Genomic DNA, 111,719 nt, shown 5'->3' with positions numbered 1-111,719 from the left:
CGCGCGTGGCGCGAGGAAACCGCCCGTACGCTCCAGGAGGCGGCGATCGCGGCCGTGCGCGCCGCCGCCCCGTACGGCTTCCAAGTACTGCTGCACGCCGACCCGGTGGCGTACCACTGCGGGGCCAACGCCGGAGTCGATCCCGAGCGCATCCTCTCCGTGGCCGACGGCGTGGTCGTGCCCTGTACGGGCGGCGCCCGGGCGCTGGCGCCCTTCGCCGCGCACCGCACGGCCCGCACCACCCTCGCCGCGAACCTCACCGTCGTCTCCGGCATGGGCGGCAGCCCCGCCACCCTCGCCGCCGACGCCGAGAACGCGGCCACGCTGGGTGCGGACGAACTGCGGCTTTACCACGCCGGGTTGGCGTCCGACGAGGATCTCGCACACGTGACGACGGCCCTGGCACACCTCACATAGCCCCTGTCGCACCGCGACATGGCCACTGTCGCACCGCGAGTACCCTCTGTCGCACCGCGAGTGGAAGCGGTTACCATCCGCGCAACCATTTCGCTCCAGTACGAGGAGACAAGGTGCGCAACAAGGGGATATCCGCGCTGGTCTGTGCCGGATTCATGGCGGGCGCGGCCGTACTCGGCGGGGCGGCGCCCGCGGCCGCGCAGGGTGACGCGAGTCCGGCGGCGGCCACCAAGGCGGACATCCGGGAGCAGTTGGAGAAGATCCCCGGCATGAAGGTCGTCTCCGTGGCCGACAGGGAGGGCCACCCCTTCTACACGCTCACCTACACGCAGCCCGTCGACCACGGCAATCCCCGCGCCGGCACGTTCACCCAGCGCGCCACGCTCTGGCACAAGGCCACGGACAAACCGACCGTCTTGTACACCGGCGGCTACACCCTCGCCTCGAACACCACCGCCCTCACCAAGCTGATCGACGCCAACCAGGTCAGCGTCGAGCACCGCTACTTCGAGCAGTCCCGCCCCTCGGGCGCGGCCGGCTCCGACTGGTCGAAGCTCACCGTCCAGCAGGAGGCAGCCGACGAACACCGCCTCACGCAGGCGCTGCGCGGCATCGAGAAGGGCAAGTGGCTCGGCACGGGCGCGAGCAAGGGCGGCATGACGGCGACCTACCACGAGCGTTTCTACCCCGATGACCTGGACGCGGTCGTCGCTTTCGTGGCCCCGAACGACGCCGACAACAGGGATGACAGCGGCTACGAGCACTTCTTCAGGACGGTCGGCACGGCCGAGTGCCGTGCCGCGCTCAACGCCGTGCAGCGCGAGATGCTCGTACGCCGTGACGCGCTGATCCCCAAGTTCGAGGCGGACGCGAAGGCGAACGGCGACACCTTCGAGGAGACGCTGGGCACCACCGACCGGGCCTACGAGTTCGCGGTGCTCGACCAGGTGTGGAACTTCTGGCAGAGCGGCACCGTCGACAACTGCCCGACCGTGCCCGACGCCAGGAAAGCCACCGACGACGAGCTCTACGACTGGTCGAAGAAGCACGGCCTCAGCGTCTACCAGGACGAGACCCTCGGCACGAACGGCACAGGCCCCTACTACCGCCAGGCCGCCACCCAACTCGGCTGGGCTGACCTGAAGTTCAAGCACCTCAAGGACGTCCGCAACCACCCGGACATCTACCAGCCCAACTCCGTGCTGCCCGAGTCGATGCGCGGCTCGTACAACAACCGGACCATCGCCGACGTCGACCACTGGGTGAAGACCCGCGGCCAGCGGATGATGTTCATCTACGGCGAGAACGACCCGTGGAGCGCGGAGAAGTTCACCCCAAGCCACCGCGACTCCTACCGCTACGAGGCCCCCGCCTCCAACCACGGCGCCTCCATCGCCAAACTCCCCGCCGCACAGCAGACCGAGGCCATCGCTACGATCAAGCGCTGGGCCAATGTGAAGTAGTGGCTTTGCAAGGAGGGTTGGGGCGAGTGCGGAACAAGGGGATCAAGGGCGCCAAAGGGGTGTCGGCGCTGCTGTGTGCGGGCGTGCTGGCGGGCTCGGCCGTACTGGCCGGGTCCGCGCCCGCGGCGGCGCGGACGCCCGCCGGTGTGGCGGGAGCCGGCGCCGAAGATTTCCGTGAACGCCTGGAAGGCATTCCCGGGATGACGGTCACCGGCGTGGAAGAGGTGCGGGGCCACCCCCAGTACTCGCTCACCTATGCCCAGCCCGTCGACCACCGCGACCCGGGCGCGGGTACCTTCACCCAGCGCCTGACCCTCTGGCACAAGAGCACGGACAGGCCGACGGTCCTCTTCACTCCGGGCTACGACCTCTTCTCCGGCGTCACGCCGCTCACCGACATCCTCGACGCAAACCAAGTGAGCGTGGAGCACCGCTACTTCGAGAAGTCGCGCCCCTCCGGGGCCGCGGGCGACGACTGGTCGAAGCTCACTGTCCAGCAGGAGGCGGCCGACGAGCACCGGCTTACCCGGGCGCTGCGTGGCATCGAGAAGGGCAAGTGGATCGGCGTCGGCGCCAGCAAGGGCGGCATGACGGCGACGTACCACGAGCGCTACTACCCCGACGACCTGGACGGGGTCGTCGCGGTCGTCGCGCCGAACGACGCCGACAACGCGGACGACCACGCCTATGAGCGTTTCTTCAGGACCGTCGGGACACGTGAGTGCCGCGGCGCCCTGAATGCCGTGCAGCGCGAGATGCTCCTGCGCCGTGACACGCTGCTTCCCAGGTTCGAGGCGGAGGCAGCGAAGGAAGGCGCCACGTTCGAGGAGAACCTCGGCACCGCGGACCGCGCCTACGAGCGAGGCGTGCTCGAACAGGTGTGGGGCTTCTGGCAGAGCGGCGGGATCGACGCATGCCCGACCGTGCCCGACGCGAAGAAGGCCACGGACGACGAGCTGTACGCCTGGTCCAGGAAGAACGGCATGGGCATGTTCCAGGACGAGGTCCTCGGCACCCACGGCGGCGGCCCGCACGACCGACAGGCCGCCACGCAGCTCGGCTGGGCGGCCCTGAAGCTGAACCATCTCGACGGTCTGACCCGGTACCCGGGCCTGCGGCACCCCGACTCCTCGCTCCCTGCCGCCATGCGCGGCGGAACCTACGAGGGCAGGACCGTCGCCGACGTCGACCGCTGGGTGCGGACCAAGGGCGAGCGAATGCTCTTCATCTACGCCGAGAACGATCCGTGGAGCGCCGAGAAGTTCACGCCCAGCAAGCGTGACTCGTACCGCTACATCGCGCCCGGCGCCCACCACGGCAACGCCATCGAGAAGCTGCCGCCCGACGAGCTCGCGGAGGCCGTTGGCCACGTCAAGCGCTGGGCCGACGTGAAGTAGCACGCGAGGGGTCGGTCATGAGCTCCCGAAGCCGGAGACCAGCACCGCGCCCAGGCAGAGGCTCGCGGGCCTCGGCGATGAGTTCCGGGTTCCGGGTCGGTCTACAGGGCAGGGCAGCGGTCCGTGGGGAAGGGCCGCCCGGATTCAGGAGGAATCATGACGAAGATCGTCGACTTCGATCGGCAGGCCCGGCTGGTGGCGGCCGTCGCGGAGGGCGTCACCGACGAGCAGCTCGCGGGGCCCACGCCCTGCCCGGAGTATCAAGTACGCCATCTGCTGGGCCACCTGATCGGCCTCACGGGCGCGTTCCGGGACGCCGGGCGCAAGAACCTGGGACCGCAGCTCGACCAGAACCCGGGGGATTCCCTTCCCGACATCGGCCCCGAGTGGCGTGCCGAACTGCCCAAGCTGCTCGGAGAGCTGGTGGAGGCGTGGCGCGACCCGGCCGCGTACGAGGGCATGACGAGGGCGGGCGGCATCGACCTGCCGGGTGCCGTCGCCGGGGCCGTGGCCATGGATGAACTCGTCGTGCACGGCTGGGACCTGGCGCGCGCGACAGGGCAGGCGTACGCACCGGACGAGGCGAGCCTCGCGGTCGCGCGGGAGCTGCTCACGCCCCAGGAGGGCGACGCCTCCGAGGACAGCCCGTTCGGGCCCCCGGTCCCGGTGCCGGATGGCGCCCCTCTTCTCGACCGCGTGATCGGCCTCAGCGGCCGCGACCCGGGGTGGACGCCCGGAGCGTGACCCCAGGCTTTCCCCGGATCAGGTATTGATCGGGTAAAGGGTCTCGCGGGGTGGTGTGTGATGCGCGTAGACAGTGCGCGTAGACAGGCCTTGAGCTGCTTGAACACACGGACACACAACGGCACGAACACACGCCCCCGCACAGACCCGATCCGGAGAAATCGACTTATGCGCACGTCCCTTCGGGTGGCCGCCATCGCCACCGCCTGTGCCGCCGCCGGCGCCGCGCTGTACGGCACCGGCGCGGCCACCGCCGACAACTCCTCGGCGCGGCACACCGCCGAACCCCAGAACATCGGCCTGCTCGTCGGCGAGATCGACGACTACTACGGCGCGTACGAGGACGCCGACGGTGTCTGGCGTTCCTCGCCCGACAGCCCGTACGCCAAGGATCTGGCGCGCATCCAGGCGAAGGCCAGGAAGGACATCAGGAAGGCCGGCGCGCACAGCGGCGGACACGGCGAGAAGAACGGCACGCACGGCAAGAAGCCCGCGATCGTCCTCGACGTGGACGACACCTCGCTGCTCAGCTTCGACTACGAGAAGCGCACCAACTACACGTACAACGGCGCCACATGGGACGCGTACGTGAAGGCCGCCAAGCGCCCCGCCGTCTTCGGCATGCCCGAACTCGTCAAGTACGCCAGGAGCAAGGGCGTCGAGGTCTTCTTCCTCACCGGTCTGAGCGAGTCGCAGCGCGAGGGCGCCGTCACGAACCTCGCCAGGGCCGGGTACGACACGCCGCTCGACACCACGCACGTCTTCACCAAGAACAAGACGGCCCCGCCCGCCTACCTGAGCGACTGCGCCACGCCCGCCAAGTGGGAGTGCACGACCGTGCAGTTCAAGGAAGGCACCCGCAAGCACATCGAGTCGACCGGCTACAACATCGTCGGCAGCTTCGGCGACCAGGTCTCCGACCTCGCCGGCGGATACGCGGACAAGACCTACAAGCTGCCGAACCCGACGTACTTCGTGGAGTAGCTCGCCCCACAGGGGTCGCCCCGCAGAGCCCGCCTCACAATGCTCGGCATAACTAGATAGGTTGCATTCCTGACTAGGTCGCTCTACGGTCTAGGTAGCTCACATGCTCATGGGGCCGTGCGGCACGCGCCGCGCGGCCCCTTCGGGAAGGGGGACCCCACCATGACCGCCTCGCTCTCACCGGAGTTCTCGGCCGCTTCCACGGTCGTCACCGCCGTGCTCGGCGCCTATCTGCTGCTGGGCGAGCCCTGGCTCGGCCGCCGTCTCTACGGCTCGCTGGCCCGCCGCCGCGACACCGAACCAGGCGCTCTCGTCGGCTACTTCACCTTCGTCCTCGTCTTCTGGTGGGCCCTCGCCGCACTGGCCGGAGCGGTCCTGCTGCTCTCGCCGGCCATGGCCGCCTCCGACCTCGGCATCGCGGCGCCCGAGTCGCCGGTGACCACGATCGTCGTCATCGTCACGATGGGGGCGGTCGCCGTGGTGTCCGGCCGCAAGATGCGCGCCCTCGCCGAAGGCGGCAGGAACGTGCCGGGTCTCGCCTCCATCCAGGCGATGCTGCCGCGCACCGCACGGGAACGCCGCCTCGCGATCGCCGTCGCCGTGACCGACGGCATCTGCGCCGAACTCGTCTACCGCGGGCTCCTGATCGCCTTCGCCGTCGGCGTGCTCGACCTCAACCTCTATGTGGCGGCGGCACTTTCGGCGCTCGTGTACGCCATCGCCGGTGTCTACCAGGGCCGCAGCGGCGTCATCGCCTTCGGTCTCGTCGGGGCGCTGTTCGCCGGGCTCTATGTGTCCACCGGCAGTCTGCTGCTGCCCATCGCCATCCACATCGCCCTCTCCGTGCGGGACTTGACGCTCCCCGAACCGGAGGCGGTCAGCAACTTCCCCACCTACGAGCCGACCCCGAAGGGCAGCTGACCCATGACCGCACCCGCCTCCGGGGGCGCGAAGACCGACCGCCGGGCCAGCTGGTTCAAGGGCGTACTCGATCTGCTCGTGCTCGCCGGCCTCACCGACGGCGAGAGCTACGGCTACGAGATCGCCAAGCTGCTCGGCGCCGCCGGCTTCGGCCAGATCAAGGGCGGCACGCTCTACCCCGTCCTCAACCGCCTCGAAGAGGCGGGCCTGGTCGCCGCCGAGTTCCGGGCCACCGAGAAGGGGCCCGGCCGGCGCTACTACTCCCTGACGGACGCCGGTCGCGCCACGCTCGGGGAGCAGGGCGGGCTGTGGCTCGCCTTCGACGGGTCCGTGCGCGAGGTCCTGGCGAAGGCGGGCGTGCGATGAACGAGGGCTACCTGCGTGACAGCTACCTCCTCGCCCTCGCCGACCGGCTGCGGGAACTCGGACTGCCCGCCGACCGCGTCGAGGCAACCGTCGCGGATCTCGGCGCGCACCTGGACGAGACGGACGGAGCCGGCCCGGAGGCCGAGTTCGGCCCGGTCGACGAGTTCGCCCGCGAACTGGCACCGGCCGGGGTGCAGGGGCCCGACACCCCCGAGGCGGACGTCGAGACGTGGCGGTGGACCGCCGACACGTACGTCGACGAGGAGCTGCTCAACCGCTTCGGCGGCGAGGGGTGGGAGGTGGAACGGGTCGACGCGCTCGGCCGTTTCGTCAGCCACCGCGACCTGGAGCGGCCGCAGCGCTGGGAGTACCGCCGTGAGCTCGTCACACGGGGGCGTGAGGGGCTCGACGAGAGGCTGGCTCCCGACGGCTGGGAGGCCTGCGGGAACTGGATCGTCTACGCGTGGTTCAAGCGGCCGCTGGCCGCGAGCCTTGGGCCGGGGGCGGAGGTGGGGTCGCCGCCGCCCGCGCCGGGGCGGCGGAACTTCTTGAGCCGCAAGTTCTACCTCCTGGTGGCCGCGATGGCCGTGGTCGTCGTCCTGGCGGGGTTGGTCGTCGCCATGAACGACGGCGACACCGACTCGGGGCTCGGCTTCGTCGGTGGGCTTCTCGCGGGGGCCCTGGTCCCGCCGGCCGCCCTGTGGGCCTGGCAGCTCCGGCGTTCGCGCCGCTGAGCTCCGCGGGGGTGCCGTCGCGTGCGTCGGCACCCCCGCGGGCACTCCGGTCACGACTTCAGCGCCGCCGACATCATCGCCTTCGCGATCGGCGCCGCGAGGCCGTTGCCGCTGACCTCGGACCTCGCCGCGTCCGAGGACTCGACGATGACCGCCACCGCGACCTCCTTGCCGTCGCCGCCCTTGGCGTACGAGGTGAACCAGGCGTACGGCGTCTTGCTGTTGTTCTCGCCGTGCTGGGCCGTGCCCGTCTTGCCGCCCACGTCCGCGCCACTGATCCGCGCGTTCGTACCCGTGCCCTTCTCGACGACCGTCTCCATCGCCGACTGCAGCTGGCTCGCCGTGCTCTCGCTCATCACGCGCTCGGAGTCCGCGTCGTCGAACGAGTCGAGCACGTCGCCGTTCGAGTCGGTGATCTGGGACACCATGTGCGGCGACACCAGCTCGCCGCCGTTGGCGATCGCCCCCGAGACCATCGACATCTGCAGCGGAGTCGCCGTCACGTCGAACTGGCCGATGCCGGTCAGCGCCGTCTGGGCCTTGTCCATGCCGGACGGGTACACGCTCTCGGAGGCGCGGACCGGCACGTCCAGCTCGTCGGTGTTGAAGCCCATCTTCTCGGCCATCGACTTGACCTTGTCCTGGCCCAGGTCGACGGCCATCTTCGCGAAGACGTTGTTGCACGAGTACTGCAGCGCCGTACGGATCGTGGCGTCCTCACAGGGCGCGCTCGCGCTCTCGTTCTTCAGGACGGTGGTCGTGCCGGGCAGCGTGTACGGGTTCGGGCTGTCGGTCCCGGTGTCCGCCGAGCCGTAGAGCCCGTCCTCCAGGGCCGCTGCCGCGACGACCAGCTTGAACGTCGAGCCGGGCGGCAGCGGCTGCCGCAGCGCGCGGTTGACCATCGGCTTGTCCTCGTCCTTCAGGAGCGCCTGCCACTCCTTGGAGTCCGTGGAACCGCTGATGTCCGAGGGGTCGTACGACGGCGTCGACACCATGCCGAGGATCTTGCCGGTCTTCGGGTCGACGGCGACGGCCGCGCCCTTCTTGTCGCCCAGCGACTTGTACGCGGCCTTCTGCACCGCCGGGTCGATCGTCGTGATCACGTCACCCGGGTCGGCGCGCTTGTTCGTCAGCGTGTCCATCGGGTTCTTCAGCCGGTTGTCGGTGCCGTCCAGGACGTCCTTGTAGATGCCCTCCAGCTGGGTGGCCCCGTACACCTGCGAGCTGTAGCCCGTGACGGACGAGTACAGGTCGCCGTCCTTGTAGGTGCGCTTGTACTTGAGGTCGCCGCCCTTCGTCCGCTCGGAGCCGGTGACGGCCGCACCGCCCACGATGATGTCGCCCAGCGGGTTCGCGTACTGCTCGATCGCGTTGCGCCGGTTCAGCTTGTCGTCCGCGAGAGCCTTCGAGTCGTAGAACTGCACCCACGTCGCCCGCACCAGGAGGGCGACCACGAGCAGCAGCGTGAAGACCGAGGCATGCCTGATCGTCTTGTTCATCCCGTAAAAGGACGAGCGGCGCGGAGGTATTCGTTCCGTTCTGCCGGGTTTCTTAGAGATTCCTCATACTGCGAGCGACTCCTGGGGCACCACGAGCGGGGGTCAGTCGGTGTTCATGAAGCCCGCCTCGTACGCCGCGATCACCGCCTGCGTGCGGTCCCGCGCCCCCGTCTTGGCGAGGACCGAGGCCACGTGCGTCTTCACCGTCGCGGGCCCCACCCCCATCCGCCCCGCGATCTCCGCGTTGGTCAGGCCCGCGGCCATCAGCCGCAGCACCTCGCTCTCGCGCCCCGTGAGCCTGCCCACCCAGGCCGGCGGCGCGGGCCTGGCGCGCGCGTGCTCGGCGGCAAGGGCCCGCACCGCGGCGGGGAACAGCAGCGAGTCACTGCGCGCGACGAGCCGCACCGCCTGCACGAGCGAGTCCGCGTCGGCCCGCTTGAGCAGGAACCCGGAGGCCCCGGCGCGCAGCGCCTCGTACACGTAGGAGTCGTTCTCGAAGGTCGTCACGACCACGATGCGCGGTGGTTCCGTCTGCGTCCGCAGGATCTGCTCCGTGGCCCGGATGCCGTCGATCTCCGGCATGCGTACGTCCATGAGGACCACGTCGGGCCGCAGCTCGCGCACGACGGACACCGCTTCCGCGCCGGTCGCCGCCTCGCCGACGACCTCCAGATCGGGCTCGGCGGACAGGATCACGCGCAGGGCGGTGCGCACCATGCGCTCGTCGTCGGCGAGCACGATGCGGATCGGGTCGACTGCCGTCTCGGTCATGCGGGTCCCTTCAGGGGAAGTCGTACGTTCAGTCGCCAGCTGCCGTTCGCCGGTCCCGCGTCGGCGGTGCCGCCCAGGAGCCGGGCGCGATCGGTGATGCCGCGCAGGCCATGGCCGCCGCCGGGGCGGGATGCGGGGGCACGGTGGGGCAGCGGGTTATCCGCGAGGATGCACAGGTCGGTGCCGTCCAGGGCGATCCGGAGCGTCACCGGGGCGTCGGGGCCCGCGTGCCGCAGGGCGTTGCTCAGGCTTTCCTGGACGATGCGGTACGCCTCGCGGGACACCATCGCGGGCAGGGCGTCCGGGCCGTCGGGGCCCAGCTCGACCGTGGCCTTCACCCGCAGGCCGCCCGCGCGGGTGCGTTTGAGGAGCCCGTCGAGATCGGCCGAGAGCGTCGGGGCGGGGGCGGTCGGGCTCGTCCGGTCGCCGCCGCCCTCCCGCAACACCCCAAGGACCGCGTCGAGTTCGCCCACCGTGCGCCGGGTCGTCTCCTCGATGGCGGCGAGCGCCTCGCGGACGAACTCCGGGTCACGGTCCAGGACCCTGCGGGCGGCGCTCGCCTGGAGCGTGACCGCGCTCAGGGCGTGGCCCACGGAGTCGTGCAGCTCCCGGGCGAGGCGATTGCGTACGGCGAGGTCCGCGGCGCGCTGCTCGGCTGCCGCGAGCCGGTCGGCGGGGGAGGGCCCGAGGAGTTCGGGCGCCCAGCGTGCGAGCAGGCCCCCGGCCGCCGCCGCGCACCCCGCGAGCGCGACGAGGGAGAGGATCCCGATGACCGGGGCGAGCGCCAGCATCCAGCTCTCGCCGAAGACTTCGGGCATCCCGATCCGGCTGCCTCGCAGGGCCGCGGCGAACGGCAGCGCGATCAGCACCGCGGCGAACGGCGGCAGCGCGAGGGACATTCCGCTGATGACCCCGCCGAGCCCGAGGTGCAGCGTGAACCACGCGACGGTGCGTCCGCGCGCCTGCCGGGACCGTGCGGGGCCCTCGGCGAGCGCGTCGCCCGGCACGTCGCACAGCGCGCGCACCGCGGCCACCGACATGGGCCGGGTGAGCGGGAAGAGCGCGGTGATCGCGGCGAGCGGCAACCCCACCACGAACGCCGTGAGTTGGGAGGCGAGCGAGCCGAACACGTTGTCCTCGCCGAGCAGCGGTCCGACCGCGACGGAGCCCACGAAGACGTACGGCATGGCGAGCGCGCCGCCGAGGATCAGATGAATCCACCGGCGCCGCGTCCGCCGCCCGAACAGGACCGGGAGGGCTGTCGCGAGTGGTCTCACGCCGGTTGCCGCGGGGCACGGACGGCCGCGTCCGCCCGCTCCTTGAAGAAGACCACCCCGAGGGTGGCCACCAGTGCCCCGACGATCATCTGGACAGAGTAGGTCAGGAGCATCGCCGGCGTCGGCTGCCTGGCGATGTCGTCCTCGCCGAGGACCGAGGCGAACAGCAGCCAGCCGCCCCAGCAGGCGACCGCGCCCGAGCCGAGCCAGGCCAGGGCGAGCGGCACCTTGACGGGCAGCGCGGGCGCCCGCCGGAAGGTGAGGAGCAGAGCGCCGGCGACCGCGGAGCCGAGGTAGATCATGTCCATGGCTTCGAGGACGTAGAAGTCGGTCGTGCGCTCATCGCTCCGCGCCTTGCTGAGGCCGGCCGTGGAGCCGGTGACCCACAGGAGGTGCATGACCAGGGGCGCGAGGGCGAGGAGGGCGGCTGCGATGGCGGCACCCCGGGGAAGGCTCCGGCCGGCGGCCGCACCGGGCAGGTCCCGGACGAGACCCCGCCACACGTGGCCCCAGCGGTCTCGCGCGTACAGGACGAACAGGGCGCCGAGGGCGAGGCCTTGGAGGATGAAGCCGCCGTACACGACGCCGAAGACCCACTCGTGGAGGAAGGCGCCGCTGTCGCCGCCGCTCTGTGAGGGGCTGTTGACGCTGCCGCCGAGCGCCTTGACCAGGAGCTGGAGCGGGAACCCGGCCATGATCGGCGTGAGCAGACCGGTGGCGGCCCACATGGGGAGGGTGAGCAGCCAGGCGGGGGTGCGCAGGCCCCAGGGGCGGGTCAGGAGCAGCGCGAGGACGATGACGCTCGCGTCCATCAGCAGGGTGAGGCCGTTGGCGAAGATCATGGTGGTGCGGTGTTCGAGCAGGCTGCTGCTTTCGGGGATGCCGATGTGGCTTCCCGTGATCCACGCGATCTTGAGGGTGAGGTAGGGAAGGGCGGCGAGGATGGCGGCGGTGCGCAGGGCCTGTCTCATGGCCACCACGCTTCCGGCGTCGAGCGCGGGGCGCCTCCTGCCCGGCGATGATCCGGGTCCGCCGTGCGGGGGAGGGGCGGTGCCTGCTCGCACACCGCCCGGGGCGGACCGCGGGCTTACTCCAGCCGGAGCACGTCCTCCGCGATCTCCTCGCCCCGCGCGTGCGCGAACCCGCTGGCCCGCGCCGTGACCCGGAAGCCGCACTTCTCCAGGACCCGCAGCGACCCCACGTTGTCCGCCGCCGCGCGGGCGTACAGCGGGCGCTCGGGGACCTCCGCGAGGAGTTGCCGCAACGCCGCCGTGGCCAGCCCCCGGCCCCAGTAATAGCGGTCGATCCAATACGTGACCTCCCGCTCGCCCGGTTCCCCGTACACCGAGACGTTGCCCACCACGTCGCCGTCCGCGAGGACCGTCCGCACGACGATGCCGGCCGACTCCCGGAGCTTCTTCCAGTGGGCTTCGAAGAGCGTCCGGTCCGCCGTCCTCGGTGAGGTGAACGCGGCGAGGTGGCTCGACTCGGGGTCGTTCATCTGCCGGTAGAAGACCGGGAGATCACTGTCGTGCACCGGGCGCAGACTGACATCCATGCTCATTGTGCTCACCATGCTCAAAGCCTACGAGTCGCCAGTGTCAGCCGGTCACGCGCGTCGAACAACGCGTCCTTCACCATCTGTTCGTGCGCGGGCGTAAGGCGTGCCACCGGCACGGAGCAGCTGATCGCGTCCCGCGCGGGCGTGCGGTAAGGGATGGCGACGCCGAAGCAGCGCAGGCCGAGCGTGTTCTCCTCGCGGTCCACCGCGAAGCCCTGCTCGCGGACCGTGCGCAGCTCCTCGATCAGCTTCTCGCGGTCGGTGATCGTGTGCTCGGTCAGCGCGGGCAGCGTCTCCGGGAGCATCTTGCGGACCTGCTCGTCGGTGTGGGTGGCGAGCAGCGCCTTGCCCAGGGACGTCGAGTGCGCCGGGAGGCGGCGGCCCACCCGCGTGAAGGGCCGCAGATAGTGCTGCGACTGGCGCGTGGCCAGATAGACGACGTTCGTGCCGTCCAGGCGCGCCAGGTGGATCGTCTCCGTGGTGTCGTCCGAGAGGCGGTCGAGCGTCGGACGCGCCGCGGCCACCACCTCGTCACCGTCGATGTACGAGGTGCCGACCAGCAGGGCCCGTACCCCGATGCCGTAGCGCGTGCCCGTCGCGTCCGTCTCGACCCAGCCGAGCTCCACCAGCGTACGAAGGAGCATGTAGAGGCTGGACTTGGGATAACCGACCGCTTCCTGGACGGCGGCCAAAGAGTGCATTCCGGGACGTCCCGCGAAGTATTCGAGCAACTCAACCGTCCGCACAGCGGACTTGACCTGTGCCCCGCCAGTCTCGCCAGCCGACATCGCCCTTGACCCCTTAGTTCGACGAGAAATAGTCTCCGAAGCCTCCGCTATTCATCAACGGAGACAGCGTTCAGCATATCGAACAGCCCAGGTGGGTGGCAGCACATCTGTAAGCACATCTGCGGCATCACCTCTGGAGGAGCCCGCCGTGGCAGCAGCACCAGTCTGGAGTGTCGACCCCCGAACCGGGAAGCAGCGCGAGCAGGTTGCGGTCGAAGCCACAGCCCAAGAGGTGGATCAGGCGGTACGCGCCGCGCTGGCCGCCAAGGACGCCCTGGCCGACCGAACCGTCCGCGCCGCCTTCCTGCGCTCCGCGGCCGAACTGCTCGACGCGGCCAAGGAACACCTGGTGGAGGCCGCGGACGCGGAGACCGCGCTCGGTCCCGTCCGGCTCACCGGTGAACTCGCCCGCACCTGCTACCAGTTGCGGGCCTTCGCGGACATCGTCGACGAGGGCGGCTTCCTGGGCGTCGTCATCGACCACCCCGACAGCAGCGCGACGCCGCCCATCCCCGACCTGCGGCGCTACAAGATCCCGCTGGGCGTCGTGGCCGTGTACTCGGCGTCCAACTTCCCCTTCGCCTTCTCCGTCCCCGGCGGCGACACCGCGAGCGCGCTCGCCGCGGGCTGCCCCGTGGTCGTCAAGGCGCACCCGGACCACCCGGCCACCTCCGAGCTGGTGGCGTCGACGCTGCGGCGGGCCGCCGCCCGGCACGACATCCCCGAGGGTGCCGTCGGCCTCGTGCACGGCTTCGACGCGGGCGTCGAGCTCGTCAAGCACCCGCTCGTGTCCGGCGCGGGCTTCACGGGCTCCATCCGCGGCGGCCGCGCCCTCTTCGACGCGGCGGCGGCACGCCCCGTGCCGATCCCCTTCCACGGAGAGCTCGGCTCGCTCAACCCGGTCGTCGTGACCGAGGGAGCGGCCGTCGAGCGCGCCGAGGAGATCGGAGCCGGTCTCGCGGGCTCGATGACGCTCGGCGTCGGTCAGTTCTGCGTCAAGCCCGGCCTGGTCTTCGCGCCGGCCGGCGCGGGCGGCGACCGGCTCCTGAAGTCCCTGACGGAGGCGGTCAGCGACACCGAGGCAGGGGTGCTCCTCGACCACCGGATGCGGGACAACTTCGTGGCGGGCGTGCGCGAGCGCGGCGAACTGCCGGACGTGGACGCGCCGGTGACGCCGGGCGCGGGCAGCGAGCACACGGTGAGCGCTGGCTTCCTGACGGTCCCCGCGGCGAAGCTCGCCACCGAGGGTGAGCACGATCTGCTCCTGGAGGAGTGCTTCGGGCCGGTGACGGTCGTCGCGCGTTACGAGGACGACGCGGAGATCACCGCAGCCCTCACCCGGCTCTCCGGCAACCTCACGGCCACGGTGCAGCTGTCCGCCGAGGAGGCCGCGGGCCAGGGGCGCGGGGCCGAACTGCTCGCCGAGCTGACGCCGCTGGCCGGGCGACTCCTGGTCAACGGATGGCCGACCGGGGTCGCGGTGGCGCCCGCTCAGCACCACGGCGGGCCGTACCCCGCGACGACGTCCACCTCCACCTCCGTGGGCGGTACGGCGATCGAGCGCTGGCTGCGCCCCGTCGCGTACCAGAACACGCCCGCCGCGCTGCTCCCGCCCGAGCTGCGGGACGAGAACCCGCTGGGGCTGCCGCGTCGCTACGACGGGCGCCTGGAACACTGACGTCCATGGACGTCAACATCCCCGAACTGCCCTTCTCCCTGCGCACGTACGGCCCCGACGGCAACTGGTCGTACGAGGACGGTGTGCTCACCGGCTGGGCGGGTGCCCGGCAGGACCGCTTCGTGCCGCCGACGGGCGAGGCGCTCGACCCCGCGTCGGACGCGCCTCGCCTGCTCGGGGCGCCCGAGGGCGACTTCCAGCTGATCGCGCGGGTGACGGTCGGTTTCGCGGCGGCGTTCGACGCGGGCGTGCTGTACCTGCACGTGGGCGACCGGGAGTGGGCCAAGCTCTGCCTGGAGCGGTCGCCGGACGAGGCGACGGTCTGCACGGTCGTCACCCGCGGCCGCTCCGACGACGCGAACGCGTTCGTCGTCGACGGCAGCAGCGTCTGGCTCCGCATCAGCCGCACGGGATCGGCCTTCGCCTTCCACGCGTCCCTGGACGGCAAGCAGTGGACGTTCGTCCGCATCTTCTCCCTGGGCGAGGAGAAGACGGCGGGCGCGGCCCTGGTCGGCTTCATGGCGCAGTCCCCGGTGGGGGAGGGGTGCGTGGTGACGTACGACGGGATCGAGTTCCGTCCGAACTGGCCTCAAGGCCTGAGGGACGGTTCCTGACCCTGCGGCTCGGCGCCCCGCCACGGGGATCCGCCCCGGACCCCGCTCCTCAAACGCCGGAGGGGCTGAAGGAGTTCAGCCCCGCGCCAGCGCGGCCCGCGGCGGAGCCGCACATGTCACGGCCGGGAAGGGGCGGGGTCGGGGAAAATCAACGCCCGCGCCGCAGCCCCAGCGTCGCCACCCCCGAGGCCGCAAGCAGCCCCGCCGCGATCAGCAGACTCACCCGCATCCCAGAGACGAAGTCCCCCGCGACCAGGCCCCCGAAGGCCGCGATTCCCAGGCCCCCGGCCACCTGCCGGGCAGAGTTGAGAACCCCCGCGGCAAGGCCGGCCCGGTCACCCGGCACCGCCTCCATCATCGCCGCCGTGAGCGGCGGGATGGTCAGCGCACAGCCAAGGGCAAGCGGCACCATGAGGAACGCCAGGCCGAGCGCAGGCGTCGACGCGTCGGCGAACAAGAGCGCCAGCAGCCCCAGGACCGCCACCGCCTGCCCCACCAGCATCGGAACCCGCGGCCCCACCCGAGCCGCCAGCTTCCCCGCGAAGACGTTCGTCACCGCGATGAGCCCGGTCATCGGCAGGAACATCAGCCCGGCCCACAGCGCCGAACGCCCCTGCACCTCCTGGAAGAAGAGGCTGAAGACGAAGACGAGGCCGTAGAAGGCGACGCTGCACGCGGCACCGGCCGCGACGGTGATCGCGACCGTCCGGTCGCGGAACAGGCCGAGCGGCACCACCGGGTGCGCCTGCCGCGCCTCCGTCCGCAGGAACACCGCACCCGCCGCCACCGCGACCACCAGGGCGATCAGACCCGTCGTACCGCCCTCGATCACCGCGAACGTCACCGCCGTCAGCGTCAGGACCGCGAGCAACTGGCCCGGCACGTCCAGGGGCGCGGGCCGGCGCTCCGAGCGCGGGGCCCGCAGCAGCAGGACCAGCGCCACCGCGCCCAGCGGGACATTGACGAAGAAGATGCCGCTCCAGTCCCACGAGGTGGTCAGCGCGCCGCCCGCGACCGGCCCCAGAGCCACCGCCACCGAACCGCCCGCCGCCCACAGGGCCACCGCGCGCGCCCGCTTGGCCGCGTCCGCGTAGGCCTGGCGTACGAGGGAGAGCGAGGCGGGCAGGACCACGGCGGCCGCCACGCCCTGCACCACCCGGGCGCCGATCAGCACGGGCAGCGACGGCGCGAGCCCGCATGCCACCGAGGCGAGGGTGAACACCGTGATGCCGATCGCGTATGCCCTGGTCGCGCCGATCCGGTCGGAGAGTGCCCCGGTGGAGAGCATCAGGGCGGCGAAGGCGAGCGTGTAGGCGTCCACGACCCACTGGAGGCCGGTCATGCCGCCGCCCAGGGAGTCGCCGATCGCGGGCAGCGCCACGTTCACCACGGAGGCGTCGAGCGTGATGAGGGCGAAGCCGAGCATGGCGGCGGTGAGGGTGAGGCCGGGGGAGGCGTGGTCCTTGCGGGGTGAGTCCGCCGAACGGGAGCTTTGGAGCAGGGAGTTCGTTGCCATGTCCATGAGTCTGCTGACGGTGGCGCGGCTACAGTAGTGGCCTGAATGCCATACCTCCGGAGGATCTGGCCATGCCCCGCCCGCCGTCCGCCCACCGGCCGCACCGCGTCGCCGTCATCGCGCCCTCACCTGTGTCGATGTTCAATCTCGCGATCCCCGAGATGCTCTTCGGGAGGGTCGAGGTGGCCGGCGGCCCCGGCTACGAGGTGATCGTCTGCACCCCGGAGCCGGGCGCCGTCGCCACCACGGGCGGGCTGAGCCTTCAGGTGGAGCAAGGGCTCGATGCCGTACGCGACGCCGACACCCTCCTCGTCGCGGGCACCGGACACCGCTACGAACCCGACCCCCGGACCGTCGCCGCCGTCCGCGGGGCCGCCGACGCGGGCCGGCGCATCGCGTCCATCTGCAGCGGCGCCTTCGTGCTCGCCGAGGCGGGACTGCTCGACGGACGCAGCGCGACCACGTACTGGCAGCTCGCCGAGGAACTGCGCAGCCGCTATCCGGCGCTCGACCTCAAGGGAGACGTCCTCTACGTGGAGGACGGGCAGGTCATGACGTCCTCCGGGTACGCCGCGGGGATCGACCTGTGCCTGCACGTCATCCGCACCGACTACGGGGCGGCCGTCGCCAACGAGGTGGCCAGAGCCGCACTCGTAGCCCCCGTGCGGCCCGGCGGCCAGACCCAGTTCACCCAGACCCCGCTGCCGCCCGAGCGCGGCAGCGCCTGCGCCGACACCCGGGGCTGGGCCATGCGCCACCTCGACGAGCCGCTCACGCTCACCGACCTCGCCCGGCACGCGGGCGTCAGCGTGCGCACCCTCACCCGCCGCTTCCACGCGGAGAGCGGGGTGAGCCCGCTGCAGTGGCTCCTGCACCAGCGCATCGAGCGGGCCAAGGAGCTCCTGGAGACGACGAAGCTCTCCATGGACCGGGTCGCAGGGGCCTGCGGGCTCGGCACCGCCGACTCGCTCCGCGGCCACCTGGTGCGCCGCACCGGGCTCACGCCGAGCGCCTACCGCGCCCAGTTCAGCCGCCTCGGAACTCAAGGCTCCCGGAACACGTCTATGGCAGCGTGATCCACTCAGTACTCCCCACGACGATGCGGACCGCGATGCCGACCGTCATACGCAGCGCCCTCACCGCCGACGCCCCGGCGCTCGCGGCCCTGCATGCCCGCGCCCGCGCCACGTACTACCCCGAGGGGCTGCCGGACGAAGCCGTCGACGGGGCGGCGATGTGGCGGGCGGGCATCGAGCGCCGCGGCGGGCATGTGCTGTGCGCGGTCCGCGAGGGCCGGATCGTGGGCCTCGCCTCGTTCCGCACGCCCGAGGGCGAGGCCGCGGACACCGTGACGCTCTTCCAGTTCCACGTCGACCCGGACCACTGGCGCGCGGGGGTCGGCGCGGCGCTGCACGCCGCGTGCGTGGAGGAGTGGCGGGCCGACGGCATCCGGGAGGCCACCCTGGACGTCCACCGCGAGAACGCGCGGGCGCAGGCCTTCTACGCCCGCCACGGCTGGCGGACGGCGGAGCCCGGCGAGGGTGCGGGCACGCACCTGCGGATGCGGCTCTCCGTGCCGGCCGGGGAATGAGCCGGGCAAGTCGTACGTTCTTCAACTGACCGGAGAGACCCTCCGCACTACCGTTCGATTGAAGAGAGCTAGTCACATGCGCGTCGAGATCTGGTCCGATATCGCCTGCCCCTGGTGCTATGTCGGCAAGGCACGCTTCGAGAAGGCCCTCGCCGCCTTTCCGCACCGCGACGACGTCGAGGTGGTGCACCGCTCCTTCGAGCTCGACCCCTCGCGCGCCAAGGGCGACAGCGGGCTCGTGATCCCGATGCTCGCCAAGAAGTACGGCATGAGCGAGGAGCAGGCCCAGGAGGCCGAGCGGAACCTCGGCGTGAACGCCGCCTCCGAGGGCCTCGACTACCTCACCGAGGGCCGCGACCACGGCAGCACCTTCGACATGCACCGCCTGCTGCACCTCGCCAAGGAGCAGGGCAGGCAGGACGAGCTGCTCGGGCTCCTCTACCGCGCCAACTTCGCCGAGGAGCGCTCCGTCTTCGACGACGACGAGCGGCTCGTGGAACTCGCGGTCGCGGCCGGTCTCGACGCGGACGCGGCCCGCGCGGTGCTCGCCGACCCCTCCCGGTACGCCGACGACGTACGCACCGACGAGCGCGAGGCCGCCGAGCTCGGCGCGAACGGCGTGCCGTTCTTCGTCCTCGACCGCAAGTACGGCATCTCCGGCGCCCAGCCCGCCGATGTCTTCACGCAGGCCCTCGAACAGGCGTGGGACAGCCGCTCACCGCTCACCACGCTCGCGGACGGCGACGCCTGCGGCCCCGACGGCTGCGCGGTCCCGCAGGGCTGACGGACCCCGGGCGGTGGCGACACGTAAGCACCGCTGAGAGGACCCATCCACAGATCGTCGATGGACGTGGGCGCGCACGGGCGCCAGAGTTGATCCCATGGGGAACATCAACGGCGCCGAGTTCGCGCCCACGTCGACGTATCTGAACACGGCGAGCTGCGGTCTGCTGCCGGCCAGGGCCGTCGAGGCGATCCAGGGCCTCGCGGCGGAGAACGGCGCGGGCAGACGCGGCGGCTCCGGCGACTTCGGGATCGTGCAGGCTGCCCGCGAGTCCTTCGCGCGGCTCGTCGGGGTGCCGCACGCGCGCGTGGCCAACGGAGGATCGGTCGCCGTGCACGCCGGGCTGATCGCGGCGGCGCAGCGGCCCGGCTCCGAAATCCTCTTCCCCGAGGGCGACTTCAGCTCGATCATCAACCCCTTCGTGGTGCGCGGCGACCTCAAGATCCGCTACGCGCCCCTGGAGGACCTCGCCGAGGCCATCCGGCCCACCACGGCCCTCGTCGTGTACTCCGTCGTCCAGTCGGCCGACGGCAGGACCGCCGATGACGCGGCCGTGCGCGAGGCGGCCGCCGCGCATGGCGCCCGCACCCTCAACGACGCGACGCAGGCGGCGGGTTGGCTGCCCTTCGACGCGAGCCTGTACGACTACACCGTCACCGGCGCCTTCAAGTGGCTGCTCTGTCCGCGCGGCACGTCGTTCCTCACGGTGAGCGAGGAGGCGCAGGAATCCCTCGTCCCGCTGCACGGCGGCTGGCTCGCGGCGGCGGAGAGCTGGAACGCCACCTACGGACCGCTCTCCCAACTGGCCGCCGACGCCCGCCGGTTCGACGAGCCCCCCGCCTTCCTCGCCTATCACGGCGCCGCCCAGGCGCTCGCCTTGCTGGAGGAGACCGGAATCGACGCGGTCCACGCCCACGACACGGCGCTGGCGGCCCGCTATCGCGCAGGGCTCGCGGAGCTGGGCCACGAGCCGGTGCCCGGCACGTCCCCCATCGTCTCCGTACCTGGACTCGCCGACAGCGAGGAGCGGTTGAGCCGGGCCGGGATCATCACGTCCGCACGGGCGGGACACCTGAGGGCATCGTTCCATCTGTACAACACCGAGGCGGACGTGGACCGGATCCTCGACGTGCTCTCCGGCTGAACACTGGCGCGCCGGGCGGCGGGGCGCTAGGAAGGCAGGACGGGGTGGCCTCACGAGGCGGTGGTGTCAGTGGCTCAGCAGCCCCATCCGGACACCGGCCTGCACCAGCGCCTGGTGTACGGCGACGAGACGGCGCTCGCCGAGGTCTACGACACGTACGGAGCCCTCGTCCACCGCGTCGCCGGACGCGTCACCCGCAGCCCCGCCGCGGCGGAGGACGTCGCCCAGGAGGTCTTCGCCCATCTCTGGTCGCGTCCCTACGCGTTCGACGCGCGGCGGGGCAGTCTGCGGACCTGGCTGTGCATGCTGGCGCATCGCAGGGCGGTGGACTGGGTACGCGGCGAGGAGCGCCACCGCAAGGCGGCGCACGCCGACGACTCGACCCTGCACACCATCCCCACCCCGGACCCGCCCCCGGAAGACGTGGTCATGGCGCGAGAACGCTCCCTGCTCCTCCATTCGGCCCTGGCGAGACTGCCGCTCCCGCAGCGCCAGGTGGTGCACCTCGCGTACTTCGCGGGCTGCACGTACCGTCAGGCGGCGATGGAACTCGGCATCCCCGAGGGCACGGCCAAGACCCGACTGCGGGCGGCGCTGCGCAGACTGGCCGAGGCCCTGGCCGACCCACCGGACCCGACTGACCCAGCTGATGCGGCACTTGCCGAAGCTCCAGGCGAAAGAGGCGCGTGATGACCACGGATCACGAAGCCGTACGTGAACTTCTCGGGGCCTGGGCGTTCGGCGCGCTCATGCCGGGCGACGAGCGTACGGTCGTCCCGCATCTGGCCGACTGCGACCCCTGTGCGGCCGAGGCGGGGCGGCTGCGGGCGACGGTGGGCCACCTGGACGGTCCGCCCCTCGCCGGCGGGCCACGACCCGCCGGACGCGACCGGGCTCTGGGTCTCGCCCTGCGCACCCGCGCCGCGGCTCCGCGCACGGCTTCGCACGCCGCTCCGTACGCCGCCGCCGTGGCCGGGCTCCGGGCGCTGCTGCGGGAGTTGGACGAGCACGGGGGGTGGGAGACCCCGGTCGTGCACGACTGGAACGTGCACGACACGGTCGCGCATCTGCTGGCCGCCGACGAGCCGCTGGCCGTGCGGCTCGGGCTGCGCGCGCCGGGGCCGTGCGACGGCGTGGACGGGACGCCGTGGCGTGTGGCGTGGGCGGCGCGCACGCAAGAGGTGCTCGCCCGTGAGCGGGTCCGCACACCCGCACAGACCGTGGCGTCCTGGCAGGGCCAGGCAGCCGCCCTGCTGTCATCCCCTGAGGCGCACGACGTGGAACTGGCCGGACGGGCGACGAAGTTGATGGGCGCCAGGCTGCCGCTCTCGGACCACTTCCTGGTCCGGGCCTTCGAGGCGTGGGTGCACACGGAGGACATCGGCAGGGCCCTGGACATCCCGGTGCCGCCGCCGCGCACCGCCCACCTCTGGCAGCTGGTGCGGCTGGCCGTACGGACCCTGGAGTTCGCCCTGGGCTCCAAGGCGCCGGCCGTCGCGCTGACCGTCGCGGGGGAGGGGGGCGAGATGTCCTGGGTCCTGGGGAGCGGGGCGGAGCCGGTGAGCGCGGAGCTGGTCCTGGACCCGGTGGACTTCTGCCTGCTCACGGGCGGGCGCGTGGACCCCGCGGTGGTGCCGCGCGGAATCTCGGGCAGTGAGGTCGCCGCGGGGCACGTCCTGACCCGGGCGGCTTCCCTGGCCTGGCTCTAGGGTCCGGCACAAGGGCTCTGGCTCCAGGGTCCGGCGCAAGGGCTCTGGCTCCAGGGGCCGGCGCAAGGGCCTGGCTCCCTCAGGCGCCCCCGTCCCCGCCCCTCGCCTCCAGGGGGCAGTCCGCTGTCTCCGTGCACAGGTTCGTCTCCACCTTGCCCAGGAGCCGTGCCAGCTCCGCCCTCTCCGCCTCGTCCAGGCCCGCCAGGGTGTGGGTCTCCAGTTCGCCCCAGGCCCGCTCCACCTGCGCCAGGAGCCCGCAGCTCGCGTCCGTGGCCTCGACCAGTACGGCCCGGCGGTCGTCCGGATCGGGGCGGCGGCCCACGTGTCCTGCCTGTTCGAGGCGCTGCAGCATCTTCGTGACCGTCGACGGGTCCAGGTCGACCGCCCTGATGAGTTCCGACTGCCGTACGGGTCCCGCGTCCCAGAGGTACATCATCACGAACTCCTGGCCGGGATAGAGCCCGAGCCCCTTCAGCGCCTTGCCCGCCGCGATCCGGTGCAGCCGGGCGACCCGGCTCACGGTGTGGCTGACGGGCCCCCGCCGGGCCGCGGTGGGGAGCTCGGTACAGGCGGGGTCGGCGTCGTTCATCGGGGCTCCAGCGGTGGGGTCGGACGAGGTGTTCCACAACATTAGCTTGGTCGGCCAAGGAATGAGTTACAGTGGCGCTCGGTTCAAATACTTGGCCGACCAATAACTTTCCCCTGGGGGCATCAGATGACCACCGCGTTCGACTCCCTCGACCTCGCGGGCACCCCGCTCGCCAACCGCATCGCCATGGCCCCCATGACCCGCAGCCGGGCGGGCGAAGGCGGCACGGCGACGGAACTCACCGTCGAGTACTACGCCCAGCGCGCATCGGCCGGCCTGATCATCACGGAGGGCATCCAGCCCTCCGCGGTCGGCCAGGGCTATCCGGACACCCCGGGCCTGCACTCCGGCGAGCAGGTCGAGTCATGGCGCAAGGTCACCTCCGCGGTGCACGCCGCGGGCGGCAGGATCTTCGCCCAGATCATGCACGTGGGCCGCATCGGCCACCCCGTACTGCTCCCCGACGGCCTGGTGAACGTGGCCCCCTCGCCCGTCGCGGCCCAGGGGCAGGTCTACACGGCCGAGGGCCCGAAGGACTTCGTCACGCCCCGCGAGCTCACCGGCGAGGAGATCCGCGCGACCATCGCCGACTTCGTGACCGCGGCCCGCAACGCCGTCGACGCGGGCTTCGACGGGGTCGAACTGCACGGCGCCAACGGCTACTTGATCCACCAGTTCCTGGCCCCCGGCTCCAACAAGCGCACCGACGAATGGGGCGGCACCCCGGAGAACCGCATCCGCTTCGCGGTGGAGACGGCGAGGGCGGTCTCCGCGGAGATCGGCGCCGCCCGCACCGGCCTGCGCCTCTCGCCCGGCAACCCCTTCAACGACATCTCCGAGCCGCAGGACGAACTCGACGCGACGTACACCTCCCTGGTGAAGGAGCTCAGTGCCCTGGACCTGGCCTACCTGCACGTCATGGAGGTGGGTCCGATCCGCGACCTGGTGACCACCCTGCGCCAGAGCTTCAACGGGCCCTTCATCCTGAACCCCGCGACCGAGGGCCCCACCGGGCCCGACGCGCTCGCCCTCGTCGAGGACGGCACCGCGGACGTCATCGCGTTCGGCGCGCTGTTCCTGGCCAACCCGGACCTGCCGGCCCGCCTCAGGGCCGAAGGCCCGTACAACACGCCTGACCCTTCCACCTTCTACGGCGGCACGGAGAAGGGCTACACGGACTACCCGGCGCTGTAGTCAAGAAGCCAAGAACCACGTGTGGCCCGGCACCCCCAGGTGCCGGGCCAACTCGCGTACGAGACTGCTTACTTCACCGGGGTGAAGTCCCGAGCCCCAATGTATTCCGGCCGCCGGACCGGCGCCGCGAACGGCTCCACCGCCGTGTTCTCCACACTGTTGAACACGATGAAGACGTTGCTGCGCGGGAAGGGCGTGATGTTGTCCCCCGAACCGTGCATGGCATTGCAGTCGAACCAGGTCGCGGAGCCCGCCTCGCCGGTGAAGAGCCGGATGCCGTAGTCCGAGGCGAGGCTGGTGAGCGTCTCGTCCGAGGGAATGCCCGCGTCCTGCATCTGCAGGGACCGCTTGTAGTTGTCCTTCGGCGTCGCGCCTTCACAGCCGAGGAACGTCTTGTGCGACCCCGGCATGATCATCAGGCCGCCGTTGGTGTCGTGATTCTTGGTGAGCGCGATGGAGACGGAGACGGTCCGCATGTTCGCGAGCCCGTCCTCGGCGTGCCAGGTCTCGAAGTCGGAGTGCCAGTAGAACCCCGAGGCCCCGAAGCCGGGCTTGACGTTGATCCGGGACTGGTGGACGTACACGTCGGAACCCAGGATCTGCCGGGCCCGACCCACCACGCGAGGATCGGCGGCGAGCTTCGCGAACAGCTCGCTGATCTTGTGCACCTCAAAAATGGTGCGGATCTCCTGGGAGCGCGGCTCCACGATCGAGCGCTCGTCCGCCCGCATCGTGGGGTCGTCGATCAACCGCGAGAGCTCCGCGTGGTAGACGCTCACCTCGTCAGGGGTGATGAGCTGGTCGATCGCCAGGAATCCGTCCCGGTCGAACCCCGCCAGTTCGTCGGCCGTGATCGGCCCCGGCGTACCCGGCTCGGACCACACGACGGGGTCCTTGCGCTCGATGAGGACCTCTTCGGTGCCTCGCGTCGGGTACAGATCGGCGGTGCGTTCGGGTGCGGTGGTCATGGTGTTGCCTGCCTCTCCTCTCGTACGGCCCTTTCCGGGATGTACACCCCCGCCGCCCAGAGGAAGAGGGCGGCGGGGGAGATTCTGGGTGCGCGCTCCGGCTAGGCCGGCTCCGGCTCCGTGAGCAGCGGGTACACGCCGTTCTCGTCGTGGTCCTCACGACCCGTGACGGGCGGGTTGAAGACACAGATGCAGTGGAAGTCCTCCTTGATCCGCATCGTGTGCTTCTCGTGCCCGTCGAGCAGGTACATGGTGCCCGGCGTGATCGTGTACTTCTCGCCGGTCGTGTCGTCGGTCAGCTCGGCCTCGCCCTTGGTGCACACGACGGCCTCGATGTGGTTGGCGTACCACATCGACGTCTCCGTACCCGCGTACAGGATGGTCTCGTGGACCGAGAAGCCCACCCGCTCCTTGGCGAGGACGATGCGCTTGCTCTCCCAGGTGCCGGACGCGGACTTCACGTGCCGGTCGGTGCCTTCAATGTCCTTGAACGAACGGACGATCACGGTGAGTTGGTTCCTTTTCTCTTACGGGGGTGAGGACGCGGCCCTGGGGCCGCTCAGGCGGTCTCGCGCACCGCGCGGGCGAGCGTACGAAGACCCTCGTCCAGCTCGTCGGCGGTGATCGTCAGCGCCGGAAGGAGCTTGACGACCTCGCTCTCGGGGCCGGAGGTCTCGATCAGCAGACCGAGCTCGAAGGCGCGCTTGGCGATGGCGCCCGCACGTGCCTTGTCGATGAACTCCATGCCCCAGACGAGACCGCGGCCGCGGTACTCCTTGATGGCGCCGGGGTTCTCGTCGACGATCGCCTTGAACGCCTCTTCGACCTGCTCGCCGCGGGCACGGGTCTGCTTCTCCATGGCCGGGCCGTCGGACCAGTAGGTCTCCAGGGCGGCGGCGGCCGTGACGAACGCCGGGTTGTTGCCGCGGAAGGTGCCGTTGTGCTCGCCCGGCTCCCACACGTCGAGCTCGGGCTTGAACAGCGTCAGCGCCATCGGCATGCCGTAGCCGCTGATGGACTTGGACACCGTCACGATGTCCGGCGTGATGCCCGCCTCCTCGAAGGAGAAGAACGCGCCGGTGCGGCCGCAGCCCATCTGGATGTCGTCGACGATGAGCAGCATGTCCCAGCGCTCGCACACGTCGGCGAGCTTGCGGAGCCACTCGGCGCGGGCGACGTTGATGCCGCCCTCGCCCTGCACCGTCTCGACGATCACGGCGGCGGGCTGGTTGAGGCCGGAGCCCTGGTCTTCGAGCAAACGCTCGAACCAGATGAAGTCGGGGGTCTTGCCGTCGAAGTAGTGGTCGAACGGCATCGGCGTGCCGTGCACCAGCGGGATGCCGGCGCCGGCGCGCTTGAACGCGTTGCCGGTCACGGCGAGCGAGCCGAGCGACATGCCGTGGAAGGCATTCGTGAACGACACGATCGACTCGCGGCCCTTGACCTTGCGGGCCAGCTTCAGTGCGGACTCGACGGCGTTGGTGCCCGTCGGGCCCGGGAACATGACCTTGTACGGCAGGTCACGGGGGCGCAGGATGATGTTCTGGAACGACTCGAGGAACGCGCGCTTGGCGACCGTGGACATGTCCAGGCCGTGCACGACGCTGTCGCGCTCCAGGTAGTCGATCAGGGCGCGTTTGAGGACCGGGTTGTTGTGGCCGTAGTTGAGCGAGCCGGCCCCGGCGAAGAAGTCGAGGTACGAGTGGCCGTCCTCGTCGAACATGCGGCTGCCCTGCGCACGGTCGAAGACAGTGGGCCAACCGCGGCAGTAGCTGCGCACCTCCGACTCCAGGGTCTCGAAGACGCTCAGGTCGGGCTGGGTGATGGTCACAGCAGATCTCCTGGGAGATGGAAAGACTTGGGAGGTGGGGGGTGACAGATGGTGCGTGGGGGGATCGGCGGAACTCAGCCGACCGGCTCGACCGGTTCGATCTGCGCGACTTTCCCGGTCTGGGCTATCGGCTCGATGAGGAACAGGACCTCGGGCTCGTGCCCCTCGTCGGGGAAGAGTCCGGCGTCGAAGAGCACCGTGCGCTCGACCGACGCTCCGTGGCGCTGTGCGTACGAGGTGAAAAGCCGCTGGGACGGTGCGTTGTCCGGCGTGATGGTCGTCTCGACCGAGACCAGCTCCCGGTCGGCGGCGACCTTGGCGGTCAGACCGTCGAGCAGCGCACCGGCAAGGCCGCGGCCGCGGTGCGCCTGGTCGACGGCCACCTGCCAGACCACCAGGGTGCGCGGCCGCTCGGGCCGGATGTAGCCGGTGATGAACCCGGCGGGCTCACCGTTCGAGTCCCTGGCCACCACGGAGGTCGCCGCGAAGTCACGGCACCACAGCAGGTAGCTGTACGAGGAGTTGAGGTCCAACACCTTCGAGTCGCGGGCGATGCGCCAGATGGCGGCTCCGTCGGCGACGTCGGGGGTGTCGAGGCGCAACCCCTCGGGCATTTCCAGGGAATTCGCTAGCAGGTCGGTCGGTAGATCGGCTTGTGCAGCGGTCATGCGGATTGAATTTACCGAGCAATTTCTCGAATTGCATCGGCGGGAGGGGTTACGTCAGAACGCCCGATGTGTTATCACGCGGGGGTGCGCGCCCGCAGGAAACCTCGGCGGTTTGGCCTGATTTGATGGGGTCGTACGGCACAAAACGGGCGCGATGTGGAGTGCGTCACAGAACCGTAACTCCCTCGAAGCATGTCCGAATTGCGAGACTTGGTGTTGTCGAAACCTTAGTGTTTAGGTCTCCCAAAAGCGGGCAGAAGAATACGGGAAGCTGTGCTGATAAAGTGGATAAAGAAGCGGTGAGAATTCGTCCGTGAATTTACGTAGAGTATTTACGGCCCCGTTACGACCACTTCATGCTCACCGGTGCGCCGCAGGCCCCACACGAGCCTCAGGCCCAGGGTGAGGCCCCCCGCCTGATCGCCTACCGCCAGGCGGCGGTCACCGCGCTCCGGGCCGCTTCGAGATCGACGCTCAGGCCGGCCTCGCCCATCGCGGCGCCCAGCGCGGCCAGCGAGGCGTGCACGACGCCACGGGTCGCGTCGGGGCCGTAGTGGTTCACCCGGATCATCTCCTTGGCGAGTGCACCACCGCCTGCGACCAGCGGAAGCACCGGGTCCGCGGCGAGCGCCTTGCTGACGAGCTCCGATGCGTCGACCCCGTCCGGGGCTCGCAGCGTCGTGGCGACCGGAGCGGCGTCCCGCGCCTCGTGGACGTACGGGGTCAGACCGCCGCCCAGCGCGAGCGCACCCGCGCGCGTCGCCGCGGCGGCGGTGGCGTGCCGTGCCGTCAGCGCGTCAAGACCCTCCGCCTCGATGCGCTCCACGCACGCTTCGAGGGCGAGCATCTCCAGCTGGGCCGGGGCGTGCAGCAGTGCCTTTCGGCCGCCGTCGATCCAGCGCTCCTTCCAGTCCAGGAGGGAGAGGTACGAGCGGCGCGGCGCCCTCGGATTGGCGGCGAGGCGCGCCCAGGCGCGCTCGCTCACGGAGACCGCCGAGACACCCGCCGGGCCGCCCATCGCCTTCTGCGCGCCGATCACGCACAGGTCCACGCCCCACGCGTCCGGCAGCAGCGGCTCGGCGGCCACCGACGCGACGGCGTCGAGCATGAAGAGGGCGCCGTGCTCGCGCACCACCTCACCGATCTCGGCCACGGGGTTGGTGTTGCCGGTCGCGGCCTCGGCGTGCACGAGCGAGACGAAGTCGATCTCGGGGTTCGCGGCGAGGGCCTCGCGCACCTGCTCGGCGGTCACGGCCGTGTGGAAGGGCACGGCGAGATCGACGACGGTGGCGCCGCAGTCCCGCAGCCAGTTCCCGAGGGTCTGCCCGTAAGGGCCGGTGATGACGTTCAGCGCGGTCGTGCCGGGCTGGGCCGCACCCCGGATACAGCCCTCCAGGGGCAGCAGCGCCTCGCCCTGCATGATCACGACGTCCTGCGAGGTGGAGAGCAGTCCGGCGACGCGCTCCTCGATGGAGGCGAAGTGCCGGGCACTCAAGGGGGCCAGGTCAAGGAATGGATGCGTCGTCACGGTGCTGCTCACTTCGCTGCTCACTTCGCTCACGAGTTCGTTCGGGCTGCCGGACCGAGCGTACCGACAGACTTCTAAGCTGCTGTACATGAGCGATCACACGGTGCTGCACGTGAAGGGGCGGGTGCTCGTCGGCCCGGACGAGGTCCGGGACGAATTGTGGGTGGTCTCGGGCCGGGTGACGTACGACCGCCCGTCGGCGGCACCCGACGTCACGATCGACGGCTGGACGCTGCCCGGCCTGGTCGACGCGCACTGCCACGTGGGCCTGGACACGCACGGCCCGGTGGAGCCGGAGGTGGCGGAGAAGCAGGCGCTGACCGACCGGGAGATCGGCACCCTCCTGATTCGTGACGCGGGTTCACCGTCCGACACCCGCTGGATCGACGACCGCGACGACCTCCCCAAAATCATTCGGGCCGGCCGCCACATCGCGCGTACGCGCCGCTACATCCGCAACTACGCCCATGAGATCGAGCCCGTCGACCTCGTTGCGTACGTCGCCCAGGAGGCCCGGCGCGGTGACGGCTGGGTCAAGCTGGTCGGCGACTGGATCGACCGCGACGCCGGGGACCTGACGGCGTGCTGGCCCCGCCCCGAGGTGGAGGCGGCGATCGCCGAGGCGCACCGCCTGGGTGCGCGGGTGACGGCGCACTGCTTCGCCGAGGACTCCCTGCGGGACCTGGTGGAGGCGGGCATCGACTGCATCGAGCACGCCACCGGACTGACCGAGGAGACCATTCCGCTCTTCGCCGAGCGGGGCGTCGCCATCGTCCCGACCCTGGTGAACATCGCGACGTTCCCGCAGCTCGCCGACGGCGGCGAGTCGAAGTTCCCCAAGTGGTCGCGGCACATGCGGCGGTTGTACGAGCGCCGCTACGACACGGTGCGGGCCGCGTACGACGCGGGCGTGCCGGTGTACGCGGGCACCGACGCGGGCGGTTCACTGGCCCACGGCCTCGTCGCCGCCGAGGTGGCCGAGCTGCGGCTCGCCGGAATCCCGGCGGTGGACGCCCTGTCGGCGACGACATGGGGAGCGAGATCCTGGCTGGGCCGCCCCGGCCTGGTGGAGGGAGCCCCGGCGGACCTGGTGGTGTACGGGTCCGACCCACGGGAGGACGTCGGAGTGCTGGCCACGCCGCGCAGGGTGGTGCTGAACGGGAGGGTGGTGGGGTAGGCGGATCCGGCCTTGACGGCGTACGAGGACGGACTCGGCGGGGCTGTTGGTCAGCGGTGGGCGGAGCCGGGGGCGGGGGCGGGGACGGAGAATGCGCCGTCCTTCAGGACCGGCACCCCTTCCGAAGCTTCCGCCTCCACGGCTGCCGCCACGTCCTCCGTGAAACCTTGGCCCCGCAGCTCCCGTCCCGACGCGCAATCGGCGACCGCCGAGGCGACATCCGCGCACGAGGCGAAAGCGCCTGCGGCCACCGCCGCCTCCGGCGAGACCTCAACTCCCCGCATCGCGGAGATCACCGCCCCCGCCCCCAGCAGATCCTCCAGGGCGGGACGCAGACTTCCGTCGCCCCACCGCTCACCGGCGGCGATGACGGCGACCGGCCGCCCGGGCCGCCCGTAGCCCTGCCCGGCCAGCCAACTCCCCACGGCCGCCGCGTTCCTGAGGCACCCCGCGACCACCACCCCGGAGGTACCCGCCGCCGCGGCGATCGCCGAACCGTTGGGCGAGGGCAGCACCAGGCGGGGCGTGAAGGGGGCCCGGCGCAGGGCGGCGGGGGAGAGGGACCACGGCGACCCCTCGGTCACCCCGCGCCGCCCGACCGCCAGGGCCGCGTCCCGTTCGCGCGCGAAGGCGACGGCACTCTCGTCCCGCCACGCGTACGGGAAGACCTTCGTCCCCGCGTCCACGGCGACCGACACCGCCGTCGTGAACGACAGCACGTCGACCACGACCAGACAGGCCACGTCCCCGCCCGCCATGAGCCGCCGAGCCCCCTCCGGACCCCACTCGAACCGCACCGCGTGCTCGGCCTGTGTGAACCATTCCTCGCGCACCGTGTGCTTCCCCTGTCCCATGTGACTCATATTGACGGAGCGTTACGCACGAGGGCCTCGGTTCGTTGGACATCATTCGGCCACGGCCTCGGCGTCAACCGACGTGTTCGAGCCAGGGAGTTGCCCGGGTGACTCGGGGGAACGCCCGTGCCGGAAGATTCGAAAGCAGGGGCGGAAACCTCCCTTTGGAGTGAACTCACGCTTCGTCGCTGGCTATTCACTCTCAGTGCGTAAAGATTCCCCCTGTCGATGTTGCCGGTGTCGTGCTCATGCGATGTCCCCATCCAGCGAAGCGCGAGGCCACCGGCGACTCCGTAACTCTTGTGGGGGTTCCACCACCTTGAACAGCAACGCCTTCCGCCTGCCCGCACGCCGCCTCGGCGTGATCGCCACCGCCACGGTGCTCGTCGCGGTTCCCGCGGCACTCGCCACCGCGGGACCCGCCGCGGCTACGGGCGGCGACAAGGGCCGCGCGAACGCCGTCGTGCTGCGCACCGGGCTCGACGTGTCCCTGCTCAACAAGACCCTGAACGTCCCGCTCAAGGTCTCGCTCAACGAAGTACAGGCGCCGGCCAACGCCGAGAAGACGGCGCTCACCGCCACGCTGGACGGGGTCAACGGCGGGCAGCCGTTCAGTGTGCTGCGGGCCGACGTGGCCACCGCGAAGGCGACCGCTGAGAAGGGCAAGGCGGAGGGGTACAGCAACATCGCGCGGGCGAAGGTGCACGTGCCGGGTCTGCCGCTGCTGTCCTTGATCGAGGTCGAGCAGGTGACGTCCAAGGCGGTCTGCGAGGCGGGCAAGCGGCCTCTCGCCGAGTCGAACGTGCTGGGCGGGGTGACGGTGCTCGGCAAGAAGGTCACGCTCTCGGCGGGGGGAACGACCCAGGTGAAGGTGCCGGGGGTCGGGGAGGTGCGGCTCGACCTGTCCAAGACGCACACGACGTCGCGTACGGCCGCGGCATCCGCGCTGGAGCTGACGGTGTCCGTGAATCCGCTGAAGCTGAACGTCGCCGAGGTGGAGGGAACGGTGACGTTGGCGGGGGCGTCCTGCGAGGCGCCTGCCGCGGCCGCCAAGCCTGAGCCTTCGGCCCCGGTGAAGCCGCAGGGGGGCAAGGAGGCCGAGCCTGTCGCCGAGAAGCCCGCGAAGCCGGCCGAGGCCAGCCTCGCGGAGACCGGGGGGAACTCGTCGACGCCGTACCTGCTGGCAGGCGGGGCTCTGCTGCTCGCCGGAGGCGGCGGCGCCGTGGTCATGGCCCGACGGCTGCGGAAGGGCTGAGGCCAGGGCGGGCCTCAAGCGCCGGACGGGCTGGATATAGCCCGTCCGGCGTTCGAGGACGAACTCGGCGAAACCGGTGATCAGCAGGGCCCAAGGCCCCCGCACCGAGCGGGTTTTCGGGAAGGGGCGGGGTTGGGGAAAGGCAAAGGCCTCAGCCACCCAGCTCCGCCCGCAACGCCCCGAGCAACCGATCCGTCGTCCCCCGACCTCGCACCGCCACCCGAAGCCAATCAGCCCCGAGCCCCGGAAACGTATCCCCCCGCCGCAAGGCGAACCCCCGCTCCCGGAGGCGGTCGCGAAGGGACGCGGCACCGGGAGCCCGGAGCAGGACAAAGGGCCCCTCCGCGGGCTCGACGGCCCGGACCCCGCAGGGGGCGAACTCCCGGAGCCCGCCCAGGAGATGGGCCCGATCGGCGGCGACCCGCAGCGCCGCCGCCGACGCCTCGGCCAGCGCCGCGGGCGCCACACACGCCTCCGCCGCCGCGAGAGCGGGTGAGGACACCGGCCACAACGGCTGCGCCCGCGACAAGCGGGCGATCGTCTCCGGGTCGGACAGGACGTAACCGATCCGCAGCCCCGCGAGCCCCCACGTCTTGGTGAGGCTCCGCAGAACCACCAGGCCCGGTACGTCCGTACGGCCCGCCAGCGCCTCCCGCTCACCCGGCACCGCGTCCATGAACGCCTCGTCCACCACCAACACCCGTCCAGGGCGCGCCAGTTCGGTGATCGAGGCGGCCGGGTGGAGGACCGATGTCGGGTTCGTCGGGTTGCCGATCACGACCAGGTCGGCGTCCTCGGGAACGTGCGCCCCAGCGAGACGAAACCCGTCCTCCTCGCGGAGCAGCACCCGCCCCACCTCGTGCCCCGCGTCCCGCAGCGCCGCCTCCGGCTCGGTGAACTGCGGGTGCACCACCACCGGCCGGCGCACCTTCAGGGCGCGGGCGAGGAGCACGAACGCCTCCGCGGCGCCCGATGTGAGGAGCACCCGGTCCGGCGTCACACCGTGCCGCTCGGCCACCGCCTCCCGCGCCGCCCGGCCGTCCGGATAGGCGGCGAGGCCGTCCAGCGAGGCGGCGATGTGCCGCTTCAGCCAGGCGGGAGGCGTGTCCGCGCGGACGTTCACGGCGAGGTCGGTGAGGCCGACGGAGCCCCGGACCTCGGCATCACCGTGATGCCGCAGGTCCGGTTCGCCACCGTGGCCGGCCCCCGCAGCGGCGTCGGTCTCAGTGGGAGTGCGCATGCGAACCGTGGTGGTGGCCGTGCCCATGACCGTGGCCGTGCCCGTGTCCGTGGTCCCCGTCGTCGTCCGGGTGGAAGTGCGGCTGCTGCGGGGCCCCCACCTTGTCCTCGAAGCCGGGCAGGGCGATGCGGTAGACGCAGGAGTCGCAGTTCATCCGCAGGTCGCCCTTGACCGCCTCCCGGTAGCGCTCCATGACGAGGTCGAGCAGCTCCTCCTCGGGGCCGATCACGTTCGCCGAGAGGACCTCGGTGCCGGGGTGCGCCGCCGCCCAGCCGTCCGTCTGCTGGCGGACCCGGTCGGGCAGGATGCCGGTGAACAGGAAGTAGGGCAGGACCACGATCCGCTTGGCGCCGAGGCGCACACAACGGTCCAGGCCCGACGGCACGTCCGGCGCCGCGAGCGACACGAACGCCGTCTCCACGCCCGCGTAACCGCGCCCCTCCCACAGCAGCCGCGCCGCCTTGTGCACCTCCGCGTTGGCGTCCGGGTCGGTCGAACCGCGGCCCACGAGCAGCACCGTGACGTCCGCGCGGTCCTCGGGCGTGCGGGCCGGGCCGCCGAGCGCCTCGTCCAGGCGGCGGTCGAGGACCTTCAGGAGCGAGGGGTGCGGGCCGAGCGGGCGGCCGTAGGTGTACGAGATGCCGGGGTGGCGCTCCTTCTCACGGGTGAGCGCCGCGGGGATGTCCCCCTTGGCGTGCCCGGCGGACACCAGCATCAGCGGGACCGCCGCGAAACGTTTGACGCCCCGGTCCACGAGGTCGGTGACCGCGTCGCCCAGCGGCGGCGGCGACAGTTCGATGAAGCCACCGGCGACCGGGAGTTCGGGGTTGCGGCGGGCGAGCTCCTGCACGAAGTCCCGGAAGGCGGCCGCCCCGGCGTCGTCACGGGTGCCGTGTCCGGCGATGAGCAGTGCGGGCGGGGTGGTCACTGGGACTCCTTGGATGCTTCGGTGATCGTTGCGTGCACGCCGGACGACGGCGTGGGGTGGGACGGTGTCGGCGCGGGGTGGTAGAGCAGCGCGTTCAGTGCCGCGGCGGCCACCGCGGAGCCGCCCTTCTCGGACACGTTGCTGACGGCGGGGAGACCGCTCTCGCGCAGTGCCGCCTTGGACTCGGCCGCTCCCACGAAGCCGACCGGCAGGCCGATCACCAGCGCGGGCGCGGCGTCGAGGACGAGCAGCTCCTCCAGGGCGGTCGGCGCGCAGCCGATCACCCAGAGCGCTCCGGGGCCCACTTCCTCGTACGCGAGACGGATCGCGTGGGCCGAACGCGTCAGACCGGCGGAGGACTTCGCGTCCTTGAGGCGGCAGACCGTCCGCCGCTTCGTGATGCCCGCCGCGACCATCTCCACGTCGGCGACCACGGGCGCGCCCGCGTGCAGCGCCGCGTGGGCGGCCACAAGGGCTTCCTCGTCGGTGACGAGGTCCGTCGCGTACTCCAGGTCGGCGGCGGAGTGGATGACGCGCTCCACGACCGCGCGGGTCAGCGGCGCGAAGTGCGAGGTGTCCAGACGGGCCCGCAGCCGCCGGAACGACTCCTGCTCGATGGGGTGGACGACACGGGTCACTTGGTCACCTCCGCCTGGTCCGCGTGCTGCCAGCGGTAGCCGCGCGGGGTCACCATGCGGCCCGCGATCTCGCGGGTCGCGGTGTTGCCGACAGTGACGACCGTCATCATGTCGACGACTCCCGGGTCGAGTTCGCCGATCGTGCTCAGACGCGCCGACTCGTCCGGACGGGAGGCGTTGCGCACGACACCCACGGGCGTCGTGGGCTCGCGGTGCTCCGCGAGGATCGACAGGGCCTTCGGGAGCTGCCAGTCGCGGCCCCGGCTGCGCGGGTTGTAGAAGGTGACGATGATGTCCGCCTCCGCCGCCGCGCGCACCCGGCGCTCGATGACCTCCCACGGGGTGTGCAGGTCGGACAGGCTGATGGACACGTGGTCGTGGCCGAGCGGCGCGCCCAGGATCGCCGCCGCGGCGAGCGCGGCCGTCACGCCGGGTACGCCGATGACGTCGATGTCGTCGCTCGCCTCGGCGAGCGCGGGTGACGCCATCGCGTACACGCCCGCGTCACCGGAGCCGATCAGCGCGACCGCCTGCCCCTTCTGGGCCTCGGCGACCGCGGTACGGGCCCGCTCCTCCTCGGCGCCGAGCCCCGACTCGATGAGCTTCGTGCCGGGCCTGAGCAGGTCGCGGATCTGGTCGACGTACTGGTCGAGGCCGACCAGGACCGAGGCCCTGCGCAGCTCCTCACGGGCGCGCGGCGTCAGCAGATCCCGTGCGCCGGGACCGAGCCCGACCACGGCGAGCCGCCCACGGGGAGCGCGGCGCACGACCGCGCAGGTCGCCATGGGGGCACGGCCCTCGGGCACCGACTTCCGCTTGGGTACGAGGAGTTCACCGCCGCCGTGCAGGGCCGCGGCCTCCGCGACCGAGGGCGTACCGACGGCGGCGAGCGGCGCGTCGGAGGGGTTCGGGACGTCGACAGCGGCCAGTTCGCCGGCCGCGTACGTCACGACCGGCACCCCGAGGCGCGCCGCCGCCTCGACGATGCCGGGCTCCTCGGCCTTCGCGTCCACGGTCGCGAGCGCGGTGACGGACGCGGGGGAGAGCCCCGCGTCGCGCAAAGTGTCCTCGATGAGCCCGAGGACTTCCTCGGTGGGCACGCCCTTGCTGGCTCCCACCCCCACGGTGAGGGACGGCGGCCGCAACACGACCTCACCCGGCCCGAGTTCGAGGACGCGGTCCGTCACCCGGATGACCGGATGCCCCTGCCCGGGTGTGACGTTGGGCGGCAGTGGAGGCAGCGGATATGCGAACTCCCCTGACAGAGCGACCGGTTCGCCGTCGAGTATCGCCCGGGACACCCCGGCGACGTCCCCCTCGACCGGCAGGCCCAGCGTGTCGAGCCCCGGCACGTCCACGGCATCGGTCGCCGTCGTCACGACGGGCATGGCCCCCAGGACGTCCGCCACCTCGTGGGCCAGCGCGTTCGCGCCCCCCTCGTGCCCGCCGAGCAGGGCGACGGCGAAACGCCCCGCCTCGTCGACGCAGACGACACCCGGGTCGACGTCCTTGCCCCGCAGGAGCGGCGCGGCAAGGCGCACCACGGCGCCGGTGGCGAGGAAGCACACCACCTGGTCGCACTCCGAGAAGGCCAGCTCCACGGCCTCCCGCACGGGACCCTCGTACACCCGCGTCCGCGAGGGCCACGCGGCGGCGACGCGGTCGCGTGCCGCGCCGCCCGCCGACGTGGCGGAGATCAGGCCGATCACTGAACTTCTCCTTCAGGCAAGGAAGATGAGGGGCGGGTGCCCCACACCAGGAAGACCGGGTTGGCCGCGGCCAGCCGCGAGACCTCTCCGGGCAGTGGCGCGAGCCGCGAGGACTGCAGCAGTACGCCGTCGCTGTCGTACCCGGCGCCGCTCAGCGCGGCCCGGACCGCGGGCACCCGGTCGATCGCCGCCATGGCGACCACGACGGTCCGCGGCGCCCGCCGGGCGCACGCGGTCACTATGGCGGGCAGCTCACGGCCCCCGCCCCCGATGAACACGGCGTCCGGGTCCGACAGATCGGAGAGGACGGTGGGCGCGGCCCCGTGCACCGCGCGTACGTCGACGCCGTGCGCGGCGGCGTTGGCCCGGACCCGCTCGACGCCGTCGGCGGTCTTCTCCACGGCGACGACGGCAGCGCCGAACCGCGCGCACTCCACGGCGACCGAGCCCGAACCCGCGCCGATGTCCCACACGAGGTCACCGGTGCGCGGCCCGAGCCGGGCCAGGGCAAGTGCCCGCACCTCGAACTTGGTGATCATCGAGTCGCGGTGCGTGAACTCGTCCTCGTCCAGGGCCCATCGGCCGGGGGAGAGGCGTGGTCCGGCCACGGTGCGCACGGGCGCGAGGGCCCGCTCCTCGTCCAGGCACAGCACGACGCTCACCGCGGCGCCCCAGTCGCGGCCCGCGGCCTCGGCCGGGGTGACCCGCTCGACGCGCTCGTGTTCCGGGTCGCCCAGGGCGGAGGCGACGACGAGGGTGCGGGTGTCGGCGCGGCGCATCAGCTCGGCGCCGAGCTCGGCGGGGCCACTGCCGGGGCCGGTCAGGACGGCCACCTTGGGGTGCGCGCGGCAGGCGTTCACGGCGGTGCGCGGATCGCGTCCGTGCGCGCTCACCACCACCGCGTCGTCCCACGGAAGCCCGACCCGCGCGAAGGCGGTGGCGACGGACGACACGCCGGGCCGCACGTCCAGGGCGGCGGACCCGAACCGCTCGGCGAGCGCCCGCACGATCCCGAAGAACCCCGGGTCCCCGGAGGCGAGCACGACGACTCCGCCGCCCGCCGCCCCCTCCGCCTTGGCCAGGTGCTCCTCGACGGCGTCGAGGGCAGGGGCGAGCGGCCCCATCACGACCCGGGCCGTCCCCGGCGGCACCTGGGCGGTGTCGATGTGCCGCCGGGCGCCCACCACGAGCCCCGCGGCGCGCACGGCGTCCAGGGCCGCCGCGTCGAGCGGCGCCCCCGTGCCCGTACCGACGACGGTGATCACGAGGTGGCCTTCTCGGCGCGTAGCGCGGCACGTGCCTGCGGGTCGGCCTTGCGGAAGCCGTGGAAGTGGCCCGGGTGGTACAGGTGCGAGCGGGTGCCGTGCGCGGCGAGGGCGGGGCCGACCAGGAAGAGGGTGTGCTTCCAGAGCTTGTGCTCCTTGACCGTCTCCTCGAGGGTCTCGATGGTGCAGTGCAGCACGAGCTCCTCGGGCCACGTCACCTGGTACGCGATGACGACGGGCGTGGTCGTCGGGTAGCCGCCCTCCAGGAGCTCCCGCACCAACTGGCCGCTGCGCGCCGTCGAGAGGAACAGCGCCATCGTCGTGCCGTGCCGCGCGAACTCCCGCACCTCCTCGCCGGGCGGCATCGGCGTCTTGCCGCCGCCGAGCCGGGTGAGGATCACGGACTGCGCGACCTCGGGGATCGTCAGCTCGCGCTGCGCTATCGCCGCGACCGCCGAGAACGACGAGACGCCGGGCACGATCTCGGTTGCCACGCCGATGTCGGCGCACCGGTCGACCTGCTCCTGCGTGCCGCCCCACAGGGCCGGGTCGCCGGAGTGGATCCGGGCGACCTTCAGGCCCTCCGCTGCGGCCCGCTCGTAGACGGAGACCACCTCTTCGAGGGACATCGTCGCCGAGTCGAGGATCTCTGCGCCTTCACGCGCGTGTTCGAGGACTTCGGCCTGCACGAGGCTGGCGGCCCAGATGACGACATCGGCGTCCGCGATCGCTCGGGCGGCGCGGAAGGTGAGCAGGTCGGCTGCGCCGGGCCCTGCCCCGACAAAGGTCACCTTGCCGGTGGTGGCTTCGGCGTCGGCCATGGGTGGGTTCCTCTCGTACGAAACAGAAAAACAATGGGTGTCGCCCCGCGCCGGATGTGCGGGGCGGGGGGTCAATCGGCTAGCAAGGGCGCATGGCGGTGTTCGTGGCGCTCGGCGCTTTTGTGATGACCCTGGTGGGCGGCTGGACGGCCCAGCGGGTCACCGACCGGCGCCACCTCGTCCTGGGGCTCGCGGGCGGTCTGATGCTCGGCGTGGTCGGCCTCGACCTGCTGCCGGAGGCGCTGGAGGCCGCGGGCACCCCGGTCTTCGGCGTACCGGCGGCGCTGCTCCTGTTCGTCGCGGGCTTCCTCGCCGCGCACCTGGTGGAGCGCCTGCTTGCGGGCCGGCACGCCGCGCACGGGGCGGACGAGCACACCAACGGCCGTGTCCCCCAGGTGGGTCTGACGGCGGCCGCCGCGATGGTCGGTCACAGCGCCATGGACGGCATCGCGATCGGCGCGGCCTTCCAGGTGGGCGGCGGCATGGGCCTCGCGGTGGCCGTCGCGGTCATCGCCCATGACTTCGCGGACGGCTTCAACACGTACACGCTCACCAGCCTGTACGGAAACGCCCGCCGCAAGGCCCTCGCGATGCTCTTCGCGGACGCGGTGGCCCCCGTGCTGGGCGCCGCCTCGACGCTCCTGTTCACCATTCCGGAGCAGCTGCTCGGCGGATATCTCGGCTTCTTCGGCGGAGCGCTGCTCTACCTGGCCGCCGCGGAGATCCTGCCGGAGGCCCATCACGAGCACCCGGCCCGCTCGACGCTGCTGTGCACGGTGGCCGGAGCGGCGTTCATCTGGCTGGTGGTGGGCATCGCGGAGTGAGGCGCCCGCGGAGGGTGTCACAGTTTCCCGCCCCGGCCGCTCTCGCGCCGTGCGGGAGCGATGAGGGTGGACAGGTAGGGCAGCGGAGCGTCGCCGAGTTCGCCGGCTCCCTGGATGGACTCCTCGGGAAGCCCGAGCGCGGAACCCCACACCGCGTCCTCGGTCCGCCCGGTCTCCCGCAGCGCGGCGGCCACCTCATGCGCGAGCCGGCCGAACTTGTAGGCGACGACCGTGCCGGGCCCGGCGAGCGCGTCCTTGAGCACGGCGGCGCCCGCGGTCACCGGCACCAGCGTCAGCGGCTCGGTGCCCTCGGTGAGGACGGCGCCGCTGCGCGCGGCGAGGTCCTGCATGGCGGTGATGCCGGGCACGGTCTCCACCTCGACGCCGGGCACGAGTTCGGCGATGGTCTGCGCGAGATAGGTGAACGTCGAGTACACGTTGGGGTCGCCGATCGTCGCGAACGCCACCGAGCCGTGCTCCCGCAGCAGCGCCGCGACCCGCTCACCGGCGGCGTCCCAGGCGGCCTCGCGGCGCTGCCGGTCACTGCGCTCGTTGAGCGCGAACACCACGCGCACGACCTTGTCCTCGGGGACGTAGTGCAGCACGGTCGACTCGGCACGCCCGCGCTCGCCGCCGTCCGTGCCGTCAGGAGCGGCCATGACGGGTACGACGACGACAGCGGCGGCACGCAGTGCGTTGACGCCCTTGACGGTGACGAGCTCGGGGTCTCCGGGACCTACCCCGACGCCGACCAGCTTGCTGCTCATCCTCTGCACCTCTCTACGAACCGACGGGCGATACCGGGTTCGGCGGCCCAATGCGTGTGCAGGTAACTCGCGTGCACACCTTGCTGTACGAAGCCTTCGAGGCGCCGCTCAGGAGCGTGCATCCCCCAGGCGGCGACCGCCCCGGCGCCCGGTTCGACGACGGTGCGGTGGAACTCGTGCCCGCGCATCCGGGTCCCGGCGACCGCGAGCGAACTGTCGGACACGGCCACGGCGTCGCGGTACCCGAGCGTGAGCCGCTCGGACATCCGCGCGTGCGCGTCCAGCACCCCGCACATCGGCTTCCCGTCCAACTCCCGGACCAGGTACAGCAGTCCGGCGCATTCGGCGGCCACGGGCGCGCCGCTCAGCGCCAGCTCGGCGACGGCCTCGCGCAGCGGCTCGTTGGCGGAGAGCTCGGGGGCGTACACCTCGGGGAACCCGCCCCCGATGACGAGCCCGGCGGTGCCGGGCGGCAGCTCTTCATCGTGCAGAGGATCGAAGGTGACGACGTCGGCCCCGGCGGCGGCGAGCAGTTCGGCGTGCTCGGCATAGGAGAACGAGAAAGCGGCGCCCCCGGCGATGGCGACGACGGACTTCTCCGTCCCTCCCGGTGGCACATCCAGGCCCTCCGGCGTTTGAGGAGCGGGGCCTGGGGCGGAGCCCCGGTTTCGGGAAGGGGCGGGGTCGGGGAGAGGAACGCCGCAGGCAAGAGCCGCACCCGCATCCCACGCGTCACCGGACAACGCAGGAGCGCTCCGGGCCAGCGTCAGAATCCCCTCAAGATCACACCCTTCCCGCACCCGCGAGGCCAACGCCGCAACGGACTCCACAGCCTCAGCCCGCCGCTCGGCAACAGGAACAAGCCCAAGGTGCCGCGAGGGAGTCCCCACTTCCCCCACCCGGGCAAGCGCCCCAAGCACCGGCACCCCCGACTCGTCAAGAGCCTCCCGCAGCAACGCCTCATGCCGCGCCGACCCCACCTTGTTGAGGATCACGCCCCCGATCCGAACCTCCGGATCCCACGAGGCGAACCCATGCACGAGCGCGGCAACGGACCGCGACTGCGAGGAGGCATCGACGACGAGCACCACCGGCGCCCGCAGCAGCTTCGACACCTGCGCGGTGGAGGCGAGTTCACCCTGCCCGGAGGCCCCGTCGTAAAGGCCCATGACGCCTTCGACCACGGCGAGATCGCACCCACGCGCCCCATGGGCGAACAAGGGCGCGACCAACTCCGGCCCGCACAGATACGCGTCGAGGTTCCGCCCCGGCCGCCCCGTGGCCAGCGCGTGATACCCGGGATCGATGTAGTCGGGCCCCACCTTGTGCGGCGACACGGCGAGCCCGGCCGCGGCGAACGCGGCCATCAACCCCGTGGCGACGGTCGTCTTCCCGCTTCCGGAGGACGGCGCGGCCACCACAAGCCGAGCTACCACTCGATGCCCCTCTGGCCCTTCTGCCCGGCGTCCATCGGATGCTTGACCTTGGACATGTCGGTGACGAGATCGGCGAACCCGACCAGAGCCTCGGGTGCGTTGCGCCCGGTGATGATCACGTGTTGGTTCCCGGGGCGCGCCCGGAGCGTCTCGATGACCTCGTCCGTGTTGATCCACCCCCAGTGCATGGGGTAGGCGAACTCGTCGAGGACGTACAGCTGGTACGTCTCGGCGGCGAGGTCACGCTTGACCTGCTCCCAGCCCTCGCGGGCCTTCTCCTCGTTGCTCTGCTCGCCCTCGGCCGGAGCGCGCTGGATCCACGACCAGCCCTCGCCCATCTTGTGCCAGTCGACGGACCCGCCCTCGCCGGATGCCCCGAGGACCTTGAGGGCGTTCTCCTCGCCGACCTTCCACTTCGCCGACTTCACGAACTGGAAGACCCCGATGGGCCACCCCTGATTCCAGGCCCGCAGCGCGAGCCCGAAGGCGGCGGTGGACTTTCCCTTGCCGATCCCGGTGTGCACGATCACCAGCGGACGGTTGCGCCGCTGACGCGTGGTGAGGCCGTCGTCCGGCACCACACTCGGCTGCCCCTGAGGCATCAGGCCACACTCCTCGTACGAGTTCCCTGTACGTCCTTGACGAGCCCCGCGATGGACTCCGCCCGCAGCTCGTCGAGCGTCACGGCGGTCCCGCCGAGCTCACCCGCGAGCTGCCCCGCGAGACCGAGCCACACGGGCCCCGACTCGCAGTCCACGACCACCGAAGCGATCCCCGCGGCCCCGAAGAGCCGCGCCGCACGCCCCGCGCGGGCCACCGGCTCCACGCCACCCGTGGCCCTGCCGTCCGTCACGACCACGACCAGCGGACGCCGCGCCGGATCACGCAGCCGCTCCACCCGCAGCACCTCGTGCGCCTTGAGCAGCCCGGCCGCGACCGGCGTACGCCCGCCCGTGGGCAGCGATTCGAGCCGCGCGGCGGCCGCGTCCACAGAGGACGTGGGCGGCAGCGCCACCTCGGCGTCGGCGCCCCGGAAGGTGACGAGCCCGACCTTGTCCCGCCGCTGATAGGCGTCGAGCAGCAGCGAGAGCACCGCGCCCTTCACGGCGCTCATCCGCTGCCGCGCGGCCATGGACCCGGAGGCGTCCACGACGAAGAGCACGAGGTTGCCCTCACGCCCCTCCCGCGTCGCCTGCCGCAGATCGTCACGCCGTACGACGAGCCCCCGCCCGGAGCGCCCGCGCGCCCGCTGATGCGGGGCCGCCGCCTGCACGGTGGCCGCCAGATGCAGCTTGGTGAGCGCCCCCTGGGGCCGCCGGGCCCCGGTGGTCCGCCCGTGCTCGGTCCGCGCCCGTGAGCGCCGCCCCGCGGCACCCTCGCCAAGGCCCGGCACGCTCAGCATCTTGGTGCGGAACGGCTCCGCGGCCCGCACGGGCTGCTGCTCGCCGCCACCGGCGGCCGGGGACTGCGCGGGGGAGGCGTTCTCGTCCTGTCCGGCCTCACCGCCCTCGCTCTCCGTGGCGGGCTCGTCGGAGGCGTCGGAGGTGCCCTCGGGCGCGTCGGGTCCGTCCTGCGGCGGCCGGCCGCCCCCGCCGGGGCCGCCGCCGTCGGGGTCGTCGTCCCCGCCGTCGCCCTCGTCGTCACCCGCGGACTGCTCCAGCGTGTCGTCGAGCTTGTCCTCGTCGAGTCCCGGCGCGTCGAAGGGGTTGCGCCGACGCCGGTGCGGAAGCGCCAGGAGGGCGGCCTGGCGCACATCCTCCGCGAGCACGTCCTCGCGTCCGGCCCAGGCGGCAAGCGCCGTCGCCGTACGCGCCATCACGATGTCGGCCCGCATCCCGTCGACCTCGAAGGCCGCGCAGGTGGCCGCGATCTGCCGCAACGCACCGTCGCCGAGCCGTACTCGGGGCAGCAGCGCGCGGGCAGCGACGATCCGGCCACGCAGCGCGGACTCCTCGTCGTGCCAGCGCGCGGCGAACCCTTCCGCGTCGTCGTCGTACGCGAGCCGCCGCCGTACGACCTCCACGCGCTGGTCGGTCTCCCGCGAGGCGGCGACCTCGACGGTGAGCCCGAACCGGTCGAGCAACTGCGGGCGCAGCTCGCCCTCTTCGGGGTTCATGGTGCCGACGAGCAGGAACCGCGCGGCATGCCGCACCGAGACGCCCTCGCGCTCGACGTACGAGGCCCCCATGGCGGCGGCGTCGAGCAGCAGGTCCACCAAGTGATCGTGCAGCAGGTTCACTTCGTCGACGTAGAGGATGCCGCGGTGGGCGTCGGCGAGCAGCCCCGGCTCGAAGGCCTTGACGCCCTCGGCGAGTGCCCGCTCGATGTCGAGCGCCCCGACCAGCCGGTCCTCGGAGGCGCCCACGGGCAGTTCGACCATCCGCGCGTCCCGCACGGAGGCCCCGCCCGCCTCGTGCGGGCCGTCGGGGCACGCGGGGTCGGGCGCGGCCGGGTCACACGAGAACCGGCAACCGGCCACGACCGGCACCTGCGGCAGCAGCGCCGAAAGGGCGCGCACCGCGGTGGACTTGGCGGTGCCCTTCTCGCCGCGTACGAGAACACCGCCGACGGCGGGTGACACGGCGTTGAGCAGCAGCGCGAGCCGCAGGTCGTCCTGCCCGACGAGGGCGGTGAACGGATAGGGGGTACTCACAAGGCCTCCATTGCGTGGTCCAGGGCGGGGCAGGGGACGGCGGGCCTCACCCGTCCCCCTCCAGCTCGCCCTCAAGCTCCAGGTAGGTGGCCCGCAGCCGCTCCAGCGTCCCCGCGTCCGGCTCGGCCCACAGGCCACGCTCGGCCGCCTCTAGCAGCCGCTCTGAAATGCCGCGCAGCGCCCAGGGGTTGGACTTCTGCATGAACTCCCGGTTCTCGGGGTCGAAGACGTACTCGGCAGAGAGCTTCTCGTACATCCAGTCGTCGACCACGCCCGCGGTCGCGTCGTACCCGAAGAGGTAGTCCACGGTGGCGGCCATCTCGAAGGCGCCCTTGTAGCCGTGGCGCCGCATGGCCGCCATCCAGCGGGGGTTGACCACGCGGGCCCGGAACACGCGGTGGGTCTCCTCGCCCAGGGTGCGGGTCTTCACCTGGTCGGGGGTGGCCGAGTCGCCGACGTACGCCTCGGGGGACTCGCCCGTGAGGTGCCGGACCATGGCGACCATGCCGCCGTGGTACTGGAAGTAGTCGTCGGCGTCGACCAGGTCGTGCTCCCGGGTGTCCACGTTCTTCGCCGCGACGTTGATCCGCCGGAACGCGGTCTCCATGTCGCCGCGCGCGGCCTTGCCGTCGAGGCCGCGCCCGTAGGCGTAACCGCCCCACACCGCGTACACCTCGGCGAGGTCGGCGTCGCTGCGCCAGTTGCGTGCGTCGATCAGCGGAAGCAGACCCGCGCCGTAGGCGCCGGGCTTGGAGCCGAAGATCCGGGAGGTGGCCCGGCGCCGGTCACCGTGCTCGGCGGTGTCCTCGTCGGAATGCGCCCGTACGTAGTTGGACTCCGGTGCCTCGTCCAGTTCCGCGACGGCCCGCACCGCGTCGTCGATCAGGCCGATGACATGCGGGAACGCGTCACGGAAGAAGCCGGAGATCCGCACCGTCACGTCGATGCGCGGCCGTCCCAGCTCCTCCACCGGCACGATCTCGAACCCGGTCACGCGCCGCGACGCGTCGTCCCACACGGGACGGCAGCCGAGGAGAGCCAGGATCTCCGCGATGTCGTCGCCCTGCGTGCGCATCGCCGACGTGCCCCAGACGGTCAGGCCGACCGACTTCGGGTAGTCGCCGGTGTCCGCCAGATAGCGCGCGATCAGCGAGTCGGCGAGCGACTGGCCGACCTCCCAGGAGAGCCGCGAGGGGATCGCCTTGGGGTCGACGGAGTAGAAGTTGCGGCCGGTCGGCAGCACGTTCACGAGGCCGCGCGTCGGCGACCCGGAGGGTCCGGCCGGGACGTACCCGCCGTCGAGCGCCCGCAGGATGTGCCCGATCTCGTCCGTGGTCTTCGCGAGCCGCGGCACGACCTCCTCGCACGCGAAGCCCAACACGGCCACGGCGGGCGGCAGTTCGACCCCGACAATCTCGCGTACCAGCTCACGCACCGTGCCGAGCTCCCAGCCGCGCTCCTCCATGCCCTCGGCGAGGCGGCGGCACAGCTGCTCAAGGAGGTCCAGGGCGTCCGCGCCGGTCCGCGCGGGCCCGTCGACCAGCGTCGTCAGGCCGTCCGCGACCTTCACCGCCGCGCCCGGCTCGGCGAGCAACTCCTTCTCGCTGAGCCCGAAGTGCTCGGCGAGGCAGGCCCGCAGACCGGGCAGGGCGTTCGCCCGGCCGCCCCACACCTGCGAGGCGCGCAGCACGGCGAGCACCAGATTGACGCGCGCCTCGCCCTCCGGGCCGCCGCCGAGGATGTGCAGGCCGTCACGGATCTGCACGTCCTTGATCTCGCACAGATAGCCGTCGATGTGCATGACGAACTCGTCGAAAGCGGTGTCGTCCGGCTGCTCGTCGACATGCAGGTCGTGGTGCAGCTCGGCGGCCTTCACCAGGGTCCAGATCTGCGCCCGTACGGCAGGAGCCTTCGTCGGATCCAGGTCGCTGACCAGCGCGTACTCGTCGAGGAGCTGCTCCAGCTTCGCCAGGTCGCCGTACGTGTCCGCGCGCGCCATCGGCGGCACCAGATGGTCCACCACCGTGGCGTGCCCGCGCCGCTTGGCCTGGGTGCCCTCGCCGGGGTCGTTCACGATGAACGGGTAGATCAGCGGCAGCTCGCCGAGCACCGCGTCCGGCGCGCAACCGCCGCTCAGGCCAAGGCCCTTGCCCGGCAGCCACTCCATCGTGCCGTGCTTGCCCATGTGGACGACCGCGTCGGCACCGAAGGACATCTCGAGCCAGCGGTAGGCCGCCATGTAGTGGTGCGAGGGCGGCATGTCGGGGTCGTGGTAGATCGCGATCGGGTTCTCGCCGAAGCCGCGCGGCGGCTGGATCATCACGACGACGTTCCCGAACTGCAGGGAGGCGAGCACGATGTCGTCGCCGTCCACGTACAGGTTGCCGGGCGGCTCGCCCCACGCCTCCAGCATGCCGTCGCGCAGCTCCGGGTCCAGCTTGTCGAACCACGCCCGGTAGTCGGCGAGCGGCACGCGCGCGGGGGCGGCGGCCAACTGCTCCTCGGTGAGCCATTCCACGTCGTGGCCACCGGCGTTGATGAGCCGGTGGATCAGCTCGTCGCCGTTGTCCGGGTGGCCCTCGACGACGTATCCGGCGTCCCGCAGCGAGTCCAGGACGCGCACCGCCGACGCGGGGGTGTCCAGGCCGACCGCGTTGCCGACGCGCGAGTGCTTGGTCGGGTAGGCGGTGAAGACCAGGGCGAGCTTCTTCTCCGCGTTCGGCTTGTGCCTCAACTGGGCGTGGCGCAGGGCGATTCCGGCCACCCGGGCGGCGCGCTCGGGGTCGGCCACGTACACCGGTACGTCGTCGGGGCCCTGCTCCTTGAAGGAGAACGGCACGGTGATGATCCGGCCGTCGAACTCGGGGATCGCCACCTGCATGGCCGCGTCCATGGGGGAGAGCGCGGCGTCCGACGCCTCCCAGTTGGCACGCGAGGAGGTCAGGCACAGTCCCTGCAGGACAGGGATGTCGAGGTCGGCCAGGGCCCCGATGTCCCAGGCCTCCTCGTCGCCGCCCGCGCTCGCGCCCGAGGCGTGGGTGCCGCCCGCCGCGAGGACGGTGGCGACCAGGGAGTCCGCCCGGCCGAGGATTTCGTACAGGCCCGCGTCCGCGCCGCGCAGCGAACCGCAGTACACAGGAAGGGCGTTGGCGCCCCGCGCCTCGATCGCGTCGCACAGCGTGTCCACGAAGCCGGTGTTCCCGGAGAGCTGGTGCGCGCGGTAGAAGAGCACACCCACGGTCGGCCGGCCCTCGACGTACGCGCGCGTGCCGTGCACCCCGTACTCGGGCATCTTCCGCGGCTCGGCGCTCTGCCGCTCGTGGGCGTCACCGGAGCGCGCGTGCCCCGCCGCGAGGACGTCCTCCTTGAGGAAGCGCGCCAGCTCACGCAGGTTCTCCGTGCCGCCCTCGACGAGATACCGCAGTGCCTCCGCCACCGACCCCGCGTGCACGGTCGACTCCGCCATCAGCTCCGCGTCCGGCACGGCCTCGCCGCCGAGCAGCACCGTCGGGATGCCGGCGGCCTTCAGCGCCGCGAGCCCGTCCTCCCACGCCCGCTTCCCGCCGAGCAGGCGTACGACGGCGATGTCGGCGCCCTCGATCAGCGCGGGCAGCTCGGCCTGCGCGTCGACCCGGGTCGGATTGCCGATGCGGTAGGGGGCGCCGGAGGCACGGGCGGCAAGGAGGTCCGTGTCGGCGGTGGACAGAAGCAGGACGGTCATGAGGGTGCCCCCGGTGCGATGAAGGGGAGACCTGCGGGTGCGCCGGTCTCGATCAGGCTGAGCAGCGCGTCCGTGTCCGCGTGTTCTTCGATCAGGTCGCCGAGCAGGTCGAGCTGCTCCTCGCGCAGGACGCCGAAGCTGGTGTCGGGCGCGGGCACGAAGCGGCGCCCGGCGGCGCGGGCCACCTCGGTGAGGAAGCGGCGCCGGAACGCGTCGGACTCCAGCGACCCGTGCCAGTGGGTGCCCCACACCTCGCCGACGCGGCACCCGTCCAAGAAGGGCTCCCCGCCCAGGACTCGAGCGACGCCGTGATGGATCTCGTACCCCTCGACGGGTTCACCGAGTGCCTCGCCCACCGGGCGCGCGAGGGTCTTCTCGCGCGCGAACCGCACGCGCACGGGCAGCAGCCCGAGCCCGTCCACGGCCCCCGCACGCGACTCGACGTCGTCCTCGATGTGCTCGCCGAGCACCTGGAAGCCGCCACAGATCCCGAGCACGGGCCGCCCCTCGGCGGCCCGGCACGCGATGGCGTCGGCGAGACCGCGCTCACGCAGCCACTCCAGGGCGCGCACGGTGCCGCGCGTCCCCGGCACGACCACGAGATCGGCGTCGACGAGTTCCTCGGCCCGGTCCACGAACCGCACGACGACGCCGGGTTCGGCGGCCAGCGCGTCGACGTCCGTGAAGTTCGACATCAGCGGCAGGGCACAGACGGCGACCCGCAGCACGTCATCGCCGACCGGGGGAGCGACGGCCGACTCCCGCACGGCACCCCGCAGGGACACCCGGAGCCCGTCCTCCTCGTCGATGCCGAGGCCGTGCTGGAACGGCAGCACACCGAACGTGCGCCGCCCGGTGAGCCCATGGAGCATGTCGAGCCCGGGTTCGAGCAGCGAGACATCGCCCCGGAACTTGTTCACGAGATACCCGGCGACCAGCTCCTGGTCCTCGGCACTCAGCAGCGCCGTCGTCCCGAAGAAGGAGGCGAAGACGCCCCCGCGGTCGATGTCTCCCACCACGACCACGGGGAAGCGGGCGGCCCGCGCGATCCCCATGTTCACGATGTCCGTACGCCGCAGATTGATCTCGGCGGGACTGCCCGCGCCTTCGCAGATCACGGCGTCATAGCTGCCCCGAAGTTCCTCCAGGCATCCCACGACGGTGGAGAGCAACGCTTCCTGCCGCCCACCGTGGTAGCCCCGCGCGCTCATCTCGCCCACCGGCTTGCCCATGAGGACGACCTGGCTGCTGCGGTCGCTGCCCGGCTTGAGAAGGACCGGATTCATCAGCGCGGTCGGCTCGACCATGGCGGCCTGCGCCTGCATGGCCTGGGCGCGCCCGATCTCGGCACCCTCGCGGGTGACGAAGGAGTTGAGGGACATGTTCTGCGCCTTGAAGGGCGCGACGGAGACACCCTTGCGGGCCAGCCACCGGCAGATACCGGCGGTGACGACGCTCTTGCCCGCGTCGGACGTGGTTCCCGCGACGAGGAGTCCACCACTCATGAGGCCCTGCCTTTCCGTAGCGTGCTCACGGCGGCCGCGACGCCCAGCGCAAGCAGCCCGACCCGCCGTGACAGCCGCACGGCCCGCTCGATGTCGGCGACTTCCACACCCCGCCCGCCGCCGTTGAGGACCGGCCGGTGCTCCACGCGTCCCGCGTACGAGAGCGTCCCCCCGAGCCGTACGCCCAACGCCCCCGCGAAGGCGGCCTCGACGGGCCCGGCGTTGGGGCTCGGATGCTTGGCGGCGTCCTGGCGCCAGGCACGCGCCGCACCGCGCGGGGCGTCCCCGGCGACGGCCGCGAGCACGGCGGTGAGCCGCGCCCCCGGCCAGCCCATGACGTCGTCGAGGCGCGCCGAAGCCCACCCGTAGCGCCGGTACTTCGTGGACTTGTGCCCGACCATGGCGTCGAGCGTGTTGACGGCGCGGAAGGCGACGAGACCGGGCACCCCGCCGATGGCGCCCCACACAAGGGCCCCCACCACGGCGTCGGACGTGTTCTCGGCGACGGACTCGACCACGGCACGCGCGATGCCGTCGGCGTCGAGGGCCTGCGGGTCCCGGCCGCACAGATGCGGCAGCCGTTCCCGGGCCACCTCGATGTCCCCGGCGGTCAGCGCCCCGCCCACGGCCCGCGCCTCACGTCCGAGGGAGGTCCCGCCGAGCACGGCCCAGGTCGTGGCGGCGGTCAGCGCGACGGATGCGGCACGTGAGTCACGTACGAGGGAAGAGGCCAGGGCGGCGGCACCGGCAGCGCCTCCGGCGCACACCACGGCATGCAGGGCGCCCCACCCGCGGTGGTCACGCCACAAGACACGCTCGACGGCACCGGCGGCCCGCCCGAACACGGCGACCGGGTGCCCGCGGCGAGGATCGCCGAGGAACAGATCACCGAGAAGGCCGGCGGCGGCGCCGTACGCGAAGTCGCGATCGGCACGCATGGCTTCAGCCGGTCGTTGTGCCGAGAAGTGAGCTCACGCTCGGGAACTGGTCCGGCAACGGGCGGCCGCGCATGGCGATATGTCCTCACTCAGGGTGTCCGCGCCCTGGTTCGACGTGATCGGCGGCGAGAGTTCCTGGCTTCCGAGGAGTCAGCTCCTCGATGACAGTGGCGGGACCGCGCCGGATTCGCACCGGCTTCCTCTCCTGCTGCCGTATTGGCTCCGGCAGTCCACCACGCCCCGCGAAGGCCCGTCAACTCGCCGTTGACCTGCGACGGGAGAGTGTGCGGAGGCCCACATACGAAGGTGGGGTGCGGGACGCAGACGCGTCCCGCACCCCACCGATAACTCCGGTCGTCGGGCGGCGTGGTCGTCAGGCGACGATCAGATAGATCCCGTACGCCACGGCCGCCGCGCAGAGCGCGAAGCACACGTACGCGCCCGTGCGTGCCGCCGCCGCGCCGCCGCCCGCGGCCGAGGAGGCGCCGGACGTGGCCGCCTCGTGCTTGGAGAGGCCGACGATGCCGAGGGTGAACAGGCCCACCAGGGCCACCGTCACCGCGAGGCTGACTCCGAAGACGGAGCCGAGAGCTGCCCAGTCGATGTCCATGCTGACTTGTCCTTACACCGTGGCGGGCCGGGCGGGGTCCGCCACGGTGCCGGTCGGGGCCGCGATGGTGGCCTTGACGAAATCGACGTCCGCGCTCGCCACGGCCGACCCGGTGGGGGGCGGTGTGACGGCGGCCATCGCGGTGGTCACGACGCCCGCGGGCTCGTCGACGGAGGAGCCGCCGATCTCGTCGTCGGCGACGTTCGTGTGGTCGACGGCGTTGCGCCGGGAGAGCACCCAGATCACGGCCGAGCCGGCCACCAGCAGCGCGGCGGTCACCGCGACGCCCCAGGGGCCCTGCTTGGTGAGGAACTCCGCGCCCGCGCCGACCAGACCGGCGGCCGGCAGCGTCAGGCCCCAGGCGATGAACATCCGGCTCGCCGTGGACCAGCGGACGACGCCGCCCTTGCGGCCGAGGCCCGCGCCCATCACGGCGCCGGAGCAGGACTGGGTGGTGGAGAGCGAGAAGCCCAGGTGCGAGGAGGCCAGGATGACCGTCGCGGCGCTGGTCTGGGCGGCGAAGCCCTGCTGCGGCTGGAGGTCGGTGAGGCCCTTGCCCATGGTGCGGATGATGCGCCAGCCGCCGAGGTAGGTGCCGAGCGCGATGGCGACACCGGCCGAGACGATGACCCACATCGGGGGGTTGGCGCCGGGGTTCAGGACGCCGCCGGTGACCAGGGCGAGCGTGATGATGCCCATGGTCTTCTGCGCGTCGTTCGTGCCGTGGGCCAGCGAGACGAGGCCCGCGGAGGCGATCTGGCCCACGCGGTAGCCCTTGGCGGTGGCCTTGGTCTCGGTGTTGCGCCCGATGCGGTACGTCAGGCGTGTGGCCAGCGTCGCGGCGAGACCGGCCACGAGGGGCGCGGCGATCGCGGGGAGCAGGATCTTGGTGACGACGGTGCCGCCGTCGATCGACGACCAGCCCATCGACATGACCGCGGCGCCGATCAGGCCGCCGAAGAGTGCGTGGGAGGAACTGGAGGGCAGGCCCACCAGCCAGGTCAGCAGATTCCAGAGGATCGCGCCGACCAGCGCCGCGAAGATCACCTCTGTCTTCAGTCCGTCCTCGTTGACGATCCCTCCGGAGATCGTCTTGGCGACCTCGACGGAGAGGAAAGCGCCGACGAGATTCAGCACGGCGGACATGGCCACCGCCGTCTTGGGCTTGAGAGCGCCAGTCGAGATGGTGGTCGCCATCGCGTTGGCCGTGTCGTGGAAACCGTTCGTGAAGTCGAACACGAGAGCGGTAACGATCACGATCCCGAGGAGAAGCGTGATGTGTTCCATTTACCCAGGCTTCTGTTGGACGTCAGTGGCAAGTGGAACGTAGGCAAGCAGAGTGAACGGAAAGTGAACTGGGTCGGGCTGTGCGGTGACCCAATCCGGGGCACCGCCACTCCGGTTCCTTTCGGGATCTGCCGGAGATCGCCCGGCGCGGCGCCCGGAGGCCCGCAATCAGGGCCTTCCGGGGTACCCGGCTACCCACGCGCGAAGCTCTTCCACTGGCTCGCCGAGCCGTTGAGGAGATTCTGATCACCCGGCAGTGCGCCGGCGTCGTCGTGCTGGTCTGCCGCTCCGCCTCGCCGCTGAAGGAACTGATCCAGGCGACCATGCCCGCTCGGCTGCCCGCGGTCGAAACCGGAATCTCGGCGAGGGCGGCGCCCCCGAGGGGTAGGGCCGTCACGGAGGCCGTGATGACGCGGGCGCGACGACGGGACGGTGCGTGGCCACGAGCCATATTTCCCCCGGATGGCGACGTGCGGGACAAATCACCCAGAGGCTAGTGGAAGATCACCGAACACGGGCCGACCGCGGGCCGGCCCGTGTCGGCCCCGCTGCTGGCAGGATCACGGCATGACGGAGCAGCGGGACGAGCGGGACGAGGACCGGCGGGACGCGATCGGGCGGGCCTGGGACGAGCTGGTGGCGGCGGCCCGCAGAACCGTGACGGACGGCCTGGTGGTCGGCACGTCGGGCAACGTCTCGGTGCGCGTCGGCGGCACGATCCTGGTCACCCCGAGCGGCGTGCCGTACGACCGCCTGACCCCGCGGGACGCCGTCGGTGTCGACACGGACGGCAACCGCCTCTTCGGTGACCTCGCCCCGACCAGCGAACTGCCCATGCACCTGGCCGTCTACCGGACCACGTACGCCGGAGCCGTGGTGCACACCCACGCGGTGCACGCCACCGCCGTCTCCACCCTGGTCCCGGAGCTTCCGCCCATCCACTACATGACGGCCGCCCTCGGCGGCCCGGTCCGCGTCGCGCGGTACGCGCCGTACGGCTCGGACGAGTTGGCCGAGAACATGCTCCGGGCCCTCAGGGAGCGCACGGGCTGCCTGCTGCAGAACCACGGAACCCTCACCTACGGAGACACGCTGGACCAGGCGTACGACCGCACGGCGCAGCTGGAGTGGATGTCCCGCCTCTGGCTCACGGCAAGCTCCGTCCCGGGCCACGCCCCGACCCTCCTGTCCACGGGACAGCTGAGGGAGGTGGAGGACAGGCTGCGGGGCTACGGCCAACGGTGACATCACCCCGCGGGCCCCGCCCACTGGCCTCAGCGGGGTCAGGGCCGGACACTGGGCAGGTGCGCCAAGCCAAAGCGACGGCAACGGCCGTCACCGCCGTCACCACCGCCCTCCTGGGCGGCGCAGCCGCCGTCGCCGCGGGCCGGTTCGCCAGCAACGCGGCCCTGAAAGCACCCGCGGGCCGCCCGCTGCCGAGCGAGCCCCGCCTCACGGTCCACTCCACGGCCGCCGGCCAGATCACCCTGACCCGCGCCTTCGCGAGCCTGCGCCCCGGCACGTACGGTCTCGGCGGCAACGGCAGCCACGCCGTGATCGGACCCGTTTTGGAAGCGGCGCCGCACGCGGCGGACACGGTCGTACGCCGCCTCGAACGCGTCACGCACGGCTCCCTGGAACCCGGGGCGAAGGTCTGGCTCACCCCGCAGGTCCACATCGGCGACCCGCACGCCGCCCTGGACATCGACCACGCGGACGTCGACATCCCCGGCGAACTCGGCGGCCTGCCCGCCTGGTTCGTGCCGGGCATCCGGGACACCTGGGTGATCACCGTGCACGGCCTGGGCACCACCCGCGAGCACCCCATGGTCGTCATGGACTTCCTGCACCACCAGCAGTTCCCGGTGCTCGCCCTCGCCTACCGGGGCGACCTCGGCGCACCCCGCTCCCCGGACGGCCTCGGGCACCTCGGCGAGACCGAGTGGCGTGACCTGGACGCCGCCATCCGCTACGCCGTGCGCAACGGCGCCCGGAACGTGATCCTGCACGGCTGGTCCACCGGCGGCGCCATGGCGCTGCACGCCGCCGCGTACTCCGCCCTGCGCGACCGGATCAGCGGCCTCGTCCTCGACTCCCCGGTGCTGAACTGGGAGACCACCCTGCGCGCGCTCGCCGCGGCCCGCCGCACGCCGGGCCCCCTACTGCCGCTCGCGGTACGCGCCGCCCAGGGCCGCACGGGCCTGCGCGGCGACCGCATCCTGGAGGCCGCCGACCCCGAGGTGCTCAAGGTCCCCACGCTCCTCTTCCACGGCCCCGACGACGTGATCGCCCCCTGGGGGCTCTCCCGTCAACTGGCCGAGAGACGACCGGAACTGGTGACTCTCCACACCGTTCCGGATGCGCCCCACGGCGCCATGTGGAACGCCGACCCCGCAGGGTACGAAGAGGCGCTGCGGCGCTTCCTCACGCCCCTCATGTAGCGCGCGAAAGCCCCCCGAGGCAGCGCTCCGGAGCCTTGCGCAAGCATTCCGTTTGGGTTTTCGGACCGTCAACAGGAAGACTGCTCCCGTGACGTCCCGTATCCCGCGCGACTCAAGGCTCCGACTCGTCCGCGCTCAGTCCCCCAGGGCCGAGAGGCGAGCGGGGGTGGAGCGCGGCACAGCGCGACCCCTGACCGCCCCCGGCGCAGTGACGCAGCAGCGCGCGCGCCGCCCCGCGCCCCGGCCACCCGAGGGCACGCCCGCCCCCGGCGAGCTGGCCCGGATGGCACGCAAGCGCCTCGCCGACGCCGTGCGGGTCGCGCGCTGGGCCGACGCGTCCCTGCGCTCGGGGCCCAGCCGCGGCGGGCCGACGCCCGACGGCCAGGGCACCCTCTCCGCCGCCACCGCCGAACGCGCCGCCGCCGAACTGGCGCTGACCCCGGATCAGGTCCGCGCCGACTGGGACACCGCACGGCTCGCCGGCCTCATCGAGGTGCACGGCGACAGCGCGCGCCCCGGCTGGCGGCTGCGCGCCTGGGACCGTGACGACGCGGCAGTACTGCGCGGCTGGGTCGCCCTCTTCGACGCCTGGTCGCTCACGCACGCCGCGTCGCGCGAACTGGCGCCCGCCACCGTGGCCGAGACCGTCGAGGCCATGCCGCAGCTCCTCACCCTGCTGCAGCTCTCCGCGGGCCCCGTGCCCGTCCCGCAGCTCCTCGACCTGCTCGACCAGCGCGTGAGCGAACTGCGCACGGAACGCTGCGAGATCCCCTACGGCCCGCAGCCCGAGCCGGTCGACCCGGCCGAGGCCCCGGCCCTGGCCACCCTCCTGGACTGGGCGCTGCGCGGCCTGGCAGCCGTCGGCGCGCTGACCTACGCCGACGGTCAGGCCACGCTCACGCCGCTCGGCTCCTGGGCGGTGTGGGTCAAGCTGGAGCAGATCTGCGTGGCCGCGCAGAGCCCGGCGGGCAACATCGAGCAGGCCGCCGAGGACATGCTCCGCGGCTGCGCCCGCCTGCGCCCGAACGCGGCCCGCTCCGAGTACCGCGCCTGGCTCGCGGCCCGGCCCGTCGGCAGCGCCGTCACCGAGCTCCTGGACGCCGCCCGCGGCGAGGACGCCCTGCTGCGCGGCCTCGCCTTCGAGGCCCTTCGGGTGGTCGGCGCCCCGGCCGAGGCGGAGGTGCGTGCCGTCGTGGACGAGACCCCGCTGCGGCCCTACGCCCTGATCTGGCTGGCCGAGCAGGAGGGCGCCGACCCCGAGGACGTCCACCTCGTCCTGACGCGGGACGAGTCGACGTGGCTGTGGGTCGACACCGCCGCGGCGGTCGCCGACCACGGGGAGACCCACCTCCTCGTACGGCACCTGGAGTCCGCGGTGCAGCCCACGGTGCCCGCGCTCCTGGACGAGCTCCGCCGCATCGGCCACCCCCGCACGGTCCAGGTCCTGGTCGCGCTGGCCGCCGCCCACCCCGACCCGGCGCTCGCCAAGGCCGTGCGCAGGGCGGCGTTCCAGGTACACACCGGCGGCGTCTGAGACCCGGGCCCGCGGCTCACCGGAAGGTGTCGCACTGCGCCATGTCGCCGGTCCGGTAGCCCTGGTAGAACCACTCCTGTCGCTGCTCGGCCGAGCCGTGCGTCCAGGACTCGGGGGTGACCCGGCCCTGGAACTTCTCCTGGATGCGGTCGTCGCCCACGGCGGCCGCCGCGTCCAGGCCGTCGCGGATGTCCGCGTCGGTGAGGCTGGTGATCAGCGGCTTGCCCGTCCGGTCGTCGGGGGTGCGGGTCGCGTGCCGCGCCCAGACACCCGCGTAGCAGTCGGCCTGCAGCTCCACCTTCACGGCGTTGCTGTTCTGCCCCGTGCGCCCGTCCTGGGAGCGCTGCAGCGTCCCCATCAGGTTCTGCACGTGATGCCCGTACTCGTGCGCCACGACGTACGCCTGCGCGAACGGGCCGCCGCTCGACCCGAACTTGGTCCGCAGCTCGTCGAAGAACCCCAGGTCCAGGTAGACCTTCCGGTCGCCGGGGCAGTAGAACGGGCCGACCGCCGACGACGCGGCGCCACAGGCCGTGCCCACCCGGCTGGTGTAGAGGACGGTCGGCGCGGGGGAGTAGGTCCCCTCCCTGCGCCGGAACTCGGGGCGCCAGTAGTCCTGGACGCTGTTGACCACGGCGACCATGCGGCAGTCGTCCTTGGTGTTCGCGTCCTCGCCCGTACGGCAGCTCTGCTGCACCTGCGCGAGGGACGAGGAGGTGGCGGCGGGCTCTTCCTCGCCGGAGGAGAGGCCGAGCTGGTCCGGGCCGACCCCGAAGAGCAGCCCGAGGACCAGCGCGATCAGGCCCGCGATGCCGCCGCCGACCGTCGCCTTGCCGCCGGGGATCCGGCTGCCCCGCACGTCCTGCACCTCGGACGTGTCCAGATCGGCGTCGTCGTCGAACTGCATGGGCGCACCACCCTCTGCCTCGCATCCGGGACGGCGTCGCGCCGCCCTGTGCCGAGATGTCGGCCTCTTCATCCTGGTGTGCCCCACCCTGTGCGGCGCCGGACGGAGGTCCGAACGGGGGACCCCGGCCGCTCGGTGCGTCGTGTCGCGGCCGTCGCCCGGGGCCGCACGGTGATGCCGCCGCTACGCTCTGCGCCTGTCCCAAGGGCAGAGGTACCGGCGGATGTGCCGAAGAGCGGCAGATGTGCCGAGAGGGGGGCGTTCGTGTCCGTAGTGCCGTTCGAGGTGTCCGGATCCGGGCCCACGGGACCGGTGCCCGCCCGCCGGGGCTCCCGCCTCGCTCTCCCGGTGGTCCTCGGCCTGCTGGCCCTGCCGCTGATCACCGCGGCCCACCACTCGCGGCCCGCCCCCTACGGAGACCACCTCACCGTCCACGCGCGCGTGGACGGCGGCGCACCGGCCCCCGAGCTCCGCACCAGGGGCCGCGCCGTCCAGGCGTACGACCCGGCGACCGGGCGCCCCCGCTGGACGTACAGCCGTGAGGGGGAGCGTCCGCTCGCGCTGCTGCCCGTCCCCGGGCACGCCGTCGCGCTCTGGAGCGACGGCATGGTCACCGACACCGCTCGTGCCGACGGCAGCGCCGTCCGCTGGCACCGCGCCATCCCCGGCAGCGCGTCCTGGCTGCGCACTCCCGCCGCCCGGGGCGCCGCCGGAGTCCTGCAGCCGCTCGACCCCCGCGGCCGCATGCTGGCCGTCGTCACTCCGCAGCGCATCGCCGCCTACCGCAGTGCCGACGGCGACCTGCGCTGGGTGCTGCCCGCGCACCATGGCTGCGCCTTCGAGCCCGCCCGCTCCGCGCGCCGCGGGCAGGCCCTGATGGTCGCCCAGCCGTGCGGCGACCCCGGAACACCGTGGACCTCGCAGCTGATCGCCGTGGACGACCTCGGCCGGATCGTGCCCCGGCGCACGCCGCTGGGCAACGAGCTGCCGGGCACCGCCCCCGACGACGTACGAACCCGGGCAGAAAAAGCGGTTGCCCCGCCCCGTTAGAATTGGCCGCATGGCCATTCTCCTCGTGCATTAGACGGCGTGATCGCCTTCAGTCCTTCCGCCGTCCGAACCCACCCCTGCCCAGGAGTCTGTCCGTGATCACCGCTTCCGGCATCGAGCTGCGCGCCGGCGCCCGCATCCTCATCGAGAACGCCACCTTCCGCATCGCCAAGGGCGACCGCATCGGCCTGGTGGGACGCAATGGAGCGGGCAAGACCACGCTCACCAAGTGCCTCGCCGGTGAGGGCATCCCGGCCGGCGGCACGATCAGCCGCTCCGGAGAGGTGGGCTACCTCCCGCAGGACCCGCGCACCGGCGACCTGGACGTGCTCGCACGCGACCGCATCCTCTCCGCCCGCGGCCTCGACACCCTCATCCGCAAGATGCGCGAGAACGAACAGCGCATCGCCACCGGCTCGGGCGGAACGCGCGACAAGGCGATGAAGCAGTACGAGCGCCAGGAGACGGAGTTCCTCACCAAGGGCGGTTACGCCGCCGAGGCGGAGGCCTCCACCATCGCCGCCGCGCTCAGCCTCCCCGACCGCGTGCTCGGCCAGCCCCTGCACACGCTCTCCGGTGGTCAGCGCCGCCGCGTCGAGCTGGCCCGCATCCTCTTCTCGGACGCCGACACCCTGCTCCTCGACGAGCCGACGAACCACCTCGACGCCGACTCCATCGTCTGGCTCAGGGACTACCTCAAGTCCTACCGCGGCGGCTTCATCGTGATCTCCCACGACGTCGACCTGGTCGAGACGGTCGTGAACAAGGTCTTCTACCTGGACGCCAACCGCGCCCAGATCGACGTCTACAACATGGGCTGGAAGCTCTACCAGCAGCAGCGCGAGTCCGACGAGAAGCGCCGCAAGCGCGAGCGGCAGAACGCCGAGAAGAAGGCCTCCCAGCTCCACTCGCAGGCCGACAAGATGCGCGCCAAGGCCACCAAGACCGTCGCCGCGCAGAACATGGCCAAGCGCGCCGACAAGCTCCTCGCCGGTCTGGACGAGGTGCGCCAGAGCGACAAGGTCGCCAAGCTGCGCTTCCCGGACCCCTCGCCCTGCGGCAAGACACCGCTGATGGCCGAGGGCCTGTCGAAGTCGTACGGCTCCCTGGAGATCTTCACGGACGTCGACCTGGCCATCGACAAGGGCTCACGCGTGGTCATCCTCGGCCTCAACGGCGCGGGCAAGACCACGCTCCTGCGCCTCCTCGGCGGCGCCGAGAAGCCCGACACCGGACAGGTCATCGAGGGCCACGGCCTCAAGCTCGGCTACTACGCCCAGGAGCACGAGACCCTCGACCCCGAGCGCACGGTCCTGGAGAACATGCGCTCGGCCGCCCCCGACCTGGACCTCGTGGCGGTGCGCAAGACGCTCGGCTCGTTCCTCTTCTCCGGCGACGACGTCGACAAGCCCGCGGGCGTCCTGTCCGGTGGCGAGAAGACCCGTCTGGCGCTCGCCACCCTGGTCGTCTCCTCCGCCAACGTCCTGCTCCTCGACGAGCCCACGAACAACCTCGACCCGGCGAGCCGCGAGGAGATCCTCGGCGCGCTGCGCACCTACAAGGGCGCGGTCGTCCTCGTCACGCACGACGAGGGTGCGGTGGACGCGCTCCAGCCGGAGCGGATCATCCTGCTGCCCGACGGCATCGAGGACCTGTGGGGCCAGGATTACGCGGATCTGGTCGCGCTCGCCTGATCCGGCGGGGCGGCGGCCCTTGCCGCCGAGGCGTCCACATTGGTTGATCGAATAACTGATCCACAGCGTATGGATCATTCGGCCGAGCCGTGATCCTTCATCTGTGTGAGGTCTCCTCGTACCGAAGTGTGGGATACACGGATTTCCGCGGTGGGCGGGGCATCGCCCAAGACTCTCGCCCGCCACCGCGCTGACCTGGCACTTCGGCCCACAACCCATTCGGCGGCACGGAATTTCATACGCGGAATCGTTAATTCCGCTCGTGATGTCGCCTTCCCCGGCGGGAAACCTCGTCGTACGGACCTTGCCGAATGGGTGGCCAGGAAGCCCGGGAGGGGTGATCATGAGAAGTCCAGAGCGCACTTCCCATGAGGAGGCACGGGTGGCCGAGACTCTGAAGAAGGGCAGCCGGGTAACCGGCGCCGCGCGCGACAAGCTCGCGGCAGACCTGAAGAAGAAGTACGACGGCGGTGCGAGCATCCGGGCGTTGGCCGAGGAGACCGGCCGTTCGTACGGCTTCGTGCACCGCATGCTCAGCGAGTCCGGAGTCACGCTGCGGGGACGCGGCGGGGCGACGCGAGGCAAGAAGGCCGCAGCCGGCTGACGGCTGCGGGCGGTTCACCGGCTTCGACGGTGGCCACCCGGTCGATCGTCCCCCGGAGCCCTTAAAGGGACCTGGGGGGTCCCCCTGTCGGCCGGGTGGTTACTGTGCAGTCACTTACGGGCGCGTCCGCGCGTCCGCACCGACTGCACACCACCATCGGAGGCTCCCATGGTTTCGCCCGGCAGTGAACTCGGCGGACCCGCACCGGTACTCGACAAGGACGGCGTACGCCTGACTGTCGACGAGGCCGTCGCCACGGTGACGCTGGCCAACCCGGCCAAGCGCAACGCCCAATCTCCCGCGCTGTGGAGGGCGTTGGCCGAGGCAGGCCGGATGTTGCCGGGCAGTGTCCGTGTCGTCGTGCTCCGCGGTGAGGGCAAGTCCTTCTCCGCGGGCCTCGACCGACAGGCGTTCACGCCCGAGGGCTTCGACGGCGAGCCGTCCTTCATCGACTTGGCGCGCGGCGACGACGACGTCCTCGACGCGACGATCGCCGAATACCAAGAGGCGTTCACCTGGTGGCGGCGCAGTGACATCGTGTCCATCGCCGCCGTCCAGGGGCATGCCATCGGCGCGGGCTTCCAGCTCGCGCTCGCCTGTGACCTGCGGATCGCCGCGGACGACGTGCAGTTCGCCATGCGCGAGACCAGCCTGGGCCTGGTGCCCGACCTCACCGGCACGCACCCCCTCGTGGGGCTTGTCGGCTACGCCCGCGCGCTGGAGATCTGCGCCACCGGGCGATTCGTCCACGCCCCCGAGGCCGAGCGCGTGGGCCTGGCCAACCTTGTCGTGCCCGCCGACCAGCTCGACGCGTCCGTGAACGACCTGGCGGCCGCGCTGCTCACCGCGCCGCGCGACGCCGTCATCGAGACCAAGGCCCTCCTCCAGGGCGTCGCCGGTCGCACGTACGAGGAGCAGCGCGCCGCCGAGCGTGCCGCCCAGGGGCGTCGCCTGCGGGATCTGGCGGGCCTCGGCGACTGACGCCGTCACTCCACCGCGGTGACCACGACCGTCACCGAAGGATGGTCCGGCAGCGCGGCACCGACCGCGGAACGGACCGCGAGCGCCACGTCGAGGGCGCGGTGTTCGCGGTCCGTGGCCAGCTCCACGCGCGCGTGGCGACGCGGCAGGGAGGCGTCCGCCGCCGGATCGCTCACGGTCTCGTCGAGGTGGACGGCGTGGCCGAAGCCGCCGAGTGCGCCGGTCAGCCGCCGTACGCCCGGCACTTCGAGGGCGGCGCTCGCCACGCGTGCCTCGTCGCCGCGCCCGGCCGCCTGCGCCCCGTCCGGCGGCGTCCTGCCCGGCTCGGCCGGTACCTCCACGGGCGCCTGCCCCGCGTCGAGCAGCGTCGTCACGCTCAGGTCCACCTCCGCGACCACCAGACCGAGCCGCTCACCGGCCGCCGTGAACAGCGCCGTCCGCAGCCGGGCCGCCGCCGCGGGAAGCGGCTCGCTCGGCTCGGCCGCGAACTCCGCCGTGATCCGCAGCGGCCCCGGCGGCAGTGCGCTCGGCGGCGCGGGCACGCAGGGGGCGGCCGCCCCCGACGGATCGGCGAGCGCGAGCCGCAGAGCGCCGAGCCGCACGCCGCTCACCCGCTCCGCCGCATGGCGCAATACCCCGTCCGCGCACGCCTCGGTCAGCCAGGAGCCGTCGGCCGGGCCGCCCAGGGGGAGGACCCGCCCCAGGCCGAGCTGCCGCCGTACCGCCTCGGTCCATCCGTCACCCGTCATGGCCCCAGCCTGCCCCATCCCTGGCGCGCGAGTACGTAACCGCACTTAGTGTGGGCGAAGGAGTAGATCCCCTTTCGAAAGGGACGGACGGCGATGACCGACACCGGACAGCGGAACCTGCCTCAGGGAACCCTCGCGAAGGAGTCCACCGACGAGGCGGCGGGGAAGAGCGGCACGACCAAGAGGGGCGGCGGCGACCCCGCCACCCGGGGGCGCACCACCATCGCGGACGGTGTCGTCGAGAAGATCGCCGGGCTCGCCGCCCGCGATGTCGACGGCGTGCACGCGATGGGCGGCGGACTCGCCAGGACTTTTGGGGCCGTACGCGACCGGGTGCCCGGCGGTTCGGGCTCCAAGTCCGTGTCGCGCGGCGTGAAGGCCGAGGTCGGCGAGGTGCAGACGGCACTCGACCTGGAGATCGTCGTCGAGTACGGGGTGTCGATCGCGGACGTCGCGCGCGACGTGCGGGAGAACGTCATCGGGGCCGTCGAGCGCATGACCGGGCTCGAGGTCGTCGAGGTCAACATCGCGGTGAGCGATGTGAAGCTCCCGGACGAGGAAGACGATGAGCCGCAAGGCCGCCTCCAGTGACATCCCCGTACGCCTCCGTGTACGGGACCTGCCCCACCCCAGCCGCGTCTTGCTAAGGAGCGCACGATGAGCATGGCCGTGATCGGCATGGTGGCCGGAATGGCGCTCGGCTTCGCCGGGTATTTCGGTGGGTTCGGGGCGTTCCTGCTGGTGGCCGCGTTGGGCGCCATAGGGTTTGTCGCGGGCCGGTTCCTCGAGGGGGACCTGGAGCTCGGCGACTTCTTCCGTACCCGTGGCGACGACCGGCGGCGGTGAGCGGTGGCGGCACAGGTCGGGCCCGGGGAGCGCGGCGCGACCCTGATCGCCGACCGGGTCGTCGCGAAGATCGCGGCGCAGGCGGCACGCGAGGCGCTCACGGAGCTGCCCGCGGACTGCTCGCCGCCGCACGCGACCGTCACCGTGCGCCATGACGTCGCCCGCGTCCGGGTCAGCGTCGAGCTGGACTACCCCTCGGACATCGGCGGGCAGTGCGGCGCGGTGCGTCGCCAAGTCGCCCAGCGGGTAAAGGCGTTGGCGGGGATGGAAGTGCCCGAGGTCGCGGTCCAGGTCGAGCGGCTGCACTCGGCACACGTGCGCGCCGCGACGCAGGGGAGGACGCGATGAGCGAGTCTCAGGGGCCGCAGGGCGCCGGCGGTGGTGGCGGCACGCAGCCGCTGCCCGTCGTCGAGCGCGCCGAGAGCGAACTCGACCAGTCGGCCTCCGCGGCGGCCTACGACCCGCCGCCCACTCTGGCCGACGAGACGAAGGCGACCCGCTTCTGGTCACCGCGGCGCGTGCCCGCCACCGTCCTCGCCCTGCTGATCCTCGGCGGCGCGGGGCTTTTGCTGTACGACGTCGCGGCGGTGCGGGCCGGGCACTCGGCCATGGCCGTGCGGCGCGACCTCTCCCGCGAACTCGGCGAGCGGCCCCTGGATGACACGGCGGTCCTCATCGGCGCCGGGGTCGCCGCGGCCGCCGGGATCTGGCTGCTCGTGCTCGCCGCGACACCCGGGCTCCGGGCGATCCTGGCCATGCGGCGCGGGGACGCGGACGTACGGGCGGGGCTGCACCGGGGCGCCGCCGCGATGGTGCTGCGGGACCGGGCGATGGACGTGTCAGGGGTGCAGTCGGTGCGGGTGCGCATGACGCGCTCGAAGGTGGACGTCCACGCGGTCTCGCACTTCCGTGAACTCGACGACGTACGAAGCGACTTGGACGCCACGCTGGCCGACGGCATCCGGGACCTGGGCCTCGCCCGCGGCCCCGCGCTCACCGTCCGGGTGGCACGGCCGGGCAGGAAGGGCTGAGCGCGATGCTGAAGACGGTCAACCGTGTGGTGCTCGGCCTGATCGGCCTGGTGCTCGTGGTCGGGGGCGGCTCGGTCCTCGCGGTCGGGCTCGGGGCGTCGCCGCCGTCGTGGTGGGTCCACGACGGGAAGCGTGACGTGCTGTTGAGCGACGCGGACCGGTCGCGGTGGCGGGACGAGGGCTGGTTCTGGCCCACGGTGATCGCCGTGCTCGCGGTGCTCCTGCTGCTCGCCCTGTGGTGGCTGGTGGCGCAACTGCGGCGGCGCAGGCTGGCCGAGGTGCTCGTGGAGACGGGGGACGGCGAGGGCGCGCTGCTGCGGGGGCGGGCCCTGGAGGGTGTGCTCGTGGGGGAGGCGGAGTCGCTGGAGGGCGTGCAGCGGGCCGGGGTCTTCCTGACGGGCCGCCGCAACGCCCCGGAGGCGCGGGTGTCGCTGCTCCTCGAGCCCCAGGCGACGCCCGGTGAGGCGCTGCACCGGCTCTCCGCGGAGGCGCTGGCGCATGCCAGGGACTCGGCCGGCCTGGCCCGGCTGCCCGCGGTGGTGCAATTGCGGGCCGTGAAGCACCGGGCCGAGCGGGTCAGTTGAGGGGCCCCGGCGGCTAGAAGCCGTGCCGTGCCCCGCCGTCCACCGGCAGCATGACGCCCGTCAGGTAGGAGGCCGCGGGCGAGAGGAAGAACGCCGCCGTGCGTCCGAACTCCTCCGGGGTCCCGTAACGCCGCAGCGGGATGCGCGACTCGTGGCCCGCCCGCGTCGCCTCGGGGTCCGCGGAGAGCCCGTCGAGCTGCCGCACCCGGTCCGTGTCGATACGGGACGGCAGCAGCCCCACGACGCGGATGCCCCGGGGGCCGACCTCGTCGGCGAGCGACTTCGCGAAGCCCGCGAGGCCGGGCCGCAGCCCGTTGGAGATGGTGAGCCCCGGGATCGGCTCGTGCACGGAGGCGGAGAGGACGAAGCCGATGACGCCCCCCTCGCCGAGCTCCGCCGCCGCGGAACGGGCCAGACGTACCGCCCCGAGGAACACGGACTCGAAGGCCGACTCCCACTGCTCGTCCGTGTTGTCGGCGGCGAAACCGGGCGCGGGCCCGCCGACACTGATCAGCACACCGTCGAGGCGGCCGAAATACTCACGCGCGGCGGCGATCAGCCGCCCCGCGACGGCCGGATCGGCGTTGTCCGCCGCGATGCCCCGGGCGTTGTCGCCGAGCTCGGTCGCCGCCTCGGCGACGGTCTTCTCGTCCCGGCCGGTGATCAGTACCTTCGCGCCGTCCGCGACCAGCGCACGCGCGGCGGCGTTGCCCAGGCCCCGGGTGGCACCGGTGATGACGTAGACGCGGTCCTTCAGTCCAAGATCCATGGCCCCATCCTGCCGCGTACCGGCCATGGAACGCGAGGGCCGCTAGACGGCGGCCGGCGTCGACTCCGTGGCGGGCGCCGTCTGCGCGGCAGCCGCGCGGCGGTCCCGCACCTCCCTGCGCACCAGGACCACCCAGCCGATGGGGACGCCCGAGCAGAACAGCCACCACTGGACGGCGTACGCCATGTGCGGGCCGATGTCGCCGTGCTCGGGCTCACCGATCAGCTGCGGGGAGCCGTCGGCGGGCTCCGGCGAGGTCAGCTCGATGTAGCCGCCGAGAACTTCCTTGCCGAGGCTGTGCGCCTGCTGGCCGCTACTGATCAGCATGATCTGACGTTCCGGCAGCCCCTCGAGGTCCTTGATGCCGCTCTGCGCGGACGTCTCGTCGGCCATCAGGCGGCCGGTGACGGTGATCTCGCCCTTGGGTGCCGCGGGGATCTTCGGGAACACGGTCTGCGGTCCGTTCGCCGGGATCCAGCCCCGGTTGACCAGCAGGACCTTGCCGTCGTCGAGGACGAACGGGGTCAGGACATGGAAGCCGATCTCCTCGTCGGAGTTCGTGCGGCGCCGCACGACGACCTCGTCCTTCGTGTCGTACGTCCCCTTGGCGCTCACCCGGCGGTAGCGCTCGGAGTCCGCCACGGAGTGACCGGGCGAGGTCAGCCGCTCGGCCGGGACCGGATCGGCGTCCAGCGCCTTGGAGATCTCCGCGTTCTGCGCGACGCGGTGCTCGTGGCGGTGCAACTGCCAGAAGCCCAGCTCGATCATCGTGGGGATGAGAACGAGGCCGATGAGGGTGAGGATCACCCACTGCCGGGACAACAGGAAGCGGTACACCCCACGACGGTACAACTCGGTCGTGGGGTGCACGGGGGTGGGGTACTCCGGAACGGAGCCGGGGCGGGCCGCGGAGGCCCGGCGGGAGAGCCCGGGTCACACCCTGTCGACGATGCCCACCTGCCCCTCCGCCCGTGAGCAGTGCGCACCGCAGTACCACTGTCCGTCGGCCTCCACGCCCTGGCCGATGATCCGGCAGCGGCAGTGCTCACAGATGGGCGCCATGCGGTGAATGGCGCAGGAGAAGCAGTCGAAGACGTGCACCGCGCCTTGCGCGTGCACCTCGAACGACATGCCGTAGTCGTTTCCGCAGACCTCGCAACGTGCCATGCGCCACAGGGTGGGACGCGAGGCGCCCGCATGCGAGCAAGCAGGCGGGCGCCGGGCCGACAATTCACCCGTCTGACGCCCCGGGCGACTCAGCCCTCCGCCGCCGGAGCGACGTCCTGGAGGAGCTGGCCGAACGCGGCCTCGTCGATGACGGGGGTGCCGAAGGACCGTGCCTTCACGGTCTTGGAGGTGCCCGAGTCCGGGTCGTTCGTGACGAGCAGACTGGTCAGGCGTGACACGCTCGTCGCGATGTGCAGCCCGGCCTCGACCGCGCGGTCCTCAAGGAGGTCGCGCTCGACGGAGGTGTCACCGGAGAACGCGACACGCATGCCCTGTTGGAGCTGTTTGCCCGGTTCGTACCGACCTGGGTTGGGGTACGGGCAGGCGGGCCGCTTGCGGGAGGGGCGCCAACTCGTCGGGCCGTACGAGGAGTACGACGAGCCTGCCGCGCCGGGCCCGGTCGGCTGGCGGACGATCCGGGGCGCGCCGTCGGACCACTCGGTGAGCGGACGGCACTCCAGGAGCGGCAGCCGCACCCCGCCGGTGGCCGCGGCCTTGAGGCTGGGACGGAAGGCCTCGGCGAGCACGCGCGCGTCGTCGAGGGCGTTGTGCGCGTGGCGCTGCTGGACCCCGAAGTGCGCGGCGAGCGACTCCAGCTTGTGGTTGGGCAGCGGGAGCCGCAGCTCCTTGGAGAGGGCGATGGTGCACAGACGCTGGCGCACGGGTGCGGTGAGCTCGGCGCGTGCGTACTCCCTGGCGATCATCGACCAGTCGAAGACGGCGTTGTGCGCGACCAGGACGCGGTCGGCCAGGCGCGAGGCGAACTCCTCGGCGATGTCCTTGAAGAGCGGCGCGTCCGCGAGGAGGGCGCTGGTGAGGCCATGGATCCACACGGGTCCTGGATCGCGCTGGGGGTTGACCAGCGTGTACCAGTGGTCCTCCACCTCGCCTTGCGCGTCCACGCGGTAGACGGCAGCCGACACTATGCGGTCGTCGCGGGCGAGACCGGTGGTCTCGACGTCGACGACCGCGTACCCCGTTGGGTACGCGGCCGGCCAGGTGGCTGCGGACGCTGCGGTCGTCTGGTCTTCGAGCATGGTCCATGAGGATACGGGCCACGACTGACAGTCAGGTCCCTGGGCTGTTCGCCTCGTCGAGAAGTCCGGACACCAGTGCCTTGACCGACAGGGTGAACAGCGCCTCGTGGTCGGCGGGTCGGGCGAGCGCACGGGCGAGCGCCGGGTCCTGCTCGGCCGTCTGCGCGCTCCACAGTTCCTCCTCGCCGGGGCGTTGCACGGGGGCGCGTTCGCGGTTGCGCTCGACCAGGAGGTGGCCGACGACGTGGACCTGGACGGCGCGTACGGCGTCGGCGGCACGGGCGCCGCGCAGGCCCGCCGCGTGCACTTCGTGGACCAGGGCCTGCTGGGCGGGCAGGAACATCCGCTCGGTGAGGCCGCGTTCGTGCACCATCGCGATGAGGTGCGGGTGGTCGCGCAGGCGGCGGCGCAGGGCGCGCGCGACGGAGACGATGCGCCGGTCGGGGGTGCGGCCGGTGGGGTGGATAGCGCCGAGGTCGGCGAGGGTGCGCTCGACGAGGGCGTCCAGGAGCGACTCGCGGTTGCCGACGTGCCAGTAGATCGACGTGACGGCGGTGCCGAGCTCGGCGGCGAGCCTGCGCATCGTCAGGGCCTGCGGACCGTGCTGCTTGACGAGCGCCGCGGCGGCGGCGAGTACCTGTTCCCGGTCGAGATGGCCGCGTTCCCGGTCCGGATGCGTACGCGTCTCTTCACTCTTCACGCCTCCTGTTGTAACTGTGTTACAGAACCGCCCGCAAGACCTCTTGTAGTCCTGACGAAGGGTGGTACGGCATGGCACGCGTACGTTATGGAGCGCGCACCGAGGCGGAGATCGCCGCGGCGCGCAGCGCGAGTTCGAAGCTGCCCGACATCTGGTCCACGGGTGTGGTGGCCGTCTGGGAGAGCGACCCGGACGCGGTGGCGGCCGTTCTGCCGCCGCCGCTGAAGCCCACGGACCGGCCGCTGGTGCGGGCCAACATCAGCAAGGTCGACCTGCCGGGATACCCGCTCGGCGCGGGCTCGGTGGCCGTCGCCGCCGAGCACGACGGAGTGGCCGGCTGGTATCCGCTCGTCATGCCGATGACCCACGAGCGGGCGCTGATCGGCGGACGCGAGGTCTTCGGGGAGCCGAAGAAGCTGGGTGAGGTCGAGGTGGAGCGCGACGGCCTGGTCGTGCGCGCCCGGCTTGCCCGGCACGGCATCGCCTTCGTCGAGGTGCGCGGCGCGGTCAGCGGCGCCCTGCCGATTCCGGAGCCGGTCCGGAAGACCGACTTCTACTTCAAGTTCCTTCCAGCTGTGGACGGTTCGGGCTTCGACGCGGATCCGGTGCTGGTGCACTGCGTACGGAACGAGAAGGTCCGCAAGCTGGAGGGCGTCACCGGGGACGTCGTCCTGCGCGAGTCGATGTACGACCCGGTCGCCGATCTGCCCGTACGCCGGGTCGTCGAGATCACCATCGGGGAGAAGACCACGGACCAGAAGGGCCGGGTGGCCGAACGGGTCAGCGCGCAGGCGCTGCTGCCCTACATCCACCAGCGCTACGACGACCCGCAGCAGATCCTCGACGGCCCGCCCGAGGGGAGCGTCTGAGATGGAGCTGCGGGAAGGGCAGGTCGCCGTCGTCACGGGCGCGGCGAGCGGCATCGGCCTCGCGATGGCGCGGCGGTTCGCGGCGGACGGCATGAAGGTGGTCCTCGCGGACGTCGAGGAAGGTGCCCTGGAGAAGGCGGCCGCCGGTCTTCGCGAGGACGGGGCGAGCGTCCACGCGCGCGTGGTCGACGTCGGCTCGCGCGAGCAGGTCTTCGCGCTGGCCGAAGCGGCGTACGACACGTTCGGCGCCGTCCATGTGCTGTGCAACAACGCGGGGGTCGGCTCGGGGGCCGAGGGCCGCATGTGGGAGCACGAGCCGAACGACTGGAAGTGGGCCTTCGAGGTCAATGTCTGGGGCGTCTTCCACGGCATCCAGGCCTTCGTGCCGCGGATGATCGAGGGCGGCGACCCCGGCCACGTCGTCAACACCTCGTCCGGTGACGGCGGCATCGCGCCGCTGCCGACGGCGTCCGTGTACGCGGTCACCAAGGCGGCCGTCGTGACGATGACGGAGTCCCTGTACGCGCATCTGAGGGCGGAGCACGCGCGCGTGGGTGCATCCGTGCTCTTCCCGGGGCCGCACATGCTGCGCACCGGGCTGTGGGAGTCGCACCGCAACCGCCCCGACCGGTACGCCAAGTCCCGTCCGCGCAGGACTCCTTACCGCTCCCTCGACCAGTGGGAGTCCGCCATGAAGGACGCGGGCAAGGAGGTCGAGTTCACGCCCGTCGAGCAGGTGGCGGACTTCGTGGCGGAGGGGATCGCGGCCGACCGCTTCTGGCTGCTCCCGGAGAGCGAGCACAGCGACCGGCAGATCAAGGCCAGGTCGCGGTCGATGCTTGACCGCGCGAACCCGGCGTATCTGGAGAGCTTCATTCTGGACTGAAGGGCATGTGATGACCGACCAGGACCCCTACCTGATCATCTCCTCCGACTGCCACGCCGGGCTTCCCACCGAGGAGTACCGGCCCTATCTCGACAGCCGATTCCACCGGGACTTCGACGGGTTCCTGGGGGAGCGCGACGCCCGCCGCGCGGAGGCGACGCGGCTCGGCATCCGCAACGACGCGTTCGCCGCCAAGTGGTTCCAGGACAACGAGGAGGGCCTGCGCGGCGGCTGGGAGACCGCGCAGCGCCTCAAGGAGCTCGACGGCGACGGGGTGGCCGCCGAGGTCGTCTTCCCCGACGCGGACGCCGTGGACAGCCAGACGGCCGCGCCCTTCGGGGTGGGCCTCGGGCTCTCCGGCGACCAGGACCCTGAGCTGGGCATGGCGGGGGCGCAGGCGCACAACCGCTGGCTCGCCGACTTCGTGTCCGAGCACCCCGAACGGCACTGCGGGGTCGCCCTGTTGCCCGTCACCGGGGAGGTGGACAGGGTCGTCGCCGAGGTCCACCGGGCCAAGGAGTCCGGGCTCGGCGCGCTGATGATCCCCTCCATGTGGGTCGACAAGGCGCCCTACCACGACCGGCGTTACGACCCCGTGTGGGCGGCGGCGGCAGAGTGCGCGATGCCCGTGATGACCCACTCCGGGGCGGCGCCACGGCACGAGTACGGCGACCACCTGGGAATCTACGTCTCCGAAGTGACCTGGTGGCCCGCGCGGCCGCTGTGGTTCATGCTCTGGTCGGGCGTGTTCGAGCGTCATCCGGGGCTGAGGTTCGGCGTCGCGGAGTCGGGCTGCTGGTGGCTGCCGAACCTCCTGTGGTTCATGGACCGCCTCTACCTGGGCGCGCACGGCGGCAAGAAGCTCTCCCCGTTCGCGGAGCTGAAACGGCCCCCGCACGAGTACCTGGACCGGCAGATCTTCATCTGCGCGACCAACACCAAGCGCCGCGAACTCGCCCAGCGCTACGAGATCGGCGTCGACAACATCCTCTGGGGCAGCGACTTCCCGCACCCCGAGGGAACCTGGCCGGACACGCGCGCGTGGCTGCGGAAAACCTTCCACGACATCCCCGTGGCGGAGACCCGCAGGATGCTGGGTCTGGCGGCCGCCGAGGTCTTCGGCTTCGACACGGAGCGGCTGGCGCCGCTGGCGCGCCGGATCGGCCCCACCCCGGCCGACCTCGGCCAGGACGCCGACCAGGGCGCCGTCGAGTCCTCCTGGGCGCGCTCGCGCGAGGTGGGCCGCCACTGGCTGACCGACCACGACTTCCCGGTACTGGGGGCCCAGACATGACCACTCGTCCGACCGAAGAGCGCTACACCGTCATCTCGGCCGACTGCCACGCGGGCGCAGATCTCCTCGACTACAGGCCCTACCTGGAGACGCGCCACCACGACGCGTTCGACGCGTGGGCCGCCACGTACGTCAATCCGTACGAGGACCTGCTCGCCGACACCGCCGACCGCAACTGGAACTCGGACCGCCGCGTCGCCGAGCTGGAAGAGGACGGCATCGTCGCCGAGGTCGTCTTCCCGAACACCATCCCGCCCTTCTTCCCGAGCGCTTCCCTGATGGCACCGGCGCCCACCCGCGAGGAGTTCGAGCAGCGCTGGGCGGGCCTGCGCGCCCACAACCGCTGGCTGGCCGACTTCTGCGCCGCGGCTCCGGGGCGCAGGGCGGGTGTCTTCCAGATCCTCCTGAACGACGTGGACGCGGCCGTCGAGGAGATCAACTGGGCGGCCGACGCGGGCCTGCACGGCGGTCTTCTGCTGCCCGGCACGCCGCCGGGCAGCGGGCTCGCGGAGCTCTACTCGGCGGCGTACGACCCGATCTGGGCGGCCTGCGCCGAGCGGGGCGTGCCGGTCAACCACCATGCGGGGTCGGCCTCTCCGCCCCTCGGCGACGAGCCGGCCGCGCGGGCGGTGTTCATGGTGGAGACGACGTGGTTCTCGCACCGGGCGCTGTGGCACCTGGTGTTCGGCGGCGCCTTCCGCCGCCACCCGGAGCTGCGGCTGGTGCTCACCGAGCAGGGCTCGGGGTGGATACCGGGCGTGCTCGACATGCTGGACTACTACCACGGGCGTCTGGTCGCGGCGGCCTCCAGGAAGGACGGCTCCGGGACGGCCGAGTCGAAGTTCGGTGCGGGTCTCGCCGACTCGATGGGCAAGGGCCCCTCGGAGGTCTGGCGCGAGAACTGCTTCGTCGGCGCGAGCTTCATGCGCCCGCACGAGGCACAGATGAGGGACCGGATCGGCCTCGACAAGATCATGTGGGGCAGCGACTACCCGCACGACGAGGGCACGCACCCCTTCTCGCGCGAGGGTCTGCGCATCGCCTACGCGGGTCTCCCCAAGGACGAGATCGCCGCCATGGTCGGCGGCAACGCGGCCCGGGTGTACGGCTTCGACCTGGAGCGCCTCGACGCGATCGCGGCGAAGGCCGGACCGACCGTCCAGGAACTCGACGAGCCCCTCAAGGAGACACCCGCGGGCGCGACAAGCCCGGTGTTCGCTCCGGGAGGGTCGGTACGCGTCTGGTGACATACGGGGTGGGGTGTTCCCCGCGCGACGGAGGCGACGCTCGGTGCGGCGTGCGATGTCTGAGCGTCCGCTTTTGGCGGGGATCACCAACATCCACTTCTTTACCGCTGGTAATACTTGTCGGTAACTACGTCTAGCGGCGGTCGGCCGGGGGCCCTTACGGTGCACGCATGCCGCCGAACCTGCCCGATGTCGTGCTGTGGTCCATACCTGCTTTCGTGCTGCTCACCGTCGTGGAGATCGTCAGCCACCGCATCCATCCCGACGAGGACGAAGCCGGGTACGAGACGAAGGACGCCGCCACCTCCGTCACCATGGGGCTCGGCAGTCTCGTCTTCGACCTCTTGTGGAAGATCCCCATCGTGGCGATCTACACGGCGGTGTACGCGCTGACGCCGCTGCACATCCCCGTCCTGTGGTGGACGATCCCGCTGATGCTGCTCGCCCAGGACTTCTTCTACTACTGGTCGCACCGCGGGCACCATGTGATCCGCATCCTGTGGGCCTGCCACGTCGTGCACCACTCCAGCCGCAAGTTCAATCTCACGACGGCGCTTCGCCAGCCCTGGACGAGCCTGACGGTCTGGCCGTTCTATCTCCCGCTGATCGCGCTCGGCGTGCATCCGGCGGCGCTCGCGTTCTGTTCGTCGGCGAACCTCGTCTACCAGTTCTGGATCCACACCGAGCGCATCAACAAGCTCCCGCGCCCCTTCGAGTTCGTCTTCAACACCCCCTCGCACCACCGCGTCCACCACGCGTCGCAGGGCGGCTACCTGGACCGCAACTTCGGCGGCATCCTGATCATCTGGGACCGGATGTTCGGCTCCTGGGTCGCGGAGACGGACCGGCCCGTGTACGGCCTCACGAAGAACATCACCACGTACAACCCGCTGCGGGTGGCCACGCACGAGTACGTGGCGATCGCCAGGGACCTCAGGAAGGCCACCAGTTGGCGCGAGCGGGGCGGAAGGGTGTTCCGGGGGCCTGGCTGGCAGCCGCGGGAATCCGTGCGGCCTCAGATCGCGCAGGAGGCCACGCCGGAGCCGGTGACGGAGCCGGTGACGGAACCGGTGAGGGAGGACGCGGCATGAGCCCTGGCCCCGCGGCGGGCAGGCACGCGGCGGCGAAGCTGCTCCTGGCCGCGTTCGCCCTGGCGGCGGCGGGCGACCTCACCGCACTCCTGGCCGACTTCGACATCGGGCACACGGTCTTCAAGCCCCTGCTGATGCCGCTCCTGGCGGCGTACGTCCTCACGGTCAAGGGTCCGCGCCTGCTGGTCGCGGCCCTGCTCTTCGGCTGGGGAGGCGACACCCTCCTGCTCTTCGACGCGGACCCCGCGTTCCTGGCGGGAATGGGCTCCTTCGCGGCGGGGCACGTCTGCTACCTGATCCTCTTCAAGCGCCACGGCACGCCACGCGCGCGTGGCGCCTGGTTGGTCGCCTTGTACGCCGCCGCACTCGTCGGCACGGTGGCCCTCCTCTGGCCGGACCTTCCGCCGGACATGCGCGGACCGGTGGCGGGCTACAGCCTCCTGCTCACCGCGATGGCGTTCGGTGCGACGAGGCTGGGCCTCACCGCGGCGGCGGGCGGCGCGCTGTTCCTCCTGTCCGACACCCTCATCGCGACCGGCGTCGCCGAGTGGCCCCAGGCCCCGCGCCCCGACTTCTGGATCATGCTCACCTACATCGCCGCCCAGTTCCTGCTGGTCCGCGGCGTATTGGCGGCGCAACCCCAGCAGCCCCACCACCCCCACACAGCTCAGCAGCTCACCAGCGAATCGGCAGCGGCAACGCGGTCAGCAGCGCCGACACCGCCACCACGACCCCGAGCATGATGACCTCCCAGCGTGCGGGGGAGTACGCCGAGATCGGATCGGGGGCCCTGCGCAGCCTGAGGCGCGCGAGCAGCGCCAGGACGGCCACGGCCGCCACGAGGAGCACCTTGGCGAGCAGCGTGCGTCCGTAGGCCGTCTCCGTCAGCTGGTCGACGACCGTGCCCGGCGGCATCCGGCGCAGCGTGCTGAACACGCCCGTCACCGTGATCGCGGCGAGGAGAACGGCCGCCACGCGCGCGTAGAGCCCCAGTACCGCCGCGCCCGCCTCCGGGGCGAAGGTCCGCCACAGCCGCAGCATCCGAAGGACCTGCAGCAGGCCGCCCGCCCACAGCACCCCGCAGGTCAGATGCACCAGGGTCAGACCGGTGCCGATGAGCGGGGTGTCCTCCACCGGGGGATGGGCCCGCAGCGCCTCCGCGACGATCACCGCGGCCAGCGGAAGCGCGGCGGTGGAGGGGCGGCGTGAGCGCGAGCAGAGCAGCGCCACGATGAAGGCGTTGACCTCCATGAGCGCAAGCCTGCCGTCCCGCGTCGCGTAGAGGCCGCCGACGTCCATGTCGGAGAGCTGGTGCGGGACCAGATTGCCGGTGGCCACCACCGAGGCCAGGCCGAGCGCGGCGACGAGGCCCGCGCCCGCCGCGTACGCCGCCCAGCTGCGCGGCTCACGGTCCAGCGGCGCCCCCGGCACGCGGCGCGCGAGCCGGATCGCGTACACCTCGCCCAACTGGACGCAGAGCGCGGCGAACATGACCATCCGCAGGAACGTGATCCCGGCCGTGCCGGGCGCCTCGGCCTCCCCGGTGCCGCTCAGCGCCGCCGGAGGGCCGAGCAGCGGGACCGCCGCGGCTACGGCCACCAGGATCAGCACGGCGACGGCATGACGCGTCGCGGGGCGGCGCGGGGCACGGTGCGAGGCGCGGGACGTGGCGGCTGCCGCGTCGGCCGGGACATCGCCACCGGGGTCGGCGGACGGTTGTATGGAGCTCACCACATGATCTTCACCAGGTGCACCCTTAACGGGCAAGTCCTGGCAAACAACTGGCGGATCCCCATTCCGCCCCACGGGAGTCACGCGGGCGCTCCGGTCGCGTGCGCGCACGCGAAGGGCCGGACGGTCCATGACCGCCCGGCCCGGCGCCTCCCGGGGGAGGGCTACTTCCGCACGGCGTCCAAGGCGTCGATCATGCCCACGCCGTAGAAGCCGTTCTTGTTCTTGCCGCCCGCGCACACCGCGTCGACCTTGCCGTCGCCGTCGAAGTCGTACGGATCGGTGCACTTCATGGCGTCGGCCTCGCCGTAGAGCAGCGCCTTGATCTTCGCCGACGACGCGTGCGGGTGGGCCGACTTGACGAGCGCGGCCACGCCCGCGGCGTGTGGTGACGCCATCGACGTACCCGCCTTGTAGCCGAACTTGCCGCCCGGCAGGGTCGACAGGATGCGGCCGTCCGTGGCCGGCGCGTCCGGCGTCTGGAACCTCGTCGAGTCACCGCCCGGCGCCGCGATGTCGATGACGCCCTCGCCGTAGTTCGAGTACGAGGACTTGATGCCCTTCGCGCCCGTGGCCGAGACGGTCACGACACCCGGAAGCTGCGACGGAAGGTCGAGGCAGTCCGCGGTCTTGATGACCCGCTCCGTGGGCGTCGTGTCGTCCGGGCTCGAGTCGTCGACGATCTCGTCCTGCGCGAGGTCCGTCTTGGCGTTGCCGGCCGCCGCGACGTTCACCGCACCCTTGCGCTCCGCGTACCGGGTGGCCCGCCCGACGGCGTCGACCAGGGCCTTCTGGTCGTCGTCCGTCTTGCAGTTGAAGAGCCACGGGTCGGTGTAGTAGCTGGAGTTGGTGACGTCGACTCCGTGATCGGCCGCCCACATGAAGCCGCAGACCACGGCCTCCGTGTAGTACATGCCGGTCTCGGGCTCGGCCACCTTCAGGCTCGCCACCTTCACGCCCGGAGCGACACCGGTGACGCCGGTGCCGTTCTTCGCGGCGGCGATGGTGCCCGCCACGTGCATGCCGTGGTCGCTCTCCCCGCTCACCGGACGCCACGCGCTGTCCTTCTGCACGGGCACGCCGCCCAGACAGCTCGCGGACGCCTTCGCGTCGAAGTTCGGCGCGATGTCCGGGTGCGTGTCGTCCACGCCGGAGTCCAGGACGCCGACGGTGACCCTGGAGCTGCCGAGCGACTCCTTGTGGGCCTTGTCCGCCTTGATGGCGGGCAGGTCCCACTGGAGCGGCTCGAGCTCGTCCTGGCCCGCGCCCGCCTGCCCGGCCGCCTGCTTCGCCTCGGCGGCGGTCAGCGGCCGGTCGGCCTCGAGCGCGTCGTCGGACTGCGCGGACAGCGGAGCCGTACGAGTGGCCCCCGCCGAAGCGACGCCCTTCGCCCCGCGGATCTTCCTGGCGAAGTCCGCGTCCGACGAGTGGACGACGATCACGCCGATCCTGTCGTACGCGATGACGACCTTGCCGCCCGCCTTGGCGATGGCCCTCTTCACGTACGCCGACGTCTTGGCGGACGGCGAACCGCCGTGCCCGGCGCGGACGTTGACGACGTAGCTCATCGACGTGCCGTCCGTGAGCGCGCCCAGGGCGGACACGGCCGACGACACCGGGGTGCCGGGACGGGCCGCGGCATCGGGCTGCGCCGAAGCCGTGCCCGGCAGGAAGGCGACGGCCGAGGCCACCGCCATGCCGAGCGGGAGTGCGAGCACGCGGCGGGAGCGCGTGAAGGGTGCGGTCATGCTGCGCGCGCCCCTCACTTCTTCTTCACGGCGTCGAGCGCGTCGACGATCCCGCTGCCGTAGAAGCCGTTCTTGTTCTTGCCGCCCTCGCAGACCGCGTCGACCTTGCCGTCACCGTCCGGGTCGTACGGCTCCGTCGGGCAGCCCGGGTTGTCGGCCTGCTTCTTGAGGAGGCGCTGGATCTCGGCGGGGCTCGCCTTGGGGTGCGTCGACTTCAGGAGTGCGGCCACGCCCGAGGCGTGCGGCGAGGCCATCGAGGTGCCCTGCAGCCAGCCGTACTGGTTGCCCGGCATCGTGGAGAGGATGCGGCCGTTCTTCGACGGGGTGTCGGCCGGGATCTGGCGGGCGTCGCCACCGGGGGCCGCGACGTCGATGACGCCCTTGCCGTACGTGGAGTAGTACGACTTGAGGTTCTTCACGCCCGTGGCGCTGACCGTGACCACGCCCGGCAGCTGCGTCGGGAGGTCGAAGCACTCGGACGGGTCGATGGTGCGCGGCACCGGCGTCGAGTCGTCCGGGCTGGAGTCGTCCAGGATCTCGTCGGCGGCGAGGTCGTGGTTGGAGTTGCCCGCCGAGGCGAGGTTCAGGGTGCCCTTCTTCTGGGCGTACAGCTGGGCGCGGTTGACCGCGTCGACGATGGCCCGCTGGTCCGGGTCGTCCATGCAGTTGTAGAGCCACGGGTCCACGTAGTAGCTGTTGTTCGTGATCTCGATGCCCTTGTCGGCGGCGAACACGAACGCGCAGACGACGCTCTCCGGGTAGAACAGCTCACTGACCGGGTCGGCCACCTTGATGCCGGCTACCTTCACGCCCGGGGCGACACCCGCGACGCCCACGTTGTTGCGGGCGGCGGCTATCTCGCCGGCGACGTGCGTGCCGTGGTAGTGGTCGGGCTTCTCCGGGCGCCAGGCGCCCGCCGAGGTGTCCGCCTTGCCGCCGACACAGCTCGCCGACTGCGAGGCCGAGAAGTTGGGCGCGAGGTCCGGGTGGGTGTCGTCGACTCCGGTGTCGATGACGCCGACGGTGACCTTCTTGCTGCCCGGGTTGATCTTGGCTGCCTTGTCGGCGCCTATCGCACGCAGGTCCCACTGGTCGGCCTCGAGGGGCTCGGCGGCCGAACCGCCTGCCTGCGCCTTGAGCGCCTTGGCCTCGGACTTCGACAGGAGGGTCGGTGCGCCCTCCTCCGTGGTGCCCGCCGCCGTCAGGGGCGAGGTGCGGGTGGCGCCCGCGGACTGCACGCCCTTGACCTTGCGCAGCTGCTTGCCGAAGTCGGGGTTGGCCGAGTGCGCGACGATCACGCCGATCTTCGGGTAGGCGACGACGAGGGTGCCGTCCGCCTTGGCGATCGCCCTCTTGACGTACGCGATCGTCTTGGAGTCCGTACGGGTGTTGACGACGTAGGCGAGCTTCGGGGCCTCGGCCTTCGCGGACGCGGTGGCGGGGGCGTCGGGGGCCGCGGTCGCGACACCGGGAGCGAAGCCGACCGACGCCGCGAGCGCGATGCCGAGGGGCACGGTGAGCGCGATGCGGCGTCTGGAACGCAGATGAGCCATGGGATCTCCACATCATCCGGATACGTGAACTGCCCGAACACAACAAGTGATCGGGCAGGTACATGACGGGCTGTGCAGGGTGAAGCTATCCCCCGAACTCCCAGGCCAGCAATGGATTCCAGAAGAAAACGATCCGTCACACCGCGCCGGGCGCGCCATCGAGACGTTGAACAGGTAACGGAAGCAACATCGACCCCTGTCGGATCACGTCCCGTGGCCTTAGCATCGCCATCCGTGGCTCACGTGATCCGCGTCACTGCTGGATCGAAGAGAGCCAATGGATCAGCTGTCCGTCCCCACCGCACCCGCACCACGAGGAGAAGACTCCGTGGCCCCCGAAGCATCCCCACCGTCCAAGGACGGAGCAGCCCCCGCCCCGCACGCGCCGTCCACGGAAGAATTCCTCCAGGAGCAAGCGAGTCCCGAGTTCGGTGAACTGCGCAAGGCGCACCGCTCGTTCGCCTTCCCGCTGACCATCGCCTTCATCGTCTGGTACCTCGCGTACGTCCTGCTCTCGAACTACGCGGGCGACTTCATGGGCACCAAGCTGTTCGGCAACATCAACGTCGCGCTGGTCCTCGGCCTCGCACAGTTCCTGACCACGTTCCTCATCGCCTGGTTCTACTCGCGCCACGCCGCCGCGAAGCTCGACCCCAAGGCCGAGGCCATCAAGTCCCGTATGGAGGCCGGCGCATGAGCCCCGCGCTGAACACCACTGTCCTGGCGGCCACGTCCGACGCCTCCGAGCACCGGGCGCTGATCATCAGCCTCTTCGCGGCCTTCGTCGTCGCGACCCTCTTCATCACCGTCTGGGCGGGGCGCCAGACCAAGAGCGCCGCCGACTTCTACGCGGGCGGCCGCCAGTTCACCGGCTTCCAGAACGGCCTGGCGATCTCCGGCGACTACATGTCCGCCGCGTCCTTCCTCGGCATCGCGGGCGCCATCGCCCTCTTCGGGTACGACGGCTTCCTGTACTCCATCGGCTTCCTGGTCGCCTGGCTCGTGGCGCTCCTGCTGGTCGCCGAGCCGCTGCGCAACTCCGGCCGCTACACGATGGGCGACGTGCTGGCCTATCGCATGCGCCAGCGTCCGGTGCGCACCGCGGCGGGCACCTCCACGATCGTCGTCTCGATCTTCTACCTGCTCGCGCAGATGGCGGGCGCCGGTGTCCTGGTCTCGCTGCTGCTCGGCATCACCAGTGACGCGGGCAAGATCCTGATCGTCGCCCTCGTCGGCGTCCTGATGATCGTCTACGTCACCATCGGCGGCATGAAGGGCACCACCTGGGTGCAGATGGTCAAGGCCGTGCTGCTCATCGCGGGCACCATCCTGATCACCTTCCTGATCCTGCTCAAGTTCAACTTCAACGTCTCCGACCTGCTCGGCACCGCCGCCTCCAACAGCGGCAAGGGCTCGGCCTTCCTGGAGCCCGGTCTCAAGTACGGCGTGAGCGGCACCTCGAAGCTGGACTTCCTCTCGCTGGGCATCGCCCTGGTGCTCGGCACGGCGGGACTGCCGCACATCCTGATCCGCTTCTACACGGTGCCGACCGCCAAGGCCGCGCGTAAGTCCGTGAACTGGGCGATCGGCATCATCGGCTCCTTCTACCTGATGACGATCGTCCTCGGCTTCGGCGCCGCCGCGCTGCTCAAGCCCGGCGACATCATCGCCTCGAACAAGGCGGGCAACACGGCGGCACCGCTCGCCGCCCTGGAGATCGGCGGCGGTGGCGACTCCACCGGCGGCGCGCTCCTGCTCGCCGTGATCTCCGCGGTCGCCTTCGCCACGATCCTCGCGGTCGTCGCCGGTCTGACCCTCGCCTCGTCCTCGTCGTTCGCGCACGACATCTACGCCAACGTCATCAAGAAGGGCAAGGCCACCGAGAAGGAGGAGATGAAGGCCGCTCGCTGGTCGACCGTCTTCATCGGCATCGTCTCCATCGCGCTCGGCGCCCTGGCCCGTGATCTCAACGTGGCGGGTCTGGTCGCCCTCGCCTTCGCCGTCGCGGCCTCCGCGAACCTGCCGACGATCCTCTACAGCCTGTTCTGGAAGCGGTTCACCACCCAGGGCGCGCTCTGGTCCATCTACGGCGGACTGATCGCGGCCGTCGGCCTCGTGCTGTTCTCGCCCGTCGTCTCGGGCAAGCCCACCTCGATGTTCCCCGACGCGAACTTCGACTTCTTCCCGCTGGAGAACCCGGGCCTGATCTCCATCCCGCTGGGCTTCCTGCTCGGCTGGCTCGGCACGATCCTGTCGAAGGAGAAGGCGGACAAGGGCAAGTACGCGGAGCTGGAGGTACGGTCCCTCACGGGAACCGGAGCGCACTGATCCTCCTGAGTTCCACCTGAAACACGCACGTCAGCGGCCGCGTCGTAGATCGTTGGTAGATCTCTACGACGCGGCCGCACCGCTCCTCGTGGGATCGGGCCCCCGACGATGTCGGTCCCGTCACGTAGGCTCGTGGTATCTGAACCGAACGGCTGAACAGGATCAGGGAGGGGGCCCACGTGCTCATCGACACCTACGGCCGAGTGGCCACCGATCTGCGGGTTTCGCTGACCGACAAGTGCAATCTGCGCTGCACGTACTGCATGCCCGAGGAGGGCCTGCAGTGGTTGTCCAAGTCCGAGCTCCTCAGCGACGACGAGATCGTCCGCCTCATCAGGATCGCCGTGACGCAGCTCGGCATCACCGAGGTCCGCTTCACCGGCGGCGAGCCGCTCCTGCGCCCCGGCCTCGTCGGCATCATCGAGCGCTGCGCCCAGCTGGAGCCGCGCCCCAGGATGTCCCTGACGACGAACGGCATCGGGCTCAAGCGCACCGCCGCCGCCCTCAAGGCCGCGGGCCTGGACCGGGTGAACGTCTCCCTGGACACCCTGCGCCCCGACGTCTTCAAGACCCTCACCCGCCGCGACCGCCACAAGGACGTCCTGGAGGGCCTGGAGGCGGCCCGTGACGCCGGCCTGACCCCGGTCAAGGTCAACACGGTCCTGATGCCGGGCCTGAACGACGACGAGGCCCCCGACCTCCTCGCCTGGGCCGTCGAGAACGACTACGAGCTGCGGTTCATCGAGCAGATGCCCCTGGACGCCCAGCACGGCTGGAAGCGCGACGGCATGATCACCGCCGGTGACATCCTGCAGTCGCTGCGTACGCGCTTCGAGCTCACCGAGGAGGGTTCCGGCGAGCGCGGCTCCGCGCCGGCCGAGCGCTGGGTCGTGGACGGCGGCCCGCATCGCGTCGGCGTCATCGCCTCCGTCACCCGCCCGTTCTGCTCGGCCTGCGACCGCACCCGGCTGACGGCCGACGGCCAGGTCCGCACCTGCCTGTTCGCCACCGAGGAGACCGACCTGAGGGCGGCCCTGCGGGCGAACGACGAGGAGAGCTCCGAGGGCTCGGACGAGGCGATCGCCCGCATCTGGAAGCTCGCGATGTGGGGCAAGAAGGCGGGCTCGGGCCTCGACGACCCGACGTTCCTGCAGCCCGACCGGCCGATGTCGGCGATCGGCGGCTAGCGCGCTAGCTCTCCGGGGCTTCCCACTCGGCGAGCGGCACGACGTCCTTCAACATGCTGCGTACGCCCAGGAATTGAGAGAGGTGCTCGCGGTGTTCCTCACAGGCGAGCCACGTCTTGCGGCGCTCCGGGGTGTGGATCTTCGGGTTGTTCCACGCCAGTACGTACACGGCGGCGGCGCGGCAGCCCTTGGCGGAACAGATCGGTGTTTCGTCGCTCACGAATGACGTCCAAGTGCGTTCAAAACAAGGCGACGCCGAGCAGCCACGGGGGGAGCTGCCCGGCGTCGGTCTGTCGCTCCGACGGGGGATGCGGAGCGCGTACGAAGTATGTCACGGGGGACCCGGTGCCTGGCACCGGAACCACATGATTGATCTGAGCTTTTCTTGAGCTTGGCGCAACGTCGACGGTCAGTTCTGCCGCCCTGACGGAGCGTTGGGCTCGCCCGGAACGGGGCCCGTGCCGGCTTCCGGGACGGGTTCCGTGGACTCGTCGCGCGGGGGCGGCGGCGCGAGCATCGGCCGGGACGGTGCCGGTACGAAGGTCGACGGCAGCGAAGGGATGTTCTCCCGCCCCGCGTTGGCGATCACGACGGAGATGTACGGCAGCAGGATGCCGAGCACCAGTGCGACGAGGGCGACATGCCGCTCGACGTTCCACAGCACCGCCGCGGCAATGACCGAAAGCGTACGGATCGACATCGAGATCACGTACCGCCGCTGCCTGCCCCGCACGTCGTCCGCGAGTCCCTGCCGGGCCCCTGTGATCCGGAAGACCTGGGCATCGCTCTGCTTCCGCATCACATTCCACCGCCTGCTCACAAGAAGCCGGGCGCTCCCCGGCCCGGACCCGGTCCACGTTACGCCGGGGCTGCGCAGCCTTCGAGACCGGGGCACGGTCCTTCTCGGTGTCCTGACTGCGTCATGCCACGTATGGGGGTGCCCGACATGCGCCGTATGGAGGATCGGTCGAGACTTGCCGTAATGCTCATGTTGAGCCGAATGAGGAGGCAGCTATGAGCTGGTTGTGGGCCATCGTCGTGGGATTCGTGCTGGGACTGATCGCCAAGGCGATCCTGCCCGGGAAGCAGCACAGTCCGCTCTGGCTGACCACGATCTTCGGCATCATCGGCGCGATCATCGGCAACTCGCTTGCCTCGGCGTTCGGCATCGATGACACCAAGGGCATCGACTGGGGTCGGCACGCCCTGCAGCTCGTGGCGGCGCTCGTCGTCGTGGGCGTCGGAGACATGGCGTACAAGATGATCAAGGGCAACAGGCAACGCGCCTGACCTGAGCGAACGCGGCACGCGAGAGGGGCCGGCCCCGACGGGCCGGCCCCGACGGGCCGGCCCCGACGGGCCGGCCCCGACGGGCCGGCCCCGACGGGCCGGCCCCGACGGGCCGGCCCCTCTGGCGCACACAGGGGAACGCGGGTCAGCCCGCCGTGACCTCGACGGCCGCCAGGTTCTTCTTGCCCCGGCGCAGCACGAGCCAGCGCCCGTGCAGAAGCTCGTCGCGGGACGGGACGGCGTCCTCGGAGGCGACCTTCGCGTTGTTCACGTAGGCACCGCCCTCCTTGACCGTGCGCCGCGCCGCCGACTTGCTCGCCACCAGGCCGACCTCCGCGAGGAGGTCCACCACCGGGCCGACCTCGGCGACCTGGACGCGCGGCAGCTCCGAGAGGGCTGCGCTCAGCGTCGCCTCGTCGAGGTCGCCGAGCTCACCCTGGCCGAAGAGCGCCTTGGACGCGGCGATGACGGCCGCGCACTGGTCGGCGCCGTGCACCAGCGTCGTCAGCTCCTCGGCGAGCGCGCGCTGGGCCGCACGGGCTTGCGGGCGCTCCTCGGTGAGCTTCTCGATCTCCTCCAGCTCCTCGCGGGACTTGAAGCTGAGGATGCGCATGTACGTCGAGACGTCCCGGTCGTCCACGTTCAGCCAGAACTGGTAGAACGCGTACGGCGTGGTCATCTGCGGGTCGAGCCAGACGGCGCCGCTCTCGGACTTGCCGAACTTGGTGCCGTCCGCCTTGACCATCAGCGGCGTGCCGACGGCGTGCACCGTGGCGTCCGGCTCCAGGCGGTGGATCAGGTCGATGCCCGCGGTGAGGTTGCCCCACTGGTCGCTGCCACCGGTCTGCAGCGTGCAGCCGTGGCGACGGTAGAGCTCCAGGAAGTCCATGCCCTGCAGGAGCTGGTAGCTGAACTCCGTGTACGAGATGCCCTCCTGGGACTCCAGGCGGCGGGCCACGGAGTCCTTGGTCAGCATCTTGTTCACGCGGAAGTGCTTGCCGATGTCCCGCAGGAACTCGATCGCGGACATCCCCGCGGTCCAGTCCAGGTTGTTGACCATCACCGCGGCGTTCTCGCCCTCGAAGGACAGGAACGGCTCGATCTGCGAGCGCAGCCGCGCCACCCAGTTCGCGACCGTCTCCGGGTCGTTCAGGGTGCGCTCGGCGGTCGGCCGCGGGTCACCGATCTGGCCCGTCGCGCCGCCGACGAGCGCCAGCGGGCGGTGGCCCGCCTGCTGGAGCCTGCGGACGGTGAGGACCTGCACCAGGTGCCCGACGTGCAGGCTGGCCGCGGTCGGGTCGAAGCCGCAATAGAACGTGACGGGGCCGTCCGCGAGCGCCTTGCGCAGTGCATCTTCGTCCGTGGACAGGGCGAAAAGTCCCCGCCACTTCAGCTCGTCGACGATGTCCGTCACGGTCTTGTGTCTCCTTGAAAGGTTTCTGGCCGGTCGAAGGGCTTCTGGCCGGTACCGGCTGGCACCGGCCAGTCTATGGGGGTCACACGCCTTGGCTGACCGAGCTCATGTTGAAGTCGGGGATGCGCAGGGCGGGCATCGCGGCCCTGGTGAACCAGTCGCCCCACTCCCTGGGCAGCGTCCTCTCCGTCCGCCCGGCCTCCGAGGCCCGCGAGAGCAGGTCCACCGGCGACTCGTTGAAACGGAAGTTGTTCACCTCGCCCACCACCTCGCCGTTCTCGACGAGATAGACGCCGTCCCGGGTGAGCCCGGTGAGCAGCAGGGTCGCCGGGTCGACCTCGCGGATGTACCAGAGGCAGGTCAGGAGAAGGCCCCGCTCCGTGCCCGCGACCATCTCCTCCAGGGTGCGGTCGGTACCGCCGTCCAGGATGAGGTTGTCGATGGCCGGCGCCACCGGAAGGCCGGTCAGGGCGGCGCTGTGCCGGGTGCTGGTCAGATGCGCCAGCTCGCCCGCGCGTACCCAGTCGGTCGCGGCCAGCGGAAGCCCGTTGTCGAAGACGGAGGAGTCACCGCCCGAGGCGTGCGCCAGGACGAACGGCGCGGACTGAAGGCCCGGCTCGTTCGGGTCGCTGCGCAGCGTCAGGGGCAGCTCGGCAAGCCGGTCGCCGACGCGGGTACCGCCGCCCGGCTTGGAGAACACCGTCCGGCCCTCGGCCGCGTCCCTGGCCGACGCCGACCACAGCTGGTAGATCAGCAGGTCCGCGACGGCGGTGGGCGGCAGCAGCGTCTCGTAGCGCCCCGCGGGCAGGTCGATGTGCCGCTGGGCCCACCCCAGGCGCTTGGCGAGCTCCGCGTCGAGGGCCGCCGGGTCGACGTCCTTGAAGTCCCGGGTCGCACGCCCCGCCCACGCCGACTTCGTGCGGTCGGGGGACTTCGCGTTGAGCTCCAGGGTGCCGTTGGGCTGGTCGTGCCGCAGGCGCAGGCCCGTCGACGTCCCCAGGTAGCTCGACACGAGCTCGTGGTTCGCGAAGCCGTACAGCTCGCGTCCGCCCGCGCGGGCGGTGGCGAACGCCTCGCCGAGCGCCGGGGCGAAGTCCGTGAAGACCGCGGAGGACGTTTCGAGGGGTGCGTCCCTGAAGTCCGCGGACTCCTTGCCTCCGGCCACCAGGGGCTGCGCGTCCTCGGCGGGACCCGCCCCGCGCGCGGCGTGCTCGGCGGCGCGGACCAGGGGCTCCAGTTCGGCGGCGGTCACCGCCGAGCGCGAGACGACGCCGGACGCGGTGCCTTCCTTGCCGTCGACGGTCGCGACGACGGTGAGGGTGCGGCCGCGGGTGACGCCGTTCGTGGTCAGGGCGTTGCCCGCCCAGCGCAGGTTCGCGGTCGAGTGCTCGTCGGCGATGACGACGCAGCCATCGGCGGTGGACAGTTCGAGAGCACGCTCGACGATCTCGTGCGGCTTGTTCGTACGAGGGCTCATCGACCCGCCTCCTGCGTGGTGTTCAGAATGTTCACGCCTCGGAACAGGGCCGAGGGGCAGCCGTGCGAGACCGCCGCGACCTGGCCCGGCTGGGCCTTGCCGCAGTTGAAGGCGCCGCCGAGCACATACGTCTGCGGGCCGCCGACCGCGGCCATCGAACCCCAGAAGTCGGTGGTCGTCGCCTGGTACGCGACATCGCGGAGCTGGCCGGTGATGCGGCCGTTCTCGATGCGGTAGAAGCGCTGTCCCGTGAACTGGAAGTTGTACCTCTGCATGTCGATCGACCAGGAACGGTCGCCGACGACGTAAATGCCCCGGTCCACGCCCGCGATCAGATCCTCCGTGCCGAGCCCGCCCGGATCCGGCTGGAGCGAGACGTTCGCCATGCGCTGCACCGGCACATGGCCGGGGGAGTCCGCGTACGCGCAGCCGTTGGACCGCTCGAAACCGGTGAGCTTCGCGATGCGCCGGTCCAGTTGGTAGCCGACCAGGGTGCCGTCCTTCACCAGGTCCCAGGACTGCCCGGCCACGCCCTCGTCGTCGTACCCGATGGTCGCGAGGCCGTGCTCGGCCGTCCTGTCACCCGTCACGTTCATGATCGACGAGCCGTACGCGAGCTTGCCGAGCTGGTCGAAGGTGGCGAACGACGTGCCCGCGTACGCGGCTTCGTAGCCGAGCGCGCGGTCCAGCTCCGTGGCGTGGCCGATGGACTCGTGGATGGTCAGCCAGAGGTTCGAGGGATCGACCACGAGGTCGTACGAGCCGGCCTCCACGCTCGGCGCCCGCATCTTCTCGGCGAGGTGCTCCGGGATGCGCGCGAGCTCGGCGTCCCAGTCCCAGCCGGTCCCGGTGAGGTACTCCCAGCCGCGCCCGACCGGCGGCGCGATGGTCCGCATCGAGTCGAACTCGCCGCTCGTCCCGTCGACCGCGACCGCGGTGAGCTGCGGGTGCAGCCTGACCCGCTGCTGCGTGGTCACCGTTCCCGCCGTGTCCGCGTAGAACTTGTTCTCGTGCACGGTGAGCAGCGAGGCGTCGACGTGCGAGACGCCGTCGGCGGCGAGCAGACGCGAGCTCCACTCGGCGAGCAGCCCGCTCTTGTCCTCGTCCGGCACGGAGAAGGGGTCGATCTCGTACGCGGACACCCAGGTCCTGTCGGCGTGCACGGGCTCACTCGCGAGCTCCACGCGCTCGTCCGACCCCGCGGCCCTGATGACCTTCGCCGAGAGCTTGGCCATCGCCACGGCCTGGGACGCGACCTTCGCCGCCGCGTCCATCGTCAGATCCACGCCCGAGGCGAACCCCCAGGTGCCGCCGTGCACGACACGGACCGCGTAGCCCAGGTCCGTGGTGTCCGACGTGCCGGCCGGCCTGGCGTCCCGCAGCCGCCAGGACGCGCTGCGCACCCGCTCGAGGCGGAAGTCCGCGTGGTCCGCGCCCAGCGCACGCGCGCGGGCGAGCGCGGCGTCGGCGAGAGCCCTGAGCGGCAGTGCCGTGAAGGCTTCATCGATGGAATGAGGCACGGGTGTCTCCCTGCTGTCGGCACCGGTCGCTCAGATCATGTCGCGCGTGAGGGCCCGGCGGCCAGAGATTTCTGTAGGGACCCGACAGTGAGTCCGGTACGCCACTGTCGGTCGTCGATTCTCCGTATGGAGCACGGTACCGATAGGTTTTCGAGGTACCAGACCGCTATCGAAAGGGTGATCCGTTGAGCCGCTCGGTTCTCGTCACCGGAGGAAACCGGGGCATCGGCCTCGCCATCGCCCGCGTCTTCGCCGACGCCGGCGACAAGGTCGCGATCACCTACCGCTCGGGTGAACCGCCCCAGGCCCTCACGGAGCTCGGAGTCCTCGCCGTCAAGTGCGACATCACTGACGCCGAGCAGGTGGAGCAGGCCTACAAGGAGATCGAGGAGAAGCACGGTCCGGTGGAGATCCTGGTGGCCAACGCCGGGATCACCAAGGACCAGCTCCTCATGCGGATGTCCGAGGAGGACTTCACGTCCGTCCTCGACACCAACCTCACGGGCACCTTCCGTGTCGTGAAGCGCGCCAACCGCGGCATGCTGCGCGCCAAGAAGGGCCGCGTCGTGCTGATCTCCTCGGTCGTCGGCCTGATGGGCGGCCCGGGGCAGGCGAACTACGCCGCCTCCAAGGCGGGCCTGGTCGGTTTCGCGCGCTCGCTCGCCCGTGAGCTCGGTTCGCGCAACCTCACTTTCAACGTCGTGGCGCCCGGTTTCGTCGACACCGACATGACCAAGGCGCTGACCGACGAGCAGCGGTCGAACATCATGGCGCAGGTGCCGCTCGGCCGTTACGCGCAGCCCGAGGAGATCGCCGCCGCGGTGAAGTTCCTCGCCTCGGACGACGCGTCGTACATCACTGGAGCCGTCATCCCCGTTGACGGCGGATTGGGCATGGGTCACTGATCACCATGAGCGGAATTCTCGACGGCAAGAAGATTTTGATCACGGGCGTTCTGATGGAGTCCTCCATCGCGTTCCACGCGGCCAAGGTCGCGCAGGAGCAGGGCGCCGAGATCATCCTCACCGCCTTCCCGCGCCCCACGCTCACCGAGCGCATCGCCAAGAAGCTGCCCAAGCCCGCCAAGGTCATCGAGCTCGACGTGACCAACCAGGAGCACCTCGACCGGCTCGCGGGCCTGGTCAAGGACGAGCTCGGCGGCCTCGACGGCATCGTGCACTCCATCGGCTTCGCCCCGCAGGGTGCCTTCAACTTCCTCGAGGCGACCTTCGAGGACGTGGCGACGGCGATGCACGTCTCGGCGTTCTCCCTGAAGTCGCTCACCATGGCGTGCCGTCCGCTGATGCCCAACGGCGGCTCCGTCGTGGGGCTGACCTTCGACGCGCAGTTCGCCTGGCCGAAGTACGACTGGATGGGCCCGGCCAAGGCCGCCCTCGAGGCCACGAGCCGCTACCTCGCCCGCGACCTGGGCAAGGAGAACATCCGCTGCAACATGATCTCGGCGGGTCCGATCGGCTCCATGGCCGCCAAGTCCATCCCGGGCTTCGCCGACCTCGCCGACGTGTGGAACACCCGTTCCCCGCTGGACTGGGACATGGCCGACCCGGAGCCCGCGGGCCGCGGCATCGTCGCGCTGCTCTCGGACTTCTTCCCGAAGACGACCGGCGAGATCATCCACGTCGACGGCGGCGTGCACATGATGGGTGCCTGACGTCCGACCAGGCATTTCGTACGTTCCTGACGCCCCGTCCCCCGCACCGCGCGGGAGGCGGGGCGTCGCCCGTTCGGCCCACTGACCGGGCGAGGTCGGGGCAAGGCCGCGCACCCTGAAGTGATGCGCCCGTCACCTCCTGCGGTGCTCGCCGCTCTCACCCTGCTGATCGCCCTGTCGTACGGCGCCGCCTCACACGCCGTCGGAGGAGCGAAGCCTCCACGCGCGCGCGTGGAGGCCGCCGAACCGCGGCCCTTCGGCGCGGAGTGCCGCACCAGCGTCGAGGGCTCGGACGCCGTCGTGCACTGCCACAACCCGTACCCCGAGACCGACCGGGTCCGGCTGCACGTGGAGTGCGAACAGTGGTGGGACATCGACAGCGACGGCGTGTCCGTCGAGGCGGGGCCCGCGCAGACCGTGCGGCTCACGGGACGGTGCTGGAAGGAGATCCGGGCCGTCTGGGTCAGCCACGAGAGGTGACGGCCAGGGGCGCGCGAGACCCTCGGCGGGTCACGGCCGTGCGGGATCGTCGAACAGTTCCCTGCGGCACATGAAGGGGTAGCCCGCGGCCTCCTTGGCCGCCGCCTCCGCGTCCTTCTCGCGGATCGCGTCGACCAGCCGGGCGTGGTCCATGTGGCTCTCGGGGGTCAGCTCCTCGCCGATGTCCTCGCGCAGCCAGTCCACCATCACCTCGCCGAGGTCGGCGTACATCGCCGTCATCGCGTCGTTGTGCGACGCGGCCACCACGGCCAGGTGGAAGGTCGCGTCGGCCGCCACGAAGGCCTCGGCGTCACCCGACGCCCAGGCCGCCTCACGGCGCTCCAGGAGGGCGTCAAGCTGCTTGAGGTCGCGTTCCGTGCGGCGCTGCGCGGCCAGCTTCGCCGCGCTCGACTCCAGTGTGCTGCGCAGCTCCGCGATGTGCCGCGGGTCCGTCTCGGCGAACCTGCGCTGCATGACGCCGGCCAGTTCGCTGGTCGCGACCACGTAGGTGCCCGAGCCCTGGCGGATGTCGAGCAGGCCGTTGTGCGCGAGGGCGCGGACCGCCTCCCGGACGGTGTTGCGCGCCACGCCCAGCTGCTCGACCAGCTCGGGCTCGGTGGGGATGCGGGAACCGACCGGCCACTCGCCCGTGGAGATCTGGTTGCGCAGCTCGGCGATGACCTGCTCGGAGAGCGCCGATCGGTGAGGGGTGGTCAGCGGCATGACGTTCCTTCGTGCGCGGGATGACGGACGGGGCCGTGCGGGACGAGGTTACGGGCGATGTGACGCGAATGGATTGGACAGCCAATCATCCCATGATTCTATGATGGCTCCATGGCTAGTGAGGAAACCTCGACGATGACACCGACACCGACGACACCGATACGCACCGGCGCGGCCAACGGGGCAGCTGAGAAACAGCCCCCCACGCGCGCGTGGGCGACGCGTCTCGTCATGGTCGGCATCGTCCTGGCCGCCCTCAACCTCCGTCCGGCCATCACCAGCCTCGGCTCCCTCCTCGAAGAGGTGCGTGACGGGCTCGGCATGAGCGGCACGCTCGCCGGGCTGCTCACCTCCGTGCCGCCGCTCTGCTTCGCGGTCTTCGGAGTGATGGCACCGCGCCTCGCCCGCCGCTTCGGCCCCAGCGCGGTCGTCTGCGCGGGCATGGTCGCCATCGCCACGGGCCTGGCGATCCGCCCCTTCCTCGGCGGCACCGTCGGCTTCCTCGCCGCGAGCGCGCTCGCCCTCATGGGCATCGCGGTCAGCAACGTCCTGATGCCGGTGATCGTCAAGCGCTGGTTCCCCGACCGCGTCGGCTCGATGACCGGGCTCTACTCGATGGCGCTCGCCCTCGGCACCTCGCTGGCCGCGGCCATCACCGTGCCCATGACCGATGCGCTGGGCGGCAGTTGGCAGAACGGACTCGTGGTGTGGGCGGCGCTCGCCGTCGTCGCCGTCGTGCCGTGGGTGCCCCTGGTGCGGGACCGCAGCGCCGCGTCGGCCGCTCCGGAGCACGTCAGCTCCGAGGTGCGCCAGGAGGACGCGGGGCTGCGCATCACACGCAGCCGTACGGCATGGGCGCTGGCCTGCTTCTTCGGACTCCAGGCCACCGCCGCGTACATCACGATGGGCTGGATGCCGCAGATCTTCCGCGACGCCGGCGTTCCGGCGGGGGAGGCCGGCGTGCTCCTCGCCGTCACCATGGCGATGGGCGTGCCGCTGGCCTTCGTGATCCCGCGGGTCGCCACCCGGCTGCCGAACCAGGGCCCCGTGGTGGTCGTGCTCGGCGTCTGCGGTCTCGCCGGATACGCGGGCCTCTACCTCGCCCCCGAGGGCGGCGCCTGGGCCTGGGCCCTGCTGCTCGGCGTCTCCAACTGCGCCTTCCCGCTGGCCCTCACCATGGTCGGCATGCGGGCCAAGAGCAGCGTGGGCGTCGCCAAGCTCTCGGCGTTCGCGCAGAGCACGGGCTACCTGATCTCGATCCCGGGGCCGCTCCTGGTGGGCGTGCTCTACCAGCACAGCGGCGGCTGGGGGCTGCCGATCGCGCTCATGGCGGGCCTGATGGTGCCGCAGATCGTGGTGGGCATCCTGGCGGGCCGCAACCGCACGGTCGAGGACGAGGTCGCGGCGGCTGCCTGACCCCGGCCGGGGTTGCCCGGACCCCCGGCGGAGACTTCCGGGGAGACTCCCGCCGGAGTCTTCCCGGACCCCCGGCGGCGACCCCTCGGACAAAGGGTGCGAGACTCTCCCCATGCCAGTGCTCGACCCGAACCCCCAGAACGGCCAGAAGAAGCTGCTGCTCGTGCTCGGCGCGATGCTGGCCATCACCGTGATCATCGGCGTCATCGCCTCCATCGCCTCACCGTGAACTGACCCCGGCGGGGCCGATGGTGGGGCTAGCACCACCATCCCCTAGGGGGCCAGTGTCAGGGTCAAGTGGGTGGATCACCGGATGTGCTGAGGGTCGCCGAATCCGTACCTTCGAGATGTGCCCGCGAGGACGCGGCACGCAGGACTCGAAGATCACGGAGGCGCCATGTCGGCCCGTTCGCACACTCGGCGCCACCCGGGAGCCCCGCAGGATTCCGCGAGCGTCGAGATCCAGCTTCCGTGGTGGGCCATCGCCCTCCCCGCCATCGCCTTCGCGGCCCTGCTCCTGCTGATACTGAACCCCGCCGACGCACACGCCGCGAGCGGCGAGCCGGTGGTCTCGCACGTGCTCGAGCGCATCCAGGAGACCGTGTTCCGTTCGGCCCAGTGACCTGCCCCTGCCGGACGCCGTCACCCGTCGCGGGGGAGCACACCAACTCCCTGCGCCCGCTGGCGGGTTTCATGCGAAGCTGGGACGCATGAGCGTCGCAGAACCCCGCAGGATTGTCCTTTTCCGGCATGCGAAGGCCGACTGGCCGCAGGTGACCGACCACGAGCGGCCCCTCGCGGAGCGCGGCCGCAAGGATGCCCCCGTCGCCGGGCGCAAGCTCTCCGACAGCGGCATCCCTTTCGACCTGGCCCTCTGCTCGACCGCCGCCAGGACCCGCGAGACATGGAAGCTCGCCGTCCACGAACTGCCGCACCGGCCCAAGACCGTCTACGAGGAGCGGCTGTACGAAGCCTCTCCGGGCGAGCTGATCGCCGTGCTCAACGAAACCCCGGACGACGTACAGAACGTCGTACTGATCGGCCACAACCCCGGAGTGCAGGGGCTCGCCGACATCCTCGCGGGCAAGGCCGAGGGCGACTCGCGCACGCGGATGGACCGTCGCGGCTTCCCGACCGCCGCCTTCGCCGTCCTCACGTACTCCGGCTCATGGAAGGCCCTTGAGCCGGGCGTGGGAACCCTCGCCGACTATTGGGCGCCCTCCGACTGACCCCCTGACGCACATACACCGATGGCCCCCGTACCGCAGCGGAACGGGGGCCATCGGTGTAGGGCACGACGAGTGCCGTGGCTCGGACCTCAGTCCGTATGAGTGTCCGCGGCCTCGACCTCTTCACGGGTGACCCCGAGGAGGTAGAGCACGGTGTCGAGGAAGGGGACGTTCACCGCGGTGTGCGCGGCCTCCCGGACGACGGGCTTGGCGTTGAAGGCGACACCGAGCCCGGCCGCGTTCAGCATGTCGAGGTCGTTGGCGCCGTCGCCGATCGCGACGGTCTGCTCCAGCGGGACCCCGGCCTCGTCGGCGAAGCGGCGAAGGAGCCTGGCCTTGCCCGCGCGGTCCACGATCTCTCCGGTCACCTTGCCGGTGAGCTTGCCGTCGACGATCTCCAGGGTGTTGGCCTGGGCGAAGTCGAGGCCGAGACGTTCCTTCAGATCATCGGTCACCTGGGTGAACCCGCCCGAGACGACGCCCACTTGATAGCCGAGGCGCTTGAGCGTGCGGATGAGGGTGCGGGCGCCCGGGGTGAGGCGTACCTCCGAGCGGACCTTGTCGACGACCGAGGCGTCGAGCCCGGCGAGGAGCTCCACGCGGGCGTGCAGGGACTGCTCGAAGTCCAGCTCGCCGCGCATCGCGGCCTCGGTCACCTCGGCGACCTTGTCCTCGCACCCCGCGTGCGCCGCGAAGAGCTCGATCACCTCGTCCTGGATGAGGGTCGAGTCCACGTCCATCACGATGAGCCGCTGGGCGCGACGGTGCAGGCCCGCGGCGACGACGGCCACGTCCACGCCGAGCTTCGCTGCCTCCAGGGCGAGGGCGGTGCGCAGCGGCTCGGTCTCCGTGCCGGAGACGGCGAACTCCACCGCGGTGACGGGGTACTTGGCGAGCCGGAAGATGCGGTCGATGTTGCCGCCGGTCGCGGTGATGCTGGCGGCGATGGCGGCGGTCGACTCGGCGGTCAGCGGGTGACCGAGCACGGTGACGTGGGAGCGGCCGAGGCCACGCGGGCGGTTGTCACCGATGCCCGAGATGATCTCGGCCTGCATCTTCAGGGAGTCGGCCCAGCTGTGGACGGTGGACCGCAGGTCGCCCTCCAGGCCGGCCGGCGGCTCGGTCACGAGCGCGCACAGCACTATGCGGCCACGGGTGACGACCTGCTCGATGTCGACGACGTCGACGGAGTAGGCGGCGAGGGTGTCGAAGAGGCCTGCGGTGATTCCGGGACGGTCCTTGCCGAAGATCTTGACGAGGAGCGTGGGGACATCGGCGGGCTGCGGGGGCTGCGAAGCGCTCATGGTGAGGCCCACGGTATCCGGCGCCCCGCGGGGGCGTGCCGCCGGTCCGCTTGGCGGACACCTGTTCATCCGGGGGAGGGGCCGCTGTTCATCCGGGGCGAGGGGCCCCTTCGCCGGCCTACCGCCCCTGGCCGCCCCGAGGCCCCCGCGGCGGGGGTGGTGGGGGCGGCGGGGGAGGAGGCGGCGGCCAGTCGCCGTTGCCCGAGGAGCGAGGCCGTGGCTTCGGCTGCGGAGGCGGAGCGACCGGCCCGATGACCGTCGGCGACCCGGACACATCGCGCGGCGGCCGAAGGTAGGGGTTGGTGTCGGGGTTCGAGGGCCGGAAGGGCGCACCGGGACTGTACGGCCCGGCAGCCCCAGGAACACCGGCCCCAGGAACACCGGCCCCAGGAACACCAGGGCCAGGAACCCCCGCACCGGCCGCCACCTCAGCCGATGGCGCCATCCCAGGCACCGCCCCAGCCGCCTCCCCCGTAAGAGCAAGTGGCGAAACCCTGCTCCCCGCGGCTCCACTGGCCGCCGCGAGCAACGCCCCCACCGCCCCCGCACCGGCGCCCCATGCCGCACCCAGCAGCAACGCCATCCCCAGCTGTCCGTGCAGCTCGATCCCCGCCCCGAACGCGTCGAAGCCGAGCACCGACAGCGAGGCGTCCGCGGACACCCCCGTCAGCCACACCATCAACGGCAGCGCGAGTGCCGTAAGGACGCCGAGCCGCACCGCGCACTGCCCGGCGAACCGCAGGGCGCCCGTCTCGCCACGTGAGTAAGGAGTGCGGACCGCGGTGAGCACGCCCGCGAACAGGATCATCAGCGCCGCCGCGACCCCGAGGAGCCAGACCCTGCTGTCGAGTTCCGCGAGCCGCCCCAGCGTCACCGCCTCGTTCCCCGCGGCGCCCGAACCGGCCAGCAGGTCGTCCATCGGATCCGGCAGGAGCTTCGCCAGCTCGCCCGTCGCCTCGCCGTCCCACGGCACGAACAGCCCGACCGGCACCCCGAGCCACACCCCGTTCGGCGCCCCGAGCAGCGCGGCGCCCGCGATCCGCTTGGGGTTGGCGTCGCCGATCATCGCGTACAGCGCCGCCGCGAGCCCGGCGAGCACCGCCACGAGCGCCACCGTGACCAGCGCGGACGCGGCGGGCCGCACCACGCGGTGCACGGCGTCCCACCCGCGCGGCAGCGGCGTACGACGCGAGGCGAGCAGCGCGATCAGCAGGACGCCGATCACCCACACCGCGCCCCCGAGCAACGTCGGACCCGTGTCCACGGTGAAACCGACGGCTGCCTTCGCCTGTGCGAGATCGCCGAGCCGGTCGGGCAGCAGACCGCCGATGTCGCCGAGCCCGTCGGGAAGTTTGTCCGTGATGTCATCGGGGAGCTGGTCGACCCCCTCCTCGATGCCCTTGTCGATCCCCAGCTGCTCGCCGTCGATCGTGATGATGTCGTGACCCGCCCACGCGAGCCCCCCGAGCATCGCGAGAAAGAGGACGATCACCGCACTCGCGCGCGCGGCCAGTTCGGCCGGAGTGATCACAACTCCCGCCCCGCGCAAGGAACGTAGGAAAAAATACGCAAGGAGGAGCGCGCCGGCGAGCCCGACGCCCAGCAGCGCGACGTCGATCGCGGTGGTCGCCTCGGCGCCTTCGAGTCCGAACGCCGACACGTCACCGGACGGGGTGACCGAGCCACCCGCGCCGAGAGCCACCACGGCAGCCGTCATCGGCCCCAGGGACCCCACCGAGTCCGCGCCGAGGAGATGCAGGCCGAGCGCCGCCGTACCGGCCATCCCGACAAGAGCCCAGCTCACGGCGGCAATCGCGGAGAGCAGCACATCGCCCCACCGCACGCCCCGGCCTTCGGCCCGCTTCCCGCCGGTCTCCATCTGGACCCCCCGCCTCGCACTGCGCCGCCCGATTAGTGCGGGATGTGCGCAATGCTCATGATCCGTATGCACTCATGGGCGGTTACTACTCTCCGGGGCGGTTTCTGCCCCGTCAACGGGGCGGTCGCGCAGGCCCGTACGCAGTCTTCACAAGGCCCGACTTTCGGTCAGAGGCCTCCGCCTGAAATAGTTCCTCCCGATGTTCGACATCCCTAGACTCCCCATGACGGGGGCTAGCTCGGGGGACAACTCAGTGGGGCTGGAGTGCCGGAACTCGTACTGGAATTGAATGGAAGGACCTGGACGCTCGATCCGTCCAGGTCGTACACCCTCGGACGTGATCCGCAGGGGGATCTCGCGCTTGACGACGCCAGGGTGTCCTGGCGTCACGCCACGATCAGCTGGAGCGGTCGCAGTTGGGTCATCGAGGACCACGGCAGCACCAATGGCACCTATGTGCAGGGCCAGCGGATCCACCAGATGGAAATCGGCCCCGGCTCGGCCGTGAACCTCGGCAACGCGACCGACGGTCCGCGGCTGAATCTGTCCGGCAGCGCCTCGGGCGCCGCCGTGTCCGCACCGCAGCAGGCCGCTCAGCAGGCCCCGGCCCATCAGGCGCCGCAACACCAGGCACCGCAGCACCACGCGCAGCAGCAGGGCGGACCCGGCTGGGCCGCCAAGGCACCCGAGCCGCAGGCGTCGCAGTACCCGGCGCAGCAGCAGATGCCCCAGCAGCAGGGCTGGCCGCAGCCCCAGCAGGCCGCTCAGCACCAGCGGCCACAGCAAGCACAGCAGCCGCAGGTCCCGCAGCAGCAGGGTCCCGGTGCGGGTTCCGGCGGTGTCGCGGGGGCCCCGCCGGTCTACGGTGACCGCAGCCCGACGACGTTCCACCAGCTCTCGCTCGGCCGCAAGATGCGCATCGGCCGCGCCCTGGAGAACGAACTGGTCGTCTCCGACCTCCAGGTCTCGCGCCACCACGCCGAGTTCACGGCCACTCCGGACGGCCGCTTCGAGATCCATGACCTCGGCTCGCACAACGGCACGTACATCAACGGCCAGCCGGTCGCGAAGTCGGGCACGGCCCTCATCGGCCCGAACGACATCGTCAGCGTCGGCCACTCGACGTTCCGGCTCGTCGGCGACCGGCTCGAGGAGTTCGTCGACACCGGCGAGATCTCCTTCTCCGCCCGGCACCTGACGGTGACGGTCGACGGCGGCAAGGACATCCTCAAGGACGTCTCCTTCGGCGTCCCGGAGAAGTCGCTCATCGCGGTCATCGGCCCCTCGGGCTCCGGAAAGTCCACCCTCCTCAAGGCGCTCACCGGCTACCGGCCCGCCAACAAGGGTGACGTCCTCTACGACAACCGGAACCTCTACAAGCAGTTCGCCGAGCTGCGCCAGCGCATCGGTCTGGTCCCGCAGGACGACATCCTGCACAAGGAACTGACCGTCAAGAAGGCCCTCAAGTACGCCGCCAAGCTGCGCTTCCCCTCGGACACCAGCGAGCAGGAGCGCGAGCAGCGGATCGACGAGGTCCTGCGCGAGCTCAAGCTGGACATCCACAAGGAGAAGAAGGTCACCTCCCTCTCCGGTGGCCAGCGCAAGCGCGTGTCGGTGGCCCTGGAGCTCCTCACCAAGCCGTCGCTGATCTTCCTGGACGAGCCCACCTCCGGCCTCGACCCGGGCATGGACCGCGACGTCATGCAGCTCCTGCGCGGCCTCGCCGACGACGGCCGTACGGTCCTCGTCGTCACGCACTCGGTCGCCGAGCTGGCGATCTGCGACAAGCTCCTGGTGATGGCGCCGGGCGGCTCGGTCGCGTACTTCGGTCCGCCGGAGGAAGCGCTCAACTTCTTCGGCTACCAGACGTGGGCGGACGTCTTCTCGGCGTTCGAGAACTACCGCGACTACGACTGGGCGGGCCGCTGGAAGGGCTCGCAGCACTACCAGATGTACGCCGCCGACATCGACGCCGTGGCCGCGCAGTCGGTCCACATGCCGCCGGCGCAGGCGATCAAGCCGCCCAAGCCGCAGGGCTGGGGCTCGCAGCTGTGGACCCTGATCCGCCGCTACACCTCGGTGATCGCCTCCGACAAGGGCTTCCTGGGCCTGATGGTGATCCTGCCCGCGGTCCTCGGCATCGTCAGCGTCGTCATCCCGGCCGAATTCGGGCTCGGCCCGCCCAAGCCGCCGGTCAAGTTCAACGGCGACGCCGGAACGATCATGCTGATCCTCGCGGTCGGCATGTGCTTCTCGGGCGCGGCCAACTCCGTACGTGAGCTGATCAAGGAACGGGTCATCTACGAACGGGAGCGGGCCACCGGCCTCTCCCGCTCGGCGTACCTGATGTCCAAGGTCATCGTCCTCGGCGTGATCACGGCCCTGCAGGGCGTCATCATCTGCGGCATCGGCTTCGCGACGCGCGATCTCCCGGAAGAGGGCCTGATCTTCCCGCCGGCCGTCGAGATCTGCCTGGTCATCATCGCCCTGGGCTTCACCTCGATGATGTTCGGCCTGGTCATCTCCTCGCTGGTGAAGACCGCGGAGAAGACCATGCCGCTCCTGGTGATGTTCGCGATCGTCCAGGTCGTCTTCACCGGTGTGCTCTTCCAGGTCTACGGCTCGCCGGGCCTCGAACAGTTCGCCTGGCTGATGCCGTCGCGCTGGGCCATCGCCGGTGCGGGAGCCACGCTGGACCTCGCGCACCTCATGCCGCCGTGGGACCCGAAGAAGCCGGGCGACCTCGACCCGCTGTGGGAGCACACGGCCGGCCAGTGGGGCATGAACATCACGATCCTGCTCCTGATCGGCGTCGCCTGCGGCTTCGCGGTCGCACGGCTGCTGCGCCGCCACGAGCCCGAGGTCATGCGCAAGTAGCGGACCCGCGGGAACGACGAGAAGGGCGGCACCCCCCAGGGGGTGCCGCCCTTCGGCGTCCGCAGAGCCTCGGTGAAGAGGTCCGTTGATCAGGAGATCAGGCTCAGTAGGCGCTGTTCACGTTGTCCATCGAGCCGTAGCGGTCGGCCGCGTAGTTGGCCGCGGCCGTGATGTTGGCGACCGGGTCGTAGATGTTCGTGGACGTGCCCTGGACGTGGTACGCGTCGAACGTCGGCTGGATGACCTGGAGCAGGCCGACGGACGGGGTGCCGTTGATGGCGTTGATGTCCCAGCCGTTCTTGGCGTTCGGGTCGCCCGCGGACTCACGGATGATGTTGCGGTGCAGTCCCTCGTAGGAACCGGGGATGCCCTTGGCCTTCATGATGTCCAGGGACTGGCGGATCCAGCCGTCGAGGTTGTTGGCGTAGACCGGCTTGCGCGCGGCGGCACGGCTCGCGGCTTCCTTGGCCTTGCGCTCGTCCTCGGCCTTCTTCTTGGCCGCGGCCTCCTCGTCGGCGCGCTTCTTCGCGGCGGCGTCGGCCTCGGCCTTCGCCTTCGCGGCGGCGGCGTCCTTGGCCTGCTTGTCGGCGGTGTTGTGCTGCTTGATGACACCGGCGCGGACAGCCTGCTGGGCGTCGACGTTCTGCTTGAAGGCCACCGGGGCGGCCTCCAGGCTCCGGGTCTCGGTTCCGGCATCGGCGCTGCCCGGCACGAGGGAGAACGCGAGGGCGGCGGCGCCGAGCGTGGCGACACCGGCGATCGAGAACTTCTGGGTCTTGGTCGGCGCGGGGCGACTATGACCAGGGGTGCTGAGCTTGGACATGGCTGATGGACCTCTTCGAATCGCGGAGGTCGCTCTGGCCGGCGGGGACATTTGCTTCTCCGGCACAAACGCCGCGGTGCGAGACCGCGGCGCCGAGCGACGGGTGCAATTCTTAGCGGCCGCAAAATTCTGTGGCAAAGCAGTGACGTACGATGCCGCATAGTGGATCAGGGGGCGCGACGTCCGCATTTATGGCATTGCAACCCATGCGCATAGAGGACTTTCCCCTCCACTAGGGACCTTCGTACGTGATGCACGCCCTATGTGCGGGCTCACATCGGACACGTGACAACCTCACCGATCGTTGCCGCCGCAATTCTCTGCGTGAGCAAACTCCTTCGGAAGTAGGAGATGTACGTCGCCGAACTCGTGCCACAGGTAGAGACGGCGTACGGCCTCCGTATAACCCCGGTCCACGGCGGCCCGGCCCGCGACCGCCTCCAGCATCAGCAGATGCGAGGCCTGCGGCTCGTGCAGACCCGTGAGCAGCCCGTCCACCACGCGCACACCCCGCTCGGGCGTCACCACGAGCTCCGTGCGGCCCGCAGCCGCCCGGACCACCCCGTCGGGGCCCACGGCCGACTCGACGGCGCGCACGGCCGTCGTACCGACCGCGATGACGCGCCCGCCGCCCGCCGCGGCGGCGTTGATCAGCCGCGCCGACGCCCGGGGCACATCGAAGAGCTCGGGGTAGGGCGGTTCGTGCGCCTCGGGGGACGCCACCCCCGTATGCAGGGTGACCGGCGCGAACTGCACACCCCGGCTCACCAGGCGTGCCACCAGGTCCGCGGTGAAGGGCCGGGCCGCACTCGGCATCTCCGCGCTGCCCGCCCCGTCGGCCGACGGCAGCGCGAAGACGGTCTGGTGCGCGGAGAGCGGCTGGTCCCTCTCCGTATGGGAGTAGCGGATGGGGCGCCCGTGCCGCCGCAGCAGCGACGGCACGTCGGCCGGCACCCGGGCCCACCACAACCGCCCGCTTCCCGGGCTCAGCGGCTCATCGAGGACCAGGCGTACGCCATCGGGGAGCCGTACGACTGACTTCGCGGGCCCGCCCGCCCGCGCACGCGTGGTGCCCCTGCCGTCCGGGTCCCGCAACTCGACGGCCCACCGTCCGTCGTCACCCCGCGTCGAGAAATGCACCACCACGCGCGCGTGCCCCACGGTTCCGTCGACCGCGGCGGGCAGTGTCTGTGAGGTGTTCACGATCAGCAGGTCCCCGGTCCGCAGCAGCGCGGGCAGGTCGGCGAACGCGTGATGCGAGACCTCCGTCCCGCGCGACAGGAGCAGCCGCACCGCGTCCCTGCCGAGCCGCGGACCACGCTGCTCGGCGGGGACGCGCGCCGCCAGCTCGTCGGGCACCCGCACGGCCAGCGTCATCGGGCGGCCGACAAAGACGGGGCCGTGTATCGCCCGCTCGCCGGTCGCTCGTCGAGCAACCGCAGGAAGGCGGGCACCACCGTCTCGGGTGACGGCCGCCCCGAGGCGTCATCGACCGGGACGGCCGCCTGGTAGAGATCGGTCCGCATGTCACCGGGATCGACCGCCCACACCCTGATATCCGGTTCCTCCACCGCGAGAACCGCCGACAGATGATCAAGAGCGGCCTTGGACGCCCCGTACCCGCCCCACGTCTCGTACGCCTCGACGGCCGCGTCGGAGCTGACATCGACCACCGCCCCCGCCCCCGAGGCCCGCAGCAGGGGCAGCGCCTCGCGGATCAGCCCCAGCGCCGCCACCACATTGGTCTCCAGAGCCAGCCGCAGTCCGTCGGGCGTGAGCTCCTCGAGCCGTACGAGAGGCTCCGCGCCCAGCGCGCTCGCGTTGTTCACCAGTAGATCGAGACCGCCCAGCTCGTGCGCCGCGGCCACCAGATCAGCCCGGTGCCCGGCATCGGTGACATCCCCGGCGACGGCCTCCACGCGCGCGCCGCGCCCCGCCAGATCGCGGGCGGCCTCATCGAGCGCGGCCGCCGTCCTGGCGTCCAGCACCAGACCCCAGCCCCGCTCGGCGAGCGCCGCCGCCAGCGCGCGCCCCAGCCCCTTCGAAGCCCCCGTGATGATCGCTACCGGCATGACATCCGTCCCCTCGGGTCACCCTGCGTCCGCTTCTGTGGCGGATGACCCCACGGTAGGAACGGCACCGCTCCCGGCGCCTCGTGCGCCGGCCGCAACAGCTCAGGGCCCTTGGGCCTACGCCGACAGCCCTAGGCGGTGGCCACCACAGGTCCGATACGCACTGTCACACCCCGCCGGTACGGTGAGGTCATGAGTCAAGGTCCCCGGTCCGGCCTGAACGCGGTGAGCTCCGCGCTTCTCGCCATGAGCAGGCAACTGGAGGTGCGCGACGTCCTGAAGACGATCGTCGCCTCGGCCCGCGAACTGCTCGACGCGGAGTATGCGGCGCTCGGTGTCCCGGACGACCACGGAGGGTTCGCCCAGTTCGTCGTCGACGGCGTCAGCGACGAACAGTGGCGCGCCATCGGCCCGCTGCCCCGCCAGCACGGCATCCTCGCCGCGATGCTGCACAAGGCCGAGCCCGAGCGCCTCGCCGACGTACGCAAGGACCCCCGCTTCGAGGGCTGGCCGACCGCCCACCCGGACATGTCCGACTTCCTGGGCCTGCCGATCCGGTACGGGGAGGAGACCCTCGGCGCGCTCTTCCTCGCCAACAAGAACTGCCCCAAGCCGGACGGCGGTTGCGGATTCACCGCCGACGACGAAGAGCTCCTGTCGATCCTCGCCCAGCACGCCGCGATCGCCCTCACCAACGCCCGCCTCTACGAGCGCAGCCGCGAGCTGACCATCGCGGAGGAGCGCTCGCGCCTCGCCCACGAACTGCACGACGCCGTCAGCCAGAAGCTGTTCTCGCTGCGCCTTACCGCCCAGGCAGCGGCCGCCCTGGTGGACCGCGACCCCTCGCGTGCCAAGGGCGAACTCCAGCAGGTGGCCGCCCTCGCGGCCGAGGCGGCGGACGAATTGCGCGCCGCCGTCGTCGAGTTGCGCCCCGCTGCCCTGGACGAGGACGGCCTGGTGGCCACCCTGCGCACCCACACGCAGGTCCTGGACCGCGCGCATTCCGCCGCGGTCACCTTCGACAGCCACGCCGTCCGCGCCCTGCCCGCGGCCCAGGAGGAAGCGATGCTGCGCGTCGCCCAGGAGGCGCTGCACAATGCCTTGCGGCACTCCGGCGCGGAACGCGTCTGCGTGACCCTGGTGCGACGCGGCGCCGGAGCCGCGCTGCGCGTCACCGACGACGGCTGCGGCTTCGACCCGCGCGTGATCAGGCGCGCGGGGCGGCACTTGGGCCTGGTCTCGATGCGGGACAGGGCCGGCGGGGTCGGCGGACGGCTGACCGTGGAATCGGAGCCCGGCAAGGGCACGACGATCGAGATGGAGGTTCCCGGTGGCTGACGCTGTGTTCAAGACGAAGACGGGGATCCGGGTGCTGTTGGTCGACGACCACCAGGTGGTCCGCCGCGGTCTGCGTACGTTCCTCGAGGTGCAGGACGACATCGAGGTCGTCGGAGAGGCGTCGGACGGCGCCGAAGGGGTCGAGCAGGCCGAGAAGTTGAGGCCGGACGTCGTCCTCATGGACGTCAAGATGCCGGGCATGGACGGCGTCGAGGCGCTGCGCAAGCTCCGCGAACTGGCCAACCCCGCGCGCGTGCTCATCGTCACCAGCTTCACCGAGCAGCGCACGGTCGTCCCGGCCCTGCGCGCGGGCGCCGCCGGGTATGTCTACAAGGACGTCGACCCGGACGCACTGGCGGGCGCCATCCGGTCCGTGCACGCGGGCCATGTGCTGCTGCAGCCCGAGGTGGCGGGGGCACTGCTGTCCCAGGAAGAGGCCAACACCGGGCAGGGGAGGGGCGGTTCGCTCACCGAGCGGGAGCGCGAGGTCCTCGGGCTCATCGCCGACGGCCGCTCGAACCGCGAGATCGCGCGCGCCCTCGTGCTCTCCGAGAAAACCGTCAAGACCCACGTCTCGAACATCCTGATGAAACTGGACCTAGCCGACCGCACCCAGGCCGCCCTGTGGGCCGTACGACATGGTGTGACCGGCTGATCAGCGTTTCTGCGTACTCCGTCAACCGGCGGAGCGGATGGATGCGTTCCGGTCTGAGATTCATACCGTCGTGTCAATGTCCCCCGTTCGGCGCAACCTGTGAGCCCCCGAGCCGTTCTTCAGTGCGTGCTGCGGCGGCTGGCCGCGGCGATCGCTAGGAGGGTCCAGAAGTGAAGAACCTGAAGAAGGCCGCTGCTGTCACGATGGTGGCGGGTGGCCTCGTCGTCGCCGGTGCCGGTCTCGCCTCCGCCACGGACGGTGCGCACGCCAACGGCAAGGCCGTGAAGTCGCCGGGCGTCGGCTCGGGCAACCTCGTCCAGGTGCCGGTGCACATCCCCGTGAACGCCGTGGGCAACACCGTGTCGGTCATCGGCGCCCTCAACCCGGCCTTCGGGAACGACGGCCTCAACGCCTGACGCGAACCCCAGGTCAAGCAGTGACCACCGGCCTCCCGGGCATCCCCGGGGGGCCGGTCTGCTGTGCCCCCGGCAGGGGCGCGGGGAACTGCGCGCCGGTCCACGAAGCACCCGCGGCAGAACCGAGGCACCCCCAGGGCTACCGCTCCCGCTCCTCCACATAGGCGTTGTACGCGGCCACCTGCGCCCGCCGTGCCGTCCGTTCCACCGGCCGGAGCGCCTCACCCCGCGCGGCCATCTCCGAGGCGCTCACGGCCCCGCCATGGCCGTTCTCGTACGCCACCGAGATCAGCAGGCCGACCCGCTGGGCCAGCTCCAACACCCGTACCGCACGCGGCGGATATCCGGGAGCGAGCACCTCACGCCCACGCTCGGCCCGCGCCCGGTAGGCGTCCACCGCGGCCTCGGCGACCGGCCCCGACCCCGCGACGTCGAGCTTCGAGAGCATGTCCGTCGCGTCCCGCAGTGCCTCGGCGAGCTCACGCTCCGCCTCGCCCAGCGAGGGCACATCGGCGGGCGGCGCCTCCCGCACGGGCAGACAGTGCCAGAGGACCTCCACGTGCACGTCGCCCTCGGGGCCCGCCTCGGACACCTCGGGCACCAGGCCGTACGGCGCCCCGAAGGCGACGACGGCCTCCTGCGCGTCCAGGGCGCGGGCATTGAACGCGGGCGGGCCGCTCAGACCGAGCGGATGGCCCGGCGCGGGCAGCGCGACCCGGAGTCCGGTCACCCCGAGCGTGCGCAATCGTCCGACGGCGAGCGTGAGACCGACGGGCCCCGACTCGCCGGGGAGACCTTCGACCCGGTGCACGGCGTCGTCACCGACCATCGCGTGCACCGCGTCATCCGGCGAGACAAGTCCGGCAAGAAGGGCATTTCCCCATGCGGCCAGGCGTCCTGAGCGTGGTTCCGAGAGCATGCGTACAGCCTAAGGACCGGGCTAAGGGCTGGAGCGCTCGACCGGTGGCGTAGGTTTTCTCCCAGGGGACTGCGTCCACAGACGCAAGCGACAGCCGAGACTGCAATGGGAGACAACGCGCTCATGAGCGATGTACTGGAGCTGGAGGACGTATCCGTGGTCCGCGAGGGCCGGGCTCTGGTGGACCAGGTCTCCTGGTCGGTCAAGGAGGGTGAGCGCTGGGTCATCCTCGGACCGAACGGCGCGGGGAAGACCACCCTCCTGAACGTCGCGTCCAGCTACCTCTACCCGAGCACCGGCACCGCCACCATCCTCGGCGAGACCCTGGGCAGGCCCGGCACGGACGTCTTCGAGCTCCGCCCGCGCATCGGCGTGGCCGGCATCGCGATGGCCGAGAAGCTGCCCAAGAACCAGACCGTGCTCCAGACGGTGCTCACCGCCGCGTACGGCATGACCGCCGGCTGGCACGAGAACTACGAGGACGTCGACGAGCAGCGCGCCCGCGCCTTCCTCGACCGCCTCGGCATGACCGACTACCTGGACCGCAAGTTCGGCACCCTCTCCGAGGGCGAGCGCAAGCGCACCCTGATCGCGCGCGCCCTGATGACCGACCCCGAGCTGCTCCTCCTGGACGAGCCCGCCGCGGGCCTCGACCTCGGCGGCCGCGAAGACCTCGTACGCCGCCTCGGCCGCCTGGCCCGCGACCCGATCGCCCCCTCGATGATCATGGTCACGCACCACGTCGAGGAGATCGCCCCCGGCTTCACCCACGTCCTCATGATCCGCCAGGGCAAGATCATGGCCGCCGGCCCGCTGGAACTCGAACTGACCTCCCGCAACCTCTCCCTGTGCTTCGGACTGCCCCTGGTGGTCGAGGAGCGCGGCGAGCGCTGGAGCGCACAGGGCCTCCCGCTCGGCTGACCGTTCGCATCGCACCGGCGCGAACTGCCGGGCCCGCTCCGGTCGGTAGATCACGTGCCCTGTGCGGAAGAGTCCCGCGGTCCTACCATGACCACGTGGACATCGACGCATGGGTGTGGTGGCTGATCGGCGCCGCCGCACTCGGAATCCCGCTCGTACTGACCGCGATGCCGGAGTTCGGCATGCTCTCCGTGGGCGCCGTCGCGGGCGCCGTGACCGCGGGCCTGGGCGGCGGCCTCGTGCTCCAAGTCGTCGTCTTCGCCGCGGTGTCGGTCGCGCTCATCGCGGTCGTACGCCCGGTGGCGGCGCGGCACCGCTCCCAACGACCCGAACTGGCCACCGGGGTCGAGGCGTTGAAGGGCAGGACGGCCGTCGTCCTGGAACGCGTCGACGCCTCCGGCGGCCGGATCAAGCTCGCCGGCGAGATCTGGTCGGCCCGAGCGCTCGACACCGCCCAGAGCTACGAGGCGGGACGCGAGGTGGATGTCGTCGAGATCGACGGAGCGACGGCCGTCGTCATGTGAATGCACCACGGGGTGTGCGACGGTCTGTCAGACTCGACGAGCAAGATCTTCGCCGACCCGCGTTCTGGCTCTGCGGATCTTCCGGGAACACCGAGGCAAGAGGGGTACGGGGAACAACGATGCAGCCAATCATCATCGTCCTGATCATTCTGGTGGTGCTGGTCTTCATCGCCCTGATCAAGACCATCCAGGTCATCCCACAGGCCAGCGCGGCGATCGTCGAGCGCTTCGGCCGCTACACACGGACGCTGAACGCGGGCCTGAACATCGTCGTCCCGTTCATCGACTCGATCCGCAACCGCATCGACCTGCGTGAACAGGTCGTCCCCTTCCCGCCCCAGCCGGTGATCACCCAGGACAACCTCGTGGTGAACATCGACACCGTCATCTACTACCAGGTGACCGACGCCCGCGCCGCGACGTACGAGGTCGCCAGCTACATCCAGGCGATCGAGCAGCTCACCGTCACCACGCTGCGCAACATCATCGGCGGCATGGACCTGGAGCGGACCCTCACCTCCCGCGAGGAGATCAACGCGGCGCTGCGCGGCGTCCTCGACGAGGCCACCGGCAAGTGGGGCATCCGCGTCAACCGCGTCGAGCTCAAGGCGATCGAGCCGCCGACCTCCATCCAGGACTCGATGGAGAAGCAGATGCGCGCCGACCGCGACAAGCGCGCCGCGATCCTCCAGGCCGAGGGTGTACGGCAGTCGGAGATCCTGCGCGCCGAGGGCGAGAAGCAGTCCGCGATCCTGCGCGCCGAGGGTGAGGCCAAGGCCGCGGCCCTGCGCGCCGAGGGCGAGGCCCAGGCGATCCGTACGGTCTTCGAGTCCATCCACGCCGGAGACCCGGACCAAAAGCTCCTCTCCTACCAGTACCTCCAGATGCTCCCGAAGATCGCCGAGGGCGACGCGAACAAGCTCTGGATCGTCCCCAGCGAGATCGGCGACGCCCTCAAGGGCCTCGGCGGCGCACTCGGCAACTTCGGCCCCCTGGGCGGCGGCTCCGGCAGCGCGGGCAACTCCGCCGGCGTGCCCGCCCCCGCCACCGAGCGCCGCGAGCAGCCGCGGATCGACTGAGGCCCCGACCGGCACGCGGTGCGGAACTAGGCCGCAGGCTGAGCGAGCCACTCGGGCAGCGAGGCCAGTTCCTCCCGGCCGAGCGCGAGCAGCATCGCGTCCGCGGGCGTCGGCTCGAACGGCTGCCGCAGCAACGGCATCCCGGCCTCCTCCGGAGTACGGTCCGCCTTGCGGTGATTGTCCATCGCGCACGAAGCGACCGTGTTCAGCCAGGTGTCCGTACCGCCCTGCGCCCGCGGCACCACGTGGTCCACGGTCGTCGCCCGCCTCCCGCAGTACGCGCACCTGTGCTGGTCCCGCACGAGGACACCCCGCCGCGACCACGGAGCCCGTCTTCGGAAAGGCACCCGTACATACCTGCAGAGCCTGATCACCCGAGGCACCGGTATCTCGACCGCCGCCGCGCGCACACGGAGTCCGGGGTGGGCGTGTTCGACGACTGCCTTGTCGCTGAGGACCAGCACGACGGCACGGTTCAGCGTCACCGTCGACAGCGGCTCGAAGCTCGCGTTCAGCACCAGCGTGTCCCGCATTTCGCCCACCTCCCGTATGCACACCGACCCACCCCTGGCGGGCTGGGATCAACTCTGGCCGGGCACGCCGAGATGGACAACGCAATAAAAAATGCCCGCCCCTGATCACTTCCATGACCAGGGGCGGGCAAACGTTCAGTGAACGCTCAGCTACCGGCGGGAGCCGCGTACTCGGCGAGCACCTGCGCGCGCCCGACCGTGTGGAACCGGAGGTTGAACCCGATGACAGCAGGCGAAGCGTCGGAGTCCGGCCCGAGCTTCTCCTGGTCCACCGCGTACACGGTGAACACATATCGGTGCGCCGGGTCCCCGGGAGGCGGCGCCGCGCCCCCGAATTCCTTCGTCCCGTAGTCGTTGCGCACCTGCACCGCACCCTCGGGCAGCCCCTCGAACTTGCCGCTGCCCGCACCGGTGGGCAGCTCGGTCACCGACACCGGGATGTCGATGACCGACCAGTGCCAGAACCCGCTGCCCGTGGGCGCGTCCGGGTCGAAGCAGGTCACGGCGAAGCTCTTGGTCTCCGGCGGGAAGCCCTCCCACCGCAGGTGCGGCGAGGTGTTCCCGGCCGCCTGGACCTGAGCGTCCTTAAGGACCCCGCCCGGTTCGAAGTCCTCGCTCACGACCGTGAAGGACGCCACGGGCGGATGGAAGTCATGCGGAAGCGGCGGCCTCTTGAGCTCGGTCACGTCGGCACCTCCTGGTTGGTTCCTGATCGGCGGTAGCTCTACAGCTCTTCCGTTCCGAGCCTAGAACCAGTTGCGCTTGCTGCCGACCTGGGACAGCCACTCGTTCAGGTACGCCGCCCAGTCCGTGCCCTGGAAGTCGTTCAGACCGACCTTGAACGAGCGGAACGAGTCACTGCCCTCACTGAAGAGACCCGGCTTCTTGTCCATCTCCAGGATGACGTCCATCTCGCGGTCGTCGGCCACGAAGCTCAACTCGACCTGGTTGAGGCCGCGGTACTGCTGCGGCGGGAAGAACTCGATCTCCTGGTAGAACGGCAGCTTCTGCCGCGTACCACGGATGTGACCGCGCTCCATGTCCGCGCTCTTGAAGCGGAAGCCCAGCTGGATGAACGCGTCCAGGATGGCCTGCTGCGCCGGCAGCGGGTGCACGTTGATCGGGTCCAGGTCGCCGGAGTCCACGGCCCGCGCGATCTCGAGCTCGGTGGTCACACCGATGTTCATCCCGCGCAGCTGCTGCCCGTCGATGGAGGTGACCGGCGTCTCCCAGGGGATCTCGAGCCCGAACGGCACCGCGTGCACCTGACCCGCCTGGAGCGTGAAGGCCCCACCGAGCCGCAGCTTCGTGAACTCGATGTCCTGCTTCGTCTCCTGGTCCTGGCCCTCGACCTCGACCCGCGCCTGGAGGCCGACGGAAAGACCCTCGATCTCCTGGTCCACGGACCCGCCCTGGATCCGCACCTCACCCTGGACGACACCACCCGGTACGACGTTGACCTCGGTCAGCACCGTCTCCACCGACGCACCGCCGGCACCCAGGCTCGCAAGCAGCTTCTTGAACCCCATGACTCTCCTCCCCAGGCCCCGCCTGTGGTTCGACTCGACTTGAATCCTTGATCCATACAAACGCGGTGAACCCACGTCCGGTTCCGCGTCCTCGCCCGGGCAATTCGCCCGGCAGGTGACCACCTGCCCGTACGGGCCGTCTCCAGTACGCTCGGACGCCATGATCGAGGCCCCTGACCGTACGCCCCTCACCCACGACTTCTTTGCTCGCCCTGTCCTCGACGTGGCCCCTGATCTGCTGGGCCGCGTCCTCGTACGCAGCTCACCGGACGGTCCGATCGAGCTGCGCCTGACAGAGGTCGAGGCCTACGCGGGCGAGGCCGACCCGGGGTCACACGCCTATCGCGGCCCCACCGCCCGCAACAGCGTGATGTTCGGTCCGCCCGGATACGCGTACGTCTACTTCACCTACGGCATGTGGCACTGCCTCAACGTGGTGTGCGGCCCGGAAGGCCAGGCGAGCGGAGTCCTGCTGCGGGCCGGGGAGATCACGGCCGGAGCCGAGACCGCCCGCAAGCGTCGACTCTCGGCCCGCAACGACAGGGAACTCGCCAAAGGCCCGGCACGGCTGGCCACAGCCCTTGACGTGGACCGCAGCCTGAACGGCTCCGACCTCTGCGCGGGCGGGGACGCTCCCCTCACTCTCCTCGCGGGCACCCCTGTCGACCCCGACCAGGTCAGCAACGGCCCGCGTACGGGAGTCGGCGGCGAGGGCGCCGTCCACCCCTGGCGCTTCTGGACCTCCAACGACCCGACGGTGAGCCCTTATCGGGCCCATACGCCCCGACGCCGCCGAACTTGACGCGGCCCTGGGCGGACCGTAATGTGGCCCGAGCCGCTTAACCCGGTTACGGCAATCTGCCAGCAGCCGAGAGCGGCCAACCACTACCTACGACTTCCCCTCAGCGGGGGCGCATTTCGCATGCTCGCATGCCGGAATTCGAACTCGCGGAACTCGATTATGAGTTGCAGAGGGAATCCGCTAACGTAGTGAACACGCCGAAAGGCAAAGGCCCCCAACGGCCACCGGAAATGAAATCCGAACCGGGAACGGAACGGAAAGCGGATCTGGTAGAGTTGGGAACGCAAGACAGCAAGACAAAATGAAACACCGAAGGGAAGCGCCCGGAGGAAAGCCCGAGAGGGTGAGTACAAAGGAAGCGTCCGTTCCTTGAGA

At 71.3% G+C, this 111,719-nt stretch carries 111 protein-coding genes, 1 pseudogene and 1 riboswitch (1 of these 113 running past the window's edge); of the genes and pseudogenes, 58 read left to right on the top strand and 54 right to left on the bottom strand.

Annotated features, from left to right (window positions below):
- The 8 genes from ACWD02_RS29375 to ACWD02_RS29340 form a co-directional block, all read left to right on the top strand.
- Positions 1–417, top strand: partial view of a hypothetical protein gene (locus ACWD02_RS29375; RefSeq protein ID WP_451215552.1) — the end only. The gene continues 750 nt to the left of window position 1, outside the view; only the last 417 of its 1,167 coding nucleotides appear in the window; its start codon lies beyond the left edge, outside the window; it ends in the stop codon at positions 415–417.
- A gap of 113 nt (positions 418–530) precedes the next feature.
- On the top strand, positions 531–1,880 hold the full coding sequence (locus ACWD02_RS29370) for a S28 family serine protease (protein WP_451215550.1): 1,350 nt from the start codon (positions 531–533) through the stop codon (positions 1,878–1,880).
- Positions 1,881–1,906: 26 nt separating this feature from the next.
- On the top strand, positions 1,907–3,277 hold the full coding sequence (locus ACWD02_RS29365; RefSeq protein ID WP_451215548.1) for a S28 family serine protease: 1,371 nt from the start codon (positions 1,907–1,909) through the stop codon (positions 3,275–3,277).
- 156 nt (positions 3,278–3,433) lie between these two features.
- On the top strand, positions 3,434–4,021 hold the full coding sequence (locus ACWD02_RS29360) for a TIGR03086 family metal-binding protein (protein ID WP_451215546.1): 588 nt from the start codon (positions 3,434–3,436) through the stop codon (positions 4,019–4,021).
- A gap of 168 nt (positions 4,022–4,189) precedes the next feature.
- Positions 4,190–5,005, top strand: coding sequence for an HAD family acid phosphatase (locus ACWD02_RS29355; protein ID WP_451215544.1), 816 nt, complete (start codon positions 4,190–4,192; stop codon positions 5,003–5,005).
- 162 nt (positions 5,006–5,167) lie between these two features.
- Positions 5,168–5,926, top strand: coding sequence for a CPBP family intramembrane glutamic endopeptidase (locus ACWD02_RS29350; protein ID WP_451215542.1), 759 nt, complete (start codon positions 5,168–5,170; stop codon positions 5,924–5,926).
- 3 nt (positions 5,927–5,929) lie between these two features.
- Positions 5,930–6,292, top strand: coding sequence for a PadR family transcriptional regulator (locus ACWD02_RS29345; RefSeq protein ID WP_451215540.1), 363 nt, complete (start codon positions 5,930–5,932; stop codon positions 6,290–6,292).
- Entirely contained in the window at positions 6,289–7,026 is a 738-nt protein-coding gene (locus ACWD02_RS29340; RefSeq protein ID WP_451215539.1) for a hypothetical protein, read from the top strand. The genes ACWD02_RS29345 and ACWD02_RS29340 overlap by 4 nt, the downstream gene beginning before the upstream one ends.
- 50 nt (positions 7,027–7,076) lie before the next feature.
- Here ACWD02_RS29340 and ACWD02_RS29335 read toward each other — a convergent pair whose 3' ends face one another.
- The 6 genes from ACWD02_RS29335 to ACWD02_RS29310 form a co-directional block, all read right to left on the bottom strand.
- Positions 7,077–8,525 carry a peptidoglycan D,D-transpeptidase FtsI family protein gene (locus ACWD02_RS29335; protein ID WP_451215537.1) on the bottom strand — a complete coding sequence of 483 codons (1,449 nt, stop codon included), beginning with the start codon at positions 8,523–8,525 and terminating at the stop codon, positions 7,077–7,079.
- A gap of 102 nt (positions 8,526–8,627) precedes the next feature.
- Entirely contained in the window at positions 8,628–9,296 is a 669-nt protein-coding gene (locus tag ACWD02_RS29330; protein WP_451215535.1) for a response regulator transcription factor, read from the bottom strand.
- On the bottom strand, positions 9,293–10,573 hold the full coding sequence (locus tag ACWD02_RS29325; RefSeq protein WP_451215533.1) for a sensor histidine kinase: 1,281 nt from the start codon (positions 10,571–10,573) through the stop codon (positions 9,293–9,295). The genes ACWD02_RS29330 and ACWD02_RS29325 overlap by 4 nt, the downstream gene beginning before the upstream one ends.
- A complete protein-coding gene (locus tag ACWD02_RS29320) occupies positions 10,570–11,544 on the bottom strand; it encodes a hypothetical protein (RefSeq protein WP_451215531.1) in 975 nt (324 codons plus the stop codon). Before ACWD02_RS29320 ends, ACWD02_RS29325 begins: the two co-directional genes overlap by 4 nt.
- Before the next feature lie 116 nt (positions 11,545–11,660).
- Entirely contained in the window at positions 11,661–12,131 is a 471-nt protein-coding gene (locus ACWD02_RS29315; protein ID WP_451215998.1) for a GNAT family N-acetyltransferase, read from the bottom strand.
- A gap of 20 nt (positions 12,132–12,151) precedes the next feature.
- Complete coding sequence (locus ACWD02_RS29310; RefSeq protein WP_160504308.1) at positions 12,152–12,922, bottom strand: IclR family transcriptional regulator; 771 nt, start codon at positions 12,920–12,922, stop codon at positions 12,152–12,154.
- 148 nt (positions 12,923–13,070) lie between these two features.
- Between ACWD02_RS29310 and ACWD02_RS29305 the strand changes: the two genes are divergently transcribed.
- Both ACWD02_RS29305 and ACWD02_RS29300 read left to right on the top strand, forming a co-directional pair.
- Positions 13,071–14,600 carry an aldehyde dehydrogenase (NADP(+)) gene (locus ACWD02_RS29305; RefSeq protein WP_451215529.1) on the top strand — a complete coding sequence of 510 codons (1,530 nt, stop codon included), beginning with the start codon at positions 13,071–13,073 and terminating at the stop codon, positions 14,598–14,600.
- Between the two features lie 5 nt (positions 14,601–14,605).
- On the top strand, positions 14,606–15,214 hold the full coding sequence (locus tag ACWD02_RS29300; protein ID WP_451215527.1) for a DUF1349 domain-containing protein: 609 nt from the start codon (positions 14,606–14,608) through the stop codon (positions 15,212–15,214).
- 148 nt (positions 15,215–15,362) lie between these two features.
- Here ACWD02_RS29300 and ACWD02_RS29295 read toward each other — a convergent pair whose 3' ends face one another.
- Positions 15,363–16,730: an MFS transporter gene (locus ACWD02_RS29295; RefSeq protein WP_451215525.1), complete on the bottom strand. Its 1,368-nt coding sequence runs from the start codon at positions 16,728–16,730 to the stop codon at positions 15,363–15,365.
- Positions 16,731–16,801: 71 nt separating this feature from the next.
- Here ACWD02_RS29295 and ACWD02_RS29290 point away from each other — a divergent pair, with 71 nt between their 5' ends.
- The 6 genes from ACWD02_RS29290 to ACWD02_RS29265 all read left to right on the top strand — a co-directional run bounded on the left by ACWD02_RS29290 (position 16,802) and on the right by ACWD02_RS29265 (position 21,958).
- Positions 16,802–17,806, top strand: a complete 1,005-nt coding sequence (locus tag ACWD02_RS29290; RefSeq protein ID WP_451215523.1) for a GlxA family transcriptional regulator — start codon at positions 16,802–16,804, stop codon at positions 17,804–17,806.
- A 35-nt stretch (positions 17,807–17,841) separates the two neighbouring features.
- Positions 17,842–18,321 carry an N-acetyltransferase family protein gene (locus ACWD02_RS29285; RefSeq protein WP_451215521.1) on the top strand — a complete coding sequence of 160 codons (480 nt, stop codon included), beginning with the start codon at positions 17,842–17,844 and terminating at the stop codon, positions 18,319–18,321.
- 76 nt (positions 18,322–18,397) lie between these two features.
- Positions 18,398–19,105 carry a DsbA family oxidoreductase gene (locus ACWD02_RS29280; RefSeq protein WP_451215519.1) on the top strand — a complete coding sequence of 236 codons (708 nt, stop codon included), beginning with the start codon at positions 18,398–18,400 and terminating at the stop codon, positions 19,103–19,105.
- Between the two features lie 97 nt (positions 19,106–19,202).
- Entirely contained in the window at positions 19,203–20,249 is a 1,047-nt protein-coding gene (locus tag ACWD02_RS29275) for an aminotransferase class V-fold PLP-dependent enzyme (protein ID WP_451215517.1), read from the top strand.
- Between the two features lie 69 nt (positions 20,250–20,318).
- On the top strand, positions 20,319–20,939 hold the full coding sequence (locus tag ACWD02_RS29270) for a sigma-70 family RNA polymerase sigma factor (protein ID WP_451215515.1): 621 nt from the start codon (positions 20,319–20,321) through the stop codon (positions 20,937–20,939).
- A complete protein-coding gene (locus ACWD02_RS29265; RefSeq protein ID WP_451215513.1) occupies positions 20,939–21,958 on the top strand; it encodes a maleylpyruvate isomerase family mycothiol-dependent enzyme in 1,020 nt (339 codons plus the stop codon). The genes ACWD02_RS29270 and ACWD02_RS29265 overlap by 1 nt, the downstream gene beginning before the upstream one ends.
- A 79-nt stretch (positions 21,959–22,037) precedes the next feature.
- On the opposite strand, the gene ACWD02_RS29260 is transcribed toward ACWD02_RS29265, so the two are convergent.
- Entirely contained in the window at positions 22,038–22,547 is a 510-nt protein-coding gene (locus ACWD02_RS29260) for a MarR family winged helix-turn-helix transcriptional regulator (RefSeq protein WP_451215511.1), read from the bottom strand.
- A 126-nt stretch (positions 22,548–22,673) separates the two neighbouring features.
- Here ACWD02_RS29260 and ACWD02_RS29255 point away from each other — a divergent pair, with 126 nt between their 5' ends.
- Positions 22,674–23,741, top strand: a complete 1,068-nt coding sequence (locus ACWD02_RS29255) for an alkene reductase (RefSeq protein WP_451215510.1) — start codon at positions 22,674–22,676, stop codon at positions 23,739–23,741.
- 68 nt (positions 23,742–23,809) lie between these two features.
- On the opposite strand, the gene thpD is transcribed toward ACWD02_RS29255, so the two are convergent.
- The 5 genes from thpD to ACWD02_RS29230 all read right to left on the bottom strand — a co-directional run bounded on the left by thpD (position 23,810) and on the right by ACWD02_RS29230 (position 28,736).
- On the bottom strand, positions 23,810–24,709 hold the full coding sequence (gene thpD / locus ACWD02_RS29250; protein ID WP_363207983.1) for an ectoine hydroxylase: 900 nt from the start codon (positions 24,707–24,709) through the stop codon (positions 23,810–23,812).
- 101 nt (positions 24,710–24,810) lie between these two features.
- Positions 24,811–25,215 (bottom strand): ectoine synthase, encoded by a 405-nt coding sequence (locus ACWD02_RS29245; protein ID WP_361826232.1) that lies wholly within the window; start codon positions 25,213–25,215, stop codon positions 24,811–24,813.
- A gap of 53 nt (positions 25,216–25,268) precedes the next feature.
- On the bottom strand, positions 25,269–26,540 hold the full coding sequence (gene ectB / locus ACWD02_RS29240; protein ID WP_451215507.1) for a diaminobutyrate--2-oxoglutarate transaminase: 1,272 nt from the start codon (positions 26,538–26,540) through the stop codon (positions 25,269–25,271).
- Between the two features lie 74 nt (positions 26,541–26,614).
- The gene (gene ectA, locus ACWD02_RS29235) at positions 26,615–27,208 is read right to left on the bottom strand and encodes a diaminobutyrate acetyltransferase (protein ID WP_363312988.1); all 594 of its coding nucleotides are present in this window, start codon (positions 27,206–27,208) and stop codon (positions 26,615–26,617) included.
- A gap of 424 nt (positions 27,209–27,632) precedes the next feature.
- Positions 27,633–28,736, bottom strand: coding sequence for a pyridoxal-phosphate-dependent aminotransferase family protein (locus tag ACWD02_RS29230; protein ID WP_451215505.1), 1,104 nt, complete (start codon positions 28,734–28,736; stop codon positions 27,633–27,635).
- An 88-nt stretch (positions 28,737–28,824) separates the two neighbouring features.
- Here ACWD02_RS29230 and ACWD02_RS29225 point away from each other — a divergent pair, with 88 nt between their 5' ends.
- Positions 28,825–29,913, top strand: a complete 1,089-nt coding sequence (locus tag ACWD02_RS29225) for an amidohydrolase family protein (protein WP_451215503.1) — start codon at positions 28,825–28,827, stop codon at positions 29,911–29,913.
- 50 nt (positions 29,914–29,963) lie between these two features.
- On the opposite strand, the gene ACWD02_RS29220 is transcribed toward ACWD02_RS29225, so the two are convergent.
- Positions 29,964–30,767, bottom strand: coding sequence for a 2-phosphosulfolactate phosphatase (locus tag ACWD02_RS29220; RefSeq protein ID WP_451215501.1), 804 nt, complete (start codon positions 30,765–30,767; stop codon positions 29,964–29,966).
- A gap of 319 nt (positions 30,768–31,086) precedes the next feature.
- Between ACWD02_RS29220 and ACWD02_RS29215 the strand changes: the two genes are divergently transcribed.
- Positions 31,087–32,022 carry an SCO1860 family LAETG-anchored protein gene (locus ACWD02_RS29215; protein WP_451215500.1) on the top strand — a complete coding sequence of 312 codons (936 nt, stop codon included), beginning with the start codon at positions 31,087–31,089 and terminating at the stop codon, positions 32,020–32,022.
- A 151-nt stretch (positions 32,023–32,173) separates the two neighbouring features.
- On the opposite strand, the gene cobC is transcribed toward ACWD02_RS29215, so the two are convergent.
- Genes cobC through cobM form a run of 6 tightly spaced genes read right to left on the bottom strand, consistent with a single transcriptional unit; the run spans position 32,174 to position 38,623 of the window.
- Entirely contained in the window at positions 32,174–33,262 is a 1,089-nt protein-coding gene (cobC, locus tag ACWD02_RS29210; protein ID WP_451215498.1) for an Rv2231c family pyridoxal phosphate-dependent protein CobC, read from the bottom strand.
- Positions 33,246–34,190, bottom strand: coding sequence for a sirohydrochlorin chelatase (locus ACWD02_RS29205; protein WP_451215496.1), 945 nt, complete (start codon positions 34,188–34,190; stop codon positions 33,246–33,248). Before ACWD02_RS29205 ends, cobC begins: the two co-directional genes overlap by 17 nt.
- Complete coding sequence (locus ACWD02_RS29200) at positions 34,187–34,828, bottom strand: precorrin-8X methylmutase (RefSeq protein ID WP_451215494.1); 642 nt, start codon at positions 34,826–34,828, stop codon at positions 34,187–34,189. Before ACWD02_RS29200 ends, ACWD02_RS29205 begins: the two co-directional genes overlap by 4 nt.
- Positions 34,825–36,537, bottom strand: a complete 1,713-nt coding sequence (gene cobJ, locus ACWD02_RS29195; RefSeq protein WP_451215492.1) for a precorrin-3B C(17)-methyltransferase — start codon at positions 36,535–36,537, stop codon at positions 34,825–34,827. Before cobJ ends, ACWD02_RS29200 begins: the two co-directional genes overlap by 4 nt.
- Positions 36,534–37,802, bottom strand: coding sequence for a precorrin-6y C5,15-methyltransferase (decarboxylating) subunit CbiE (gene cbiE / locus ACWD02_RS29190; RefSeq protein ID WP_451215491.1), 1,269 nt, complete (start codon positions 37,800–37,802; stop codon positions 36,534–36,536). Before cbiE ends, cobJ begins: the two co-directional genes overlap by 4 nt.
- Complete coding sequence (gene cobM / locus ACWD02_RS29185; protein WP_451215489.1) at positions 37,799–38,623, bottom strand: precorrin-4 C(11)-methyltransferase; 825 nt, start codon at positions 38,621–38,623, stop codon at positions 37,799–37,801. Before cobM ends, cbiE begins: the two co-directional genes overlap by 4 nt.
- Positions 38,624–38,715: 92 nt before the next feature.
- Here cobM and ACWD02_RS29180 point away from each other — a divergent pair, with 92 nt between their 5' ends.
- On the top strand, positions 38,716–39,447 hold the full coding sequence (locus ACWD02_RS29180; protein WP_451215487.1) for a ZIP family metal transporter: 732 nt from the start codon (positions 38,716–38,718) through the stop codon (positions 39,445–39,447).
- A gap of 17 nt (positions 39,448–39,464) precedes the next feature.
- On the opposite strand, the gene cobI is transcribed toward ACWD02_RS29180, so the two are convergent.
- From cobI to ACWD02_RS29135, 9 genes are all read right to left on the bottom strand, one after another.
- Entirely contained in the window at positions 39,465–40,214 is a 750-nt protein-coding gene (gene cobI, locus ACWD02_RS29175; RefSeq protein WP_451215485.1) for a precorrin-2 C(20)-methyltransferase, read from the bottom strand.
- Positions 40,211–41,650 (bottom strand): cobyrinate a,c-diamide synthase, encoded by a 1,440-nt coding sequence (locus tag ACWD02_RS29170; protein ID WP_451215483.1) that lies wholly within the window; start codon positions 41,648–41,650, stop codon positions 40,211–40,213. Before ACWD02_RS29170 ends, cobI begins: the two co-directional genes overlap by 4 nt.
- Complete coding sequence (gene cobO, locus ACWD02_RS29165) at positions 41,644–42,252, bottom strand: cob(I)yrinic acid a,c-diamide adenosyltransferase (protein ID WP_451215482.1); 609 nt, start codon at positions 42,250–42,252, stop codon at positions 41,644–41,646. The genes ACWD02_RS29170 and cobO overlap by 7 nt, the downstream gene beginning before the upstream one ends.
- Positions 42,252–44,303, bottom strand: coding sequence for a putative cobaltochelatase (locus tag ACWD02_RS29160; protein WP_451215481.1), 2,052 nt, complete (start codon positions 44,301–44,303; stop codon positions 42,252–42,254). Before ACWD02_RS29160 ends, cobO begins: the two co-directional genes overlap by 1 nt.
- A 46-nt stretch (positions 44,304–44,349) precedes the next feature.
- Positions 44,350–48,024 (bottom strand): cobaltochelatase subunit CobN, encoded by a 3,675-nt coding sequence (cobN, locus tag ACWD02_RS29155; RefSeq protein WP_451215479.1) that lies wholly within the window; start codon positions 48,022–48,024, stop codon positions 44,350–44,352.
- Positions 48,021–49,529, bottom strand: coding sequence for a cobyric acid synthase (locus ACWD02_RS29150; RefSeq protein WP_451215477.1), 1,509 nt, complete (start codon positions 49,527–49,529; stop codon positions 48,021–48,023). Before ACWD02_RS29150 ends, cobN begins: the two co-directional genes overlap by 4 nt.
- Positions 49,526–50,467, bottom strand: coding sequence for a cobalamin biosynthesis protein (locus tag ACWD02_RS29145; RefSeq protein WP_451215475.1), 942 nt, complete (start codon positions 50,465–50,467; stop codon positions 49,526–49,528). Before ACWD02_RS29145 ends, ACWD02_RS29150 begins: the two co-directional genes overlap by 4 nt.
- Before the next feature lie 107 nt (positions 50,468–50,574).
- A riboswitch (cobalamin riboswitch) is annotated at positions 50,575–50,717 on the bottom strand.
- Positions 50,718–50,840: 123 nt separating this feature from the next.
- Positions 50,841–51,077: a hypothetical protein gene (locus tag ACWD02_RS29140; RefSeq protein WP_451215473.1), complete on the bottom strand. Its 237-nt coding sequence runs from the start codon at positions 51,075–51,077 to the stop codon at positions 50,841–50,843.
- 12 nt (positions 51,078–51,089) lie between these two features.
- Positions 51,090–52,364, bottom strand: a complete 1,275-nt coding sequence (locus ACWD02_RS29135) for an anion permease (RefSeq protein ID WP_451215471.1) — start codon at positions 52,362–52,364, stop codon at positions 51,090–51,092.
- Positions 52,365–52,931: 567 nt separating this feature from the next.
- On the opposite strand from ACWD02_RS29135, the gene ACWD02_RS29130 reads away from it, so the two are divergent.
- The 3 genes from ACWD02_RS29130 (at position 52,932) to ACWD02_RS29120 (ending at position 56,339) form a co-directional block, all read left to right on the top strand.
- A complete protein-coding gene (locus ACWD02_RS29130; RefSeq protein WP_451215470.1) occupies positions 52,932–53,609 on the top strand; it encodes a class II aldolase/adducin family protein in 678 nt (225 codons plus the stop codon).
- 59 nt (positions 53,610–53,668) lie between these two features.
- Positions 53,669–54,805, top strand: coding sequence for an alpha/beta hydrolase (locus ACWD02_RS29125; protein WP_451215468.1), 1,137 nt, complete (start codon positions 53,669–53,671; stop codon positions 54,803–54,805).
- A gap of 88 nt (positions 54,806–54,893) precedes the next feature.
- Positions 54,894–56,339: a hypothetical protein gene (locus ACWD02_RS29120; protein ID WP_451215466.1), complete on the top strand. Its 1,446-nt coding sequence runs from the start codon at positions 54,894–54,896 to the stop codon at positions 56,337–56,339.
- Positions 56,340–56,355: 16 nt separating this feature from the next.
- Here ACWD02_RS29120 and ypfJ read toward each other — a convergent pair whose 3' ends face one another.
- The gene (ypfJ, locus tag ACWD02_RS29115) at positions 56,356–57,246 is read right to left on the bottom strand and encodes a KPN_02809 family neutral zinc metallopeptidase (protein WP_451215464.1); all 891 of its coding nucleotides are present in this window, start codon (positions 57,244–57,246) and stop codon (positions 56,356–56,358) included.
- A 264-nt stretch (positions 57,247–57,510) separates the two neighbouring features.
- Between ypfJ and ACWD02_RS29110 the strand changes: the two genes are divergently transcribed.
- From ACWD02_RS29110 to ACWD02_RS29095, 4 genes are all read left to right on the top strand, one after another.
- Positions 57,511–58,296 carry a hypothetical protein gene (locus tag ACWD02_RS29110; protein WP_451215462.1) on the top strand — a complete coding sequence of 262 codons (786 nt, stop codon included), beginning with the start codon at positions 57,511–57,513 and terminating at the stop codon, positions 58,294–58,296.
- Positions 58,297–58,391: 95 nt separating this feature from the next.
- A complete protein-coding gene (locus ACWD02_RS29105) occupies positions 58,392–59,990 on the top strand; it encodes an ABC-F family ATP-binding cassette domain-containing protein (protein ID WP_451215460.1) in 1,599 nt (532 codons plus the stop codon).
- 382 nt (positions 59,991–60,372) lie between these two features.
- Positions 60,373–60,594 (top strand): helix-turn-helix domain-containing protein, encoded by a 222-nt coding sequence (locus ACWD02_RS29100; RefSeq protein WP_055550175.1) that lies wholly within the window; start codon positions 60,373–60,375, stop codon positions 60,592–60,594.
- A gap of 168 nt (positions 60,595–60,762) precedes the next feature.
- Positions 60,763–61,575, top strand: a complete 813-nt coding sequence (locus ACWD02_RS29095) for an enoyl-CoA hydratase/isomerase family protein (RefSeq protein ID WP_451215458.1) — start codon at positions 60,763–60,765, stop codon at positions 61,573–61,575.
- 5 nt (positions 61,576–61,580) lie between these two features.
- On the opposite strand, the gene ACWD02_RS29090 is transcribed toward ACWD02_RS29095, so the two are convergent.
- On the bottom strand, positions 61,581–62,324 hold the full coding sequence (locus tag ACWD02_RS29090) for a nucleopolyhedrovirus P10 family protein (protein ID WP_451215456.1): 744 nt from the start codon (positions 62,322–62,324) through the stop codon (positions 61,581–61,583).
- Between the two features lie 93 nt (positions 62,325–62,417).
- Here ACWD02_RS29090 and ACWD02_RS29085 point away from each other — a divergent pair, with 93 nt between their 5' ends.
- From ACWD02_RS29085 to amaP, 5 genes are all read left to right on the top strand, one after another.
- Entirely contained in the window at positions 62,418–62,915 is a 498-nt protein-coding gene (locus tag ACWD02_RS29085; RefSeq protein WP_451215454.1) for an Asp23/Gls24 family envelope stress response protein, read from the top strand.
- Positions 62,916–62,981: 66 nt separating this feature from the next.
- Positions 62,982–63,170 (top strand): hypothetical protein, encoded by a 189-nt coding sequence (locus ACWD02_RS29080; protein ID WP_249590721.1) that lies wholly within the window; start codon positions 62,982–62,984, stop codon positions 63,168–63,170.
- Between the two features lie 3 nt (positions 63,171–63,173).
- Entirely contained in the window at positions 63,174–63,518 is a 345-nt protein-coding gene (locus ACWD02_RS29075) for a hypothetical protein (RefSeq protein ID WP_451215452.1), read from the top strand.
- A complete protein-coding gene (locus tag ACWD02_RS29070) occupies positions 63,515–64,201 on the top strand; it encodes a DUF6286 domain-containing protein (RefSeq protein ID WP_451215450.1) in 687 nt (228 codons plus the stop codon). Before ACWD02_RS29075 ends, ACWD02_RS29070 begins: the two co-directional genes overlap by 4 nt.
- A 5-nt stretch (positions 64,202–64,206) precedes the next feature.
- On the top strand, positions 64,207–64,785 hold the full coding sequence (amaP, locus tag ACWD02_RS29065; protein WP_451215448.1) for an alkaline shock response membrane anchor protein AmaP: 579 nt from the start codon (positions 64,207–64,209) through the stop codon (positions 64,783–64,785).
- Between the two features lie 13 nt (positions 64,786–64,798).
- Here amaP and ACWD02_RS29060 read toward each other — a convergent pair whose 3' ends face one another.
- From ACWD02_RS29060 to ACWD02_RS29040, 5 genes are all read right to left on the bottom strand, one after another.
- Positions 64,799–65,554, bottom strand: coding sequence for an SDR family oxidoreductase (locus tag ACWD02_RS29060; protein WP_451215446.1), 756 nt, complete (start codon positions 65,552–65,554; stop codon positions 64,799–64,801).
- A gap of 42 nt (positions 65,555–65,596) precedes the next feature.
- Entirely contained in the window at positions 65,597–66,391 is a 795-nt protein-coding gene (locus ACWD02_RS29055) for an SURF1 family cytochrome oxidase biogenesis protein (RefSeq protein WP_451215995.1), read from the bottom strand.
- Between the two features lie 96 nt (positions 66,392–66,487).
- On the bottom strand, positions 66,488–66,721 hold the full coding sequence (locus ACWD02_RS29050; RefSeq protein WP_135331724.1) for a hypothetical protein: 234 nt from the start codon (positions 66,719–66,721) through the stop codon (positions 66,488–66,490).
- An 89-nt stretch (positions 66,722–66,810) separates the two neighbouring features.
- A complete protein-coding gene (locus ACWD02_RS29045; protein ID WP_451215444.1) occupies positions 66,811–67,818 on the bottom strand; it encodes a DEDDh family exonuclease in 1,008 nt (335 codons plus the stop codon).
- A gap of 31 nt (positions 67,819–67,849) precedes the next feature.
- Entirely contained in the window at positions 67,850–68,518 is a 669-nt protein-coding gene (locus ACWD02_RS29040; protein WP_451215442.1) for a TetR/AcrR family transcriptional regulator, read from the bottom strand.
- 71 nt (positions 68,519–68,589) lie between these two features.
- Here ACWD02_RS29040 and ACWD02_RS29035 point away from each other — a divergent pair, with 71 nt between their 5' ends.
- The 6 genes from ACWD02_RS29035 to ACWD02_RS29010 all read left to right on the top strand — a co-directional run bounded on the left by ACWD02_RS29035 (position 68,590) and on the right by ACWD02_RS29010 (position 74,648).
- On the top strand, positions 68,590–69,387 hold the full coding sequence (locus ACWD02_RS29035; RefSeq protein WP_451215440.1) for an acetoacetate decarboxylase family protein: 798 nt from the start codon (positions 68,590–68,592) through the stop codon (positions 69,385–69,387).
- 1 nt (position 69,388) lies between these two features.
- The gene (locus ACWD02_RS29030; protein ID WP_451215438.1) at positions 69,389–70,273 is read left to right on the top strand and encodes an SDR family NAD(P)-dependent oxidoreductase; all 885 of its coding nucleotides are present in this window, start codon (positions 69,389–69,391) and stop codon (positions 70,271–70,273) included.
- Positions 70,274–70,283: 10 nt separating this feature from the next.
- Positions 70,284–71,567 carry an amidohydrolase family protein gene (locus ACWD02_RS29025; protein WP_451215436.1) on the top strand — a complete coding sequence of 428 codons (1,284 nt, stop codon included), beginning with the start codon at positions 70,284–70,286 and terminating at the stop codon, positions 71,565–71,567.
- Entirely contained in the window at positions 71,564–72,814 is a 1,251-nt protein-coding gene (locus ACWD02_RS29020; RefSeq protein ID WP_451215434.1) for an amidohydrolase family protein, read from the top strand. Before ACWD02_RS29025 ends, ACWD02_RS29020 begins: the two co-directional genes overlap by 4 nt.
- A gap of 170 nt (positions 72,815–72,984) precedes the next feature.
- Entirely contained in the window at positions 72,985–73,905 is a 921-nt protein-coding gene (locus tag ACWD02_RS29015) for a sterol desaturase family protein (protein ID WP_451215432.1), read from the top strand.
- Positions 73,902–74,648: a lysoplasmalogenase gene (locus ACWD02_RS29010; protein WP_451215430.1), complete on the top strand. Its 747-nt coding sequence runs from the start codon at positions 73,902–73,904 to the stop codon at positions 74,646–74,648. Before ACWD02_RS29015 ends, ACWD02_RS29010 begins: the two co-directional genes overlap by 4 nt.
- Here the strand turns inward: ACWD02_RS29010 and ACWD02_RS29005 are convergent.
- From ACWD02_RS29005 to ACWD02_RS28995, 3 genes are all read right to left on the bottom strand, one after another.
- Positions 74,581–75,636, bottom strand: a complete 1,056-nt coding sequence (locus tag ACWD02_RS29005; RefSeq protein WP_451215428.1) for a CopD family protein — start codon at positions 75,634–75,636, stop codon at positions 74,581–74,583. The genes ACWD02_RS29010 and ACWD02_RS29005 overlap by 68 nt on opposite strands.
- Positions 75,637–75,800: 164 nt before the next feature.
- Entirely contained in the window at positions 75,801–77,384 is a 1,584-nt protein-coding gene (locus tag ACWD02_RS29000; RefSeq protein WP_451215426.1) for a S8 family peptidase, read from the bottom strand.
- A 14-nt stretch (positions 77,385–77,398) separates the two neighbouring features.
- Positions 77,399–78,937 carry a S8 family peptidase gene (locus ACWD02_RS28995; protein WP_451215424.1) on the bottom strand — a complete coding sequence of 513 codons (1,539 nt, stop codon included), beginning with the start codon at positions 78,935–78,937 and terminating at the stop codon, positions 77,399–77,401.
- Positions 78,938–79,265: 328 nt separating this feature from the next.
- On the opposite strand from ACWD02_RS28995, the gene ACWD02_RS28990 reads away from it, so the two are divergent.
- The 3 genes from ACWD02_RS28990 (at position 79,266) to moaA (ending at position 82,452) form a co-directional block, all read left to right on the top strand.
- Positions 79,266–79,634 carry a DUF485 domain-containing protein gene (locus ACWD02_RS28990; protein ID WP_451215422.1) on the top strand — a complete coding sequence of 123 codons (369 nt, stop codon included), beginning with the start codon at positions 79,266–79,268 and terminating at the stop codon, positions 79,632–79,634.
- On the top strand, positions 79,631–81,265 hold the full coding sequence (locus ACWD02_RS28985) for a solute symporter family protein (RefSeq protein ID WP_363207931.1): 1,635 nt from the start codon (positions 79,631–79,633) through the stop codon (positions 81,263–81,265). The genes ACWD02_RS28990 and ACWD02_RS28985 overlap by 4 nt, the downstream gene beginning before the upstream one ends.
- 179 nt (positions 81,266–81,444) lie before the next feature.
- Entirely contained in the window at positions 81,445–82,452 is a 1,008-nt protein-coding gene (gene moaA / locus ACWD02_RS28980) for a GTP 3',8-cyclase MoaA (protein ID WP_451215421.1), read from the top strand.
- 4 nt (positions 82,453–82,456) lie between these two features.
- Here the strand turns inward: moaA and ACWD02_RS28975 are convergent, their stop codons facing one another.
- Both ACWD02_RS28975 and ACWD02_RS28970 read right to left on the bottom strand, forming a co-directional pair.
- Positions 82,457–82,672: a hypothetical protein gene (locus ACWD02_RS28975; RefSeq protein WP_451215419.1), complete on the bottom strand. Its 216-nt coding sequence runs from the start codon at positions 82,670–82,672 to the stop codon at positions 82,457–82,459.
- A gap of 189 nt (positions 82,673–82,861) precedes the next feature.
- Positions 82,862–83,251, bottom strand: coding sequence for a DUF3099 domain-containing protein (locus ACWD02_RS28970; protein WP_451215417.1), 390 nt, complete (start codon positions 83,249–83,251; stop codon positions 82,862–82,864).
- Positions 83,252–83,466: 215 nt separating this feature from the next.
- Here ACWD02_RS28970 and ACWD02_RS28965 point away from each other — a divergent pair, with 215 nt between their 5' ends.
- Positions 83,467–83,742, top strand: a complete 276-nt coding sequence (locus ACWD02_RS28965; protein ID WP_363207927.1) for a GlsB/YeaQ/YmgE family stress response membrane protein — start codon at positions 83,467–83,469, stop codon at positions 83,740–83,742.
- Between the two features lie 145 nt (positions 83,743–83,887).
- Here ACWD02_RS28965 and tyrS read toward each other — a convergent pair whose 3' ends face one another.
- The 3 genes from tyrS to ACWD02_RS28950 all read right to left on the bottom strand — a co-directional run bounded on the left by tyrS (position 83,888) and on the right by ACWD02_RS28950 (position 88,153).
- A complete protein-coding gene (gene tyrS / locus ACWD02_RS28960; RefSeq protein WP_451215414.1) occupies positions 83,888–85,156 on the bottom strand; it encodes a tyrosine--tRNA ligase in 1,269 nt (422 codons plus the stop codon).
- 82 nt (positions 85,157–85,238) lie between these two features.
- The gene (locus ACWD02_RS28955) at positions 85,239–86,633 is read right to left on the bottom strand and encodes a metallopeptidase TldD-related protein (RefSeq protein ID WP_451215412.1); all 1,395 of its coding nucleotides are present in this window, start codon (positions 86,631–86,633) and stop codon (positions 85,239–85,241) included.
- Positions 86,630–88,153, bottom strand: coding sequence for a TldD/PmbA family protein (locus ACWD02_RS28950; RefSeq protein ID WP_451215410.1), 1,524 nt, complete (start codon positions 88,151–88,153; stop codon positions 86,630–86,632). Before ACWD02_RS28950 ends, ACWD02_RS28955 begins: the two co-directional genes overlap by 4 nt.
- Positions 88,154–88,338: 185 nt before the next feature.
- Between ACWD02_RS28950 and fabG the strand changes: the two genes are divergently transcribed.
- From fabG to ACWD02_RS28935, 3 genes are all read left to right on the top strand, one after another.
- A complete protein-coding gene (gene fabG / locus ACWD02_RS28945) occupies positions 88,339–89,058 on the top strand; it encodes a 3-oxoacyl-[acyl-carrier-protein] reductase (protein ID WP_365827031.1) in 720 nt (239 codons plus the stop codon).
- 5 nt (positions 89,059–89,063) lie between these two features.
- Positions 89,064–89,825, top strand: a complete 762-nt coding sequence (fabI, locus tag ACWD02_RS28940; protein WP_363207922.1) for an enoyl-ACP reductase FabI — start codon at positions 89,064–89,066, stop codon at positions 89,823–89,825.
- 123 nt (positions 89,826–89,948) lie between these two features.
- A complete protein-coding gene (locus ACWD02_RS28935) occupies positions 89,949–90,305 on the top strand; it encodes a hypothetical protein (protein ID WP_451215407.1) in 357 nt (118 codons plus the stop codon).
- Between the two features lie 30 nt (positions 90,306–90,335).
- Here the strand turns inward: ACWD02_RS28935 and ACWD02_RS28930 are convergent, their stop codons facing one another.
- Positions 90,336–91,028, bottom strand: coding sequence for a FadR/GntR family transcriptional regulator (locus ACWD02_RS28930; RefSeq protein ID WP_451215405.1), 693 nt, complete (start codon positions 91,026–91,028; stop codon positions 90,336–90,338).
- A gap of 111 nt (positions 91,029–91,139) precedes the next feature.
- Here ACWD02_RS28930 and ACWD02_RS28925 point away from each other — a divergent pair, with 111 nt between their 5' ends.
- From ACWD02_RS28925 to ACWD02_RS28910, 4 genes are all read left to right on the top strand, one after another.
- Positions 91,140–92,444, top strand: coding sequence for a CynX/NimT family MFS transporter (locus ACWD02_RS28925; RefSeq protein ID WP_451215403.1), 1,305 nt, complete (start codon positions 91,140–91,142; stop codon positions 92,442–92,444).
- 112 nt (positions 92,445–92,556) lie between these two features.
- Positions 92,557–92,673, top strand: a complete 117-nt coding sequence (locus ACWD02_RS28920) for an SGM_5486 family transporter-associated protein (RefSeq protein WP_358853437.1) — start codon at positions 92,557–92,559, stop codon at positions 92,671–92,673.
- Between the two features lie 168 nt (positions 92,674–92,841).
- Complete coding sequence (locus ACWD02_RS28915) at positions 92,842–93,066, top strand: hypothetical protein (protein ID WP_451215401.1); 225 nt, start codon at positions 92,842–92,844, stop codon at positions 93,064–93,066.
- Positions 93,067–93,154: 88 nt separating this feature from the next.
- A complete protein-coding gene (locus tag ACWD02_RS28910; RefSeq protein ID WP_451215399.1) occupies positions 93,155–93,673 on the top strand; it encodes a SixA phosphatase family protein in 519 nt (172 codons plus the stop codon).
- Between the two features lie 89 nt (positions 93,674–93,762).
- On the opposite strand, the gene serB is transcribed toward ACWD02_RS28910, so the two are convergent.
- Both serB and ACWD02_RS28900 read right to left on the bottom strand, forming a co-directional pair.
- Positions 93,763–94,977 (bottom strand): phosphoserine phosphatase SerB, encoded by a 1,215-nt coding sequence (gene serB / locus ACWD02_RS28905; RefSeq protein WP_451215397.1) that lies wholly within the window; start codon positions 94,975–94,977, stop codon positions 93,763–93,765.
- Between the two features lie 118 nt (positions 94,978–95,095).
- Positions 95,096–96,856 carry a streptophobe family protein gene (locus ACWD02_RS28900; RefSeq protein ID WP_451215395.1) on the bottom strand — a complete coding sequence of 587 codons (1,761 nt, stop codon included), beginning with the start codon at positions 96,854–96,856 and terminating at the stop codon, positions 95,096–95,098.
- Between the two features lie 264 nt (positions 96,857–97,120).
- On the opposite strand from ACWD02_RS28900, the gene ACWD02_RS28895 reads away from it, so the two are divergent.
- Positions 97,121–99,733, top strand: a complete 2,613-nt coding sequence (locus ACWD02_RS28895) for an FHA domain-containing protein (protein ID WP_451215393.1) — start codon at positions 97,121–97,123, stop codon at positions 99,731–99,733.
- Between the two features lie 103 nt (positions 99,734–99,836).
- On the opposite strand, the gene ACWD02_RS28890 is transcribed toward ACWD02_RS28895, so the two are convergent.
- From ACWD02_RS28890 to ACWD02_RS28880, 3 genes are all read right to left on the bottom strand, one after another.
- Complete coding sequence (locus ACWD02_RS28890) at positions 99,837–100,556, bottom strand: transglycosylase SLT domain-containing protein (protein ID WP_451215391.1); 720 nt, start codon at positions 100,554–100,556, stop codon at positions 99,837–99,839.
- A 294-nt stretch (positions 100,557–100,850) separates the two neighbouring features.
- Positions 100,851–101,933, bottom strand: coding sequence for an S-adenosylmethionine:tRNA ribosyltransferase-isomerase (locus ACWD02_RS28885; protein ID WP_451215389.1), 1,083 nt, complete (start codon positions 101,931–101,933; stop codon positions 100,851–100,853).
- Complete coding sequence (locus ACWD02_RS28880; protein WP_451215387.1) at positions 101,930–102,628, bottom strand: SDR family NAD(P)-dependent oxidoreductase; 699 nt, start codon at positions 102,626–102,628, stop codon at positions 101,930–101,932. Before ACWD02_RS28880 ends, ACWD02_RS28885 begins: the two co-directional genes overlap by 4 nt.
- Positions 102,629–102,820: 192 nt before the next feature.
- Here ACWD02_RS28880 and ACWD02_RS28875 point away from each other — a divergent pair, with 192 nt between their 5' ends.
- The 3 genes from ACWD02_RS28875 (at position 102,821) to ACWD02_RS28865 (ending at position 105,037) form a co-directional block, all read left to right on the top strand.
- Positions 102,821–103,966, top strand: coding sequence for a GAF domain-containing sensor histidine kinase (locus ACWD02_RS28875; RefSeq protein ID WP_451215385.1), 1,146 nt, complete (start codon positions 102,821–102,823; stop codon positions 103,964–103,966).
- The gene (locus ACWD02_RS28870) at positions 103,959–104,621 is read left to right on the top strand and encodes a response regulator (protein WP_451215383.1); all 663 of its coding nucleotides are present in this window, start codon (positions 103,959–103,961) and stop codon (positions 104,619–104,621) included. The genes ACWD02_RS28875 and ACWD02_RS28870 overlap by 8 nt, the downstream gene beginning before the upstream one ends.
- Positions 104,622–104,791: 170 nt before the next feature.
- On the top strand, positions 104,792–105,037 hold the full coding sequence (locus tag ACWD02_RS28865; protein WP_451215381.1) for a chaplin: 246 nt from the start codon (positions 104,792–104,794) through the stop codon (positions 105,035–105,037).
- 139 nt (positions 105,038–105,176) lie between these two features.
- Here ACWD02_RS28865 and ACWD02_RS28860 read toward each other — a convergent pair whose 3' ends face one another.
- Positions 105,177–105,956 (bottom strand): hypothetical protein, encoded by a 780-nt coding sequence (locus tag ACWD02_RS28860; RefSeq protein WP_451215379.1) that lies wholly within the window; start codon positions 105,954–105,956, stop codon positions 105,177–105,179.
- A 105-nt stretch (positions 105,957–106,061) separates the two neighbouring features.
- Here ACWD02_RS28860 and ACWD02_RS28855 point away from each other — a divergent pair.
- From ACWD02_RS28855 to ACWD02_RS28845, 3 genes and pseudogenes are all read left to right on the top strand, one after another.
- A pseudogene (locus ACWD02_RS28855) lies at positions 106,062–106,610 on the top strand (ABC transporter ATP-binding protein); the annotation flags it as partial.
- A 362-nt stretch (positions 106,611–106,972) separates the two neighbouring features.
- Entirely contained in the window at positions 106,973–107,401 is a 429-nt protein-coding gene (locus ACWD02_RS28850; RefSeq protein ID WP_451215377.1) for an NfeD family protein, read from the top strand.
- A gap of 119 nt (positions 107,402–107,520) precedes the next feature.
- On the top strand, positions 107,521–108,480 hold the full coding sequence (locus ACWD02_RS28845) for an SPFH domain-containing protein (protein ID WP_451215375.1): 960 nt from the start codon (positions 107,521–107,523) through the stop codon (positions 108,478–108,480).
- A gap of 26 nt (positions 108,481–108,506) precedes the next feature.
- On the opposite strand, the gene ACWD02_RS28840 is transcribed toward ACWD02_RS28845, so the two are convergent.
- The 3 genes from ACWD02_RS28840 to ACWD02_RS28830 form a co-directional block, all read right to left on the bottom strand.
- Positions 108,507–109,013: an HNH endonuclease gene (locus ACWD02_RS28840; RefSeq protein WP_451215373.1), complete on the bottom strand. Its 507-nt coding sequence runs from the start codon at positions 109,011–109,013 to the stop codon at positions 108,507–108,509.
- 146 nt (positions 109,014–109,159) lie between these two features.
- Positions 109,160–109,699 carry a YbhB/YbcL family Raf kinase inhibitor-like protein gene (locus tag ACWD02_RS28835; RefSeq protein WP_451215371.1) on the bottom strand — a complete coding sequence of 180 codons (540 nt, stop codon included), beginning with the start codon at positions 109,697–109,699 and terminating at the stop codon, positions 109,160–109,162.
- A gap of 60 nt (positions 109,700–109,759) precedes the next feature.
- Positions 109,760–110,542 carry a sporulation protein gene (locus ACWD02_RS28830; protein WP_451215369.1) on the bottom strand — a complete coding sequence of 261 codons (783 nt, stop codon included), beginning with the start codon at positions 110,540–110,542 and terminating at the stop codon, positions 109,760–109,762.
- A gap of 160 nt (positions 110,543–110,702) precedes the next feature.
- On the opposite strand from ACWD02_RS28830, the gene ACWD02_RS28825 reads away from it, so the two are divergent.
- Both ACWD02_RS28825 and ACWD02_RS28820 read left to right on the top strand, forming a co-directional pair.
- On the top strand, positions 110,703–111,344 hold the full coding sequence (locus tag ACWD02_RS28825; protein WP_451215368.1) for a DNA-3-methyladenine glycosylase: 642 nt from the start codon (positions 110,703–110,705) through the stop codon (positions 111,342–111,344).
- 128 nt (positions 111,345–111,472) lie between these two features.
- A complete protein-coding gene (locus ACWD02_RS28820) occupies positions 111,473–111,649 on the top strand; it encodes a hypothetical protein (protein WP_451215366.1) in 177 nt (58 codons plus the stop codon).
- The last annotated feature ends 70 nt before the right edge of the window (positions 111,650–111,719 follow it).

This window comes from Streptomyces sp. NPDC002853 (assembly GCF_053591915.1).
Note: the sequence above shows the minus strand (reverse complement) of the source record. Positions and strands in the feature narration are given on the sequence as shown.

Bases quoted from the DNA above. Each gene is read 5' to 3' on its own strand.
- ACWD02_RS29085 (WP_451215454.1), top strand. From the start codon at position 62,418: ATGACCGACACCGGACAGCGGAACCTGCCTCAGGGAACCCTCGCGAAG.
- amaP (WP_451215448.1), top strand. From the start codon at position 64,207: ATGCTGAAGACGGTCAACCGTGTGGTGCTCGGCCTGATCGGCCTGGTG.
- ACWD02_RS29265 (WP_451215513.1), top strand. From the start codon at position 20,939: ATGACCACGGATCACGAAGCCGTACGTGAACTTCTCGGGGCCTGGGCG.
- cobO (WP_451215482.1), bottom strand. From the start codon at position 42,252: ATGCCTCAGGGGCAGCCGAGTGTGGTGCCGGACGACGGCCTCACCACG.
- ACWD02_RS29300 (WP_451215527.1), top strand. From the start codon at position 14,606: ATGGACGTCAACATCCCCGAACTGCCCTTCTCCCTGCGCACGTACGGC.
- ACWD02_RS29295 (WP_451215525.1), bottom strand. From the start codon at position 16,730: ATGGCAACGAACTCCCTGCTCCAAAGCTCCCGTTCGGCGGACTCACCC.
- ACWD02_RS28985 (WP_363207931.1), top strand. From the start codon at position 79,631: ATGAGCCCCGCGCTGAACACCACTGTCCTGGCGGCCACGTCCGACGCC.
- ACWD02_RS29350 (WP_451215542.1), top strand. From the start codon at position 5,168: ATGACCGCCTCGCTCTCACCGGAGTTCTCGGCCGCTTCCACGGTCGTC.
- serB (WP_451215397.1), bottom strand. From the start codon at position 94,977: ATGAGCGCTTCGCAGCCCCCGCAGCCCGCCGATGTCCCCACGCTCCTC.
- ACWD02_RS29255 (WP_451215510.1), top strand. From the start codon at position 22,674: ATGACCACCGCGTTCGACTCCCTCGACCTCGCGGGCACCCCGCTCGCC.
- ACWD02_RS29310 (WP_160504308.1), bottom strand. From the start codon at position 12,922: ATGTCGGCTGGCGAGACTGGCGGGGCACAGGTCAAGTCCGCTGTGCGG.
- ACWD02_RS28840 (WP_451215373.1), bottom strand. From the start codon at position 109,013: ATGCGGGACACGCTGGTGCTGAACGCGAGCTTCGAGCCGCTGTCGACG.
- ACWD02_RS28920 (WP_358853437.1), top strand. From the start codon at position 92,557: ATGCCAGTGCTCGACCCGAACCCCCAGAACGGCCAGAAGAAGCTGCTG.
- ACWD02_RS29290 (WP_451215523.1), top strand. From the start codon at position 16,802: ATGCCCCGCCCGCCGTCCGCCCACCGGCCGCACCGCGTCGCCGTCATC.
- ACWD02_RS29090 (WP_451215456.1), bottom strand. From the start codon at position 62,324: ATGACGGGTGACGGATGGACCGAGGCGGTACGGCGGCAGCTCGGCCTG.
- ACWD02_RS28820 (WP_451215366.1), top strand. From the start codon at position 111,473: ATGCCGGAATTCGAACTCGCGGAACTCGATTATGAGTTGCAGAGGGAA.
- ACWD02_RS28890 (WP_451215391.1), bottom strand. From the start codon at position 100,556: ATGTCCAAGCTCAGCACCCCTGGTCATAGTCGCCCCGCGCCGACCAAG.
- ACWD02_RS28860 (WP_451215379.1), bottom strand. From the start codon at position 105,956: ATGCTCTCGGAACCACGCTCAGGACGCCTGGCCGCATGGGGAAATGCC.
- ACWD02_RS29135 (WP_451215471.1), bottom strand. From the start codon at position 52,364: ATGGAACACATCACGCTTCTCCTCGGGATCGTGATCGTTACCGCTCTC.
- ACWD02_RS28830 (WP_451215369.1), bottom strand. From the start codon at position 110,542: ATGGGGTTCAAGAAGCTGCTTGCGAGCCTGGGTGCCGGCGGTGCGTCG.
- ACWD02_RS29330 (WP_451215535.1), bottom strand. From the start codon at position 9,296: ATGACCGAGACGGCAGTCGACCCGATCCGCATCGTGCTCGCCGACGAC.
- ACWD02_RS29140 (WP_451215473.1), bottom strand. From the start codon at position 51,077: ATGGACATCGACTGGGCAGCTCTCGGCTCCGTCTTCGGAGTCAGCCTC.
- ACWD02_RS29275 (WP_451215517.1), top strand. From the start codon at position 19,203: ATGGGGAACATCAACGGCGCCGAGTTCGCGCCCACGTCGACGTATCTG.
- ACWD02_RS29320 (WP_451215531.1), bottom strand. From the start codon at position 11,544: ATGAGACAGGCCCTGCGCACCGCCGCCATCCTCGCCGCCCTTCCCTAC.
- ACWD02_RS28885 (WP_451215389.1), bottom strand. From the start codon at position 101,933: ATGACGCTGGCCGTGCGGGTGCCCGACGAGCTGGCGGCGCGCGTCCCC.
- cobI (WP_451215485.1), bottom strand. From the start codon at position 40,214: ATGAGCAGCAAGCTGGTCGGCGTCGGGGTAGGTCCCGGAGACCCCGAG.
- ACWD02_RS29360 (WP_451215546.1), top strand. From the start codon at position 3,434: ATGACGAAGATCGTCGACTTCGATCGGCAGGCCCGGCTGGTGGCGGCC.
- ACWD02_RS29335 (WP_451215537.1), bottom strand. From the start codon at position 8,525: ATGAACAAGACGATCAGGCATGCCTCGGTCTTCACGCTGCTGCTCGTG.
- ACWD02_RS29030 (WP_451215438.1), top strand. From the start codon at position 69,389: ATGGAGCTGCGGGAAGGGCAGGTCGCCGTCGTCACGGGCGCGGCGAGC.
- ACWD02_RS29315 (WP_451215998.1), bottom strand. From the start codon at position 12,131: ATGGATGTCAGTCTGCGCCCGGTGCACGACAGTGATCTCCCGGTCTTC.
- cobM (WP_451215489.1), bottom strand. From the start codon at position 38,623: ATGGCCGACGCCGAAGCCACCACCGGCAAGGTGACCTTTGTCGGGGCA.
- ACWD02_RS29020 (WP_451215434.1), top strand. From the start codon at position 71,564: ATGACCACTCGTCCGACCGAAGAGCGCTACACCGTCATCTCGGCCGAC.
- ACWD02_RS29260 (WP_451215511.1), bottom strand. From the start codon at position 22,547: ATGAACGACGCCGACCCCGCCTGTACCGAGCTCCCCACCGCGGCCCGG.
- ACWD02_RS28900 (WP_451215395.1), bottom strand. From the start codon at position 96,856: ATGGAGACCGGCGGGAAGCGGGCCGAAGGCCGGGGCGTGCGGTGGGGC.
- ACWD02_RS28880 (WP_451215387.1), bottom strand. From the start codon at position 102,628: ATGCCGGTAGCGATCATCACGGGGGCTTCGAAGGGGCTGGGGCGCGCG.
- ACWD02_RS29225 (WP_451215503.1), top strand. From the start codon at position 28,825: ATGAGCGATCACACGGTGCTGCACGTGAAGGGGCGGGTGCTCGTCGGC.
- ACWD02_RS29035 (WP_451215440.1), top strand. From the start codon at position 68,590: ATGGCACGCGTACGTTATGGAGCGCGCACCGAGGCGGAGATCGCCGCG.
- ACWD02_RS28915 (WP_451215401.1), top strand. From the start codon at position 92,842: ATGTCGGCCCGTTCGCACACTCGGCGCCACCCGGGAGCCCCGCAGGAT.
- ACWD02_RS29070 (WP_451215450.1), top strand. From the start codon at position 63,515: ATGAGCGAGTCTCAGGGGCCGCAGGGCGCCGGCGGTGGTGGCGGCACG.
- ACWD02_RS29145 (WP_451215475.1), bottom strand. From the start codon at position 50,467: ATGCGTGCCGATCGCGACTTCGCGTACGGCGCCGCCGCCGGCCTTCTC.
- ACWD02_RS29220 (WP_451215501.1), bottom strand. From the start codon at position 30,767: ATGGGACAGGGGAAGCACACGGTGCGCGAGGAATGGTTCACACAGGCC.
- ACWD02_RS28995 (WP_451215424.1), bottom strand. From the start codon at position 78,937: ATGGCTCATCTGCGTTCCAGACGCCGCATCGCGCTCACCGTGCCCCTC.
- ACWD02_RS29095 (WP_451215458.1), top strand. From the start codon at position 60,763: ATGGTTTCGCCCGGCAGTGAACTCGGCGGACCCGCACCGGTACTCGAC.
- ACWD02_RS29000 (WP_451215426.1), bottom strand. From the start codon at position 77,384: ATGACCGCACCCTTCACGCGCTCCCGCCGCGTGCTCGCACTCCCGCTC.
- ACWD02_RS28825 (WP_451215368.1), top strand. From the start codon at position 110,703: ATGATCGAGGCCCCTGACCGTACGCCCCTCACCCACGACTTCTTTGCT.
- ACWD02_RS29015 (WP_451215432.1), top strand. From the start codon at position 72,985: ATGCCGCCGAACCTGCCCGATGTCGTGCTGTGGTCCATACCTGCTTTC.
- ACWD02_RS29130 (WP_451215470.1), top strand. From the start codon at position 52,932: ATGACGGAGCAGCGGGACGAGCGGGACGAGGACCGGCGGGACGCGATC.
- ACWD02_RS29060 (WP_451215446.1), bottom strand. From the start codon at position 65,554: ATGGATCTTGGACTGAAGGACCGCGTCTACGTCATCACCGGTGCCACC.
- cobN (WP_451215479.1), bottom strand. From the start codon at position 48,024: ATGACCGTCCTGCTTCTGTCCACCGCCGACACGGACCTCCTTGCCGCC.
- ACWD02_RS29150 (WP_451215477.1), bottom strand. From the start codon at position 49,529: ATGAGTGGTGGACTCCTCGTCGCGGGAACCACGTCCGACGCGGGCAAG.
- ACWD02_RS28875 (WP_451215385.1), top strand. From the start codon at position 102,821: ATGAGTCAAGGTCCCCGGTCCGGCCTGAACGCGGTGAGCTCCGCGCTT.
- ACWD02_RS29345 (WP_451215540.1), top strand. From the start codon at position 5,930: ATGACCGCACCCGCCTCCGGGGGCGCGAAGACCGACCGCCGGGCCAGC.
- ectA (WP_363312988.1), bottom strand. From the start codon at position 27,208: ATGACCGCTGCACAAGCCGATCTACCGACCGACCTGCTAGCGAATTCC.
- ACWD02_RS28845 (WP_451215375.1), top strand. From the start codon at position 107,521: ATGCAGCCAATCATCATCGTCCTGATCATTCTGGTGGTGCTGGTCTTC.
- ACWD02_RS28925 (WP_451215403.1), top strand. From the start codon at position 91,140: ATGGCTAGTGAGGAAACCTCGACGATGACACCGACACCGACGACACCG.
- ACWD02_RS28935 (WP_451215407.1), top strand. From the start codon at position 89,949: ATGCGCCCGTCACCTCCTGCGGTGCTCGCCGCTCTCACCCTGCTGATC.
- ACWD02_RS29355 (WP_451215544.1), top strand. From the start codon at position 4,190: ATGCGCACGTCCCTTCGGGTGGCCGCCATCGCCACCGCCTGTGCCGCC.
- ACWD02_RS29025 (WP_451215436.1), top strand. From the start codon at position 70,284: ATGACCGACCAGGACCCCTACCTGATCATCTCCTCCGACTGCCACGCC.
- ACWD02_RS29045 (WP_451215444.1), bottom strand. From the start codon at position 67,818: ATGCTCGAAGACCAGACGACCGCAGCGTCCGCAGCCACCTGGCCGGCC.
- ACWD02_RS29340 (WP_451215539.1), top strand. From the start codon at position 6,289: ATGAACGAGGGCTACCTGCGTGACAGCTACCTCCTCGCCCTCGCCGAC.
- ACWD02_RS28910 (WP_451215399.1), top strand. From the start codon at position 93,155: ATGAGCGTCGCAGAACCCCGCAGGATTGTCCTTTTCCGGCATGCGAAG.
- fabI (WP_363207922.1), top strand. From the start codon at position 89,064: ATGAGCGGAATTCTCGACGGCAAGAAGATTTTGATCACGGGCGTTCTG.
- ACWD02_RS29010 (WP_451215430.1), top strand. From the start codon at position 73,902: ATGAGCCCTGGCCCCGCGGCGGGCAGGCACGCGGCGGCGAAGCTGCTC.
- ACWD02_RS29080 (WP_249590721.1), top strand. From the start codon at position 62,982: ATGAGCATGGCCGTGATCGGCATGGTGGCCGGAATGGCGCTCGGCTTC.
- ACWD02_RS29285 (WP_451215521.1), top strand. From the start codon at position 17,842: ATGCCGACCGTCATACGCAGCGCCCTCACCGCCGACGCCCCGGCGCTC.
- ACWD02_RS28965 (WP_363207927.1), top strand. From the start codon at position 83,467: ATGAGCTGGTTGTGGGCCATCGTCGTGGGATTCGTGCTGGGACTGATC.
- cobC (WP_451215498.1), bottom strand. From the start codon at position 33,262: ATGCGCACTCCCACTGAGACCGACGCCGCTGCGGGGGCCGGCCACGGT.
- thpD (WP_363207983.1), bottom strand. From the start codon at position 24,709: ATGACCACCGCACCCGAACGCACCGCCGATCTGTACCCGACGCGAGGC.
- ACWD02_RS28955 (WP_451215412.1), bottom strand. From the start codon at position 86,633: ATGAGCCCTCGTACGAACAAGCCGCACGAGATCGTCGAGCGTGCTCTC.
- ACWD02_RS29180 (WP_451215487.1), top strand. From the start codon at position 38,716: ATGGCGGTGTTCGTGGCGCTCGGCGCTTTTGTGATGACCCTGGTGGGC.
- ACWD02_RS29280 (WP_451215519.1), top strand. From the start codon at position 18,398: ATGCGCGTCGAGATCTGGTCCGATATCGCCTGCCCCTGGTGCTATGTC.
- ACWD02_RS28970 (WP_451215417.1), bottom strand. From the start codon at position 83,251: ATGCGGAAGCAGAGCGATGCCCAGGTCTTCCGGATCACAGGGGCCCGG.
- ACWD02_RS28930 (WP_451215405.1), bottom strand. From the start codon at position 91,028: ATGCCGCTGACCACCCCTCACCGATCGGCGCTCTCCGAGCAGGTCATC.
- ACWD02_RS29050 (WP_135331724.1), bottom strand. From the start codon at position 66,721: ATGGCACGTTGCGAGGTCTGCGGAAACGACTACGGCATGTCGTTCGAG.
- ypfJ (WP_451215464.1), bottom strand. From the start codon at position 57,246: ATGCAGTTCGACGACGACGCCGATCTGGACACGTCCGAGGTGCAGGAC.